Here is a 115,343-nt window from a genome sequence, read left to right on the forward strand (position 1 = left end):
TGGGACATCGGCAGCCCATGGTATCGCCCCACCCGTGTGAACCATTGTGTCAGTGGCGCGGATTACGGCTGGCGCAGCGGCAGCGGCAAATGGCCCAATTACTACCCTGACTCTCTCCCCACCACGCTCGACATCGGCCCTGGCAGCCCCACCGGCGTCGTCGCCGGCACCGGTGCTAAATTCCCTGCCAAATACCAGCACGCAATCTTCATCAACGACTGGACCTACGGAACAATGTGGGCCGTCAACTTGGAAGCCAAAGGCGCCAGCTACGCAGCCACCAAGGAGGAATTTGTCTTCGGCAAACCTCTCCCTCTCACTGATGTCGTCATCCATCCGCAGGACGGTGCCATGTACTTCGCGGTGGGCGGTCGGAAAACCCAGTCCGGCGTCTATCGCGTGACCTATGTCGGCGATGAATCCACCGCCCCCGTCAAAGCGCAGCCTCTTGGTGAGGACTTCAAGCTGCGTGCCTCCCTCGAAGCCTACCACACCGGCAAGGTCGATGCCGCCACAGCCCTTCAGGACGCCTGGAGCAAGCTCAGCCACGACGACCGCAACGTGCGCTATGCCGCCCGTGTCGCGATCGAAAAACTCCCCGTCGCTCTCTGGCAAGAAAAGGTTTTCAGTGAAACACAGCCCGTCGCCTTGATCGAAGGCATCATCGCCCTCGCGCGCGTCACCGGTGCCAAAGCCAATTCCGAAGGTGGCAGGCCCGCTGCCAAACCCACCGGCACCTCCTCGGAGCCCATCGGCTACGTCTCTCCTGAGCATGTGGAGCTCGAAGGCCGCATGCTCCTGTCTCTGGGCAAGCTGGTCGGGGCCAAGCTCACGCTCGATCAGCAGCTCGCCGCCCTCCGCGCTTTGGAGCTCATCCTGATCCGCCTTGGCAAGCCGAACGCAGACATCTGCGCACAGATCTCCACGGCACTCGATCTCGTCTATCCCACGGAGAATCCCTTCCTGAATCGCGAGCTCTGCCAGATCCTCGTTGCCATCGATTCACCCACAGTCGTCTCCAAGACCCTCGCCCTGATGGCCACCGCCAAAGACGATTTCCAGGAAGTCGCCACCGATGCCGTTTTGAGCCGCAACGAAGGCTACGCCAACGCCGCCCGCGCCGCTGCAGGCAGCCGCCCGAATGCCCAGCAGATCAGCTACATGTTTGCACTCCGCAACGCCACCGCAGGCTGGAACCCTGAGCATCGCAAAACCTTCTTCTCCTGGTTCCCCCGCGCCCGCACCTGGAAGGGCGGCAACAGCTTCAAAGGCTTCATCGAAAACATCCGCAAGGACGCCCTCGCCACCTTTGTGCCGAAGGAAGAATTCGCCGCGCTCGACACCCTCAGCAACAAGGTCGAGGCCAGCACCTCCATCCCCAACTACGTCGCTCCCAAAGGCCCCGGCAAAAACTGGACGGTCGATGAAGTCGTGGCCCTCACCACCGGCGGGCTCAAAGGCCGCAACTTCACCAATGGCGAGAACATGTACCGGAGCATCATGTGCGCCACCTGTCACCGCTTCAACGGCGACGGCGGTAGCATCGGCCCGGACCTCACCGGCGTCGGCAACCGCTACACCATGCGCGATCTCATGGAAAACATCGTGGATCCCAGCAAGGTCATCTCCGACCAATACGACAGCCACGAAATCACCAAGAAGGATGGCAGCAGCATCATCGGCCGCATCGTCGTGGAGGAGAATGGCAAGGTCTTCATCATGACCAACCCCTTCGCCCCCAATGACCACATGGCCATCAACGAAAGCGACATCGCCAAAAAGGGCACCCGCAAAGTCAGCATGATGCCCCCCGGCCTCATCAACTCCCTCAATCAGGACGAACTCCTCGACCTCATCGCCTACCTCACCAGCGGCGGCAATGCGAAGGACAAGGCGTTCCAAAAGTAGTCCAGTTGCGCCGCAACTGGATTGGAGAAGGCCGGCGATTTCGTCGGCCTTCTTTTTTCTGCTCAACCTTTTTGAATCAAGATCACTTTCAATCCTGCCGCTTTTGCCAGTGCAGCCTGGCGAAGATCGCAGGTGATGAATTCCTTGAAGTGGAGTTCCAGCGCAGCAGCCACGTGAAACAGATCGAAACTTCGGACCCCAAGGCGTTGACTGTAGGTGGTGGAAAGTTCGACAGCACGTTCAGCGGCCGCATCCCAAGGCATGGGAGTCGTTTGAAAGAGGCCCTTCATCACGCAGGCTCTCAGACGCCGCTCAGTCTCATCTTGCTCTTTGCGGAACTGACGTTTGATGGAGGAGGTGGCATTCGCGACAGCAAAGGTGCGCAAACGCAGTGCGTTGGTGACTTCGAGAGCGTGAAACGGCGTGTAGATTAGAAAAGGCCGGCCGACGCGACGGTGAGCCGCCAGCGCCGTCTCATTGTCCACATCTCGCACCAGCAGGCGCACGAGAAAACTGGTGTCTGCATACATCTTCATCATCGGTCGCCGCGTGATAGTTCCAGCACATGATCCAGTGACGGTGCGTCAGCCATGGGGAGAGGCTGAGCCAGCAACTCTTCGAAATGCTCATCCCATAGACGATTTCGCTCATCTTCATCGCCACCAGCATCAGCAGCAGGGGCGCTGAGATCCCACAAAGCAACACCGCCATCGGTGATGCGCACAGAGTGTCCTCCGCCAGTGAGTCTTTTCACCGACTTGGGGTCACGTAACAACGTTCGAAGCGGGATCGTTTTCATATGTCTGACACTAACGTCAGACATATCTTGCGTCAAGTTGGCTGAAACAGGCTCCTGCCTGATCGCGTTGCTTGCAATCTGTCATGCATCGCCTCCTCCTCACCCTCCCCCTCTTCGCCGTTCTCGCCTCCGCCGCCGAACCCACCAAGCCGGCCGAACCCAAAAAAGAAAAGCCCTTCACCCCCGGCGGCATTTACCGGCAGGGAGACATGCAACGGCCAAGGCCCACGGTGATCACGCCACCCATGGCCACCACCGCACCGAGTGACGCCGTTGTCCTCTTTGATGGAAAGGACCTCTCCAGATTCATCCGCAAGCCGCGCAAGGATGACAAAGACCAAAGCGACGTGCCCAACTGGAAAATCGAAAACGGCTACGCTGAAATCAAGCCCAAGGGCGGCGACATTGATACCAAGGACAAATTCGGCTCCTGCCAGATTCACCTCGAATGGGCCACGCCCGCCGAGGTGGTGGGCAAGAGCCAGGGCCGTGGCAACAGCGGCGTGCTCATCCATGGCTGGGGCGAAGTCCAGGTGCTCGATTCCTATGAAAACGACACCTATCCCGACGGTCAGGCCGGGGCGATCTACAACAATTACCCCCCGCTCGTGAACGCCAGCCGCAAGCCCGGCGAATGGCAGAGCTACGACATCATCTGCGAATGCGCGCAGCTCGATGACAAAGGCAACGTGACCCAGCCCGCCCGCATCACCGTGCTGCACAACGGCGTCATCGTGCAGCATGCCGCTCCGCTCGAAACGAAGCTGCAGGAAGTCGGCTTCGCCCTGCAGGACCACCACAACCCAACCCGCTACCGCAACATCTGGGTGCGTCCCCTTCACCGCCGCGATGAGAACGCGAAGTAACCAAGTCTCTGGAGTGTGAAGCAGCACGACAGTGTCCTGGAGTGCGCCGGTCCTCCGGCGCTTTCGGACGTTCACTGGCCTGCGGAAAGCTCCAGAGGACTGGAGCACTCCAAAACGCTGTCGCGCTGATAGACGCTCTTCAGCCCCCACCTACTTCTTCGCCACCGCAGGCTTGCGCTGCTTCTCAGTCACCAGCTTGTGCGTCTCCTCGCCGATCCAAAGGTCGGTGCAGCTTGAAGGCTTGCCGGGAAGTTCTGCGGTGCGGTTAAAAAGCAGCACATCACCCGCTTTCAGATCCGCCAGCTTCACCTGCTGGTCTGCTTTCCACACGCGGGTGGCATCATTCACCAAGAGGATGCAGCTGCCAATGTCCTGCGGGCGCTGCATGTCTCCATTGTAGTCCTTCACCAGCGGCAGCTGCCAGGCGACATGAATGCGGTCCCCTTGAATGGCAGTGACGCGTGCCGTGCTGGCATTCGCGCTCGCGTGGCTGAAATCATCGCTAATGAAGCTCACGCGAGTGAAGGTGCCTTTCGCATCCTGATACAGGTGGAAGCGGTAGCGCTGGCCGACTGGCAGCTGCGCAAATTGAGGATCAGCACCGAGATACTTCAAGGTGTGGCGCTTGATGAGCGTGAAGTTCACTTCCTCGCTGGTCAGCTCAGCAATGAACTTGCCGCTGCCAGTCTTGGCATCGGCCTCCACGAGCTGCCCATAAACCACGTGCTCGGAAAAGGGCGGCGGCTTCACCTCGTCTTTAAGCTGATACCAGGGCAGGTCCGCGTTGCTGAAATCCGTGCGGAAGGGGAACTGCTCCGGGTATTCCTTGGCGACGTTTTCGACCAACTCCTGATTCAGCATGCGGCCAAAGCCGTAGCCCATCAGACTCTCACCATAGAATTGATCCTGCACTCTCCAGCCCGCCAAAAACACGCGCACAACGCGGCCACGGCGGAAGCCTTCGAGCATGTTGCTCACCTTCAGCGTCACCTGCACACCGCTGCTGCCGAAGTATTCGGTGGGCACCTTGTTCACTTCCGTGATGGAGCCACGCTCGCCATCCACACCCGGATTCCACGTGCGCAGTTCCTCGTTCGCCACGCAAAGCTTCCCTTCCTTCCCAACCGCCAGCAGTTCTTTGTAAGCAGCCTGAAACGCGGCGGGGTCACCGCTGAAAAAAGTCACCTTAACCGTGTTGCCCTCCGTCTTGTCGATCCACCCGGCGATGCCGCGCTTCTCGGTGAACTCACGGAACTTCTTCAACTGCGCCGCATCGGCGGGCTGGCCGTCATCCGTGGTGACGAGGCGTGTCAGCTTCCCTCCGGCATCCGGCAGCATGAGGAAGTTCATCTTCGTCCCCAGCGGCACCTCGCGCAGGTCCGCCTCCACGCCCTTGTATTTCATGATCGCATACGGCGGCATGGAGAACGACATCAGTTTGCCATCATCTGCCCGGAACTCCCCTTTGCGCAGAATGAAGTCCACGCTGACCAGTTCCCCATGGATGCGCCTGGCATCATTGAGCGAGGGGAACTCCATCGCCTTGGCCACAGACAGGGACAAGGCGGAGGCAAAGAGGAGGACGCAGAGAAGTCGCATGGGGTGGCGGTTGAATCGGATCACTTGAATTTCACGTCCACCTTCGGCAGCAGCGCCTTGATCTTGGCCTGCGTCTCTTCCGGATAGCCCTTCTGGCGGTCGATGATCTTCAGCTCCTTGAGGAAGCTAAAACCTTGCAGCAGCGGCAGGCGTTCCTCGGGCATGGCAGGGCTGCCGAGTTCGAGGGATTCGAGCTGCGTCATCGTGGCCAGCACCTTGAGGTCATCATCGGTGGTGGTCTTGCAGTTCGTCAGCGTCAGGCGCTTCAGCGTCTTGATCTCCTTCACGATGGGCAACGACTCGGATTTGTCGAAACCTTCACCAAGCTGCAAATATTCAAGCGGCAGTGCAGTGATGTTCTTCAGCGCTGCAGGCGTCGCATGCGCGCCGAGTTCCAGTCCCTTGAGCTTCTTCAGCTTGGCAAGGTTGGGGGCACCCGCATCCGTGAACTTCGCATGCGCGAGGCTGATGCTTTCGAGGTTGGGCAGGTGGTCGCACAGCTCCTTCAACCCCTCGTCGTCGATGCTGCTGCCGCGATGGCTCACCTTGGTCAGCTTGGTAAAGCCCTCGAATTTTGCATAGGCGTGTCCGGTGATCTTGGTGCCGACGAACGAGAAGGACTCAAGGTTCTTCAGTCCCGCAAGCTGCACCATGCCTGCATCCGTGAGCGAGCCGTTGTTGGTAAAGCGCAGGGTCTTCAGGTTCGTGAGCTTCGCGATGTTCGGCATCCACTCGTCGTTGAACTTGGTGGAGATGATGTTCAGCGACTCCAGCGTGGTGATGTGACCGAGATGCTCAAAGAAGGCGGCATCATACGGATCTTCCTTGCGGTGGTCATGTGGCCCCGTATTCGGCACGGCGAGATCCACGAGCTTCAAGCTCTGGCCGTCCTCGGTCTTTTCGACCTTGCCCTTCGCTCCTTCGACAATCTTGGTGACGGCTTCGACATGGGGTTCCAGAGCAAGGGCGGGAATGGCTGCAGCGAAAGACAGCAGGGTGATGAATGAGAGGGTTGGTTTCATGAAGAGTGGTTGGGAAAAGGAGTGCAGGTTTTGGCAGCGTTTATAATCACAAGATCTCACTGACCGGTCCGAGACTGTCGACGAAGGTCTCGGCATTGACCTCCATCTTTTGCAGCATGGTCACGAGCACGTTGCTGACGCGGGCATTGCCGTCCTTCGGCTTGCCGCAGAGGCTGCGCCATTCGTCGTAGCTAAGGGTGTAGTCTTCTTTGAGATGCGGCCTGTTGTAGTCGAGATGCTGGCCGTGCTTCAGCCCGAGACCCTTGCCGCCTGCGAGCAGGATGGGCAGGTTGCTGTTGCAGTGGCTGTGGCCGTAGCTCATGCCGCTGCCAAAGAGCACCATCGTGCGGTCGAGCAGCGGTTCGTCACCGTCTTTGACCTCGCGCAGTTCATCGAGGAAATGCGCAAACTGCTGCATGATGAAGGCATCGCTCTTCGCCAGACGGTCAAGCACCACCGGATCGCCGTTGTGATGGGAAAGATTGTGCCGTGCCTGCGTGATCTGGATCTCAGGAATGGCGAGCCCGTTGCCCTCGCTGCCGTTCATGTAAGTGACCACGCGCGTCATGTCCGTGCGCAGCGCCAGCACGATGAGGTCAAACATCGTGCGCCAGTATTCACCCGCCTGCGCCTTCGGCACATCCCGCTGGAAGGGTGCCGCCAGATTCTTTTCCACCACAGGCTTCGGAATGTCCAGCCACGCGTCCAGGCGCTCCGTGCGCTGCTCCACGTCACGCACGGCATGCATGTATTCATCCAGCTTCGTGCGGTCATCCGTGCCAAGCGCCAGTCGCAGAGACTTCGCGTCATCCAGCACCGCATCCAGCACGCTGCGGCGCTTGGTGAGCCGCGCACGCTGCGCTCCGATGCCCCCCACTTCCTCGCCAAACAAGCGGTTGAAGATCGTCTTCGGATTGTCGTCCGCCGGCAGCGGCACGCCATCGCGTGAGAACGCCAGCGTGTTGGTGCCAAAGGGCTGCCCCGTCCCGGAGGAGATGGACAATTCCAGCGAGGTGAACCGCGTCTGCTGCCCCACCACCTCGGCCATCATCTGGTCGCAGGAGATGGTGTTCTCGTATTTGCGCCCGCCCTGCGCGTCGATCTTCGCACCCGTGAGCCAGGTGTCCGCGCACACATGCGCCTGACCAAGACCGTTCGGATGGTGCAGCCCGCTGAACACCGTAAAATCCTCCTGATGCTTCGCCAGCGGCTTCAAGGAAGGCGAAAGTTCATAACCACGCCCTGCCTTCGTGCACTGCCACGTCATGCCGTTCACGCCGTTGGGAATGTACACAAACACACTGCGGCGCGGCTTGGCCGTTGCAGCAGCACTGGCGCGCAAAGGCACCATCGCATCCAGCAGCGGCAGAGCCATGGTGGTGCCGAGCCCGCGCAAAAAATGACGGCGGTTGATAAGCCAGCGTTGGGATTGGATGTTGCTCATGGCGGTGCAGGTTAGCGTTTCAAAAACAGCGGACTGGTGACGAGAGATTCAATGAGTGAGGACAGCTTGTAACCGTCGGCCTTGGATGCTTCAGCGATGCGCTTCAGCTCTTCGCGATCCGAGAACGTCATGCCACGGCGCAAGGCATAGGTGGCCAGCTTGTCCGTGACAGCAGCGGCAAATTTATCGAGATCATCGACCAGGATCTTTTTCAAGGCCACCGAGTCGACAAACGCGCGACCGTCCGGCAGCACGCCGCCGGGGTCCAGCGACGGGTTGTCACCAGTGCCGTCCTTGATCGTCTCCACGGTGCGCCAGCGGCCGATCGCATCGTAGTTGTCAAAGGCGATGCCGAGTGGATCGATCTTGTTGTGGCAGGCGGTGCAGTTCGGGTCGGAGCGGTGCAGCTCCAGCTTCTCGCGCACGGTGGTCTTTTTGGCCTTCGCATCCGGGGTGGTCAGTGCAGGCACGTTGGCGGGTGGCGGCGGTGGCGGCCTGCCGATGATGGACTCCAGCATCCACACACCGCGATGCACCGGGCGATGCCGCGTGCCGTCGGAAGTAAGACTGAGCACGGAGGCCTGCGTGAGCAGTCCACCACGATGATCCTCCGGCTTCAGCGCCACGCGCTGCAACTGATCCCCGCGAACGCCTTCAATGCCGTAGTGCATGGCCAAGCGTTCATTGATCATGGACCAGTCGGAGTCGAGAAACTCGCGCAGGCTGCCGTTGCGCTTCAGCACCTCGTTAAAGAAGCCCAGCGTCTCCGCCACCATGCTCTGCTCCAGATTCTCGTCGTAGTCGGGATACAGCTCCTTGTCCGGCGGGAACATGCCCACCTTGCGCAGCTGCAGCCACTGGCGCGGGAAGCTGTCGGCAAACTCCTGAGCCTTGGGATCGGCAAGCATTCGCTGCACTTCGGCGCGCAGCGTCTTCGCATCGTGCAGCTTGCCATGCTTGGCGAGCTCCAGCAGATGCTCATCCGGCATCGAGCTCCACAGGAAGTAAGACAGACGGGAGGCGAGTTCGTAATCGCTGAGCGTCGGAGCAGCCTTGGCCGCATCGCCCTCTTCGAGATAAAGAAAGCTCTTCGCACACATCACACCGATCAGGCCGTTCTTCACCGCCACCTCAAACGAATCACCCAGTTCCAGCGACTTGTTCACGGGCTGCATCAGACGCTCGATCTCCTTTGCCTGCACCGGCCTGCGCCACGCACGTGTGGCAAACTGTGTCAGAATCTCCCGCGCGTCTTTGCTCACATAGATCTTCTGATGCGCCTTCGTCGGCCAAGAATCCACGATGGGCCCGTCCCACTCCACGGTGTCCACGATCAGCGTCGGCTGGATCGGTTTGAAATCATCGTCCGTGAGCTTGAGCTGCCACGGCACACGGCTGCGGGTGTTGGTAAAAGCGTTCGGCGTGCCGCTGTGGCGCGAGCGCCGGCCTTCGGGGTTCGGCCCCGGCACGGAGTTGATGATGCGTACCGGATACTTGCCCGCCACCAGATGCACGCGTGCCTCCACCGTGATCGGCTTGTCTTCCGGCGCATCGATGTCCTGCTCGATCAACGTGGTGTTGATGCTGGACATATACACCTTCAGGCGCGGCGCACGACCGCCCGCAGGGCGCAAGCCGCTGAGCTTCAGCCGCAGCAAGTAGTCGCCGGTGGTCTTGATCTCGATGTTCCAACTGTCCGTGGTGTAGTTCCTCGGCACGATCTCGATGCGCACCTCGTCGGCGATGCCACGCGCCTGATACTCCTCCTTGAAGCCCTTCCAGCGCATGTCAAAGGCCTCCCAGCGGATCACCTCGCGCTTCGGTTCAGGCCGCAACGACAGCGCTTCATCCAGAATCGCATCCGCAGCGGACAAATACTTTTCAATGTGTGCAGGCGAAAGCGTCAGCACGGAGCCAATGCGTTCAAAGCCCTTCCAATCCGGATCCTCTGGCAGTCCGCTCGGTGCTTTGACATCAAAGTTCACGCCCAGCAGATCGCGCACTGTATTGCCATACTCATCACGCGTCAGCTTGCGAAAGGCCACACGCTCGCCCGCCGAAGACTGGCGCACGGTTTCGGCCTCACGCAGTTGCAGCAGGATCCAGTCGGCCACTTTGGAAATCTCCTCCGGCTTCGGCCTCGTTTCATCCTCCGGCGGCATGTCGCCGGAATTGATGCGGCTCATGATCTCCTCCCAGTGTCCCATGATCTTCGGTGACTGCAGATCCACGATGAGATTGTCCACGCGCAGATCCCCCTTCTGCTTCTTGTCGCCGTGGCAGCTGTTGCAGTGCTGCTCAAAGAAGGGGCGCACGAGGCCGGTCAGATCACGCGATTCAGCCCCCATGGCAGCATGGGAGGTCAGCAGGGCGGCAGCGGTCAGCGCAGGGATCAGGAGGCGTGTCATCGGTCTTGAGTTCAAACGGTGCCCCGCAGAGCTTTGTGCAGCTCCCCCGAATGTTCGGGGGCCCCTGCGGCAGCAGAAGGCGGTGGCAGGGCCGTCCCCTCCTCGCTAGGCTCCCTTCACGGTGCGTCACCTTCTCCATCCATGCTTTGGCGTTCTCCTCATGCTGTGGGGCGGGGAAGCCCATGGCGAGCTCACATCATGGATTCCTGAAATGCGCGCGCTCGCAGCAGAGCGCACGGCTTTGCAGGAAAAACTCAGCGCCATGCCCGCAGCGCCGGAGGTGCAGCTCACCCAGCGTCTGGGCTGGCACAGCGAGTACTCATCCTCTCCAGACAAGGCCGAATGGGTGGAGCTGAATCTCGGCCAGGCGCAGCAGATTGACTCCGTAGTGCTCATCGCCCCGCCACCGAACGGAGCCGCCGTGGGCAAAGGCTACGGATTTCCCATCCGCTTTTACGTCGAGCTGCTGGATGAAGGCGAGGACAATGAGCGCACCATCATTGCCGACTACACCGACGCCGATTTCCCCAATCCGGGCCTGCTCCCCGTGGTGATCCCCGCAGGCGGACGCATGGCGCAAAAGGTGCGTATCACCGCGACGCGTCTCTGCACCACGGGCGAACGCAGCTTCTGCGCCTTGGGCGAAGTGATGCTGCTGCAGGGAAAGCAAAACCTCGGCGCGCGGCTGGAGGCCATTGGCCCTAATGCCGTGAAAGCCAGCAGCAGCCAGGGCACACGCCCCGACTGGGGTCGCATCAATCTCGTGGACGGCCACACCGTGCTAGGTCCGCCGCTCGGCACACGCCCCAGCCCCACGCTGGGCTTTCGCAGTGTGCCCACCAGCGAAGGCCGCCCTTACGACAACCCCTGGGTGGAGATTGATCTCGGCACCGTCAGGCCCATCGACGAGATCCGCCTCTTTCCCTCCCATCCGCCGCAGTTCTCCCACAGCCACGGCTACGGCTTTCCGGTGCGCTACCAGATCGAGCTGCGCGAAGAGGACAATGAAGATCCGCGCCTCCTGCCCACGCCCCAGTCCGGCAGCTACAACGCCCTGCCCGGAGACAATGTGGTCACCCTCGTCGGTGCGCATCGCGCACGCTTTGTGCGCCTGCAGGTTCTCGATCCGCATGTGAGCAACGGCTCCGTCGTGCTGGCCATGGCGGAGATGCAGATCTGGTCCGCAGGCAAAAACATCGCCACCGGCTGCGATGTGAATTCCCCCAATTCCACGGAACAAAACGGCTGGTCACGCGCAGCCCTGGTGGACGGCTTTGCCAGCGGTGCGGACATCGTGGACTGGCCCGGCTGGCTGGTGGATCTCTCACAGCGGCGCGAGGTGGAGCACCAGCTCGGAGTGATCGAGAAGAAGCGAGAAACCCTCACGCAGCACTGGCAGAAGAACGCCCTGGGGCTGCTCATCGGCGTGGCAGTGGCAGGTGTCATCGTTCTGCTCCTCTGGCTGCAGCGTCAGCGGCGCATCCGGCGCGGAGAACTCGAACGCCTGCGCGAGCGCATCGCCCAGGATTTGCACGACGAGATCGGCAGCAGCCTCGGCAGCATCGCCCTCATCGCGCAGGACCTTCTGGCAGAGGGCGGACAAAGCCCCCAGTCTCGCGAAGATCTGACCGACATCAAAGACATCGCCGCAGAAACCGTGGACGCCATGCGCGACATCACCCGCCTCATGCAGAGCGAACGCTACGGCACCGACGACCTGCCCACCCTCCTCCGCGAAACCGCCGACCGCATGCTGCGCGGCATCCAGCACACGCTGGATCTCGATGACCACGCCCAGACCCGCCGCCTCTCGGTGGACCGCCAGCGCGACCTCATGCTGATGTTCAAAGAAGCCCTGCACAACATCACCCGCCACGCTGCCGCCACGGAGGTGCACATCACCCTCAAGCAGACGCAGAACGACATTATCCTCACCCTCCGCGACAACGGCCACGGCTTCGACCCCACCGCCAAACACACCGGCATGGGCCTCACCAATCTGCACCGCCGTGCCGCCAAACATCAAGGCCGCACCGACATCACCTCATCGCCCCAAGGCACCGTTTTAACCCTCACCCTGCCGCTGCATGCCTGAGACGGCACATTCCTGCGCATCATCCTCATGAGTTCCCCGTCCTCTGACATCGCTGCCATGATCCGTCAAAGACCCGGCATGTACATTGGCGATGCAGGACCACGCGGTATGGAGCACCTGATTCATGAACTGGTGGCAAACGGCCTGGACCAATACCTCGCGGGAAAGGCTGACCGCATAGGAGTCTCCTGGCATGATGGCCATTCCCTCTGCGTCTCTGACAATGGCGAAGGCCTGCCTTTCGACGTCCCAGGTGCAGGGAGCAAGACGCTGGCGGAAACCTATTTCACCGAACTCCATTCCACGCCAACAGCAGACGGGCACAGCCCTCACGTCCATTTGAATGCCGGAGGCGTCGGATTGGTCGTGGTGTCTGCCTTGTCGAGCGTCGTTGAGGTTGTCTCCCACCGTGCCGGATTTCGCTGGGAGCAACGCTTTGAGAAGGGGCATGCCGCCGCCCCTCTGAGAAAATCAAAGTCATCCGCACGCGGAACCAGCATCACCTTCGTGCCTGACCCGGCAGTGATGTCCGCACAGGCCCCTCGATGGTCCATGGTGAGACGCAGGCTCTTCGACACTGCTCATCTGTTTCCAGGTGTGATGTTAGGACTTCAAGAAGAGACGTTTCATGCACCGGGCGGGCTGCTTGACCTCGCTGAGTTTGAGTCTTCAGAAAAGGATGAAGCCTTCACGAGCACTGATCAGTCAGCATTTCAGCTGAACGTTGAACTGGAGGATGTTAACATCAATGCTGCAGCCTGCGGCACTGCAAAGTCCTGCCACTGGCGCTCCTGGTGCAACGGCATGCCCACGGCCCAGCATGGCACCCATGTCGCAGGATTCAAAGAAGCGCTCAAATCTGCAGGCTGGACCCCGGCTGCGGCCATGATTCACGTCCTGCTCAAACGGCCGGAGTTCAGTGCTCCCACGAAGTCATCGCTCACAACCAAGCACGTGCGCTCAGTCGTGCGCCGGGCCGTGCTGGATCAACTGCAGCGAAATGCCCCGGCCCACAATCAATCATCCACACCCCATGCCTGACACCATCCACCTCTGGATCATCGAAGATCACAAGACCTACGGCGAGCGTCTCGTCAGGGCCTTGAACCGTCTCGACGGCATCGCCTGCACGCAGCGCTTCACCGCCTGTGAGGATGCCTTTGCCGCGCTCGCCACGGAGCCTGCGCCGCAGGTGCTTCTGCTGGATGTCGGCCTGCCCGGCATGAATGGCATCGATGGCATCACACGCCTGCGCCAGCTTGCACCCAGCACCGCCATCGTCATCCTCACCGTGTTTGAAGAGGACGACAAAATCTTCCGCGCCATCTGCGCCGGTGCCGCCGGGTATCTTCTGAAAACATCCAACACCGAGGACATCGCCGCCGCGATCCGCAGTGCAGCCGCAGGCGGCTCCCCCATCAATCCCCACATCGCACGTCGCGTGCTGGAGATGTTTTCCAAGGCCAACGTGCCGCAGAAGGACTACGGCCTCACCCCGCGTGAGCTGGACATTTTGAAGCTCCTCGTCAGCGGCAGCACCATCAAAGACGCCGCCGCCCAGCTCGGCATCGGCTACTACACGGCAGACGAGTACATCCGCAGTGTGTACGTGAAGCTCCAGGTGCGCAGCCGTGGCAGCGCCATCGCGAAGGCGGTGAAGGAGGGGCTGGTTTAAAGCCCCTTTTAAAATCTATTGCTCCAATCTTCCTCTCCGTGGGCAACGTTTTGATGCGGCGCTTATGCGAACGCGGCAGCGTCTTGGAGTGCGGTGGCAGAGATGCAAGGCGCAAGCCTGCATCGGCGACACCGCTTTCCCAGGGTGTAGAAAGTTCTTCGGTCCCAGCATGCCATCCGGCTTGCGAAAGCGGCGTCGCGCCGAGGCTTGCCGCACGCACTCCAAGACGCTGTCGCGTCGCTTGAGCCCCCCCTACTTCAAATACGGCCCCACCACTTCCTTCCAGATCACATACCCCTTCGGATTCATGTGCAACTGGTCCTCCACAAAGATGTCCGGCTTCGGCTTCCCATCAGCCCCCAGCATGTGCGGATACACATTGATGAACTGCAGCCGCTTGTCGGTCTTCGTGTACTCCTCCACCAGACGGCTGGCTTCGATCATCTTGTCGATCATGCTCCAGCGCTTCGGATTCGGCGCGTTCGAGATGTAGCAGATGCGGCACTCCGGCAGCGCCGCATGCACCTTGGCCACGAAGGCTTTGAAATCCGCAAACACCCGCTGCGGCGTTTTGCCGGCATTGATGTCGTTGCCACCCGCATACATCACCACCTGCCGGGGCTTGTACTTGATCACGGTCAGGTGCGCGTAGTTGAACGAATCAAACACCTCGGAGCCGCCAAAGCCGCGGTTCATCACCGGCAGTCCGGGGAAATCCTCCGCCAGACTCTTCCACTTCACGATGCTGGAGCTGCCGGTGAACACGATGGGATTCTCCGGCGGCGCCTTTTCCGCATCCTTCTTCGCAAAGGCCAGGATGTCCTTCTGCCAGCGGATGGCGGAGGTCACGACATCGTAACCCGCCTCGCTGAAGTGCAGCTTGTCCTCCACGTAGAGCTCAGGCCGGGGCTGGCCATCTGCACCGAGCAGCAGTGAGAACACATCAATGAAAACGACCCCATGCTTTTCGCAGGACGCGGCGATGAGCGCATTCGCCTGCTTGACCTGCTCCACTTCATCCCAGCGCGAAGGCGAAGGCGGAATGGAGATGAAGGAAATCGCAGTCTTTGGCAGCGCTGTGCGCACCTTCGTCACAAACTCCTCAAACGCTGCCAGCACCTCCTCCGGCGTCTTTCCCGCATGCAGGTCATTGCCACCGGCATTGAGGTAAACCTGCTTCGGCTTGTATTTGATGACACAGCGCTCCGCGAAGAACGCCACGTCACTGAGCTGCGAGCCGCCAAAGCCGCGATTCAGCAGCGGCGTTTTCTTGAACCGCTCCGGCAGCGACTGCCAGCGGCGGATGTTCGAAGCCCCGACAAACACCGTGACATCCTTCGGCGGCGCCTTGGCCGCATCCTCCGCTTCAAAAGCCTGGATGGCCTTTTCAAAACGTGCCGGGTCCGCCGGCTTGAGGGCGTGAGCCCATGAGGAGCAAATGACAAGAAAAAGGACAAGAAAATGGCGATAAATCATGGCGGCATGGCAAACGTTGTGCGTTGTGGATCTCATGCAACCTTTGCTCACAAGCTTGAAACGCAAATTTGCCCGGATGTCCACGCCCACGCCCCCTGCTCGCGCGGCCGTCCCAGCCTCCCCCTTCCCTGTTTCATTCGAGATCAATGGTGAACCGCTGACTCCCGGCGTCACGCTGCTGCGCGAAAGCACCCGCTTCGTGGTGCACTCCCGCCATGCCGTGGCCCTGGACCTCTGCCTCTACGATCCCAAGAACCCCGCTCGCGAGACCGCCCGCGTGCGCATGCAGCGCACCGAGTGCGATCTGTGGCATGCGACCGTGCGCGGGATCCAAGCAGGCACGCTGTACGGCTACCGCGCCCACGGCCCGTGGCTGCCCCAAAACGCCATGCGCTTCAATGCCAAGAAGCTCATGCTCGACCCCTACGCCCGCGCCATCCACGGCACGCCCGACGAGGCCGAGCACATGCGCACGCTGCCCGATCCACGGCACTCCCTGGGATGCATCGACAACGGCTCACACGCCCTGAAAAGCGTGGTGATCGATGAATCCTTCGACTGGACCGGCGATGCCATCCCTCGCGTGCCCTGGCAGGACACCGTGATCTGTGAGCTGCATGTGAAGGGCTTCACCCAAACGCACCCGGACGTGCCTGCCAGGCTGCGCGGCACCTACGCCGGCCTCGCGCATCCCGCCGTCACCTCCTACCTGCGGGATCTCGGCATCACCAGCGTGCAGCTTCTCCCGGTGCATCAGCATCTGGACGACGGCTTTCTGCTGGGCCGTGGCCTCACCAACTACTGGGGCTACAACACCATCGGCTTCTTCGCACCGCACAACACCTATGCCTCCTCAGCGGATCCGCAGGAGCAGGTGCGCGAGTTCAAGGCCATGGTGAAGGCCCTGCACACCGCCGGCATCGAGGTCATCCTGGATGTCGTGTACAATCACACCGCCGAAGGCAATGAGCACGGCCCCTCGCTGATGTTTCGCGGGCTCGACGATCACAGCTACTACCGGCATCATTTCGGCGAAAACGGCGCGGACTACATCAACGTCACCGGCTGCGGCAATTCGGTCGACTCCGCCAGCCTGCCCGCCCTGCGCCTCATCCTGGACAGCCTGCGCTACTGGGTCACCGAAATGCACGTGGACGGCTTCCGTTTCGACCTGGCCGTGACGGTGGCCCGCGATGAAAAGGACGGCTTCAACCGCCAGTCCCCCTTCCTCAGCGCCGTGGCGCAGGACCCCGTGCTCTCGCGCGTCAAGCTCATCGCCGAAGCCTGGGACATCTCCCGCATGGACAGCTATCAGGTGGGCAATTTCCCCGAACCCTGGCGCGAGCTGAACGGCAAGTATCGCGACACCGTGCGCAGCTGGTGGCGCGGAGACTCCGGCTGCACCGCCGAGTTCGCCAAGCGTTTCTGCGGCAGCCAGGACGTCTTCGGCTGGAACCAGCGTCCGCCCCTGGCCAGCATCAATTTCCTCACCTCGCACGACGGCTTCACGCTGCTGGACCTCGTCAGCTACGCGGAAAAGCACAACGAAGCCAACAACGAGGACAATCGCGACGGCGACAGCAACAACCACAGCACCAACTGCGGCGTGGAAGGCCCCACCACCGACCCCAAGGTGCTCCAAACACGCGGCCAGCTCCGCCGCAGCCTGATCGCCACGATGATGTGCTCCCTCGGCGTCCCCTTCATCACCGCTGGCGACGAACGCGGCCGCACCCAGCGCGGCAACAACAACGCCTACTGCCAGGACAGCGACATCAGCTGGCTGGACTGGCAAGACTGCGACGAAGAAATGCTCACCTTCACCCGGCAGATCACCGCCTTCCGCCGCAGTCATGAGGTGTTTCGCCGCCGCAGCTATTTCGATGGCAAGCTCAATCCCGCCACCAGCCTGCGCGACGTCCTCTGGCTGGAAAGCGATGGCACCCTGCTGCACCATGAGGAATGGCATCAGGAGACCCGCCGCTGCTTTGGCGCACTGATGGGCGCCGTGAGTGACTCCTCCGCCACGCTGCTGCTCCTGTTTAACAACAGCGCCGAGCCACAGCCCTTCACCCTCCCCGGCGGCCCGGACATCCTCTGGTCCCTCGTGTTCGATACCGCCTTGAGCCCCTCCTTCCCCGCCAAGACGCCCCCCGGCCTGGCTGGCTCCCAAACCTACCCGCTGCTCGGCCAGGGAATCGTCTGCCTGACCCTCGCCGCCGGAGACCGCGAAACGCTGGAGCCGAAGCTCTGAGTCGGTTCTCAAAGAGCACTCGAACAACGCAAAGCACGCCGCAGCCGATGGAGGGGGATCATCTTGATCCCCCGTCTGGCGCGGTGATGGCTGCGGCGTCATCCAAGAAGAGACCCGCGTCTTTCCAATGCGGAGCCGAGGGCGAGAGCGGAGCATTGAGGAATCGGGACGATCCCTCTCCTCCAGAGCTCGCTGCAGCAGGCGGAGGGGGGATCGTCCCGATCCCCCATCTGGGCGCTTGAGATACAGCGTTTCCAAAACTGATCCGAAAAGCATGCGTGGCGACACTCGGCGGAGGCTTGCGGACAAGCATCCATGCCTCGCGCCGGACACGCGCCAGCCCAGCGCGGGTGGGGCTGGCTGTCCTCAGCCAGCCGCCGTCGAAGCCCATGCTCCTCGAGCAAGAAACAACCCGCCAAACGGAAATGGGTTTTGCGAACCGCTGCAACCGCACCGCCAATCCTCATGACATGAAATGGTATCAAGTATCACTTGGCATCAAACCGGTATCATTGATACCATCGGTATCATGGTATCAAGGTATCACTCCCTATATATAGGGAGTGATACCTTGATACCAATCCCAACCCCCGACGGGAGAAAGCCAGCGGGGTTTGGATGCAGTACCTCCCACCCCCGTTGGAAGCAGGAGGACGCACAGGATGGAAACCACCCTCCATGCCGCCCCGTGGCGCAGAGCCAGGCTCCGGCCCGTAGGTCGGTCGTGTTTGGCGCGCTGCACCTTCCCACGCCCCACCGCTCCCACCGCCAAACCGCCCGACTGCGAGGACGTCCGCACGCCAGGGTGCTTGCCGCACGCTCATGGACGGACGGGCTGCCGCCACAACCATCCTACGGACCAGCGCTTCCCGCGATGAGCCAGGCTCAGGCTCAAACGAGGATCATGAGCCTGATAGGATCATGATCCTATCAGGCTCACAGGCTCACTACCTATATATAAGTAGTGAGCCTGTGAGCCTGAACCCAACGGCGAACCGAACCCCAACGGGGGTCAGACAAACCTCCCCGCTGTTGGCCAACCCCGCCGGCATCAGGTTCATGGGCTCAGGGTTCAACGTGGGTTCAAAACACCCTTTGGCCCAGTGGGACAGTCTGAAGCCAGGCATAGAACCGCGCATCGCGAGGCCCACGCGTGGTGCCTTTCACCGCCCTAGGGACGGCGCACCTTTTTGATCGCCCGCGAAGCGACAGACCCGAAATCACGGACGCGCACAGCGCATCCCTACCAGCCCTGGGTATGCTGCGCGGATGGTAGGGACGCGTTGTGCGCGTCCGTAGAATCCTTCGTTCCAGCGTCGGTTGGCAGCCCAGCCGCCCACCCCTTTCCTAAAGCCCGTCTGGCAGCGCGCGTTGTGGACGTCTGGAGTCCCCCAGCCACGCGCCAGCGTCTTGGACTGCGGTGGCAGAGATGCAAGGCGCAAGCCTGCATCGGCGACACCGCTTTCGCGAGGCGCTCCATGGTCTTCGGCCTCAGCCCACCCTCCAGCCTGCGAAGCGCCCAGGCTTGCCGCACGCAGTCCAAGAGGCTGTCGCGTTCGCGCAGATGCCAAGCCAGCCCCCTCCCACAGCCCCTCCCGCCCCACTTCCACGCGCCTTTCCCCACCCGTCAATACAAGAACACCCCAACCCGCCACGGTGCGCCTAAGCCCCTTAAAACACGCTTTAACCCCCTGTCAGAGAACGGGAAAAAACCACCCGTCCTCCCCCCGAATCCCCTCCTAAATATCCCGACCTCAAGTTTGCCGAATCCTTTTATGGTGTTTATAGTTTACTAGAATGCCTGAAATCCGCCTCGCCCTGCCAGCCCCCCTTCGTGCCTTGCTCGCACGCGGGGCCGGGTCGGCCATGGTCTCGGGCTTTCTTCTGGTGGCGCTGCTCACGATGGTCGGCAAGATCGTCGCCTTCGCCAAGGACGCCCTCGTCGCCAACAAACTCGGCACCGCCAGCGAGCTCGACGCCTTCATGGTCGTGTTTGGCTTTTACACCTTCATCGGCTCGGTGCTCGGTGGCGGCATCCCCGAGGCCTTCGTGCCCGCCTACGCTGAACTGCGCGAGCGCCGGGGCCTGCGCCGCGCCTACCGCCTTGGGATTCAGAGTGTCGCATCGCATTTCGCGGCCTTGCTGATCTGCGGTGGCCTGCTGGCACTCGCGGCTCCCTCGGTGGTCGCATGGACGACGAAGGGCTTTGAGCCTGCCAAACAGGCGCTCGCTGTGAGCCTGCTGCGCGGCCTGCTCCCCTTCCTGCTCTGCTTTGGCGTGGCCCAGCACCTCGGCGCCTGGCTGCGTGCCGGGAAGACCTTTCTGCTGGCCGCCTCCGCACCGATGCTCGTGCCCCTCGGCATCGTCATCGCACTGCTGCTCGCTGGCAATCAGGTCAATGCCTGGACCCTCGTCTCCGGCACGGTCTGGGGCGCGGTGGCGCATCTCTCGGTGCTGCTGGCGGCCATCCTCCGCCGACTGCCGCGCAGCCTGAGCTGGTGGCGCTGCTCCCTGCGCCACAGGGAGCCGGGGCTGCGCGTGGTGCTGCGCAATGCGGTGCCCTTCCTCATCGGCGGCGTCGCCTTTGGCAGTGCGGTGGTGGTGGATCAAACCATGGCGGCATGGCTCACCGCAGGCTCCGTGGCCGTGCTGGGCTATTCGGACAAAGTCTGCGCCATCGTCCTCGCCGTCACCGCCGGGCCCGCCTCGGACGTGCTCTTCCCCCACTTCGCCGAGCTCGTCGCCCGCCGTGATTGGAACGGCCTGCGCAAGCGGCTCTTCGCCAGCGCCGGGATCATCGTCAGCGCCTCGCTGCCCATGACGCTGGCCATGTGCTTCCTCGCCCCGTGGATCGTCCGCATCCTCTTTGAGCGCGGTGCCTTCGGCCCGCAGGACACCCAGCGCGTGGCCGAGGTGCTGCGCTACGCGGCCTTCCAGATTCCCTTCTACATTCTCGGCACCGTGGCTGCACGCATCGTCATCTCCTTGCAGGCCTCGCGCCACATGCTCACCATCGCGTTCAGCGCCCTCTTTCTCAATGCTTCGCTCAACTGGCTCTTCATGCGCCATCTGGGTGCGGCAGGCATCGCGCTTTCCACCACCATCGTGCATTGCATCTGCGCCTTCGCCACCTGCGCCACCTGCCTGCTGGTGATCCGCCGAAAGGAGGCCGCATGAACGCCGCCCCCAGGATGCCCGCCTACATGCAGATCGCCGCGAAACGCCGCGAGCGCCTGGTGAAGTTTCTCCTCCTGGCCGCGCTCGCGCTGCTCGTGCCTGCCATGACCAAGGCTTTGTACTGGGCCGATGGCGCAGGCGTCATTCCCTTCAAACCACGCGACTACACCCTGCTCACGCTGGCGGGTGCCGGAGTGATGTCTCTGCTGAACAAGCCCAGCATCTGCCCGCCCGCTTTTCTGATGCTCATCGTGCCGCTGCTGCGCGTGCTGGATGCCGCGTTTCTGCAGCGCTTCACCATCACGGCCCTGGGGGATCACAGCATTGTGGTGATGTCCCTGCTCTCCAACTTCCTCGTCACCTTCACCACCGTGCTGCTGCTTTCCACGGAGCCATGGCGGCGCGTGGCCATGTGGGCCGCCGTCTGCACCGCCGTGCTCTCCGCAGGCTGCGTGTATTACGAATGGCTGGGCTTCCGCTCCTTCACGCGCATCCCGGGCCGCATGGCCGGCTTCCCGGACGATCCCAATGACCCGCCGATCATCATCACGCTGATGCTCTCGGTCATCTTCACGCTGAATCCCCGCTTCTGGTGGAACGTCGTGCTCATCGGCTTCGTCGCGCCCGCCATCGCGCTCACCCTCAGCCGCAGCGGCATGGCGGTGTTTTCCTGCCTGATTCTCTGCTACATCATTGGAAATCTGCGCAAACACTTCATGGGCATGCTGCTCCTGGTCGCCATCAGCGTTCCCCTCGCCATCGGTGGCGTGGCCATCCTGGCCCAGACTTCCACCAAGGTCGGGATCATGACCAACAAGGACACGACGGACCGTCTCAAGGCCATCTACGAACTCGACTTCGAGCGCATCAAATCCCCCGAACGCGGCAAGGATCTGCAGGACGGCTGGGAGGCCGCCGGCAAAAAACCTCTGTGGGGTCATGGCACCGGAGCAGGCACCAGCATCTGGAAGCCGCATAATCAAATCGTCTCCCTCTGGATCGACATCGGCATCCCCGGCGTGCTGCTCTACATCGGCGGACTGCTGGTGCTGACCATCCGCTGTTTCTTGGTCAAGCTGCGCGGTTTCTACTGCCTCGTCCCGCTGTGGTTGTTCATCCCCTGCAGCCAGATTCTCGTGGAATCCCCGCACTACTGGTTCGCCGCCGCCGTGTGCTGCAATCTGGTATACAGCGGGCGCTTCCGCCTCGTTCTCTCCGCTCCTCCGAAGGCGCAGGCCACGCCTCACTCCCCGCTGCCGCAGCCATGAAGATCGCCTTCATCATTCGTGATCTCGGCCATGGCGGCGCCCAGCGCCAGCTCGTGCTGCTCGCGGGTGGTCTGGTCAAGGAGGGCCACGAAGTCTGCGTACTGCATTTCTACGACGGTCCCTTTCGTGCGGAACTCGAGGCCTCCGGTGTGCAGACGATCTGCGTTGGTAAAAAAAGCCGCTGGGATCTCACCGGCTTTTTCATCCGCCTCATCAAAGCCGCCCGCAGCGTCCGCCCCGAGGTGCTCCACGGTTACCTCGCGGAGTCCAATCTCATGGCGCTGTTCCTGAAGCCCTTCTGCGGCTTTCCACGCATCGTCTGGGGCGTGCGTGATTCCCAGTCAGACGCGCACCTCTGGGGCATCCTCAGCAAGGCCAGCTTCCGCCTCAACTGCCTCCTCGCCCGCTTCGCCGATCTCATCCTCTGCAATTCGCAGGCCGGGCGCGACTACTACGCCGCCCGTGGTTATCCGCTCCAGAGGATGCACGTCATCCCCAACGGCATCGACACCGAGCGCTTCAAGCCGCAGCCGCGCACTCCGAACAAGGAGCTCACCTTCGGCCTCGTCGGCCGCATGAACCCGATGAAGGACCACGCCACCTTCCTCGCCGCCGCAGCCCTCGATCCGCATGCCAGATTCATCATCGTCGGCTCGGGTGATGCCGCCTACGAGCAGCAGATGCGCGACCTCGCCGCCAGACTCGGCATCGCCGACCGCATCACCTGGCTGCCCGCGCAGCACGACATGCCCGCCGTTTACGCCAAGTTCGACTGCCTCGTGAACTCCAGCGCCTTTGGCGAAGGCTTCTCCAACGTCATCGGCGAAGCCATGGCCTGCGGCGTGCCCTGCATCGCCAGCAACGTGGGCGACAGCGCCTGGATCATCGGCGACAAAACACAGGTCTTCCCCGTGGGCGATCACACCGCGCTCGCCCATTGCATGCTCGCCTTCCACCCGCACAACCCACGTCAGCGCATCGTGGATGAATTCAGCGTGGCGAAGCTCATCGAACGCACCAGCCGCCTGCTTTCCAAAAAAGTGCTCTGGCTCACCACCGGCCTCGGCAGCGGCGGCGCAGAGATGATGCTGGTCCAGCTCATTCGCGGCCTGCCGCAGTTTCAGCACGTCGTCATCTCCCTCACCGCAGGCGGCAAGCACGCCACAGCTTTGCGCGAAGCTGGCATCGAAGTCCACAGCCTCGACATGCCCGCCGGCAAACCCACGCTGAGCTCCCTCTGGCGCTTGTTCAAACTGGTCCGGCAGACCCGCGCGGACGTGCTCATGGGATGGATGTACCATGGCTGCTTCGCCGCCGTGCTCGCACGCTTCATGCGTTTCAAACGCGTTCCCATCATCTGGAATGTGCGCCAGAGCCTCTACGATCTGAAGCACGAAAAGCGCGGCTCTGCGCTCGTCATCCGTGCCCTCGCCAAACTGTCCTGGCTGCCGCAGCGCATCACCTACAACACGCAGACCGGTGCGAAGCAACACGAAGCCATCGGCTTCCGCGCCAGCAAAACGCAGCTCATTCCAAACGGCTTTGATCTCGCCAAATGGCAGCCCGGCAAGCCCGTCCCCGGACGCATCGGCCGCTTTGGCCGCAATGCCCCCATGAAGGATTACGCCACCTTCATCGCCGCTGCGAAACTCATCGCTGAAAAACGCCCTGACACGCAGTTCATCATCGTCGGTGCTGACACCGAAACACTCGACGTTCCTCCCAACATCCAGCTTTTGGGCGAGCGCCACGACCTGCCCGAGCTCACCGCCTCGCTCAACATTGCCGTGTCATCCTCCGCCTTTGGCGAGGGCTTTCCAAACGTCGTCGGCGAAGCGATGGCCTGCGCTGTTCCAGTCGTAGCCACGGACATCGGCGACACCCGCTGGGTCACCGGTGAGACCGGCCACTTGGTGCCGCCGGGCGATCCCGCTGCACTTGCCAAAGCCTGCATCGAAATGCTCGATTCTGGCATCACTCAAGATCCCGCCGCACGCACACGCATTGAGCAGCAGTTCTCCATCGGGAGTGTCCTGCATAAGTTCGCCGCTCTGTTGAACTCGTCCCACGCATCCGCCGCAGCTCCCGTGCCCCCGGTGCCGCATCCTCTCGCATCCCCCCTTCCCCATCCCTGACTCATGTGCGGCATCGCTGGCTTCTTCAATCCTCCCTCAGCGTGCCCCGGGCACGAGATGAACGCCATCGTCACCGCCATGACGGACGCCATCATCCTGCGCGGCCCCGATGACGCCGGAGCCTGGGTCGACTCATCCAGCGGCATCGCCTTGGGCCATCGCCGTCTCTCCATTCTCGATCTCTCCCCGCTCGGCCACCAGCCGATGAACAGCGCGGATGGCCGCTTCGTCATCGTCTTCAATGGGGAGATCTATAACTTCCAGGAACTGCGCGCCAAGCTCGAGCCCCTCGGCCACACTTGGCGCGGCCACTCCGACACCGAGGTCATGCTGGCCGCTTTTCGCCAGTGGGGTGTCATTGCAGCCACCCAACGCTTCAACGGCATGTTTGCCTTTGCCGTGTGGGACAAGCAGCAGCGCATGCTGCATCTCGCCCGCGATCGCATGGGCGAAAAGCCCCTCTACTACGGATGGATCGGCGAAACGCTCGTGTTCGCCTCCGAGCTGAAGGCAATCCAGCGCTTCCCCGGCTTCAACGCCGCTGTGGATCGCGAGGCCCTCACCTCTCTGCTTCGCTTCAATTACATCCCCGATCCGCTCTGCATCTATCAAGGGTTCAAAAAGCTGCCACCCGCTGCGATGCTGAGCTTCAAAGCTCCCTCCGAACGCCCGCAGCCCGGCTACTACTGGAGCCTGCCGCAAGTCGTCGAACGCGGCCTCGACCATCCCTTCACGGGCACCGAGGCCGAGGCCATCGACACCTTTGAGTCCATGCTCAGAAAAGCCGTGGGCATGCGCATGATCTCCGACGTGCCGCTCGGAGCCTTCCTCAGCGGCGGCATCGATTCCTCCCTCATCGTGGCGATGATGCAGAAGCAAAGCGCCCGCCCCGTGCGCACCTTCACCATCGGCTTTCACGAAAAGCAGTACAACGAAGCGGAGATCGCCAAGAGCGTGGCCAAGCACCTCGGCACCGAGCACACCGAAATGTACGTCACCGGTGAGGACGCGCTGAATGTCATCCCGCAGCTTCCCGCGCTCTACGATGAACCCTTTGCCGACTACTCGCAGATCCCGACACATCTCGTCTGCAAGATGGCGAAGCAGCATGTCACTGTCGCCCTCAGCGGAGACGCCGGCGATGAACTCTTCGGTGGCTACGAACGCTACGCCATGGGCCGCAGCCTCCACAGCAAGTTCGCCTGGATGCCCCCTGCATTGAAAAAGCTCACCGCAGCCGCACTCACCGCAGTGCCTCCCGGCCCGCTCAACGCCCTCGGCTCCAAGCTCCTGCCCAAGAGCAGGCGCCACATCCCTGTCGGTGATAAATTGCACAAACTTGCCGAAGTCGTCGCCGCTCCCGGCATCGAGACGCTCTATCTCAATCTCATGTCCTACTGGAAAAAGCCCACGGACATTGTCATCGACGGCAAAGATCCCATCACCGCCATCACCAACACCAAGGCATGGCCGCGTGTCAGCGATTTCACGCATCGCATGATGTATCTCGACATGGAGACCTACCTCCCCGGCGACATCCTCACCAAAGTGGACCGCGCCGCCATGGGCGTCAGTCTCGAAGGCCGCATCCCGCTGCTCGACACCAACCTCATCGAGTTCGCCTGGACCATCCCGTATTCCATGAAAGTGCGCGACGGCAAAGGCAAATGGCTCATGCGCGAAACGCTTTACCGTCACGTGCCCAAGGCCATGATCGACCGCCCCAAGCAAGGCTTCGGCATCCCCTTGGAAATCTGGCTGCGCGGCCCCCTGCGCGAATGGGCCGAGGATCTACTCAGCGAATCACGCCTGAAACGCGAAGGCTTCTTCCACCCCGCCTCCATCCGCCAGAAGTGGCAGGAGCACCTCAGCGGCACCCGCAACTGGCACTTCTACCTCTGGGACATCCTCATGTTCCAGGCCTGGCTCCAGGCGCAGAAGGAGCGCGGACTTTAGTCCGCAGCAGGTCGCTCACGCCTAGCGTGAGTCATCCCAGACAGAAAGCCGCAAGCACGAGATCTTCGGCGCGGCGAAAGCCCCAAGCGAATGTGACGCCTCTGGTGTTGCGGAATGCTGCGGACTAAAGTCCGCGCTCCGTACACCTCACGTAAACCGCCGCAGCCTGTCCCGCACCCACCGCATGGACGGCCGCTCAATGCAAACCGAGATCACCCACGCCAGCACCACCATCGCAGCCACCGTGATACCAAGCCTCAACCACGCCGAGTCCGTCACACCACCCAGCGCATTCAAAAGCACCAGTCCGATGTTTTGATGAATGAGGTACAGCGGATACGAAATCGCTCCCAAAAACACCAGCGGCTTCGCATTGAGAAAAGGCAGCCATCCCGTCGTCGCCAGATGCAGCAGCAGCCCAAAGCCAACGACAAACACAAAGTGCAGCGGAAACGCCGCCTTCCACCATGCCAGCACCGCGCAGGACACCAGCACCAGTGTATGCCCAAGGCTCCACGCACGCCGGCGATGCGCATCGTATAAAATCATGCCCACGCCAAACAGGTGAATGTAGTCGAGACTCGTGACCGCCTTGATCTTCCCCGTCAGTCGATAAACCAACGACTCCGGCTGCCCGTAAGTGAGCACCCCATGCGCCGCCGCCGCCGCACCCAGCCACAGCAGCAGCACCGGCACGGTCAGCTTCTTGAAGGCCCCCAGACGATGCAGGATGAGCATGGCCACGTAAAACAAGATCTCGAATTCCAGCGACCAGTACGCGCCATCAATCATCTGCGCCCGCGCAAACCGCGGCAGCATCGTGATGTTCCAAAGCGCATCACGCTGCGTGACCTCCATTCCCGGCAGTCCATGGTTGGCAGTGACCAGCAGCGTGATCAGCGCGCAGGCCCAGAACGTCGGATACAGACGCGAAAAACGCCCCACGGCGAAGTGCATCGCAGACCTCGCACGGTCCAGCGTCATGAAGATGACGAAGCCGCTGATCATGAAAAACAGATCCACCCCCGTGCCGCCATAAGGAAACTCAAACGGCGGATCGTACAGGTGAAACGTCCAGTTCTTTGCGATGCCGCTGGTGAAATGAAACAGGATGACCGCCATAGCCGCAATGCCGCGCAAAGCATCCAGTTCAGCGATTCGCAGCGTGGGATTGATCGACTTCATGGCAGGGCGGCAGGCAGTTTAAGAACAGGCGTGAGTTCACGAGCCAGCACGACATAACCCGCCTTGGAAAGATGCAGATGATCCTCCTGGTAAAGCTGAAGCCGTTGATTGCCGTCCGTTTCCAAAAAGGCGGATGAGAAATCAAAGAACTCCACCTTGCTCCGACCATCGAGCTTTTTGAGCCCCCTGTTGATCTCAGCAATCCATGACCGGATCGGCGATGTCGCCTCATACACCGGCAGCAGGCCCAGCAGCACGATGCGCGTCGTCGGATGTCGCGTGTGAATGCGCTCCACAATGGCTTCGATGCCAAGTGTCGTATCCGCAGCGCTGAAGTGCCGCCAGAAGTTGTTGATGCCAATCATGAGCACCACCGTCTCAGGCGATGGCCCTTCCAGAATACCATGCTCCAGACGCCACAGCACATGCTGTGGCCCTTCACCACCGATGCCAAAGTTCAGCGCCTGCGCCGGTGCGATGCGCCTCTGCCAGATTTCCTTGTCCCAGCTCTCCGTGAGCGAGTCCCCAATGAAAAGGATTTTGGCATGCGACTGCTTCATCTTCTCAGCCTGCTGCTTCACCGTGCCCGCCCAATACGCCGTGTCATCGCGCATCGCAGGCTCCCACGGCACCTCCGCTGCATGCCCCACCATGGCCCCAAGGCAGAAAAGACCGAGAAGATGTCGGAACAATGACATGAAAGCCGAAAAGCTAAGCGCCTGCCCTCACGAGATCAAGCTGCGTGGCAAAACAACCGAGCGCAGATTTGCGCACATATCATTTACGATGGACTCAAAGCGAATCCCCTCTCCCCACAGCAGATATGGCAATGCCCAAGACTCTCTTTGGGGAGAGGCCGGGTGAGGGGTCATCCCATGCCTACGCAGGATGCTCGTCGTCCCCTCACCCCAGCCCTCTCCCCCGAAGAAAAACATAGACTGCCACCGTGTGTCAGGGGCGGGGAGAGGGAGAATCGCTTTCGTCGCCCCTGGATTTTTCCAGCCCAGAATTACCGCCCCACCTTCTGCTCATACTCCCGCACAATCGCCCCAAAACACGCCTCCTGGCTGAACCGCGTCTCCGCGATCTGCCGATGATTCGAAACCCGCCCCAGCGCACAATCCTGCGCCCATTGCCCGATAACACTCGCAAAGCCATCCACATCCTCCTTGCCCGCCGACCAGCAGTGCGACAGCCCCATCTCCGTGAAGTCGTTGTTCCCCGGCACCCGGCTCAAAATCACCGGCAGGTCACAGGCCAGCGCCTCCAGCACCGCAAAGGACAGCCCCTCATAGCGTGATGTCAGAATCATCCCATCCAGCGCCTGATAAAACGACAACGGCTCGGACAAGTAAGTCTGGCGCACAATCCGCGAACGAATGCCCAGCTGATCCGCCAGAGCCGCACACTCAGCCGAAAGCTCGCCCTCGCCCAGATGATACAGCCACAGCTCGGGCCTTTTTTGGCAGGCTTTGGCAAACGCATGATACAGCGTCAGCGGGTCCTTTTGAAACGCCAGACGCCCCACCGATCCCAGCAGGATCGCACCCGCCGGAACACCCAGCGCTGCACGAATCTCCTGCCGCTTCTCAGCATCCGCAGGCCGAAACCGCACACAGTCCACCGGGTTCGCAATCAAACGCAGCCGCGTCTGCGGAATCTTCAAAGAGTCCCGCGCAAACGCCCTCTCCCCCTCAGACAAATTGATCGTCGTGCCAATGCGCCCGAGCACCGTCTCCACCGCATTGAACACCCGCGACTTCATCCCCCCCTTGCCCGACAATCCAAAGTAGGCATGCGGCGTGTAGAAAACCGGCTGCCTCACACCCAGCCAGACCAGCGCACGTGCCAGTGCACCCGCCTTGGAACTGTGCGCATGGATCACATCCGGCCGCGCCTCCGCCACCAGCCTGCGCAGTTTCAGCAGCGCAGCCACGTCACCGGGACCGGGCGCATTGCTCACCGCGAGATTCACCGTCTTGCCACCCGCCGCAGAAACCTTCGCCACCAGTTGTGTCAGCCGGTCCGAACCCCGCACATCCGAATACGCCAGATGGATGCGATGACCCCGCTCCATCAAAAACGACGCCAGTGCCTCAACGTGCCGGAACACGCCATCCACTCCGGGTTCAGTGACTAGAAGGATTTGCATCGAAGAAAGCCACTTTAGCACCATTCAGCGCAGCCACGAAAGCAAGGATGCAGTGAAAGTAGCCTTGTGGCTGTACAACAAGGACAGCTCAGCGTGGCCCCAGATTTCAAGACGCTCCCAGCCGTAATGTTTGCACCACACTCCACTGTTCCGCAGGAGCAGGGCTACTCTTCCTCTGCCTCGGCCTTGCCGCCGAAAATGATGCCCCGCTTCGTCGTGGCCACGAAGTCGGTGAAGGCCGCAGCCTCCGGCGTGAGCTCTCCGGCACGGAGTTCCTCCACGGCCTGGGCGTTGTTCAAACCATTGCGATAGACTTTGCGAAACGCCTCACGCAGAGAACGCATCTGCTCACGGGTGAATCCCGCGCGTTGCAGGCCGACGATGTTCAAGCCACGCGCACGCGCCGGGTTGCCATCCGCCGTGCAAAAAGGCGGGATGTCCTGCACCACTTTGGCACAGCCACCGATGATCGAGCGTGTGCCGATGCGGCAAAACTGATGCACCGCCGTCAGACCACCGATGATGACATGATCCTCAACGACCACATGCCCCGCGAGGGTGCCGTTGTTGGAAAAGATGACATGATTTCCCACGATGCAGTCATGCGCGATGTGCACGTAGGAGAGGAAGTTGTTGTGGCTGCCGATCACCGTCTTGTCCCCGGCGGACGTGGCGCGGTGCACGGAGCAAAATTCACGGAAGGTGTTGTTGTCACCCACTTCCAGCCACGTCGGCTCCGCGTTGTATTTCAAATCCTGCGTCTGCTGGCCGATGGAGCCGTAGGCGAAGAACTTGTTGTTCTTCCCGATCTTCGAAGGCCCCATCACCGTCACGTGGTGCTGCAGCCAGCATCCATCTCCCAGCTCCACGTCCGCGCCAATGATGCAATACGGACCGATGTGGACATCCGCACCGATTTTGGCGGAGGGATCAATGATGGCGGTCGGGTGAATCGAAGCGGGCATGCGTGAACAATCTAACTTTTAACGATCCACTACGCTGAACATCAGCTCGGCCTCGGAAACGACCTGCCCATTCACACTGCAACGGCCAATGCCGCTGGCGATGCTGCGCTTGGTCTTGAGGATTTCCGTTTCGATGAGGAGCGTGTCACCGGGAAGCACCGGCCTGCGCCACTTCACATTGTTGGCGCTCATGAAGTAGCCGATCTTGCCCTGATTGCCTGGCATGCGCAGCAGCACGATGCTGGCCACCTGCGCCATCGCTTCGAGCTGAAGCACGCCGGGCATGATCGGATGGCCGGGGAAGTGACCTTGGAAATACGGCTCGTTGATCGTGACATTCTTGATGCCCGTGCACTTCGATTCGCCTTCGAATCCGATGATGCGGTCCACCAGCAGGAAGGGATAGCGGTGCGGCAGGATGTTCATCACCTCGTTGATGTCGAGGACGGCCTCGCCACCGGGGATGTGCACCGGCGCCGGCACCATGCTGCGCATCTGGTTGTACTGCGCCACGATGGCGCGGGCCAGCTCCGTGTTCGGTCCGTGGCCCGGACGCACGGCGATGACGTGGCCTTGGATGCGTTTGCCGGAGAGCATCAGGTCTCCCACGATGTCGAGAATCTTATGCCGCACGAACTCGTCCGCAAAGCGCAGCGGCTGCTTCGAGAGCAGCGTGTCCCCGCGAATGACGACCGCCGCCTCCAGCGTGCCGCCTTTGATCAGCCCCTTCTCCATCAGCGGGGCGATGTCCTCATAATACACAAAGGTGCGCGCCGCCGCGATTTCCTTCTCGTAGGTCTCAGGATTGATCTCCGTGCTGAAATATTGCGTGAAGCGTCCGCCCGGGCCCACGTTCGTGCAGGAGATGCGGAACTTCTTGTCAGGAACAATGGTCAGGATCGTGCCGTCGCGCGTTTCCTGGTAGATCGGCTCACGCACTTCGAAAACCTTGCGCGCTTCCTTCTGCTCCTGCAGTCCGGCGGACTTGATCAGCTCCACAAAGGGCATCGAGCTGCCATCCGCGATGGGCGGCTCGTTGGCATCCATTTCAATGATCGCATTGTCCACGCCCATCCCCGCCAGCGCAGAGATCACGTGCTCGACCGTGTGCACATTCACCCCGCCCTCGGCAATGGTCGTGGCACGCTCGACTTTCTGGACTTTCTCGACCAGCGCCGGAATGAAGGGTTTGTCCTCCAGATCGATGCGGCGAAACTTGAAGCCAAAGTTTTCCGGGGCGGGTTGGAGGGTGAGTGTGACCTGTTCGCCGGTATGCAGCGAGGTGCCCGTCATCGAGACGGACTTGGCGAGTGTATGCTGACGGTCTGAGGCGGCCATAGGCGGGAGCACGTTCGTTAGCGTCGCGGCCCGGTGGGGTCAAAGGGAAATGCTGGGCATGCACCTCCCCTCCCCGGGCTAATCCCGATACCCGCCGCTACTTCTTCCCGATGCACCACAGGTGCTTGTAGCCCCGGATGAAAAGCTGGCCTTCGCTAACGGCGATGGAGCCGATGATTTTCTCCCCTAGTGAATTCGTCGCCAGCAGTTCAAATTTCGGGCTGGCCTTGAAGACGAAGCAGTCGCCGATCTGATTCGCCGCATAGCATTTGCCATCGGCGCTCAGCACCAGCGAAGACCAGTTGTTGCCCTTCAGACGCTCCTGAAACACCATCGCCCCCGTCTTGAGATCCCGGCACTCGGCGATCCCGCCATCACTCAGGATGTAGTGGTAGCCGCCATGCACCACGCCGCTGCCGATGCGCTGACTCACCTTCGGCAGCTGCCAGACACGGTTCTTCTCCGTCACATCCCCATCGCCGCCGGTCCTCACCGCCAGTGCAGCGCCGCCGTAGCCGCTCATGGCGATCATCACACCATCCGCATAAAGCGGAGAATTATAAACGAGGTCAGTCAGGCCGCTGGAGGTCCACAGTTCCTTGCCAGTCTGCGGATCAAAGGCACAAGCACGCCGGGGGTAGCTCATCAGCAGTTCATACCGTGCGCCGGTTTTGCGCAGCAGCGGATCGCTCCACGAGCCCAGCCACTTCTTGTCCGCCCCTTCGCCGGAGGCACCGCCCGGCTCCTTGTGCTGCCAGATCGTTTTGCCCGTCTTTTTGTCAAAGCAGTACAGCACCGTGTTCTCCCCGGGCCCGAAGTTCAGAAACACCCGATCCCCCGCGAGCACTGGCGAAGTCCCGTTGCCCCAGATGTGGTGTTGCTTGCCCAGATCTGTGCGCTTCCACACTTCCTTGCCATTCATGTCATAGCAAAACACTCCCGCCGAGGCAAAGAACACGATCACACGCTCGCCATCCGTCGCGGGTGAGGCTGCGCAGTACGGATTCGTGGCATGCGTGAGCTCCGGCTCCCGGTAGATAGTGCCCGCGTCCCACAACTGCTTGCCCGTCTTTTTGTCAAAGCACAGCAGCAGCCGCTTCCCTTCCTTCTCAATCGCCTGCGTCACCAGCACCTTGTCCCCCCACACCACCGGCGTCGAGTTCCCCCGCTCCGGCAGCTCCACCTTCCACACCACATTCTCCGTCTGGCTCCATTTTTCCGGCAGCTTTGACTCCGCAGAGGTGCCGTCCCCGTTCGCCCCCCGCCACATCGGCCAGTTCTCAGCATGCAGTGCGGCCAGGGGACCAAGAGCGAGGGTCAGTAGAAGTGTGAGTTTCATAAGGAGAGAGTATACGCTGTTACCTGGCTGTTACTTGGCTGCAACTTTGTACCCAACGTAAGCGGTGGAGCTGATGCCCAGGAGGGTGGTGAGGTAGGGATCAAAGGTTGGCATCTGCCAGTCGGCAAGGCTTTGCCAGATGAAGACGAGACCGAGGACGCCATTCCAGATGATCATCTGCAGGCGTGAGATTTCCGCCTCTCCGCCTTCGGAGACGATGTCTTCCAGAAAGGAGCGGCTGCGCACGGACCTTCTGTTGGACCCCACGAAGGAGGCTGCCAGCAGGGTGCCGCCATTGATGCCAAGGAGCAGCGGTGCGGAGCCGGAAAGCACGTCCATCTGCGCTTTCATGGCCCACAGAAACAGATAGCAGCCGGTGCAGATGGCGAGCCACCAGGCGAAGACGACGCGTGAGGCGCTCCAGGGGCTTTGAGTCCAGTGTGTGATCAACGGATCATTCTCAGGCACGCTGCTGCGCAAAGTGCCGGTCTGCATGGAGACGAGGACGATGAGCCACAGCACGCCGGCCATGGCCGCCCAGGCGATGGAACGCATGAGCACAGGACGCAGGGGCAGCGCCACGATGCAGTCATGCTGCAGCGTGCCGCCGTTCACCACGGTGGGCATCTTCAGCGTGGTAATACGGCCCTCGGCATCCGCAGTGCGCAGGGAAACGGTGATGGAGGCCTTGCTGTCCACGCCATAGGTGGTGACGAGATCGCGCCATTGATCGACCTCCGTGCTGACGGGTGAGATGCGGCGGAAGAGCAGCACATTGAGCGTGTCATCGTCGGTCTGGCCTTTGAGCGTGGCGCCGGCCAGGGTGCTGTGACCTTTGGCATCCGGCTTCATGCTGGCAAACTCACGCCCGCCGATGGTGAGGCACAGATTGCACCTGCTGGTCTCAAGCCAGGCCTGAAACTTGAGCTTGTCATCCTTGAGCTTTTGCTCCCAGCGCATGCCGCGTTCTGAAAGAAAGCGGGCAAAGGTTTCCGGATTGTGCTCGAGTTTGTCGCTGATCATGAAGGTGCCGAGCAGTTCGGGGCTTTTCTGCACCATCTCCAGCAGCCGGGCCTGAAAGGTGAGCATGCTGGACGTGAGTGTGACCGGAGCCATCTCGGGACGTTTGTCTGTCTGGCCGCGAACATCCGCATCGTTGAACATCTGCTCCAGCGTGGCGGGCTCAGGCACCCCCGGTTTTCCAAGAAGGCGGGGGTCAACGATGATCTCCCGCAGCCATGTGCGAAAGGCAGCCTCCTGCGCGGCGCTTTGCACCCGGCCTTTGTTGGATCGAAGAGAAAGATAGGTGCGGTAGGAGGCCGGGGTAAAGCCGGAGTCTTTGAGCAGGGCTTCATTGCCTTCCGCACGATCCATCAGCCAACCGTCAAAATTGCGCACCCACACGGTGAGCATCGGCGGCATGAAAATGCCGCGCGCACCATCCATCTGCTCCCCTTTGTCACCACATTCCCCGAGGCGCGCGGCAAAGACGACGTTCGGCGGCACATCCGCACCCACCGGCACCACCAGCTCCCCCAGCGGCCGGCTCATGATCATGCCGCTGTTGAAAGCCGCGTGCAGCCCAAACACAAGCAACGGCACGGTGATGAGCGCCAGAAAGCTGAACTTGGGATTGAACGTTTCAGGCGCCAGGAGGGTGCGCAAATGCTCGATCAGCAAGGTGAGGCGGCGCTTTCTGACGGGAACAGCGGAGGGTGGCGGCAGCACTGCGGGCGGTGGTGTCACGTCATTGCTCATGGGATGTCTTTGGGGTGTCGGTTCGTGTTACTGCCAGCGGTGCAAAGTCGTGCCGGTGCCGAGTCCGCCGATTTCTTCCAGCAGACGGGCCACCTCGGTCTGGAAGACTGACAGGTCGGGCGCGGCCATGGCAAGCCTTGTTTGTGGAAAAATGACGTAGGTCACAGTTACATTATCCGCCGCACTGTTTCTGCCCGTGGCCTTGGGATTGATGGCCTGCGCGACCTTGAGCGAGGCCTCGCCCATCTTGGCATCGCCACCGGTGTCGCCGATCACACAGGGATAGACCTTCCCACCGACAATGACGGCCACGAAATCTCCCACCTGCACGCTGAAGGGCAGCTTCAAGCGGTCCGGCCAGGTCTGCGGCACCACGATGAATGGATCCAGACTGCCCACCAATGAGCGCCGGGTGCGCAGATCCTCATCATAGTACTTCGCGCGGCGGTCCAGGGTGGAAATCGTCTCCTCAAACTGCTTTTGCACCGACTGCCAGATGTAGCCGTGGTCATGAGCAGCCTCATCGGACACCTGCTTGTGGAGAATCCGCAGCTTGGTGAGGGTGTCGGCGTAATACTGCACGAACGGATTGGCCGCCTGCTGGCCTGCGGACTGCGCCCATGAGTAGGCCAGCAAAGGCTGAAAGCTCCGCGAGATGCGTGCATCATCGTAATCCTGCAGGCGTGCGAGCCTCACGGGATCCGTACCATCGGTGTCCACGTCCATGTCGGACTGAAAGAGCACCGCCTTGCGCCCGGTGGTCGGAGCGGTGAGATGCAGCACCGTCGCGCAGTCAAAGAAATCATCCGTGCTCATGGACTCGCCAGCGGCAAGAGCGCTGATCTTCGCATCATAGAACGATTTGAATTTCGGTGAGACCTCCGCAGTGCGCAGCAGTTCGGTCAATTGGGGGAGGGCCGAAAAAAGTCCCGGATTGAGCTTTTCCAAGGCCTCGATCTTCCTCAGCGGCTCGGGGCGAATGACCGAAGCAGTCTTTTGCACTTGGAGGTAGGCAGGAGTGGCGGATTTCTTCAGCGGCAGCGGTTCACTCGTACCCTCGACCCATTCGGGCAGGCCTGCAGCGCGCTCCTGCGGGGGTGGCTGCTGCTGCTTTGAGCAGCCGAAGAAAGGCAGGATGGAGAGCATCAGCAGAAAGGTGCGCAGCAGGATCATGAGAATGATGGGGATGAGGAAGCCATGCTTCGATCTATTTGCCGCCTGCGTCGAAGCAAAAAGAGAAACTCCTCTATGTGAAGAGAGAGGTATGGCAGCGCTGATGGCTGTGAATGGGGCTTGCACATGAGGGCTGGATTTACATAAGCTCGCCGCAACATGGAGCATGCGAACCGAATCCTCCTGCTGATGGCCAGCGCGGTCACGTATGCGTTTGCCTTTCCACCTTATGGATGGTGGCCGCTGGCAATTGTCAGCGTCGCTGTGCTGAACGGCTTTCTTTATTACAACCATGTGAGTGCGGTGCATGGGCTCATGGCAGGCTTCTGGTGGGGCATGCTGGCGTTTGGCACCGGGCTGTCATGGATGTGGAATATTTTTGGGCCGTTAAGCCTGCTGCTGTGGGGCATGCTGGCGGTGTTTCCGGCGGCGTTTGGCTGCGTGGTGGCGCTGGCATGGAAACGGGGCTTGAAGGGCTGGCGGATGGCGCTGTTCATTGCACTGGCGTGGACTGGCACGGAATTTGTGCGCTGTGAACTTATGTCCCTGCGTTTTCCCTGGATGAACCTCGGGCTGGCGCTCGAACCCTGGCCGCTGGTCTCATGGGTGGGGGTGTATGGACTGGGGTTTGTGAGCATGCTGTGTGTGGCGGCGTTTCTGTTTGCTGGCAAAACAGGCGGAGCCTCACTGACGCTGCTGATGATCGTCCTCATCGATGCGCAGATCGTTTCACAGCGAACAAATCCGCTGCCGCAGGTCAAGGTGGTCGCGGTGCAGGCGGAGGGGGCGGCGACTGAAACTTACATGAAGCTGGCGGGCGATGCGGCTGATGCGACGCAGCTGGTTGTCTGGCCGGAGAACACAATCCCCATCGATGTTCGCAACGTCGCCAAAAGCGAGCTCGCCAAAGTTCAGGCATTCGCGTTGCAACGAAAGGCATTGCTCGTCTTCGGCACCCAGACCCGTCTCGAAGGCCCCAAGTGGCAGAACACCGCCCTCACCATTGATGGTTCTTCTGTTCTCGGTGAGCACGGAAAAAATCATCCCGTCCACCTGTTCAACGACGGTGAGCACGGCAAGACCGCCCTGCCCATCATCACCACCCTCGGCAAAATCGGCACCCCGATCTGCTTTGACTGTGACTTCCACGACGTGGTGCGAAAGATGACCCTGGCCGGGGCGGAGTTTTTCGCCGTGCCCTCCATGGACGCCGCAGGCTGGCCGGCACGGCAGCACATCCAGCACTCCCAGCTATTCCGGGTGCGGGCTGCGGAGAACCATCGCAGCATGGTTGTAGCTGCATCCTCGGGCGTCTCGCAGATCATCGACTCCAAGGGCACCGTCATCCAATCACTGGCACCCATAAAGTCTGGCATCATCAGCGGCTCGATTGAGCGCCGAAACGACCTGACCTTTTACACCCGCACAGGATGGCTGACGCCGTGGGTGGCGCTGGCCTTGTCACTCATCTGGACCGTCCGGCTGCTGGCATTTTCAAAACCGAAAATGCCGCAGCCAGCCGATGTCAGTTTGAATTAATCTTCCCCACCCGCAGCAAGCTGCGCAATGACGTTGATGTCTTCCAGCGTCGTGGTGTCGCCCTTGATCAGTTCGCCGGCGGCGATCTGCTTCAGGAGGCGGCGCATGATTTTGCCAGAGCGCGTCTTCGGCAGCGCCGCAGCAAAGCGGACCTCGTCCGGAGTGGCCACAGGGCCGATGACTTTGCGGACGTGCTTCTTCAGCTCTTCTGCAAGTTCGCGGCTGGACTTGATGCCTTCCTTCACGGTCACAAAGCACACGACGCCCTGGCCCTTCATCTCATCAGGTCGGCCCACCACAGCGGCTTCCGCCACGGCAGGATGGGAAACAAGCGCGCTTTCCACTTCGGCGGTGCCGAGGCGATGACCGGCCACGTTGAGCACGTCGTCGATGCGGCCGATGATCCAGAAGTTGCCCTGCTTGTCACGGCGGGCACCGTCACCAGCGAAGTACCAGCCTTTGAACTCGCTCCAGTAGGCGTCTTGATAGCGCTTCTTGTCGCCCCAGATGCCGCGCAGCATGGAAGGCCATGGCTTGCGGATGACCAGCTTGCCCTGCTCATTGACGCCGACCTCTTTGCCAAGGTCATCGACGATGGCCGCATCCACGCCGAAGAACGGCAGTGTCGCGGTGCCAGGCGTTGTCGGTGTGGCACCCGGCAGCGGCGTGATCATGTGACCGCCGGTTTCCGTCTGCCACCAGGTGTCCACGATCGGGCATTTGCCGCCGCCGACCTTGTTGTGGTACCACATCCACGCCTCAGGATTGATCGGCTCACCCACGGTGCCAAGCAGGCGCAGGCTGCTGAGGTCATGCTTCTTCAGCCACTCATCACCCCACTTCATGAAGGCGCGGATCGCCGTCGGGGCGGTGTAGAACACCGTCACGGCGTATTCTTCGATGATCTTCCAGAAGCGGTCGTTCTCAGGCCAGTTCGGCGCGCCTTCAAACATGAGCGAGGTGGCACCCAGGGCGAGCGGGCCATAGACCATGTAGGTGTGACCGGTTACCCAGCCGATGTCGGCGGTGCACCAGTACACATCGTCGTCGCGCAGATCGAAGACATATTTGCAGGTCATCTGCGCGTGCAGCAAATAACCGCCCGTGGTGTGCAGAATGCCCTTCGGCTTGCCCGTGCTGCCGCTGGTGTAAAGAATGAACAAAGGCGACTCCGCATCCATCGCGGCCGCTGCGCAGCGTGCGTCCACGTATTCCAGTTCACGGTGCCACCAGACGTCGCGGCCCTCTTCGATATGGATGTCCTGGCCGGTACGCTTGTACACGATCACCGTTTCCACGGGCGTGTCCTTGGCCTTGAGGGCGTCATCCACATTCTTCTTCAGTGGCACCACGGCACCACGGCGGTAGCCGCCATCGGCGGTGATGACAATCTTCGCACCGCAGTCCAGCACGCGGTCCTTGATCGACTCGGCGCTGAAGCCGCCGAAGATCACGCTGTGCATCGCGCCGATGCGGGTGCAGGCCAGCATGGCAATGGCGGCCTCAGGGATCATCGGCATGTAAATGATGACGCGGTCGCCCTTCTTGACCTTGTGGCGCTTGAGCACGTTGGCAAAGCGGCACACTTCGCGGTGCAGCTGCTGGTAGGTGAGCACTCGCTTCTCCCCGGGCTCGCCTTCCCAGATCAGGGCGGCCTTGGTCTTGCGCGGGCCGTCCAGATGGCGGTCGAGGCAGTTCTCACTGACGTTCAGCTTGCCGCCGATGAACCACTTGGCGTTCGGGCACTTCCAGTCGAGCACCTTCGTGAAGGGCTTCGTCCAGTGCAGTTCCTTGGCCTCACGTCCGAAGAACTTGTCCGGATGCTTGATCGACTCCTCATGCATCTTCTTGTACTGCGCCATCGAGCTGATTCGGGCCTTCTTGGAAAACTCAGCGCTCGGTTTAAACACCCGGCTTTCAGTCATCAGGGATTTGGAATTGCTGGCTGCCTGGGGGGCGGTTTTGGCAGCTTTCTTGGGGGAGGATTTGGCGGCGGCTTTCTTGCTCATGGCTGGTTGGGGTCGGCGATTGGGAGGCGCAGATTAGAAACCGGAGCCGCCCGCGTGCAAGGTGAAGCTGCATCTACACGCTCCTGACAGGCGAACTTCACCTTGCCACAGCCGCCCCAAGCCTTACGATAAGCTCCTCATTTGTCATGATTCCCCTGCGTATAAGCCTGTTTGCCCTCCTCTCCGCCTGCTCCAGCGTCCTCGCCCAGCAGTACACCAACAGCATTGCGGCTGTCGTCGATGGCATCCCCATCGCCTCTTCCGAAGTGGAGGAAACCATCAAGGCCCAGGAGCAGGTGATCCAGTTCCAGTTCCGCAATGACCCCGCACGCATCAAAAAGGAAATCGCTCTCCTGCGCGAAGGAGCCATCGAAACGCTCATCGACCGCGAAATCCTGCTCGCCGAGTTCCGCAAGATCGGCGGCGTCATCAAGGCCCAGTACGTCGATGACGACATCAACGGCATCATCCGCGAGAGCTTCAAGGGCAACCGCGACGCCTTCGTGGATGAACTGACCAAGGGCGGCATGACCGTGAAAAAGTTCCGCGAACTGCGCGAGAAAATGGTCATCATGAACGTCATGCGTGCGCGTAATGCCGGTGACCATCCCCCCGCCACCCCCCGCGAAGTTCAGGAGTACTACGACAAAAACGTGGATAAATGGCGCGAAGGCGATCAGATCAAAATCTCCACCATCACCATCCCCAAGTTCACCGGGGACAAAACCCCTGAGCAGCAGCAAAAATTCGCCCAGGAGCTGCGCACCAGAATCGTTCAAGGCGCTGATTTTGCCAAAATGGCGAAAACCAATTCACAAGACAGCCATGCTGAAAATGGCGGCGCCTGGGACTGGATGTCCAAAACCGACCTGATGCCCGCCATCGCCAATGCCGCCATGGAACTTAAAACCGGCGGCGTCAGCCCGGTTCTTGATCTGGAATCCAATTTCATCATTGTCTCCTGCGATGCCAAAAAGCTCGGCGCCGCCCCGGACATCGAAAAGCTGCGCCCGGAAATCGAAAAAATGATCAACCAGGAAAAATCCAAGGCCAACATCGACAAGTGGATGGAAACCGTGCGCAAAAAGCACGTCATCAAACGCTACAAGACCTCCAATACCCCGCTCGCCCCTATCCCTGCCGCACAACAATGATCCAGATCGTTTTCAATGACATCAGCGCCGCCGAGCTCTCCCACCTGCCCACCCAGGTGCAGTTTCATCTGCTGGAAGCGCTGAACATCCAGCCCGCCGATATTGACGAGACGATCCTCAGCAAACGCTACGGCGTGCTCGAGCGCGGCGGCAAAAAACTCTACCGCTGCCGTGCCGGCGACCACCGCATCTATTTCGCCGTGGTCGATGGCAATGTCAGCGTGCACCGCGTGCTGCACAAAAACACCCTCACCGACTTCCTCTTTCGCAGCAATCTGCCCGGTGGCGGCGAAGACGAGGCCCTGAGCCAGTCCAAAAGCTTTTGGCACCTCATCGATGAAGGCGCCAAGACCTTGAAGGTCGCCTAGCCCGCCTGCCTTGGCGAATTCGTCACCCAGGGTCATGCGGCATTCGTTGTATTAGCCATGCTCACTCTCGATGCCCTCCTTTCCGATGAAGCCCTGCGCCAGCAGGAATTTCCCGTGATCAAGGACAGCCTGTTCCTCGCCCACGCCGGTGTCACCATCCTGCCGCGCCGCGTCACACGCACCATGCAGGAATACCTCGAACAATGCTGCCTGCGCATGCAGGAGTATCCTGAGGCCTGGAAAGCGGTGAACGAAACACGCGTCGTTGCCGCCGAATTGATCGGTGCCAAAGCCAGCGAAATCGCCCTCATCGGCCCCACCTCCGTCGGCCTCAGCTTGGTGGCCAATGGCCTGCCCTGGCAGGCCGGTGACGAAGTCGTCTGCTACCTCGACGATTATCCCGCCAACGTTTACCCCTGGACCGATCTCGAACGCCATGGCGTCGTTTTAAAGCGCCTCCAGCCCGCAGCCCCCGGTGCCATCACCCCCGAACTCGTCGAAGCGGCGCTGACGCCCAAAACCAAGCTCGTCGCCCTCGCCTCCTGCCATTTCCTCAGCGGCTACCGCATCGAAATTGACCGCATCGGCCGCATGCTGCGGGAGCGCGGCATCCTCTTCTGCCTCGATGCCATCCAGACCGTCGGTGCCTTCGAGACCCGTGTCGACCACGTCGATTTCCTCTCCGCCGACTCCCACAAATGGATGCTCGGCCCCATGAGCGCCGGCATCTTTTACGTCCGCGAAGAACTGCAGGACAGGCTGCGCCCCAGCCTCCTCGGCTCCTGGAACGTACGCAGCCCCAACTTCATCGCGCAGGAAGAGATCGCCTTCGAGCGCGGCGGCCGTCGCTACGAACCCGGTGCCCTCAACATCTCCGGCATCCTCGGCATGAAAGCCGGCATCGACCTGATTCAGGAGGTCGGCCTCCCCGCCATCAGCGCCCAGCTTTTAAAGCTCAAAGCCCGCCTGCATGCCAGACTCCAGCCCCTAGGCTTCACCTTACTCGGCCCCGATCCGCGCAGCATCAACGCCTCCTGCATCACTACAGTGCAACATGCCGAGCGCTCGTTGGCGGACATCTCCGCACATCTCACCGCTCACAACATCACCACCTCCCTGCGCCACAACCGCGCCGGCCAGCCCCTCCTTCGCTTCAGCCCCCACTTCTACAATACAGAAGCGGAGATGGACCGAGTGGCGGGGGTGATTGGAGAGGCTGCCTGACCAAGCCTTGAATAGGCGCTGGATTCGCATGGAATTCCATGTTTAATTCAAGTCATGTTCCAGCTCGAAGACATTCATCCCCTCACCGATTTCCAGCGCAACGCCAAGAGTCACCTGAATCGAGTGAATAAGACCGGACGCCCGGAAGTGCTGACGGTCAATGGCCGTGCCGAGGCTGTTTTGGTCGGGCGCAAAGCCTATGAGAAGATGCAGGATGCCATGGAGGAGCTTGCCGCCATCAAATCCATTCAAACCAGTCTCGATCAAATGTCAGCTGGAAAAACCATCTCCGCCAAGGCCGTGCATCAGCGATTGCGCGAATTATGAGCTTTGAGATTGAATACACACCGCATGCGCAGGCTGAATTGGAGGATGTGTATCTGTGGATCAAAGCCCGCGCGCCAATCTCTGCCTCACGCTGGCGGGACGATCTGATCGCCAAGGTGGAATCACTCGCAACCGATCCATGCCGCCACAGGCTGGCTCCGGAAAGCCATAGATTCCCCGTTAAGATTCACCAGCTGCTCTTTCGCAAACATCGCAGCCAGTTCCGCATCCTTTTCACAGTCTCCGGCAAACGTGTCGTCATTCTGTCGGTTAGACATCACTCCCTTAAACCTCTGGAAGAAGGTGACCTTCCGGTTTGATTCGGTCACCATACATCCATGACGAGCCGCCAACGCTTGTCATCGCGATGGCGGCATATATTTACCGGATGGCACTACCTCCTCACTGTCGCAGGCAACGTCTTCTCCAGCGCCGTGAGGATCGCCGTATGCGCGGCATCCACTTCGGCAGTTTCGAGGGTCTTCTCTGCGGACCGGTAGGTGAGCGTCCAGGCGATGGATTTGCGGTCCTTCGCCATCTTGGTTCCCGATGGATCAGCAAAGACGTCGAAGACCTCAGCCCCCACAAACAACGGATGTTTCTGGGAGGCAAAGAACGCGGCCACCTTGGCGTGCGGAAGATCCGCTGGGACTTCCATGGCGACGTCACGCGTCATTCCAGGGAAGCGCGGCAGCTCCTCAAACTTCGTCGGGCCAGTGCTGCCCTGACGCAGCGCGCTGATGAGCAACTCGGCGACATACACAGGATGACGCGCATTGATTTCACGCGCACGCGCAGGATGCAATTGCGCGATCCACCCAAGGATGCGATTCCCCGCACGAAGCTCGCTGGTCAGCAAAAAGTTGGCGCTGTTCTCTTTCGCAGGACGGACCTCAAGCGGCGTGCGCGTCAGGTTTTGGATCTGACCGACAAGCTCATGGATGTCAGCAGGCTGGGGTTCACGGCCATGCCAGCTCGTCGGTGACACCGGCCCGCTGAGCAGCACGGCCAGGCGCTCCTCTTCCCGGCTGCCGCCCTTCGGCAGCGTGAGGAAGACACGGCCCAGTTCAAAGAAACGCAGGCGGTGCAACCCCTGGCGGATGTTGAGCGCCGCAGTGGCGATGAGGCCCGGCACAATGCTAGGACGCAGTGTCGTGTGATCTTCGCTGAGCGGGTTTTTGACTGCCACCCCCTGCCCGCCACCGAGACTGTCGGCGAGTTGCGCATCCGCAATCAACCGCAGCGTCTGCGCTTCAAAGAAGCCACGCGCGGCAAGCGACTGCCGCAGGTTCATCGCAAAATCATACGTGCGATCCGCAGCCTCCACAGGCGATGCGACCGCAACCTGACGTGATGGCACGCGATCCAATCCTATCACGCGGGCGATTTCCTCCATGAGATCGACCGGGCGTTGAAGATCGAGGCGATAGCTGGGAATGCCCCAGTGGCTCTCGTGCTTGCTGGCGGACTTCTTGGTGAGGCCGAGCTTTTCGAGGATGGCGTGAATTTCATCGCCAGTCATGTCCGGCGTGCCGAGCAGCTTGCGCGCACGGTTTTCATCCAGCGTCACTTCACCGACGAGCTTGGGAGCTTCGCCCGCGACTTGAACCACATCCTCAGCGGTGCCACCCGCGATGGTAAGGATCAGCTTCGTGGCGAGTTCCGAACCGCCCTGCACCTGCTGCGGATCAATGCCCCGCTCAAAGCGGTAGCTGCTGTCGCTGCTCAGGCCCAGACGGCGCGAAGTGCGACGAATGCCGCTCGGGGCGAAGTAGGCGCTCTCCAGCAAAACGTTCACAGTGCCTTCCGTGACACCCGTTTCCTCACCACCCATGACACCCGCAATGGCGACCGGACGATCACCATCCGCGATCACAAGGTCATCAGTCTGCAAAGCGTACGTCTGCCCATCAAGCGCGAGGAACTTCTCACCTTCAACAGCCATGCGGATAACGATGCCACCGTTCAGCTTGCCCAGATCGAAGCAATGCAACGACTGCCCCATCTCCATCATCACATAGTTCGTGATGTCCACGATGCTGTTGATCGGGCGCAGGCCGATGCTCTCAAGGCGACGGCGCAGCCACTCGGGGCTGGGGCCAACTTTCACGCCCTTGATGAGCCGCGCAGTGTAAAGCGGGCAGGCCTCAACGGCCTTGATAACGATCTGCTCCTCACCAGCAGCCTTCGCTTTCGTGCTCGTGCTGGCGTGATGACGTTCGCCTTTCAGCGGCAGACCGGTGAGTGCAGCCAGTTCGCGGGCAAGGCCCAGATGGCTGAGCAGATCAGGACGGTTCGGTGTGATCTCCAGATCGAACAGCACGTCGGCCGGATTGAGCTTGTTGAAGGGCGTGCCGACAGGTGAATCAGGCGCCATGATGAGCAGCCCGCCGGTGTCCTCGCCAATGCCAAGTTCCTTGCCGCTGCACAGCATGCCAAGGGAATCGACCCCGCGCAGCTTGCCTTCCTTGATGGCGAATCCGCCGGGCAAAACAGCCCCCGGCAGCGCCAGCGGCACCTTGTCCCCCGCTTTGAAATTCTTCGCACCGCAGACGATCTGACGCAACGTACCGCTGCCGTCATCCACCTGACAAACGCTGAGTTTGTCAGCATTCGGATGCTGCTCAAAAGACTGAATCTGCGCCACGACGACCTTGTCAGTCGCGACCCCGCGTTCTTCGATGCCTTCGACTTCCACACCCGCGAAGGTCAGGAGATCAGAAAGCTGCGGGACGGTGTAGGAGCTCAGGTCAAGATGAGTGCTGAGCCAGGAGAGGGAAACTTGCATGACAGGAAAAAGGGAAAAGAAGGATCAAAAAAGGCAGCAGAAAATCAGACCGCAAACTGCTGCAGAAACCGCACATCATTCTCAATGAGATGACGAATATCAGTGATGCCATGCATGATCATGGCCAGGCGGTCGAGCCCAAGACCAAAGGCAAAGCCCGTGGTGGTCTCCGGATCGAAAAGGTTGTCGCCACGCGCCTTGTTGATCTCAGCGAACACAGCCGGATCAACCATTCCGCAGCCCGCGATTTCAATCCAGCGCGCATCCTTGCCCTTCGCTTCCAGCTTCACATCAATTTCAAAGCTCGGCTCCGTGAACGGGAAGAAATGCGGGCGGAAACGCACCGCCGTGCCAACGCCGAAGATCTCGCGGAAGAAGTATTCCAGCGTGCCTTTGAGATCGCCGAGGCTGACGTCCTGATTCACATAAAGACCTTCCAGCTGGTTGAAGACACTCAGGTGCGTGGCGTCGATTTCATCCCGTCGATATGCAGCCCCCGGCGCAATGATGCGGATCGGCAGCGCCTTCGCAGCCTCCATGGTGCGGACCTGCACGCTGGAAGTATGCGTGCGCAGCAGTCGGCCATCCGGAAGATAGAACGTGTCCTTCTCATTGCGTGCCGGGTGGTCGGCGGGCGTGTTCAGCGCATCAAAGCAATGCCACTCGGTTTCGATCTCCGGGCCTTCCGCCAAGGCGAAGCCCATGCGGCGCAGCGTGCGGATGGCAAGATCACGAATCTGCGTGAGCGGATGCAGCGCGCCAACGCCTGCTCCCGGACGCCCCGGCAGCGTGATGTCGATGCCTTCCACAGCCTTCGCATCCTGCGCGGCCTGCAGCGCCAGCTTCTTCGTGTCGATGCCTTCTGTGATGGCGGTGCGCACTTCGTTGAGCTTGGCGCCCACTTCCTTCTTCTGATCCACCGGCACATCCTTCATGCCCTGGCTGAGAGCGGTGACACTGCCTTTCTTGCCCAGAAAGTTCACCCGCACAGCTTCGAGGGCGGTTTCATCCTGCGCAGCGTCAAGGGCGGCAAGGGCTGCGGTTTTGAGAGAGTCGAGTTCGGAAAGCATGGAACCGGCCACTTAGCTGCGACATGGCCCGCATGCAACTGTTGGAACCACCGGCCTGCTCTTGCAAATCACGCCCTCAGCAGTTCCGGACTGCGCAGCGTCAGCTCCGTCACCTCCGGTGGACAGCCGATGCGCAGCGGCACTCCCACGCAGCCGATGCCGCGGTTCACATACATTTGCAGCCCACCCACCTCATAGCGCCCGGCGAGGTACTTTTTGCCAAACTTGGCGCGACGCAGTGACATCGGCGTCTTGCCACGGAAGACGAGCTGTCCGCCATGCGTGTGCCCGGAAATTTGCAGCGCCTTCACGCCGGCGGCGGCGATGGTGTCCGCGGCGTCCGGTTCATGCATCATCAGCACCAGCGGCTGGTGCTGCTTCCAGTCCTGCAGCGTTTTACGCACATCAGGTTTGTTCACATACCTGGAGTCAAAACCACCGAGAACCAGCGTGCCGTTGTCCGTGTGGACGCGGCGTATCTCATTGCGCAGCACGGGAATATTGCGCTCTGTGAGCGCCCGGATCACCTCAGAGGCACCACTGGCGAAATCATGATTGCCCAGGCTGGCATACACGCCGTAGGGCGCCACAAGTTGGGAGAGCAGTTCCGCCACTTGCGGTGCCGGCCGCGCCGTGTGGGTCACAAAATCACCCGTCAGGGCCACCATGTCCGGTTTCAGGGCATTGCAGGCCTGAACGCTTAGCAAAATATCCTCCGCCGTCGTGAAGGGCTCCAGATGCAAATCACTTAATTGCGCAATGCGAAAGCCATCCATCGCGGGCGGCAGCCCGGGAACCTCGATTTCAACACGCTCGACAATCAGCTTCTGCTTCCGCTCACGCGCGAATGCGGGCGATGTGGAACCGACTGCGGCCAGAACAGTGAGCTGGCGCAAGATGCTACGACGGGAGTAAGGTGCGGACATGATGGATCAGCAGGCGGGCTCGATGAGAGCGTGGAGGCACATCTCACGATACGCAGGGGGATGGAGAAACGACGCGCAGAAAGCCACGTCTTCTTCAAGCACTCGTGCTGGGGAAAAGCCGTGCATTGATAATTGATCAACACTCCGCCAAAAAGTTCAAAGATCCAGCCCATTCATGGATCCCACTTGCCCGGCATGGTCCGGGCACAACAAAACAGCCGGAGCTTGCACCCCGGCTGTTGAGAATCTTGGAGGTTCCGTTGGAGCTTACGCTGCTGCGGTTTCCTTCGGCGCTTCGGCGGCCTTCTTTTCCAGCGCGGCCTTGGCCTGCTGAACGAGAGCTTCGATGGCGGCGATGTCTTTGACGGCGAGGTCCGCGAGGACTTTGCGGTCAAGGTCGATGCCGGCGAACTTGAGGCCTTCCATGAATCGGGAATAGCTCAGGCCGAGAGGACGGGTGGCGGCGTTGATGCGCTGCACCCACAGGTTGCGGAAGCTGCGCTTCTTGGCCTTGCGGTCACGAGTTGCGTAGGTTTCGGCTTTACGGACGGCGTCCTTCGCATAGCGAAAATGCGTGGAACGGAAGCCGCGGTAACCTTTGGCTTTTGCCAGCACGCGCTTACGGCGCTTCCGGCTGGCGGGGGAGTTGGTGGCTCTTGACATGTATCTTTCTCTATGATCAGGCTGTTGTTTGGGTAGCGATGGCTTGCCTCACCTGGTCGAAGGCTTCCCTTGGGAAGCCAGGCAAGTTCATCGTGGTCTCTATTGAGAGACCGTGGTCGTCTTAGCGATGGGAGAACGGCATGTTCGCCTTGATTGCTTTGACATCCACTTCCGCCACGAGGGCGACTTTACCGAGGTTACGTTTACGCTTACGGCTCTTGTTCTGCAGAATATGGCGCTTGCCTTGTTTACGGCGCAGCACCTTACCCGTGGCAGTTATTTTGAACCGCTTGGCGTAAGCTTTCCTCGTCTTGGCGATACCGGCATTTTTGGACATAGGGGCGGCGATGGTAAAGGAGAAGCCCGGTTCGGCAAGGTGTTTTTCACCTTCTCATGCACTCTCATCAAATTTCCCGCATACGTTTGCTCTCAAATATGGGAATCAGAAATATCCAGAATATCAAAAATTAAAGTTGTCTTAATTATCTAAGATTGCTAAATGAGTCAGAATCACGCGGATAATTCATGACTTCTTCCCTCTCCACTTCCTCCGCAACTCCAGCAGCAATCGCTGAACTGGAGCAGGGGCTGGAGCACCTCAAGGTGGCCAATTATTACCTCCGCGTCGCACTCGATCAGGTCGCCGATGGTGTGGTGATCGTGGAAAGCGAAGCCAGTGATGCCAAAAGCGGCCAGAAGGTCCTTTTCAGCAATGCCGCCGCCGCCATGCTGGCAGGCGCCGATCCTGAAACCGGACTCCGCGGCCTCGGCCTCAATGATCTCGTCGCCAACGTCAAAGACGCTGCCACACTCCAGCAAAGCCTCCGCCTCGCCGTGGACAATGGCGGCTGCCATGAGTGTGAATGCCAGCTGCAGAGCCTGCGCACTCAAACCCCGGTGCCCAGCAAGTGGCGCGTGCGCGCCGTCTTCAACAGCATGCGCAAGCTGCTGAACTTCACCATTCTCATCAGCCCCGCTCAGGCCGCTGCCTCCGCAGCCGGCTCCAAGCCTGAGCCAAAACCCGCCGCCGACGATCTGGACGCACAGTCTGCCCAGATGCGTAAAGACAACCTCGCCGCGCTCGCCCAGGGCATCGCGCATGATGTGAACAATCTGCTCGGCCCCGTCACCGTGCGTCTCTCCGCGCTCATTCAGCAGGTGCAGGAGCATCCGGCCCTGGCTCAGGAGCTCCAGCTCGTGTTCGCCGGATTGAAGCGCGCCAAGCAGTTCACCTCCCAGGTCGTCACCGCCTCCAAGTCCTCCCCCCGCAAGCTGGAACCCACCGACATCATCTCTCTGATACGCGACACCGTGGAATTCGCCGGGGCAGGCTCCAACGTCCACGTCTGCGTGCGCAACGATGAGAACCTGCGCCAGGCCGTTGCCGATCCCGTCAAACTCAGCCAGGTGCTGCAAAATCTCGTCATGAACGGCATCCAAGCCATGCCGCACGGCGGATACATGGATGTGCAGGCGGCCAACTATCTGGTAGGCCCGGCGGGAGATGGCAAACTCAAGCCCGGCAAGCACGTCCACATCATCGTGCGCGATCGCGGCTGCGGCATCGCCAAGGAAAACCTCGACCGCCTCTTCCGCGAATCCTTCACCACCAAGCCCGATGGCAACGGCATCGGCCTCACCACCTGCAAACGTTTCGTGGATGAAATGGGCGGAGACATTCGAGTCACCTCCACCCCAAACATCGGTACCGAGTTCAGCGTCTTCCTGCCTGCCGCCGCAGGCTCCGGTGGCACCCGGCCTCTCACGCCAGCGGACTCGGCCCCCGTTCCGCTGAAGCATGGCAAAGGCAAGGTGCTTATCGTCGATGACGAGGACGACCTCCGCAAAGTCGCCCACATGATCCTCACCCGCTGCGGCTATGAAGTCGTGCAGTGTGACAACGGCCAGGATGCCGTGCGCATTTACTCCAGCCTCTTCCGCACCGGCACCCCGCCCGATGTGGTGCTCATGGACCTCACCCTGCGCGGTGGCATGAACGGCACCGAAACCGCCGCCGAAATCCTGCATCTCGATCCTGAAGCACGCATCGTCTGCACCAGCGGCAGCGTCACCGAGGAAGTGCAGATGATCTTCCTCGAACGCGGCTTTGTCGGTGTCCTGCCCAAGCCCTACGAAGCCGGTGAGCTCACGCAGATGGTCCATCGCGTGTCCACCATGATGAAACGTCATTGAGCCGGGGCCCATGCGTGCTTGAGTGAACTTTTCCGCTCCGCATGAAAACACGCCGCCACTTCCTCTCCGGTCTCGCCACCGCCGCCGCCGCCAGTTTCACTGAAACCCTGCGCGCGGCACCTGATCCGAAGAAGGACGTCGTCATCGGCCACGGCGCTCATCGCTACAAGGTGAACAAGGAATGGGTGCCCGCAGGCCAGGGCCGCCATCACCCCATCCTCAACTGCCACGAAATGGTGCAGGTCAAAGACGGCCGCCTCTTCATGATTGGCGACCACTGGGACAATCAGATGCTCGTCTTCAAGCCCGACGGCACCATCCTCGACTCCTGGGGCTGCGTCTGGCCCGGCGGTCATGGCCTGACACTCTCGAATGAAAACGGCGAAGAGTTCCTCTTCGTCACCGACAGCGGCCTGTGGAAGTCCGGCAGCGGCGGTTACCGTCAGACCGGCCGCATCACCAAGACCGATCTCGGCGGCAAAGAAATCTTCTCCATCAGCCATCCCATGAGCGTCGGCGCGTATGAGCCGGACATGATCTTCAACCCCACCGAAACCGCCATCGCCCCCAATGGCGACATCTACGTCATGGACGGCTACGGCTCGCAGTTTGTGCTGCGTTACGATGCACGCGGCAAGTTCATCCAGCGCTTCGGCGGCAAGGACGGTGTCCCTGCCGAAGAACGCCTCAACAACGCCCACGGCATCGCCATCGACACCCGCCAGGGCGCTGACAAAGCCACCGTCATCGTCACCTCACGCGTCGACAACTGCTTCCGCCGTTTCACCCTCGACGGCAAATACCTCGAAACCCTCGCCGTCCCCGGCGCCATGGTCTGCCGCCCCGTGATTGCCGGACAGGAACTCTATGCCGGCGTCTGCTGGTCCAAGACCCCCGAGATCAACAAGCTCCCACAGAACCCCAGCGGCTTCACGGTCATCCTCGATGCTGCAGGCAAAGTCGTCAGCGCTCCCGGCGGCACCGAGCCCGTTTATGAGGAAGGCAAACTCAAGCCCCTCATGCAGGCCGAACGGATTTTCGATCATGGGCACGATGTCTGCGTTCTCGACAACGGTGATCTCATCGTCTGCCAGTGGAATGCCTTCCAAACCTACCCGGTTAAACTCGAAAAAGTGGCCGCGTAATCAGCTCTGGCCCACTTCTGTGTTTGCGCTGCGGCAAATGACGAATGCAGAATGACGAAAAAAATCCGAATGACAAATGCCCTAAATGCCGCAATCACCCTGCGGCGGCACGGTTTGTTTATTCAGGCTGCGTCATTCATTCGTCATTCGTCATTTTTCTTCGCCCCGCCCCTCGCTCTTAATCCATGAAATACCTCACCATCGTGCGTCATGCCAAATCCAGCTGGGGACAGCCTGGACTCGCAGATCATGATCGCCCGCTCAATGAGCGTGGGCAGCGGGCCGCCCCGGCAGTCGCCACATTTTTGCACCGCACCTATTTCGGCGGGGCCGATTCCCCTCCCCTTCTCCCGCTGCCAGATCGACTGGTCACCAGCACCGCCCTGCGCGCCCTGAGCACCGCGCAGATCATGCGTGAGACCTTTGCCATGCCCGTGGAAAGCCTCCTGCTGGAGTCCCGCCTCTACCTCGCCGATGCCGACCGCATTCTCGACGTCATGCGCGGCTTTGAAGAAAGCTGGAATCACACCATGATCTTCGGCCACAATCCCGGCCTGCACGACTTCGCCGAGCACATCCTCGCCCGCGCCAACATCCCCAAGGTGCCCACCTGCACCGCCATCATCATGGCCTTCCCCCACGAGTTCTGGGGCCTCGCCGACTGGAATGAAGCCCAGCTCATCGGCTACATCACCCCCAAATCCCTCGAACGCCGCTTCCCCGAACTCTACGCCGGCATCTCCCGCGAAGACGGGGATGATTGAAGGTATTTTTGCGAAACGCGGTCGATCAAGGCATCGCAAAAATAAAAATCCGCGCGCCAAATGTCCGTAATAAGCAAGCACCAAACTGATAATCTCCAGCTTACCTCTTTTCACTTTACCAAGTTAGTTACCACCAAGCTATGTGATTCAAGAGTCATGATTATGTGATTACAAAGCTGGTCTAACTGATGTCGCCTAGTGTCTAGCTCAGAACTACTGTATCGTGACCCTATAGATTCCGCAGTTTCTCGCCCATGAGCAATTGCATTGCGATTTTCGACAACCTCTCTAATCCATCCAATTATTCGATTATCTGGCAACAGAGATCCGGCAGGCAGATTAAGAACACTGCAGATTGTATCGAGCTGCTGGTGCCGAAAATGACTCTCATCGAGGGGAAAAAAGTTCTCAGGGACACAAAATTGTGTATTCGCCTCAGCTTCGCAAAGAAGCTCAATCTTGGGAATCCATGCTCTCCTCTCAGAAATAGAGCCAATTGACATAAAGTGATTATGAAATCCCATTATTAGAAGGGACCTCTTGAGCTGTTTATGACTTAGAGAATGTGAATTTAATTGCTTCACCGTAGATGCAAAAGCTTGAATTACCACATGTTCATAAACAGCATAAAAATGCACAAACATTAAACCTTTAAGAGTTCGAAGACTCGGTTCAACCGAGTGGCTTGCTAACTCCTTGTTTTCGAGATCATCAATTAAGCGCCAAAATGCCGCCACTTGAAGAGAGCGCCTTCCGACTTCGGATTTTATCGAGGAGAACATGGGCTACCACCCAAATTTTCTAGCGCAGTATTCAATGCGCCCAACTACACGTTTCCGATCATTAGTTGCGCCAGTCGTAAGCCCAGTCAGTTCGTCGGATTCGATCCAGACTGAGGCATTCAATCCCTTGATGGCTCCGTTTTTTTGTAAAGCCAAAGCGGCTCCCACTGCAACAGCCTCAAAAAGGTTAACCGGAGTAACTTTTCTTCCTCGGGTTATGCCCTTGGGCAGTCTTTTACGCAAAGCCTTAAATGTGCTTTCGAATATGTGTTCTCCGTTTGAATAGTTAAAAGATACAGATGATGATTTCATGTAGTCATTCAAAAAATCAACCACGCTATGATCAAACTTTTTATAACCATTTAGAAAAGCGAAGAACCGAAGCACATATTCCTCTCTTGTACCATCCTTTTGCTTACCTTCAGGCAGCAGTACCAATTTCAGAAAATCTTCATTTTTCGACAATCTTTCAAGAAACTCATTGAACGCTCCTCGAAAAATACACGACCTAATTTCTTGATCTGTAAGACTGACTCCTCCGGTATTGAGGCGCTCAAACAAGTCAAATCTAACGACCAAATCGCTTTTATCGCTTAGCGTTGTCACTTTGATTGGACGTAGCGTAAAATGTAATTGTATGTTTTGAGGTAGCGAATCGAAAGGTCCACAAAAACTAGAAAGCTTTGAGAGACCTTCGAGGCTTAATTTGCTATCCATTTTAAGCTTAGCTCGTGCCGCCTCACTTCCTGCAAAATGAACCAAGGTGCTAAGCCGCTGGACACCATCAACGAGCTCCCAAGTGCCATCTGCGTTCGCAGCCATAAACAAACTTGGGATCGGGATGCCCAAGAAGATAGATTCAATGAACCGCGATTGTCGTTCAGTGCCCCATCGGTATTGCCGTTGATATGCAGGAGCAACATCTATGGCTCCGCTTTCAACCATTGAAATCAACTGCTGAACCGTTATGTCATAGCTATCAAAGTCAACCTTGCGCCTTTGTTCGGTGAGTTGATTTGTAATGTCGATATGGGGAATACTCATGTCTCTGTGATTAAAATTTGATTATATAAATTTTTACAGCCTCCCATTAAAAACCACAAACTACTTCAATCTTAAATCTGATACCCGCCCCTATCGCCGGTAATTATAGCACCCTCCATTTCACCCATCCATCCTGCTCCGGTGCTCACTCGGCCGCCACCCGATCCACTTCTTGAACGTGTTGCTGAACACAAACGGGTTCTGATATCCCACCTCGTGCGAGATCGTCTCGATCTTCAAATTCGTCGTGCTCAGCAGCTCCGCCGCCTTGCGCATCCTCAGCCACGTCACGTGATGCATCGGCGTGCGCCCCAGCGCCTTCCGGCACAGCCGGCGCAGGTGCTCGGCGCTCACATGCGCCTGATGCGCCAGCTCATCCAGCGTCCAGTCATAGCCCACATTGGCAGAGACCTTTTCCCAGATGCGGTGCAGCCGGTCATCCACCTGCCAGGGCTGCGCAAAGCGCTCGATGTAATGCTGCACCAGCTCCACCCAGTGAAACATGGCGGCGGGCTGAGCTGCGTTTCCAGCTTCCTCAACGAGTCCCTCAATGGCATTCCACAACGCTGCACCCGCAAACGGTGCCATCAGCGGCGAACTGCTGCTCAGGATCGGCGTCTGCTCCGGCTGCTGTTCATAGCGCACCCAGCAGCAGCGCCAGATCTTGCCCGGCACCGCATGAAAGGCGTTCACCATGAAAGGCGGCAGCGCCACCGCCATGCCCGCAGTGCATTTCTTCCACACACCATCCACCAGCACACGACCCTCTCCTTCCAGGCAGGCCAGGAAATACAGCCCGCCCTGGTGCATCCGCACGATGCGGTACGGCGCACGCGCCGTCATCACCCCCGCATGCGCGATACGGTGCGTCGCCAGCGTGGTGCACAGCGGCGCACTGCGCAGCCAGGCGCGCGTATCCCTCTCCGACCCACGCACCATGCGGTACTCCGTGTCAGGCCCGTGGGTGTGCGTTTCGGATAGCTCTTGGATGGCGGCGCGGGCGTGCATAGGGCGGAGTTTACGGTTGTTTACAATTGTTGACCGTAGTTGACGATGGTTGCAAACCACTGTCATCCACCGTCAACTATCGTAAACCACCGTCAACCACATCAAGTCATGCCCAATCCCTGGACCGGAATCGGAAACCCCTACACGAAGCAAGAAGTCGTGGACCGTCTCAAAGCCACCCGCGCCAAGGGTGAGCCGATCATCGCCGCCGGCGCAGGCACGGGCATCAGCGCCAAGTTCATCGAAAAAGGCGGTGCGGATCTGATCATCATCTACAACAGCGGCCGCTTCCGCATGATGGGCCACGGCAGCACCTGCGGCCTCATGGCTTATGGAGACGCCAATGCCATCGCCATGGAGATCGGCGAATACGAAGTCCTGCCCGTCGTCAAAGAGATCCCCGTCGTCTGCGGCGTGCACGCCACGGATCCCCGTCGCCGCATGTGGCACTGGCTGGGCCGCGTCAAGGAAATGGGCTTCTCCGGCGTGAACAACTTCCCCACCCACACCATCGTGGACGGCCATTTCCGTGGCGTCCTCGAAGAAACGGGCATGAGCGTGGAGAAAGAGTTCGAAATGGTCGGCCTCGCCACTCGCATGGACATGTTCAGCATCGTCTATGTCGCGACCCCTGAGGAAGCCATCAAAATGGCCAAGAACGGCGCAGACGCCATCATCGCGCACGTCGGCACCACCGTCGGCGGCAGCATCGGCGTCACCAATGCCGTGGTCAGCTGGGATCACACCGTGAAAGTCACTCAGGACATCATCGATGCCGCCAAAAGCGTGAATCCAAACGTGTTCACCCTCACCCACGGTGGCCCGATCAACACGCCTAAGGATGTGGAATTCATCCTCAGCAAGACCTCGGCAGACGGTTTCGTAGGTGCCAGCAGCCTGGAGCGCATGGGAGTCGAGGATTCGCTGACCAGCCTCACACGCGAGTTCAAACGCATCCCTATTGGGCGTTAGTCCCCGGTTTTACCCCCCTCAAAAGGGTGTCCATATCCCCGGCGAATCGCATTTTGCAAAAAAATTACCGGCGTGTATGGTCGGACTCGCGTTACTTAGCTGTAACAACCCCCGCACATGTCCGACGACCCCTTCAACAATCGCCCCGACGGCCCCAACCGTCGCAACCAAGATCCGCAGTTCAACTGGCGTGGTTTCATGCTCTTCGCACTCGCGATCACCCTGCTGATCTCGGGCTTCATGATGAACAAGGGACTGACCGGAAGCCGCAAGGTATTCGACTACGCAGAATTCAAAAAGCACGTTGAAGCTGACCGCATTGATCCGAACAAGCCGCTGGTCCTCATCAATTCCGACGCCACCTCAAAGCAAACCATTGAGGGCAGCTATTTCCCACTGCCTGCCAGCGTCACGCCGCCTGCGGTCGCTGCAGCAGGCAGCACCGAGCCTGTAGCGCCCAGCGTGATCAAACCTGTTCCTGCCGAGCCAGCCAAGGAAATCACTGAGAAACCCGCCTCCGAAGCCGCCAAAGCGGACTCGAAGGCTTTCAGTGTGGCCGTGAACATCGAGTTCCAAAAGGAGGAGCTCCACAAGCTGCTCGACGCTCACAAGCTCGTGCTCATCCCCGTTTATGACAACGAGATGTGGTCCTCCCTCATTGGCTTCCTTCTGCCTCTGCTGGTCATCCTCGCCTTCTTCTACTTCCTCGTGCGCCAGCAGCTTCGCAGCGCAGGCCGTGGCGCCATGAGCTTCGGCAAGAGCAAGGCCAAGATGCTCGCCCAGGACCGCAACAAGGTCACCTTCAAGGACGTGGCCGGCGTTGAGGAAGCCAAGGAAGAAGTGCAGGAAATCGTCGAGTTCCTCAAGGATCCGAAGAAGTTCCAGCGCCTCGGCGGCAAGATCCCCAAAGGCGTGCTTATGACCGGCCCTCCCGGCACCGGCAAGACCCTGCTGGCCAAGGCCATCGCGGGCGAGGCCGACGTTCCCTTCTTCAGCATCAGCGGTTCTGACTTCGTCGAAATGTTCGTCGGTGTCGGAGCCAGCCGTGTGCGTGACATGTTTGAGCAGGGCAAAAAGAACGCCCCATGCCTCATCTTCATCGACGAAATCGACGCCGTGGGCCGTCATCGCGGTCACGGCATGGGCGGTGGTCACGACGAACGTGAACAGACCCTCAATGCATTGCTCGTCGAAATGGACGGCTTTGACACCCAGGAAGGCATCATCATCATCGCCGCCACCAACCGCGCCGATGTGCTCGATCCCGCCCTGCTTCGCCCGGGCCGTTTTGACCGCCAGGTCACTGTGAACCTTCCCGATGTGAAAGGCCGCGAGGAAATCCTCCGCGTTCACGCCAAGAAGGTGAAGCTGGCCGACAGCGCCGACCTTTCCAAAATCGCCCGTGGCACCCCCGGATTCTCCGGTGCCGAACTGGCCAACCTGCTCAACGAAGCCGCCCTGCTCGCCGCACGCAGAAACATGAAATCCATCACCAACCCCGAGCTCGAAGAAGCCCGTGACAAGGTGCGCTGGGGCCGTGAACGTCGCAGCATGGCCCTCACCGAGAAGGAGAAGGAAAACACCGCCTATCATGAGGCCGGCCACGCCATCCTCAACGAGGTGCTGGAACACACCGACCCCCTTCACAAGGTCACCATCATCCCTCGCGGCCCCTCCCTCGGCGTCACCATGATGCTGCCGGAAGAGGACAAGTTCACCCACCGCAAGAGCGAGCTCATCTCCAATCTCATCGTCACCATGGGCGGTCGTGTGGCCGAAGAAATCCAGTTTGGCGATGTCACGAGCGGGGCCAGCGGAGACATCCGCATGGCCTCACGCATCGCCCGCAGCATGATCTGCTCCTGGGGCATGAGCACCAAGCTCGGCATGATCGAATACGGCGAAAACGAAAGCAACGCCTTCATGGGTCGTGGCAGCAGCAACTACAGCGAGGACACCGCGCAGAAGATCGACGAGGAAGTGAAACGCCTCATCGACGAAGCCTACGCCAAAGCCAAGGAAGTCCTTCTCCAGCACAAGGACAAGCTCGACGTCCTCGCCCACGCCTTGCTCGAGTACGAAACCCTCGACGGCACTCACATCAAGGAAATCATGGCCCACGGCCGCCTCCTCAATCCCCCGGAAAACAAGAGCAAGCCGCCACCCCCGCCCCCCCTTCCCAAATCCCCAGACGCACGCCCAGTAAAGCGTGAAGACGAAGACGACGGCGGCATGGCCCCAGGCCTGACCGGCGTGCCCGCCTGACCAACATAGGGATCAGCCTGATCCCATCAATTCAACACTCATCAAAGGGGGATCAGCAATGATCCCCCTTTTGATTGGAGCATTTTAAATCATTTCATGCCCTTCTTGGTGCATAACATCGTGCGGACATGAAGCGAATCCCCTCACCCTTACCTCTCCCCAAAGGGTGTCATGGGCATTGCCTTATCATCGGTGGGGAGAGGGGATTCGCTTCATGTCCGCACGATGGCAAGAGCTCGGAATCATGCCCACTCCTGGCTTCCTCCAGCACTTTTCTACAGCTCCAAGGGAGCTGCGTAATTGAGCCCAGGGTCAGCCGAGCCTAAGCGAGGCGCCCCTGGGTACTGCACCACACGATTGGGAAGCAAACCCGGCACTCCGCCACACCCCACGCCCACCAGCAGCGTCTGCAAAGAGCTCCGCCACACATTGTCGCCGCGCTCAGACAAGCCCCTTCGCCCCCCTACTTCACTTCAACCTCAGCACCAACCGCACCGCATCCAGTCTCACCGTGGTCGCACCAATGGCTGCCGCCAGCGCATCCCGCTGATCACGCAAGGCATCGATCTCCTCAGGCCGCACATGCGGATTGCGCGCCTGCAAATCTTCCAGTCGCGCGATCTCTTCATCCATCTGCTTTCGCATGGACGCCACCGCTCTCTGCTGCAGCGTCTTGAGCTGCGCCTCGGCAAGCTGCTGCGCCTTGCCCAGCATGGTGGGCAGCAGCTTGTGGCGTACCGTTTCGTTCTCCACCGTGCGTGTCGGATCACCCGGCGTGAGCTTGGCCCGGGTGAAGGCAGGATCCGCGCTCAAATCCTTGCCCTGATGATCCACCGCGACCCGCAAAGGCATGGCAGGCATGAAGCGCGTGGCATGCAAGGCAGGCGGCGCGATGCACTCCGCAATAAAACACGTTTGCAGCACCAGCCCCTCGCCGCCCGAGGCTTTCCAAAACGCAAACCCAGCATTGCCAGCAGGAGAGCCGAGCAACACATCCAGGCCCGCGCAAACCAGCGGATGATCCCAGGTCAGAAACGCCTCGTGGTCACGCGAGAGCGCACGTTCACGATCAAAGGAAAAAGTAAGCCCTTCTTCCGGCAATGATGGCAGCGCGTCCGTGATCAGATTGTCCGGACGAATGTACCACGTCCGGTACGTCATCTCCTCAATGTGCATTCCGAAGTGATCTAGCAGACGAATAAAAAAGCGCTCGAAATCCAGCCCCGCATCCACATCGCGAATGCGCTCGATCATCCGTGCCGCAAGGCGCGGCTTGCACGAGTTCAGCTCCAGCAGCCGGTTGTGACCCCGCTCGAGCTTCTGGCGCACTTCAAGACTCAGCGCCTTCGTGCGCCGGATGCAGTCGGCGAGTTTTTTGGCATTGAAGCCGGTGCAAAGCGCTTCGATTTCAGCAGCAAAGCTGTGCAGCAGCTGCGTCGCCCCCTGCAGGCTGTGTTCAAAGGCGTCCAGGCCTTCATGATACCAGCGCGCCAGCACCTCCCCTTCACTGCCCGCGATAAACGGCACATGAATGTTGATCGTCCCCTTTTGGCCAATGCGGTCCAGTCGTCCGATGCGTTGCTCCAGCAGTTCCGGATCTCGTGGCAGATCGTACAAAACAAGATGCTGCGCGAACTGGAAATTGCGGCCTTCGCTGCCGATCTCGGAGCAGATCAAAATGCGTGCCCCTTCGGGATCGGCGAACGCCGCCGCGTGCCTGTCCCGCTGCATCAAAGTGAGCCCTTCATGGAAGAGCACGGCATGCACATTGATCTCGCGCAGCAGCCGCTCATGGGTGTCTTCCGCAAGCTTGCGCGTTCGGCAGATGAGCAAAACCTTGGCTTCACCAAGCTCGCGCAAGGTCGCGGCAAGCCAGCGGGCAAGCGCCTCGTCAGGTGTCGCCCCAGCCTCAAGAACAAGCTCCCGCAAATGGCACTTCCGCAGCGGGAATCCCTGAATCACGGCGCGGGTGTTCCGAAACATCACGCGACCAGTTCCAAATTCATCCAGAAGGTCCGCCACAAGTCGCTGACGTGCGGTTTCATCGCCTCCGACAAGCTCGGCGGCATGCTGCTGCACCCGCGGCGAATGACTGCCAAAGAGTTCACGGTCAGCGGCACTCATGAGCCCGCCTTGCAGGATGCGGTCCACCACCTGCGCCACCTGCTCATAGCGGGTGGATTCAGCGAGGAAAGCGTCCAGATCGCCATAGCGGTCCGGGTCCAGCAGACGCAGGCGGGCAAAGTGACCTTCAGCACCAAGCTGCTGCGGCGTGGCGGTCAGCAGCAGCACGCCAGGCACCCGCTGCGCGATGGCCTCGACCACCTGATAAGCAACCCCCGGCGCTCCGACAGCCCACTCCAGATGATGCGCTTCATCCACAATCAGCAAATCCCAAGCCGCATCCGCAGCCTGCTGCGCACGCTTGGGTGAGCCGCTCAGAAGCGACAGCGGGCAGAGCACCAGCTGGCTGTCGAGGAAAGGATTACTCCCAGGATCTCCCGCTTCGATGGCCGCGCAGCGCTCCTCATCAAAGAGGCTGAACATCAGATTGAACCGGCGCAGAAGCTCCACAAACCACTGGTGCGGCAGCGCATCAGGAACCAGCACCAGAATGCGTGAAGCACGCCCCGTGAGGTTCAGGCGATGGAGAATCAGACCGGCTTCGATCGTCTTGCCCAGCCCCACTTCATCCGCCAGCAGCACTCGCGGCAGCAGGCGGCCTGTGACGTCAGCAGCGATGGACATCTGATGCGGGATCGGATCGACCCGCCCCCCGATGAACCCACGCACCGGCGAGGCCTGCATGCGGCAGCGCCATTCCACCGCCTCGGCACGCAGGGCAAAGGCCTGCAGATCGTCGACACTCGCCGCCAGCAGGCGCTCCTGCGGCCCGCCAAGGCTTAGCGTATCGGCAAGGTCGGACTCAGGGACGCTGCGTGTACCACAATGGTAGAGCAAAGCCCCGTCTATCGAGGCGACAGAGTCGATCTGCAGTTCCGTCCCATCGCGCAGGGTGATTTTATCGCCAGCCTTGAAACTGGCGCGGCGCAGGGGAGCCCCGTTGCGGGCGTAGCGCCGTTTTTCACCTGCGGCAGGAAAGCGCAGGTCAATAAAATTGCCTTCGATGCTGCTGACGATTCCGAGACCCAGTTCGGGCTCGCTTTGACTGATCCAGCGCTGGCCGGGTGCGGGGGCTTCCATCAATGCCGTGTTTGTATTTTCCTATTTGCCGAACAACCGCCCAAAGAAGGATTTTTTCTTCGGTTCCGCCGGGGCCTGGGTCGGGGCTGGGGCCTGGGCAGGCACGCCCTGCTGGGGTGGCACCATTCCAGGAGCCGCATTGTTGGTGAAATCGATGACGCCGGGCTTGATCGAGGGGGCGGCACTGGGATTCACATTGATGACTTTCGGCTTCTTTGCGACGCCCTGGGCATCGTACTCATAGATCACCTGCTGATAGCACTGGCCGTTGAGATTGAAGGAGCGCATCTCCGTGGCGCGTCCATACGCATCAAAATAGACCTGGGACCGGGCCACAAGGTTGCCACGTCCGTCGTAGATGTGCCCCTGGGTGGGCAGCCCGCGTTCATTGAGCAGGTAGTGCTTCTTCGATATCAGCGCCCCGCCCGCATTGTAGGTGGACTCGATGAGCTCGTTCGTGGTTTTGTCAACGATGGTCTCCGAGTGCGAGTTGTCGGGGTGGTAGGTGCTTTTGGCCACAATGGGGGTGCCAGCCGGGGCGGCGGGCTGCGCGATGGCAGAGGTCACCCAAAGAAGGACAAAAAAAGCAGAGCAGGTTTTCATGACAGAAACGAAGATGGCGGCAGAATAACGCCCCGTTTCGCCGCGACAACGACAAATCCCGACTTCACACCCCTTCCCTGCGTCATGTTTTCCTCCACCGACCCCTACTGGGCTGAATTCCTCACCCAAACCATCGCGGATTTCGGCTGTACCACGGGCACACTTCACCGTCTGGACCCGGCGGACCGCCATCTCAAGCTGGTGGCCCATCAGGGTATCCCGGAAGCGCTCATGCCCATCATCCAGTCCATCCCTGTGGGCAAAGGCATTGCTGGCGTGGCCGCAGAGCGCAAGGAACCCGTGGAAATGTGCAATCTGCAGACAGACACCTCCGGCGTGGCCAAACCCGGCGCGAAACAGACGCAGGTGCAGGGCACCTTGGCCGTCCCGGTGCTGGATGGCGAACGCCTCTGTGGCACCTTGGGCATCGGCAAGCTGGCGCCGTATGACTTCACTTCGGAGGAGAAGGAAAAGCTGATTCAAACCGCCCGCAATATCGCCGCCAGGCTCTTGCCCGGCTGATTTCCTCCGCCATCCCTAATTCTCCCTGTAGCCTGTCCGGTTGACCCGCAGGCAGCAAAAAGCCCGATCGCGCCACTGAGGCCGACCGGGCTTTTTGATGAATCAGACCCGCTTACAGGCGGCTGTAACGGCGGCGGCGGTTGTAGAAGAGGCCCAGGAGACCAAACATCAGGAACAGCATCCGGGAAGGCTCAGGCACCACAACGATGACGCCGTAGGTGCTGAAGGCGCTGACATCCCATGCCAGTCCTGCACCAAGCGCTGCAAGATCGAGATCGCCGGCAATGACACTGGTGCTTGCATCGTAGGTGTTGAAAGCCCCGACACTGAAGCCACCGCTCAGGTTGGCACCGCTCCAGTCAATCAGGTTGAAGACCTGGCCTTGCTGCGCTGAAACACTGCCGACCGAGTTCACCACGATGGCTCCCTGACCCCAGGCGGCGCCTGCACGGTTGCCAACACTCAGAGTGCTGTTAGTGCCGCTGAGATTAATGAAGTCATGATTCGTGGAGGATGTCGGTGCCCCCTTGGTGTAGATGTCTGCACCTGATCCCAAAGCGTCGAAGTAGTCCTTGGCGTTGGTGTAGGTGGTGGCACCGATGTTGAAGGTGTAGCTGTAGTCTGTCACCGCAGCGGTGGTCGGAGTGGTGATGCCCAGCTGAATCTGCGAACCGGTGGCCACCGTCAGTGCTGTGTTATCAGCCGTGATCGTCAGAGTGCCCTTGTCTGCATTCAAGGAGGTGACTCCAGGAGTGAGAATGCCCACGCTGTTCACTCCACCCACCGTCACCGCACCAGCGATGACGCCGGTGGTGGTGCCGTCGCCAGCACCTGCAAGAACTGCCGCGTTGGTCAGCGAACCACCGCTTTCACCCACAATCACCGACCCGGCTCCCGTCAGACTGCCTGTGACACGCAGCTCACCGTTGGAGACCGCAGTGCCGCCGGAGTAGCTGTTGCCAGTCGTGGACAATGTGGTGACACCCGTGCCGGTCTGGGCGAATCCACCCGCACCCGTGATGGTGCTGGCGCTGAAATCAGTGCCCTGTGCGACGGCATTGCTGCGATTGACTGCAAAGACCGCACCTGTGCCGACACTAACCGTGCTGTTAATGTCCAGTGCGCCGGTCGTGCCGCCGTTGCCGAGCTGCAAGGTGCCTCCCGAAACCGTTGTTGTGCCAGTATAGGTGTTAGCCGTGGCGGCAGCGAGGATCACCGTGCCGGCACCGACCTTGGTCAGGTTCATGCCAGAACCAGAGATCACGTCGCTGATTGTCAGAACGTCCGTGGCGTTGGTGGCTCCAATGGAGCTGCTGCTTTGCAGGACGACCGATCCACCCGTTACGGCAGACACTCCGGTGCCGGTGAGTGCGCCATTTCCACCTACCCCGGTGCCGTTCAAATTCACCGGTGTTTCAGCCACCGTCACACCACTGATGTTGAGCGTAGCCCCGCTGGCGACCGTGACGCCACCCGCCACCGTTCCAAGACCTGTGGCATTGGAGACAATCACCGTGCCGCCGTTGATGCTGGTGGCACCAGTGTAGGTGTTGGCGTTGGCGAGGGTCAGTGTGCCCGAGTCGTTCTTGGTCAGAGTGCCGGCACCCGTGCCAATGATCCCGTTGATCACCGTGTTTCCGGCACCTGATACTGTCAGGCCGAAAGCACCACTGATGCCGCCATTGATGCTCAGGGTTCCTGCGTCCGACTGGATGGTCGAGGCGCTGCCGAGGGCGACGGTGCCATTGTAGATGTTGTCACCGCTAAGGTTGCGGAGGGCACCACTGTTCGAGGCACCCGTTCCATTGATGGTCAGCGCCTCACCGACGATGTTGATGCCGCCCTGTAGTTCCAGAGAAGCTCCACTGGAGACCGTGGTGGCTCCTGCCGTCGTGCCCAGCGCCAGATTGTTGGCAGCACTCAGCACACCAGCGCTGACAGTGGTCACACCGGTGTAGGTGTTGATTCCGCCGAGAACCAAGGTGCCGGCACCTGCCTTCGTGATGGCCGTGCCGCTCACACCACCATTGAGGGCAAGCGCGTTGGACGAGTTGACCGTGATGGTGGCGGTGGCGGCGCTGAGGGCCACGTTGCTGTTGATCGTCGCGGCGCTGGATCCTGCGTCCGTGGTGATGCCGTTGGCAATGGTCAGGGTGTAACCACCGTCGCTGTTCAGCACCACCGCACTGCCGGTGCTTTGTGCGTTCACCGTGAGGCTCTTGATGCTCATGTTGGCGCCCAGAACCATGTTGCTCTGGTTCGAGTTAACGGTGGCGGAGAGGAACACATCCGTGCTGACGTTAGGAACGAGTCCCGTGGCGGTGCCGGCCAGATCTGTCGCCCAGTTGCTGGCCGTGGAGCCATTGGAAACCGCCCAGACATTGGCCGCACCGCTGTAGCCACCCGTCCAGTAGGCCGCCGTGAGCGCTGTCGTCGGTGCAGTGTTGAAATACACCAGCGTGTCCGTGGCAGTGATGCTGGTGACCTTGAAATTGGTGACGTTGTAAAGGTTGCCCACGGTATAAGTTCCTGAACTAGTTCCTGAACTGCTGGTGCCGTTCACAAGGCCGCCGGAAGCAGCAGCGAGGATCGTGGAGGTGGCCCCCGGCGTCTGCCCGCTGAGGAAGTAGGCGTCCACGGTGACATTGCCGGTCACATACGCCATCGCTCCGGCATTCAGCAGAATGCTGCTGCCGATGGTTCCCACTTCGACACCCAGGCGGCTGCCCCCTGCGAGATTGAGGATGGTGCCGGTATAAGGCGCCAGTGTCAGCACACCGCCAGTGGTGCCGGTCAGCAGGTTGAATGTGGCTCCGCTGGCAACTGTAAGCGAAGAGGTGCCGGAAATGCCATCAATGACGCCAGCAGTGACATGACTGACTTCCAGAACACCGCCATTCACCGTGGTGTCACCATTGTAGGTGTTTAGGTTGGTGAAGATGAGCTTCTTGGTGCCACTCTTGACGACGTTGATGTTGTTCTGGACGACACCGCTGTAGGAACTGTCCGTCGTCGGAGTGACGGTGAGGGTCTTCATGACCGTGGCACTGTTGGTGATGAAACCGCTGGAACTGCTGAAAGCCGCACCCGTGATCACCGAGGAGTTGAGATTGCCGATGGAGGCGTTGAACCCGCCAAGATCAAGGACACCGCGGCTGGAGGTGGTGACGTTGGTGCCGGTGGGCAGGGCGGCGGCCGAAGCGAGCCGGAGGGTGCCGTTGGCGATGTTGGTGCCACCATTGTAGGTGTTCGTGCCCGAGAGGATGACGGTGTCAATGCTCTGCTTGGTCAGACTGCCTGCGCCACTGATGTTACCCTTGATTTCAAGAATCGCGCCACGGGCGGTATCGGTCAGCTCGCTGCTGTTGTTGGTGTCGGAGCCGACGCCAGTGGTCAGGGTGGTCGTGCGTCCGTTGTCAGTGCCGTTCGGGCCATCGGTGAAGGCGTTCTGGCCTACGAAGGAGTTGCCCAGCAGGCTGATGCTCACACCGGCTCCCAAGGTGCGGAAGACCGTGCCAGAGTTGCCGCTGGAGACGTCATCCGTGCGGAGGAAGCCTTCGATGGCACCACCGTTGATCAGAATGGTGGCCACCGTGGTGTTCTGGTCGGCGTTCACCTGGAGCGAGCCGGCGCCGAGGTTGATGGTGCCGCTGCGGGCATTGTCCACGCTCCAGCGTTCGATGGAGCCGGCCTCATAGTTGATCGAGCCGGCGGTGGCTACGGCGGCGGTAGCCTTGGTGAAGCCGGTGGTCAGGATGTCCAGCACACCGTAGCGCTTGACCGTGATGCTCGTGGAGGCGTTGGCGAAGGCGTTGGCGTTGGTCACGCCGATGGCACCTTCCTCGATGCTCACATTGCCCGTGAAGCTGGTGCTGTTGTTGCCGCCGACCCAGAGGTAACCGTTGCCCCACTTGATGAGGTCACGGCTGCCGTTGAGGCCCAGGACGTTCAGGCCGGAACCCGTGGCACCAGAGGTGATCTGGTTGTTCACAGCACCCGCGTTGATGTCGAGGATTGAGTTACCCGCGCCGGTGAGGAAAAGCGTTCCTGCATTCAACACGGAACGGGTGTTGCCGGTTTGCACACGGAGGCGGGCCGGTGAGAGACCGGTCGTGTCTGTCGAGAAGGACTCAAGGTCACTAATGCCCACGACACTGTCAGTCAGGTTCGGCGTCGACACGATGATCGTGTTGTCCACAGCGATGATGCGGCCCATCGTGTATTGTCCGTTGAGCGAGTTGCCGGGCTGCGCCAGCAGGTTCAGCGTGGTCCCGGAGGCCGTGTTCGCGCTGCTGGAGTTGAGGGTGATCGTGCCGCCGTCACCGGATGCGCCGAAGGTGTTCAGAGTCAGTGCACCGCCGTTGACCGTCCAGTTGCCAGAGAAGCCCGTCCCGTTGGCGGCTGCGGTCTGATCCTTTCCAATCACAAGCGCACCAGCACCGAATTTGACGATGCTGCCCGCGTAGATGTCACCTGTGAGTGTGGTCGTGCCAGGATTGAAGATGATGCCTTCCTTGGTTCCGGTGGTTCCGAACCTCAGGTTGGTGGCGATGGTGGTCGTGCCCGTGCTGATGAGGCCGCCACGGTCTGCATCCGTAGCGCCGTCGGCGAAGGTAATGGTGTTGTATTGACCCACACCGCTGTTGATCCCGAAAGCGGTGCGCAATGCATAGACCGTTTGATCTTGCGTCAGCGTCACGACAGCGGTGGTGATGTCCACCACGCTGCTGGCATTGGTGTTGGTGCTGAAGACACCACCGGCGAAGATGTTGCTGTAGGCCACCTGATTGGTTGTGGGGGTCAGCGTGCTCTGCACGGACTGGAAGCCGGTCGTCGAGTTATAGCTCAGGAAGGTGTTGTTCGTCGCATCAATGTAATAAGCAGGCAGGATCCCGTTGGCCGCAAAGCCCGGGGTCGCATTGCGGTTCACCGTTCCCGAAAGTGTCGGAGGCGTGAGATTCCATGCCGAGACAAACAAGCGTTCCGTCTCATCGTTGCCAGTGTTGAGCCCAAGGAAGTTTCCATTGGGCACGATCGAGAGTGTGCTTCCCACGCCAGCGCGATTGAGGCTGGCCACGGTCAGTTGCGCCACACCGTTGGTGATCCGACGGTCAATACGGATCGAGGAGCCTCTGGAATAGTTGATGGCTCCCACGGTTTCCGTGCTCGTGACGGCAGCGTCGTTGCGGGCACGGAAGTAGAACTGTCCGCCATTGAGGTTGATGGCCGTGTTGTCATCCCAGCGATCCGTCAGGTTGGTGGCATCGTTGTCGAGCCAGAGCACGGAACCGGGGTGGAGGTTGACGGCGTAGGCGTTGGCCGTTCCGTTCACGTTGCGCAGAGTGGCGCTGCCGTAAACCTGCAGGGTGCCAAAAATGTCCACCGCCCCGCCCACACCCAGAGGTCCTGCGGTCGCCGTGGCGTTCTGCCGGATGACCATGGAGGAGCTGCGGCTGATGATCGTGCCACCGGTGTAAGTGAAGAGATCCTGGCTGTCGATGCCGCCGTTCACATTGGCCGCCTGCCCGCCGACGAGGAGTCTCGTGCCGCCAGCATCCACGAGCACGCCCATCAACCCTGCGGCAGTGGAGTCGAGTGTCAGGGTCTGGCCATTGCCGCCAATTCGGTAGATGTTTCCGGCTCCCACACCAAGTGCGGTGCCAGTGTAGCTGCGGGCCGCACCCGTCGCCGCGAAGTAGAATTTGCCGTTGCCGATGGTGGCAAGATTGAAGTTGTTGGCGTTGTTCACGTCCAGCCCGATCACGCCTTCAGAATCAGCACTGATGGCGTTCTGGAGGTAGGATTGGCTCAGGGCGGCGTTGGCAAAACGCAGGACAGCCAGTTGCACTCCGGATCCCAGCACTTGCAGCTGACCCGTGCCAAAATTGATGTTGGCAAGGTTGGTCAGATACATGTTGCCGGTCGGATTGATCCGGATCGTGCTGCCGCGGAGCATGGCGCTCAGGTTCAGGAACGTGCCGTTCTCGCTGTTGACGTCACCAAAGCGCAGCAGGCCGCCGTTGACCACAATGCCGAGGCCGTTGGCCCCCACCGTGCCGGCATAGAGACCGCCGAAGGTGCTCGCGGCGCTGTTGAGCCAGAGGTCGTTGCCGCCGCCCTTGATGATGGCCTGGCCAATGCTGCCTGGAGCTGAACCTGCACCGTCATTGATGACACCGTTCAGAAGAAGCGGTGCGCTGCTGACATTGAGCGTCGGCGTCCCGGTCAGATTGGTAAGGCCGTTGATTTCCAAGCCGTAAGTGTTGCCGCCAGTCACCGTCAGCGTGGAGCTGCCGATGGTGAGATCCTTGAAGGCAAGGAGTTTGTTCGCCGCAGTGCTGGCGATGTTTCTGTTCACATCGATCGTGCTGCTGCCGTTGATGATCAGGTTGTTGCCGGCAGCGTTGTTGCCAACGACGTAGCGCTCACGGGTGGTGGTGTTCGCTCCGTCGATCCGCAGATTAAGAATGCCAGAATACAGGGTCACATCACCTGCACCGATACCGCCATTGTTGATGCCGCTGAAGAGCGTGGCGAAGTTGGCAGGCGTGCCCGTGGTGGTGCCGCGCACCGTGATCGAACCCTGCACGTTCTGCAGGCCACCAGTGAAGGTGTTGATGCCGTTGTTGAATGCGGTGAAGCCGTTGCCAAGCTCGAGGGTGCCGCCGCCGGAGTGGACCAAGGTCGCACCGCCCGTGACCTGGCCGTATACGGTCAGGTTGGGATCTTGGCGGATGTAGTTATAGGCCGGAGCACCTTCCAGAGTGGCCGCGCTAAGAACGAGCGGGCCGTTCACCTGGATGGCGACGTTGTTACCGGCGTTGCTGACAAACAAGGTCTGGCCTTGCTCCCCAGGAGAGCCACCAAAACGGATGCCGCCAGTCAGGATGCTTAGGAAAGTGCCAGTGGTGGCTGCGGCACGGTCGTTGTTGATCGTGGCCTGAGCATTGCCTTCACCGATGACGAGACCGAGGTTATAGACCGTATTGGCGGTATCGGAACGGAGCTGGAGCTGGCCGCCGTGGTTATTGATCACCACGAGGCCGTTGGTCCCGGCGTTCATCTGCGAGAGGGTGGCCGTGCCGCCGAGGTTGGCCTGCACCGTCGCGGACCGGAAGGCAATGCTGCCCTGATTCACGATCCAGTTGCCGCTGAAGCTGGCCTGCGGGGAGTCGATGACCAAGGTGCCGCCCCCCTGCTTGACAACGTTGCTGGCGTTCGTGATCTGACCCGTGGTCGTAGGCGACAATCCCGGCAGGGTGCTGGATTTCGTCTGGGTCGTGATCGTGCCGATCGTGACGGTGTTCTGGTTGTAAATGTTGAACTCCTTCAGGCCGCTGCCTGCGACCCCGACTTCAATGCCGGTGAAGATCTGGACTGCCGCATTGGGGTTGATAAAGCCACCGCTCTGGAGGCGGATGCGGTCCGTGGCGGCTGCATTGTTGTTGTTGCCGAAGGTGATGCCCGTGTCAAAGCGGCCGGCATAGACATCCAGGCCGATGCCAAGGCCCTCTGCGTTGAAGACAAGAACCGCCGTGTTGAGGAGGAAGCGGTCATTGGCACCGATGAGCTGCCCGGCGGCGGCGATGTTGCCACCGGCCGAAGTGCGGTCGAAGCCTGCGTTCACGAAACCATTATCCGCCGTGTAGGTGAGGAATTGCGCATCCGTGGCGTTGACGATCCAAGGAGCCACCATGCCATTGGTGATGCCGCCGAGAGCCACGAGGCCATTGGCCCCGATGCCGCTGAAGAGCTTCACGCGCTCATCGCTGCCGAGGACGCCGCCGTTGGCCGGGTTGATCTGGAGCGAGGCCGCGTTGCCGGCAATGGCGAGTCCGTTGTTCGTCTGCGTGAGACGGGTGATGTCAGCGCCGGCTCCGCCACCGATGATGAGGTTCACGGTGCGGTCGATCAAGTCGCGCTGGGCAACGAGCTGGCCAAACTTGCCCACGGTGATGTCACCGACAGTTTCCGTGACTTCGATGTCGCGGTTGCCGATGAGGCGGATCGTGGAGTTGTTGAGGTCGACGGCCTGAGTGTCGAGCCAGCGGCCCTGGCCGCCGTAACCCTCGAGCTTGGTGGTGGCGAGCAGGCCGGTGGAGTAGTCGAAGCGCACTTCCGAGGTGTTGCGCAGAGTGACCGGGGCCAGCATGGCTGTGCCAGCCGCATTGAGGAAGGTGCCGCCCAGGCCACCGGCCGTCAGGATGCCCCAGGTGTCAAAACTGCTCGTCGTCAGGCTGCCGCGGAATTCCAGCGTGCTGGCGCGGTTCACCACCGTGCTGCCGGTGTAGTTGTTAGCGGTCATGAGGACCACAGTGCCACGACCGTTGCCGGCGGTGATATTGTCCCCGTTAATACCAGTGTGGGGAAGGCCGACGATGAGAGCCGCACCCGCTCCGGTGAGCACGTTGCTGTTGGCCATGTCACTGGAAACATAGAGAATGCTGCCACCCGCACCGAGGCGGTAGGCGTTGCCAGCGCCGGCACCGAGGGTGGCGGCGTTGTAGCTGCCGTTCAGGCCCACACCGTTCTGAGTGCTGCCGAGGAAGGCGGTGCCGTCGCCGATCCTCGCGAGATTGATCGTCTGCGTGTAGACCGTGTTCAGCGCAATGATCGCCGAACCGGCGTTCTTGCCGCCACCGTTGAGCCCATTGCCGCCGGCCAGGCCAAAGTAGGAGGTGTTCTGCGGGCCACCAAGGTTGCCGATGAGGAGTTTGAAGTCGGAGAGCGGTGCATTGGCCGCCATGCGGAGGATGCCGTAGTTCGCCATGGCATTGCTGCGCAGGTCGATGCTGCCGGCTCCGACGGCGATGTTGCTGGTGCTGTTGTATTGAATGGCGGAGCCCGGCTGGATGAGGGTGTTGCCGGCTCCCAGGTTGGAAGTGGCCACGAGTCCTGCGATGCCGGGGGTGTCGCTCAGGGTGATCACATTGCCTTCGAAGGTGCCGAAGAATGTGGTGCCGCCATTGCTCACGTAGCCGCCCTTGAAGGTGGCGCTGTTGTCGCTGTTGATGAACAGACCGCCACCGCCGCCCTTCAAAAGGGTGCCGTTGCCGCTTACCGGTCCATTGATGGTGACGTTGCCGTTGCCGCCTGTGCGGCTGTTGTTGGTGATCTCGGCATCCTTGATAAAGCTCAGGCCGGTGAAGCTGTACGAGAGCTGCTGGTTGTCCGCAACGTTGTTGAGGGTCAGGAGAGGAGAGCCCAAAGGTCCGCCGAAGGCCAGCGTGCCGAACTGAACAGTCTTGTTCGAAGCGGAAGATGCCCGGGTCAGATTCAGAGCCGTCCCGCCGCTGCCGATGTAGCTGCCGCCGCCGAGCGTGGCGGTCGAACCGATGGTCAGGTTGTTGTTCGCAAAGGTGGTCAGCACCTGCATGTTGGCGGTGTTGTCACCTTCATGGCTGATGACAAGCGTCGCTCCATTCAGGGTGATCGGAGCGCTGGCTCCAAGCGGATTGGAGGCCCCGTTGGAGAGGCGGACTTCCGTCGTGCCAGCCATGAGTTTCCAAGCGCCCACCGCATTAGCACCGGCACCGCTGTCGCCATTGGTCAGGAAGAGGGTCTGACCGCCGATTTTCACCAGAGTCTTGCCCGCAGCCGCGATCTGCCCGCTGATCACGCCATTCGCAGCCGTGTTGAGGGTCGTTTCACCGGCCGCATTGACAGCGAGAATGCCGTTGATCTGGACGTTCGTGGAATTGCCAGTCCAGCTCAGGGCCGCAGCGTTCAGCGTCACGTTGTTGATCAACGACCAAGCCACGGGAGCGACACCCACCGAGAGCGTGGAAGTCGTATTGGCGTAGGTCGAGCCGTTGCCGAAGCTGTTGAACTGGTCGACGATGATGTTGTAGCCGCTGCCGGAGCCAAACTGAATGGTGGCGATGTTGTCCGTGACTTCACCCGCCGCGTAGCCAGCCGCTGATGTGGCTGCGAGGTCAAGAATCCCACCCTTGAGGGTGATGGGACCGGTCCCGAGCGCAAGGGTGTTGCGCACGGCAAGTGTGCCGGTGCTGACCGGGGCGACGACGTTCGCGCTGGTGACACGCCCCGCATTGATGATCGTACCACCGGTGTAGGTGTTGGCCAGCGGAGCTCCATCCGCGATGGGGGCCTGATTGAGGGTCAGCGTGCCGTTCCCTGACTTGGTGAGGCCGACGTTGCCATCAATCGTTCCAAGATAGGTGGTGCTCTGACCGATGCCAGTGTTCACCGTCAGGGTGGAGGAGGAGCCCGTGTTCGTCACCCGTCCGACGCCGGACAGACCGCCGATGGTGACGTTCTGACCGTTGAGATCAAGGCCATTGGCGCTGCTGTTAATGACAAGGTTGACCAGACCGCTGGAAGGCACTGCGCTGGCGCTGGCAAACTGCAAGGTGCCTTCCTGCACAGTCAGGTTGCGCAGGCCGGTGGTCTGCGGAGCCATGATGTTGCCGGTGCCAGAGAGCAGCAGGGTGCCCGCGCCGGCCTTGGTGAAGTCGGTGGCTTCAAAGTTGCCGGAGATGACGGAGGCGCTGGTCTGACCGCCGCTGATAAATACGAGAGCTTCCGTTGGCGTCGCACCCGTGCCGAATCGCAGGTTGCTGCTGATAGTCTGGCCGGCGGACGTCACTGCGCCGCCGTTCATGATCAGGCCCGCACCCGCAATGCGGAGCAGCGAGGAGCCACCACCAGCGGCGATGTTGCTGTTCGTACGCAGGTCCAGCACATCGATGGTGCTGTTGTCCACGATTTGGTCGCTGGTGATGTCGGCCAGCGAGGTCGCGGCCGAGGCACTCAACACACCCACCGTGGTGGCATTGTTCAGGAGGAAGCCGTTGATGGCATCGTAGCGCAGGAAGTTCAGTGAGTTGGTGTCCGCACCCGTCGAGGAACGACCGACGATGGAAGGTGTGGCAAGGATGAATCCACCGCCGCTCGCCGTATTGGCCGGCGCAGAATTCGTCACCTTGAAGAACTCATTCACTCCGAGATCCGCAGCCAGGTCGGAAGAGATGATCGTCAGCATGCCGTTGGTGCCGCGGGTCAGCGCCGTCGCCGTCAGCGCGGAAGTCACACCGGTTCCCTTGGTCAACTGGACGCGGCCTGCGTTGTAGGTCATCGAGGTCACCGTGAGGGCCTGGTTGACGACACCGAACGTCAGCGCATCAGACGCCGCCACAATCCCCGCCGTCGGAGCACTCAGGGTGAGGACGTTGCCATTGACCGCTGTGACCAGCGTTCCCGCCGTGATATTGGCGGGATTAGTGGAATCAGCGATGGTCATGCCAGGGACGATGCCCGCAGCGTTGCTGACTGTGAGGATGTAGCTGACCGCCGTCTGTGCGCTTGCGGTGACACCCACTGGGGCTGTCCCCACCGTGCCCTGAAGCTGCAGGGTGCCGTCGGTAAGGGTGATCGCGCCTGTGCCGAACGGCGTGCCGCTCGTCATCTGAGTCATCACGGTTCCGCTGCTGCCGATGCCGCCGATGGTCAGGCTGTTGTTGGCATTCACGGTCGAATTGAGCACCAGAGTGCCGCCGCCGAGCTTGGTCAGGCCGAAGGCACCGGTGATGGGCAGCGGCACTCCGAAAGTGGACCCAGTTGAAACGCCAATCGCACTGGCCGCAGTCTGGATCAGCTGATGGGAGGTGGTGAAGGAACCGCCCACGGAGAGCACACCGCCGCGCAGACGCACGTCCGTAGGCAGGCCGGCCACAGTGTGAGCGGTGGAGGTACCGACAGCGATCGGCGTGGTATCACCCAGGTTGATGTCGGCGGTCACCCGCAGCATGCCCGCATCAATGAACCATGAAGTGCCATAGTTGGCGTCCGCAGTGGTCTTGTTGTAGGCCGCATTGTTGCCCGTGATCACCAAAATGCCGGGGCCTTGCTTGAGCAGGTTGCTGCCCCCTGCGCCGCTTGCCGTGAAACCAGCATCAAATTGGATCGCCCCCTGCGTGGTGTTCACCACGAAGTTGCGGTTGCGCAGCGTCGCGTCGGAATTGAGGTTCCACGTCGACGCCGTGTTGATGAAGGTCAGGTTGCCGCGGCCTTCAAAGGTCATCGAGAGCGTGGCGGCGGTGCTGAGCGTGCCGAGAGCGTTCGGGACGATCCGGTCTGCGCCATTCGAGCCAATGAAGGTGCCGCCGTTGTTATTGCCTGAGCCGAAAGTGAGCGTGCCGGTACCGAAGGGACCGCTGATGATGGTCAGCGCATTTGGCGCACCCGAGTAGTAGGAATTGGCACCGACCACCACGCGGGCGTTGTTCAGAGTCGTGTTGCCCGTGTAGGTGTTCTGCGAGTAACCGTTTGGATCCGCTCCGATGAAGACCACGCCGTTGCCCAATTGTCCGGTGGTCGCGGTGCTGCCGATGAGGATGCTGTGCAGGTTGCCGTTGCTGGAAATCGGTCCAAGCAGTTCAAGGCGGCCACTGGTGATGGCGAAGAGGGTCAGGGTGCGGTCCGCGCTCCCTGAGACGATGCCGATGCCCCCGGTGATCTTCGACCCGTAGAGCGAGTTGCTGAAGATCGACATGTTCGACCCGGCATTCGGGTTGCTGATGATGATGTCGCGACCAAAAGTGATCTGCCCGGAAAGGCCCAGGGCGGCGAAGGTGGTCGCAGCGACGGAGCCCGCGGCGACATTGGTGATGAACAGCGGCGAGTCGGTGTTGCCGAGGGCGCCAGCGACGTTCGGCAGCACGTCTGTGCCGACATAGAGGATGCCCGCCTGGGCCTGGTTGCCGTTGACAGAGGTGCCCGTCAGCGTCGTCGTGCCAGTGTAGGTGTTCATGCCATTGAGCACCAGGTTGCTGGTGCCGCTCTTGATCAGGTTGCCGTCCACGCCGCTGATCACGCCGAGGATGCTCAACTCCGCCGTGTTTTCAATCGTGCGGGTGCCTCCCACGCCAGCCGGCGTGAGGTTGACGTTGCCGCGCAGCACGAAGTTCGTGCCGGCCGAGCGGAAGTCAGCCACCAGATCCACGTTGTTGAGAAGGCTGATGCCACCAGCACTCACTGCACCCGTCTGTCCCTGGCCAATGTTAAAACCGCCGTCCGTGGTGTTGTTGATGATCAGCTTGCCGCTGCCCAGGGCGAAGTTGTTGCCGATGTTCAGCGTCGAGCTGCGGTTGGCCCAGGTGTCGCCGGTGTAGTTGTTCCGGGTGTTGAGCGTGATGTTGGTGTTGCCGTTGATGACGGGCTGGTTGGCATAGGCGTTGCCCGCCACCATGGCCCCGATCTGGACAGAGTTGGAACCCGTGAGGACGTTTTCAAACGCGTTCACACCGATCTGCATGGTTCCCTGGTTGCCGCCGCCGCCGAAGCGATAGACGCCGTCCGTGGAGGCACCCAGCGTCGGGGCAAAGTAGTATTGGTTGATCGCGCCGCTGGTCGAGGTGCCGAGCCAGAGATGTTCCACCGTCCCACTCTGATTGAGAGCGGTTTCCATCGCGCCGATGTCGAGCGCTCCATACTGCACACCGTTGTCGAGGGAAATGACGCCGAGGCTGGAGCCCGTGGTGCTGAACTGCACTTTGCCGTCGGCCGCAGGACCGGTGGTCAGCACAGCAAGGATGTTGGCCTGGGTCAGCGCGGTGCCGTTGTTGTTGTTGCCAAAGGCGATGCCGCCAAAGGCCCAGTCATCGCTGACAGCGGTGACTTTCTGGAAGGCGATGTTGCCGATGTCCGCAAGGCGGAGCTGTGCTCCAGCGAGGATGTTAATGTCACCCACACCAAACACGCCCGTGGTCGCGGTGCCTGCGGTGAGCGAGGTGGAACCCACAATGCTGGTCGCGGTGTTCTGGGTGCTGGCCCAGATTTCCAGCCCGATCTGGCCGTTCGTGCCGAAGGTGTTGGCTCCGTTGGCGAGGAAGAGGCCGCCGTTGCCATACTTGACCAGCTTGCCATTCGCGCCGCCCACCACCAGGCCTTCAAGGATGCTCTGATTGGCTGCACCAAAGGAGGAACCGATGAAGTTGCTGTTGGCTCCCAATGTCGTGGTGCCGGTGACTGTGATGCCGTTCTGCGAGAAGTTCAGGTAAATCGGTGAATTGGCCCCGAGATCGGCAATCGTCAGGTTGTTGATCCGCTGCATGGTCCCCTGGTTGTTGCTGGTGATGCTCGCATCACCATTGACGAAGACGTTGCTGCCAAGGTTGCCGGTGAGACGCACGCCGCTCGGGAGGTTGGAGTCACGCCCGGCGTCGTTGGAGAGCAGGCTGTCGATGACCAGACTGCCGGAGTTGATGATGATGTCCTGGCCGTTGGTCGTGCTGGCGATGGCCACGCCGGAATTCGAAACCGGGTTCTGCAGCAGCAGGGTGCCTTCGTTCAGCGTGATCGTGCCAGTCAGACCTGGGTTGCTGGAGGAAATCGTCAGTTGGTTCGGGCCGAACTTGGTCAGGCCGTTGCTGCCGGTGATCTGCGCATTGATCACGCTGGTGGCCACACCAACATAGATGACGGCTTCGTTGGCTCCAAAGGCCAGGGTCATCGGCAGGGTGATGGGTCCATTGGTCGTGCCAGCGGTCTGGACGGGGTTGATGGTGCCGCCCGTCAGCAGCAGGCCGCCGCCGAGGTTGCCCGCACCGCTGTCAAACGTGATGGTGTTGAAGGCAGCCGTCGGGGTGATGTTGAAGCCGCTGCGAAGAGCATAGACAGTCGAATTGGCCGACAAGGTGGCCGCCGCACGCACATCCAAGGTGGTGCCGGCACCAAGCGCGCCGATCGTACCACCCGTGCTGACCGAGCTGTAACCCAGCTGGCCGGCACCCAGAGTGGCGGCACCAGGGATCATCAGAGTCTGGAAGCCTGTCGTGGCCGCCGTTGGATTGTATCCCACGTAGGAGTTGCTGGTCCGATCCACGATCCACACCGGGGCAATGCCACCGTTGATGACACCCGTTCCGTTGGCCGTTGTCCCAGCGACTGCGACACCAGACGTGACGAGCAGCCGGTCATACGAGGTTGGCGCAATCCCGCTGGTGATCACCCCGCTGCCAGCAACTGCAGCAGCACTGATGGTGATGGTGGTGCCGTTGGTGATGGCCGTGATCGTGGCGTTCGCAGGAATCCCGGCGCCAGAAATCGCCTGACCAACCAACATTCCCGCCGTCGAAGCGACGGTAACTGTCGTGCTGGCGGTGGTGGTGCCGGTCGTCGCCACGTAGTTTGGAATCCCAAGGGTGCCCACACCAGAAGTCGCAAGACCAAGAGTTCCATTCGAGCCACGGGTCAGACCTGCAGTTTCCAAAGTGGTGGAGCCTGAGCCGGCCGGCCGAACCACCGTAACGGTGGATCCCTTGTTCACTCCAAAGGTGCCAACGAGTTCGTAGGACTGGGCATTGGCCACGCCATCGAAACGGAAAGTGCCGCCGTTCAGGTCCTGTCCTGTGGCATCCGCCCAGCGGCCCTGGCCGTTGGGTTCGCGACCGAGCTGGTCGAAGATGCGGATCTGACCGCCGGGACGAAGGGTGATCAGGTTGTTGTTGAAGCCGGTGGTCGGGTTGTAGAACGACGACGCGCTCGCGATCCCTGTGACCGGCGCGACGACCTGGATGGTGCCATAGACTTCAACGCTGCCCGTTCCGAGCGGGGTCCGCCCCAACGCACCGACTTCGATCGATACGGCCGAACCCTTGCTGATGGTGGTGCCGCCGCTGAAGTCATTGGAGTTGCGGATGGAAAGCGTGCCGCCACCGTTCGTGATGGCGCTGCCTTGGAGATTGCTCAACTGGGAGCCGACGATGAGGCGGGCGGTGCCAGTCAGCACATTGTCCGCGCCGGAGAGGGCCAGCGTGCCGCCGTTGTTTCCACCCAAGCGATAAGTGTTGTCCGCGCCGACACCCAGTGTCGGAGCCATGTATTCGACGACGGTATTGTTGAAGTAACCACCGAGGAAAAGACGTCCATTGCCGATGTCTGACAAATTAAGCGCCGTGGTGAACGTAGGAACCGCGAGTTGGAGGGCGGCGCCGAAGCCACCTTGCTGCTTGATCTGCGCGTTCAAGCCCGTGCCGGGGTTGTAGTCGCTGTCGAGCACGATGGCCGGCAGGCTGTTGACATTGCTGTTGAGCAGCAAGCCATTGAGGGCAACACCACCAAGGCTGCCGTTGCCGGCGATGCGCAGAGCCGCGCCCGGATTGACATTGATCAGCGCATCGCTGCCCGTGCCGCCCAGCGGCGTGCCTGTGGTCCCGGTAATCTGAAGTGCACCAGCAAGCACATTGGTCCCGCCGGTGTAGGTGTTGGCCGTGCCGGAGATCCGCAGCGTGCCGTAGCCGGTGGTGGCGCCGCCGTATTTGTTGAGGGTGCCTGCGCCGACGATCGGCCCGGCCAGTTCAAGAAAAGTCGTGCCGCCTGTGGAGGTGTTGATGTTGGAAGAAGATCCTCCAATGGTCGTCGTGCCGGCCACCCGCAGGGAGTAGCTGTTGCCGCCGGTCAGGGTCAGGGTCGCAGCGCTGAGGTCGAGGTCGCCAATCTGGATTTGGTTGCCCGTGTTCGCGCTCACCCGGTCCACATTGATCGTGGCAAACCCGGCCGCCACAACGTTGATGCCGTTGGTGTTCGGATTGCCAAAGATGATGGTGCCGTTCGGGCCGCCACCATTGCTGTTGAGCGCCAGAATGCCGCCGTTCACAGTCACCGTGCCTGGGGTGCTGTAGTTGGTGCCGCCCACGACGAGCGGATCCGCGCCGCCAAGACCGAACGGATCCTGCACCGTCAGCTGACCTTGGTTGATTCTCACACCACCCGTGAAGCTGTTCTGACCTGCATAAGTGAAGGTGCTGGTGATCGTGCCAAGGGTCAGTGTGCTCGAACCATTCTTCACCAGCCTCGTCGTCTTAGTCCCCGCGCCAAGTGCATCGACAATGTTGCCGGTAAAGGTCGTGTTATTGATGCTGTTGACGACCAGCACGCCATTGGACGTGGTCGATTGGTTGCCCACTGTGCCTCCAGTGCCGGACAGTCCCGCTGTCACCACTCGGATGCCGTTGAGGTCGAGGTTGCCAATGTCGTTGAGCACCAGTCCCCCGGTAAGCGAAGGAAGGGAATCCGCGTTGGCAATGGTCAGGAAACCCTCGTTGACCGTGATGTTGCCAAAGATGTTGTTGACGCCAGACAGGATCAGGTCTCCCGCCCCGCCGATGGTCAAGTTCTTCGCCGTGATGTTGCCGCTGATCGTGGCCGCATTGGTGCCAAGGTAACCACCACTGACGTAGATGATGCCTTCTCCCGCGTTCACGCCGCCCGTGGCGCCAAAGGGGTTGATGAAGATGTTGGAACTGATGTTCGGAGCCGCACTGCCCACACCATTGATGAGCAGGCCGCCCATTTCATTGGTGTTGCGCGAGAGGATGCTGATCGTGCCTCCACTGATGCTGGCCGAGGTGCGGACACCAAATGTATCAGCCTTGCCAGTGACGACAGTGGCGGTATTGATGTCGACGACGCTGGAAACGGTGGAACCGGCGAAGGTGTTGGTCAGCGGATTCGCACCCATGGAGGTCACAAATCCAATCACAGGATCGTAGCGGACGAAGCTCGCGGTTGCATCCGTGCTGGAGGCCAGACGCAGGATGGACGCGGCGGTCACCTCGGCATTGATCCCGGAAACAGTGCCTAAGTTGTTCAGGGCCGCGAGACCCGCGACGGTCGTGGTGCTCTGACCGAGGATGGTCGTCCCGAGGACGCGTGCGTCCGCACCGGCAGTGTTGCCGACGTTGCCATCCACTCCAGGAACAATCGTGAGAACGCCGGATCCCACGCGGGCGAGAGTGGTGGCGGTGATCTGAATGTCATTGCCCATCTGTGCGTCGAGTCGGAGGTAGGCCGCTCCTGTGAAGTTGACGGCCGGAATGACGAAGGCTGCGCCTGGTCCGTTGGTGTTCACACGGAGGGAGCCGCCGTTGATGGTGACAGTGTTGGCCGCACCATCACCGAATGGAGTACCCCCTGTTGCCTGAGTCATCACCGTTGCGCCGTTGCTGATGGCGATGCTGTCATGAAGATTGAGGCCGGTCTGGTTGCCATTAAGAATCGCCGTGCCACCTCCATTGAAGGTCAGTAGGCCAGTATTGTTGCCGGTAATGCTGTTGATGATCAACGTCTTGCCCGCCTTCACACTGATGCTGCCTGCACCGGTCATGGTGATGACACGATTCGTGGTCATGTCTTCAGTAACTCGCAGAATGCCGCCGTTGAAGGTGATGCCGCCAGGGGTGACGTTCAGACCACCCGTTGAGCCAAGGTTTGCATCGCTGCTGATGCTCAGGATGCCTGCGTTGATGGAGGTGGTGCCGAGGTAGGTGTTGCTGCCGCTCAGCACCAGGGTGCCGAGGCCGGTCTTCGTCAGGCCGGTCTGCGCACCAACGTAGGTGAAGTCGCCGCTGATCACGCCAGAACTCGTCAGCGTCGTCGAGGCACCCACGTCGATCGTGCTGGTCTGGATCAACTGCATGTTATTGGCAACCGTGAAGTTGCGGTCCCAACCGGCAAGCGTGCCGGAGTTGAGGAGGATCGTGCCCGGAATGACGCCAGTGCTGCTGAGGGCCAGAGTCCCCTGGCTGATGGCGATGCCGTTGGAACTGTTGCTGGCATTGGTCAGGCGCAGGATGCCCACGCCGGTCTTGACCAGGATGGAGGCTCCGTTGATGGCGCCGGAGAGCGTCACGATGCGATCCGTGCCCGCGACACTCAGGGCGCGATAAGTGGCCCCGGAGAGATCCACGGCACCCGTCAGGATCAGATCCGTCTGGCCGAGCGGACCTGCGCCAATGAAGGCATCGGCAGCAAAGGCACCCTCCAGGTTGCCCGAGCCTGCAAGAGCAGTAAGAACACCACCGGCCGAGAAATTGATGTCGTTGGCCAGCGTGAAAGGCTGACGCAGGATGATGTTGCCCGTCGTACCCAGGCCTCTCTGGTTTGGCTGCAAGGTGCCGCCATTGAAGGTGATCGCACCCGTGCCCAGCGCATTCGCGTCGCCAATCTGCACGATGGCATTGCCGTTGATCGTGGTGCCACCACCATAGCTGTTGGCCGTGTTGAGCACCACGGTACCGCCGTTGCCGATGAGGTTCGCACCCGGGGTGCCGGTGACCGCGCCGATCACGACCGAGTTTCCGGCACCGGTCAGAACTGCACTGTTGATGTTCAAGATGCCGCCGCCCGTGCCGAGACGATAGACGTTGCCCGTGCCGGGGGTCAGCGTTGCCGCCGTGTAGGCACCGCTCAGTGTGGAACCGAGAAAGAGCTTCGTGCCCGCCTGGCTCACCGCAGTGTCGTAACCGCTCACATCAATCGCGAGTGTACCATCGTAGTTCGGGTTGGTCGAATTCCACGTAACCGTTCCAGAAGCGCCCGCATAGGCCAGGCTCAGAATCCCAAGACCGTTGTTGTCCGTGTTCACGGTCACCGAACTGGCGGTGGCCAGATTGCTTGGGCTGATCACCCGCAGCACTGCGCCCGGGTTGACCACCACAGCCCCGGTCGTCAGGGCGTTGTTGCCAATGCGCGCCTCCAAGGTGCCCTGCTCAACCGTGATGGCACCCGTGTAGGTGGACGTCCCGCCCAGCATCAAAGTCGCAGTACCCGTCTTGGTGATCGAAGGCGTGGTGCCGGAGAAGGCACCAAGCACGTTCAACTGGTTGAACGTATAGATCGTCGTGCCAGTGGTGCCATTCACCGTCAATCCACCGAAAATGGTGTTGGTGTTGCCACCCTGAATTGCGAGGGCGGTGCTGCCTGCCGCCATCGTCACAGCCCCAATGGCAGTATTGCCAACCGAAGCGTGCAGGATGCCGTTGGCGCTGAAGTTGACGGCATTCTGGACGAAGACGTTCGTGGCACCATTGAGGTAGGAGCCGCCATTGAAGTTGAGAGCGGGGCCTGCGGTGTAGGTGGAACCTCCCAGGCCATACTGCGTGGTGGTCGCGAGCCAGCCATCATTGATGGTGATCGGCGCGGTGAGGGTCGGATTGCTGGTGGCGCTGATGACCAGTTGGCCAGGACCAGCTTTGGTGAAGGTGTTGAATCCGCCTCCCGCTGCGAAGGGAGCACCCAGGGTCATGGCGATGCCACCATTGCCCGCGAAGTTGTTTTCCACCGTGATGGTCGGGTTCGCCGTGCCAAAGGTGATGGTGCCGTTCAAGGTCAGATTCTGAGCCGAAACACCAAAGATGAGCTGGGTGTTGACGGTGATGTTGTTGGCGATGGTGCGCGCAGCTCCACCGGCGAGGATCTTGGCCCCGTCGGTGATGACCAGATTGCCCAGACCGACCGGGCTGGCCGTGATGGTGGAACCCACGGTGTTCGGCGTGCTGTCAGCACCGAAGATCAAGGAACCGGAGGAGAGCGTCGTGGATGTCGAGCCCGCGACGCCAAAGGTGTTGGCCCCCGCGAGGACCACGCTGCCCGTGCCGGCCAGATTCAGGACGTTGGAAGAACCTGTTCCGGAAACGATGGCGTTGACGATCAAGCTGTTCGGGGACAGACCGCCCGTCGTGATGGTGCGGGTGCCGCTGTTCAGATCGACGGTGCCGGCAATGGTCGGCGTGAAGCTGAAGCTGTCGTTGTTCGAGATGATGTTGCCGCCGAGGGACAGCAGGCCGCCAGTGGTGACGGTCGGTGTCGCCGCACCACCAATGTTGTTGAAGGTCAGCGTGCCGGCCATGGTGTTGGCACCAGTATAGGTCAGCGAGGAGCCCCCGTTGAGGGTGATATTGGTGGCGTTGGCGATCTGACCAGCAGCGCTGATCGTGACTGCCGAGTTGTTGATCGTGAGTCCGCCTGCGGAAGGAATTACCGTCACGGCGGCCGCACCGGCGGTATTGACCGTGGTGCCGTTGATGACCGTGCCACCGCCATACGTGTTGGCCACCTGCGGGGCCAGCGTGACCGTAGCACCGCCCGAAATCACCAGCGCGGTGGATCCACCAAAGATTTGGGAGTTGATCGTGAGCGTGTTGGCGGTGTTGGTGATGAAGAGCTCTCCCGTGGCGCTCAAGGCACCGCGCGCACCGGCCCCAGTCGCGCCGATCGACGCGCTGGCACCGCTGTGCAGCAGGCCACCACTGACAAGAGTCAGCCCATTCGTCGTCAAGTCGGACGTGAAGGTCAGTCCAATCCCCACCAAGTTCAGGGAATTGATAGTGTAACCTGCGACGACCGGCACTGCACCTGCGGCAGTGAGGCGGTAGTTGCCCGTGGCGGTGGAGGCTCCCGGCAGCGTCGTGCCGGTATACCCCGCATACCCAGTCTGGTTCAAGGCACCCACGCCGGTGGCACCAACATAACTGGCGAATTCCGTGCCACCCGTGATGGCCCAGCCGCCGATGAGGTTTTGGGTCAGCGCTGGAGCGCTGCCATTGATGTTGGTCAGGAAGATCGAAGAGGTCGCGATGCCGGCAGCCAGGGGCTGGCCAAGATTTGCACCGGTGAAGTTGACCGTGCTGCCAGCCGTGCCGCGCACGAGGTTGGTGATCGTGAGCTGGGCATTGCCCACAGGAGAAGCGTTGGTCGCATTGATGACATTGAAGCCACCCGAATTGGCTCCGCCCTGAAGAGTGACAGTACCGACGGTGGCGGCGCTCTGCGCACCCGCGTAGGTCAGCGTGCCGCCTTGGAGGGTGATGCCATTGACCACTCGGTTACCCGTAAGAAGGTTGGAGGTGTAGAGGCCGGTGTCGTCCAGCGTCAGGGTGCCGAACAAGTTGGTCACAGATGAGGAGCCGCTCAACCGTCCCTGATCACGCAGGGTTAGCCCACCCCCGCGGATGATGGTCGCTCCGAAGTAGGTGTTGTCGCTGGTGAGCGTGGTGGTGGAATTGCCAGACCGGGTGAAGGCCAAATTGCCTGTGATGGTGCCTGCAAAAGTGCCTCCAGGGCTCGCCGTGAGAGTGGCAGCCGTGAGGCTGGAGTTCGTCACGATGCCACCGGTGCCCGCAAGAGAAGTGGTGGTGTCCAAAGTGCCGATGGCCTGGTTCTTGCCGAACAAATCCAGCGTCCCTCCACTGACACGCACGGACTGGAGAGTCGGCGTCGTGTTCGTCGCGATCACCGTCAGGGTGTTGTCCACCCCGCTGTTCAGGGTGAGCAGGCCGTCATTGATCGTGGTCTGGCTGTTGTTGGTGAAGAACTGCTGCTTGTTGATGCTCATCGCACCCGCCCCGGCCTTGATGAAACCGTTGCTTCCCAGCACCTGGGCGTTGAAGTCGAGAGTATTGCCAATGTCGAGCTGATGAATGATGAGCTGATTGCCACCGGACTGGATGAGGCCGCCCGTGAAGTCGGTGCCGCTGGCGTTGAGGACAAGGATGCCGCCACTGCCGAGGTTAAGAATGGCTTGATCGCGGATCGCGTTCAGGGCGGTGGGACCATTGATCGTCAAACTGTTCATGGTCACCGAGCCGAAGAGCTGGGTGCTGTTAACCGCGACGTTGGAGTTGGTGGCAAAAACGCGGAAGAGGCCTGGAGCGAGTTCGCTGGCCGCGAGCGGACGCACACCACCGATGGCGGAATACGTGGCAAAGGCGGTTCCATTGCCAGTCGCGCTGGCGTCGGCGATGGTGTCCACGCGGATGCTGATGGTGTTCGATCCGTTGCCGCCCCCACCCCCGATGAAGCCGTTGCCCATGTTAGGGGCAAACAAATTGGCCACGCCAGCACCTGGAGCGCTGCCCAGGTTGTCCCCGCGCACGAGCAAAGAACCACCACCGGAAAGTGAGGCGAAGTTGCCCGCATTCAAGGTCAAGGACTGGGCCGCATTGGCATCCAAGGTCAGGATGGACCCACCGGAAACGACGTTGATGGCGCCCACGGTGCCGAGGTTGATCGTTTCCACCGTCGCCGCACCGGCGTTGCCGATGATCTTGAACTCACCACCCTGCAGGGTGATGTTGCGCACCAAGCCCGCGCCGACAGCGAAGTCGGTGCCGCCAAGGCGGTTGTTCAGATTAGTGCCGCTGTTGTCAAGGATCAGCGTCCCACCCTCAAGAACGGTGTAGGTTGTGAACTTCGTGCTGCCGGCTGCGCCGCTCAGCACCGAAGTGCCTTGGGAGGTGGTGAAAGTACCGATGCCCATCGTGCCAGTGCCAGCGGCGCTGTCGATGGTCATGGTGCCTGTGCCTATCTTGTTCAGGTTGAAGTTCGTGCTGGTCTGGTTGGCGGAGCCGAAGCGACCTGAGAAAATGAAGTTGCTGTTGTCGAAACCGGTCGCCAGGGTGGAAGCAGCAGCGTTGTTGGTCACCAAGCCCGTGCCGGTGATGGAACCGGTAACCACATTGGTGTTGTTGATGTCCAGCGTGCCGCCCGTGGCGAGGTTGATGTTCGAGAATCGGGACAAGCCGTTGGTCGCACCGGAACGCAGGGTGCCGTTGTTGACCTGGGTGATGCCCGTGTAGTCGTTCGCAACATTGCTCAGCGACAGAATGCCGGCTCCTTCCTTGATGAAGGTGAAGGCTCCCGTGTATTTGTTGCCGAGTGTGGCAACGACCGCAGGGCTTTCCACGGTGATCGTCGGCGTTCCAGCGCCGAAAGTGATCGCGCCGTTGAGGGCGAGATTGTTCGAGGAAACACCGCTGATGATCAGGTTGTTGCCCGCGAGCGAGATCGCATTGTAGATCGTGGTACTGACACCGGTAAGCTTGAGGCCGGCGGCAACCGAGAGCGTGCCAAGACCGAGCGGACCACCGGTCTTGAGTCCTGAGGCAAGCGTGTCATTGGCACCGATGATGATGGAACCAACGTTGAGGTTCACACCTCCTGCGAAGGTGCTGGTGGCGTTGCTCAAAGAGAGCGCGCCCGCACCGGTCTTGGTCAGAGTCCCGTTCAGAATCTGAGCGGAGATGTTCAAGTTGTTCAGCGAGAGACCAGACGCGTCCACGGTGCGGGTGCCGCCATTGAAGTCCACGACCCCGGCGATGGTCGGCGTGAAGCTGAAGCTGTCGTTCACCGAAGTGATGTTGTTGTTCAGCGTAAGGGTGCCGCCGGTCGTGATGGTCGGCGCTGCAGTACCACCGGTGTTGTTGAAGGTGATGGTGCCGCTGAGGGTGTTGGCGCCCACGTAGGTCAGCACACCACCGCCATTGATGACAATGTTACCAGCGCTGGCGATCTGGCCTGCATTCGTCGCCATGGTCACCGTTGCATTGTTGATGGTCAGGTTGCCAGGAATCTGCGCAACGGATGCAGCCCCCCCCAGGGTCAGCGTACCCTGGTTGACGATGGTTCCGCCGCCGTAAGTGTTGGCCACCGTCGCGGCCAATGTCAGCGTCGACCCACCATTCTTGACGAGGGCGACTGAGCCCCCTGTGATCTGGCTGCTGATCGTCGAGGCCGCGTTCGTATAGACAAAGAGTTCGGTGCCGCTGGTCGTGAGAATGCCCCCTGTCAGCGTCGTGGCCGCACCGAAGAGCAATCCACCCGAGGTGAGGCTGATGGTTGTCGCAGCGGTTTGGGTGATGGTCGCTGCTGCGCTGACGCGGAGGGAGTTGATCGTCTGCGCAAGGGCCGTCACATTGGCAGCGACGGTCACGTTGCTTGCCCCTGCAATTGAGGCCGTGCTCAGTGCAGTGGTCACATAGGCACCGTAACCGGTCGTGCCAACTGCTCCGACACCACCCTGAGTCGCACCTGGTGTGACATAACTCGCGAAATCGGTTCCGTTCACCGTGGCCCAGCCACCGAGGATGCCGTTGACGAGAGCGGGAGCCCCACCATTGATCTGCGTCAATTCGATTCCGCCGGATCCAATGGCAATGACGCCGGCGGAGGCACGCTGGCCAAGGTTGAGATTGCTGCTGGTGAAGTTGACGCCTGATCCGGCGCTGCGGACGAGATTGCCGATGGTGAGCAAAGCTGTGCCGGTATTGCCCGGAGTGGCGGTGATGGTGGTCTGCCCCGCCTGGACAGTGACGGTGCCGAGGGCTTCCGCGACCGTCTGGCCTTGGACCCCCGTCAGGGTGATGGTGCCGCCTCGGGTGCTCACGGCATTCCCCAAATCAACGCGTCCTCCAAGGTTCGCAAGATTGGAGTTGTCCAGATTCAGGGCGCCAAATTCAAGGTTCAATCCAGCGGTGCTGGCAAGCGTGGCGCTGTCGCGCAGTTGCAGCGTGCCGCCACGAACGTTGGTGGCTCCGGTGTATGTCTGCGCCGTGGTGAGCAGCGTCGTGTTGTTCCCGGAACGAGTGAAGGCAAGGCTGCCCCCAATGACGCCGCCAAAGTTGCCACCACCGGTGGAGGTCAGCGTGGCTGTGCTGGCGCTGGTGATTGTGCCTCCGGTGCCGGGGAGGATGTTGGCGCTGGCGAGAGTTCCTACCGCCTGATTGCGACCGTTCAAGTCGAGGGTGCCACCATTCACCGTCAGAGCCTGCGTTCCCACCGCAGCAGCGGTCTGATTGACCACGATGGTGTTATCAGCCGAACCATTGAGGATCATCATACCCTGATCCACAATGTGCGTGCCGATGGTGAACATCGAAAGATTCATGGTGAGCGTGCCCGCGCCCGCCTTGGTGAATCCGTTGGCCGTGTTGATGAGGTAGCTGTTAACCGTCAGATCGCCTGGCGTATGCGCCCAGAAGTGGGATCCACCACTGGAGATCTGTCCGCCGCTGAGGCCGGTGTTCCCTGTTTTGGCCAGAAGAGCGATGCCGCCCAGCGTCAGGATGCTGCCAGTGTTGTAGCCAGTGGCACCACCACCGCTCTCAAGCGTAAGAACGTTGATGGAGTTCGTGGTGAACTCCTGTCCGCCGGTAAGGGTTAGGTTCGCGTTGGTGACAAAGATCGAGTTGATGTTGGAAATCGACTCGTTGGCGGCAAGCACTTGGAAACCAAATCCGGGTGTGTAAGTGGCAAAGGAGGCGCCCGTGCCTGTGGCCGATGTATCGGCTAGCGTATCAGAACGAATGCTGCGGTTGGCGAGACCTGGGATAGCCCCACCGCCGCTGGATACCACGGTTCCCGAGACGAACACATTCGCCACACCTGCTCCGGGAGCCGATCCGAGATTGTCCCCTCGGATGACAAGCACGGTACCGCTCGTAGTCAGGGCCGGGATGGAGGCAAAATTAACCGTGGTGGAGCCAGAACCCGGGATCAGTGTAAGAAGGCCGGCACCCGATCCAATCGTCAGCGCATTCAGCGATTCGCTCGTGCCTGCCGCGTTGCCGATCACCATGAACTCGCCACCGGCGATCGTCAGGCCCTTCAACAGGCCACCGAGACGGTTGTTCTCGTTGGTCGCGCTGTTGTCGAGGATGAGCATGCCGCTCTGGTTGACCACGTTGGTGGTGAAGACCGAACTGGCGGTGCCAGAGTAGATGGCCGCACCACCATTGATGGTAAAGTTTCCGGTGGAGGTGCTGTCACCGCCTGTGAGAGCGAACGAACCGGCGCCGATCTTGGTGACGTTGAGGGTCGTAAGAACGCTGTCATTGTAGCCCAGGAAACGGCCGTTGAAACTGGTGCCGGCGTTGTTCAAGCCGAAGGTCAGTGTGCGGGCCGTGCCAGAGTTGTTGGTAATGTCCCCTGCACCGGAAAGCTGGCTCAAAATTTGATCGAAGTTGTTTAGATCCAGGCGGCTGGTGCCGTCTATGTTGAAAGTCGAAGCATAGGGGATCGCATTGGTTGCACCGATGAAGATCGTGCCAGCGCTCAGGGTTGTGTCACCCGTGTAGTAGTTGACGCCATCAAGACGGACTCCGCCATTGCCCAGCTTGGTGATGCCGCCTGTCGTTCCGATCATGGTCGGCAGAATCAAAGCGAGTGTGGAATTGGCCGTGCTGGTTGCCGTAATGTTGTGGTTGCTGCTGCCGATGTTCATCAGACCGCTCGTACTGACGCTGAATGTCGGTGCGCCGTTTGATTGCCCGACGGCTGAAGTGATATCGCCGGTCAGCGTCAATGTGCTGCCAAAGGTCACCGCAGTGTTAGTGGCGGCCCCGGTGGCGGCCTGGGACAGAGTCACCGTGGTCGAGTTGGGGATGGCGGCGATGGTGGTGCCCGCTGGAATGTTGGTGCCGGTCACAGGCATGCCAACCACGAGACCATCGGAACTGCTCACGGTCAGCGTGGTGCTGCCGGCAACCGTGGTGGAGTTGCCCCCGGTGACGCTTGCCGTGCGGACGGTGGCAGCACCGTTGGCACTGGTGGAATCAAAGATGAAGTTGTTAAGGCTGCTGTTGCCCCACAGGTTTAATGTACCACTGCCATTGATCGTGATGTTGGCACCCGTGCCAATTTTGCCGCTCTGTCCGACATTGTAGGATAGCGTGGCGTTGTTGATCAAAATCCCGCCTGCGGCTGGGAGAACCACCGTCCCGTTCGTGCCGGAGAGCGTGGTCGTGGTGTTGATGACGGTGCCTCCTGTGTGGGTGTTCGTACCGGCCAGCACAAAGGTGCCACCGCTGGGGCCGCTGAGCACGAGGCGGGTGTTTCCTCCACCAGCGTTGTCCACAATGGTCGAGTTTACGGTGAGGGCGTTTTGGTTGTTGGTCAGGAAGAGTTCCTTCACCCCGGGACCCACACCCGCGCTAAGACGGCCGGAATTCACCGTGGCACCGATGTTTCCGTCGAACGCACCCGACTTCAAAAAGCCGCCGGACGTCAGGTTCAATGTATCCGTGCCCGTCGTGAAGTTGATGCTTTGAGCGGCGGTATTGGTGAGGAAGTTCAACGAGTTCAGTGAGTAGACCCCATTGGTGGTCGGAACGCTGAAGCTGTTGTTTGCCAGCCTGATGTTCTGTGTGGCGCCTCCCGGTGCCGCAGGGAAGGCGGTTCCCGTGTAACCAGCGTAGCCGGTCTGGTTCAGCGCACCCACACCGGTGCCTGCCAGATAACTGGCAAACTCGGTGCCACCCACGATGGCCCAGCCGCCAATGATATTGTTCGTAAGCGTCGGCGCGGTGCCAAATTTGATCTCCGAATTGCCTGCATTGAGGGAGATGCCAAGGTTGCTGCCGCTGAAATTCAGCACCGAATTCTGATTGCGCGTAAGGCTGGTGAAAGTCAGCAGCGCTGAACCGCCAGAACCGACGGTTGACCCCACAAACGACATGCCTGAGTTCACCGTCAGGGCACCGAGATTCTGCACGGAGTCCAAACCGTTGCCACTGAAGTACTGGAAGCTGGCCGCCTGGAGCGTGACAGGAACCACACCGAGGCGGGTCAGACCCACCAATCCGCGATTGTCCAGGTTGAAAGTGCTTCCGGTCAAAACTTCCACGGCCGTGGTATTCTCAAAGGTGCCGCTGTCGATCAAGGTCGTGGTGCCACCGCGCAGGCTGGTGGTGCCGGTGAAGCTGTTGGCATTGGTGAAGATGGCCGTGTTGTTGCCGGACTTCACCAGGTTGATATTGCCATTGATCGAGCCGCTGAAGCCCGCGCCATTGGCGGCAGTCGTGGTGCCGCCGGCAATCGTGAAGAGTGCGGTGGTGCCGCTGCTGTTATTGATCGTGCCACCCATGCCCGCGAGATTGCTGGCGCTGCCGAGAGTATTCACCGCCTGATTGTTGCCGTTCAGTTCAACCGTGCCGGAATTCACTTGCAGGCTGTTCGGGCCGCCAATGGCATTCACGAAAAGCGTGTTGGCTCCTCCGTTCAAGCTCAAGGTGCCATTGTTGACCGTGGTCGTACCGGTGTAGAATTGAGGACGGTTGAGGTTCAACGTGCCGAGCCCACCCTTGGCCAGACCACCACTGCCGGTGATGCCAGCTGAGAAAGTGGTGTCGCCGTTGGCATAGATGAACCCTGGAGCAGATCCAAAGGCCACGAGCCCCCCGGAGATTCCCCGATTGCCCGCCTGGGCAATGATGCCGCCGCTGGTGATGGTGAGAGCCGTGTTTTGCGAAATAGGTCCTGCGGCCTGTGTGCCGCCGTATTGATTGAGCGTCAGGCTGTTGATTGTCGTCCCGGTGATGAACGCACCACCGTTCTGGTAGCCCATGGCCACGTTGGTGGTGGCACCCGAGCTTAGGAAGGGTGCGAGTTCCGCTGCGGTAAGTGCGCGGAATCCATTGCCACCGACGGCACCCGCCGCTCCCCCTGCACCGACATACGTAGCGAAAGAGGTGCCAGTGCCAGTCAAAGACGTGTCCACGATAATATCAGGACGGATCGACATCGTTGTCGATCCAACCGCACCAGCGCCACCGATTTGGACCGGAGCTGTGCCAGTAAATGTGAAGTTGGCCACGCCTGCACCTGCAGTGCCACCAAGATTCGTACCACGCAGCAAAAGTGAACTGCCCGTGGTGACAGCACCAAGAACACCACCATTCAGGACCGTTCCCTGGGTGCTGGTCGGTGTCAGATTGATGGTGCTGGCACCCGAGGCCATGGTCACCAGGCCGCCCTGGATCGTCAGGGCCGAGTTAAGCGGAACCGTGGCGGCCACACTCAAGGTGAGCGTATTGGTGGCTTGGTTGATCGCCGTAATGGTCGTGTTGGCAGCAATGCCGGTGCCCGAAATACCCATGCCCACAACAAGATTGTCCACATTCGCAACCGTCAGAGTAGTCGATGCAGACGTCGCCGCACCTGACGTCCCTGAGATCAGCCGGCCCAGCGACTCGGTAGTGCTCGCCGCGCTGTTGCCGATGAGGGTCAGCGTTCCGCCGTTCAGAGTGAGGCCGACGCTGTCCGTCGCCGTGTCCACCTGGCCGCCGAGGCGGCTGTTGACGTTGGTGCCGGAGTTGTCCAGCACCAGCGTGCCGCCATCCAGAACATTGTTCGTGGCAAAGAGGCTGTTGGCCGCGCCGCTGTAGGTCAGGGTGCCCTGCCCGGCCACCAAAATGCCGGTCGAGGTGCTGGTGCCGGTGAGAGTCAGATTCCCTGTGCCCATCTTGATCACGTTCAGCGTATTTGGCGCTGCCGCACTGAAGGCGGCAAAGGAACCGGCGAATGCAGAGTTGGTATTGTCATAACCGACCAGCAAAGCCCCGGCCGTGCTCGCCGCGTTGGTCACCGTGCCGCTGCCGGTGATGGAACCGAAAAGCGCGCTGGCTCCGTTGAGATTAAGATAAGAAGTGGCACTGGCGAGGTCGAGACGCGAATAGCGGGCTCCAGCAAACGCACCCGACGGGTTGGCGGTGATGGCGATGGTGCCAGCACTGACAGTGGTGTTGCCGGTGTAGAGGTTCTGCGCCTGGAGGCCGAGGACTCCCGCGCCAGACTTGGTGAGGCCTGCTGTGCCGAGCATAGCCGCCTGGATGTTCAGCGCCGGCAGGAGGGCGGAGACATCCTGACCATTCCATAGGGTGGAAGCGACGTTGAAGGTGCGGTTGCTGGCGCCCAGATCCACACGGCCTACGATCTGTGCAATCGCCCCGGGATTGCTGGAGGTGACGTTGACATTCCCGTTCAAGAACAGCGTTCCGCCGAAGTCAGCCCCACCCGCCACCACGTCACCTTGGTAGGAACTGATGAGCGCGCCCTGATTGCCGCCGTTGTTGTTGATGTTGAAGCCCGCCAGCGTGTTGTTCCCCGCGAGCAGGAGAAAGCCGGGGCCGTTGATGGTGACGACATTGTTCGGGTCAATCTGCCCGCCATTCACATCGACAGTGATCCGGGCATCCGTGCCGTTGACACCCCCGTTGATGATGACGCCATTGGTGGAGTAAGGGATCGTGATCACGCCGGCAGCGCCGTCGAGGCGAAGATTGCTCTGATCGACAATCGTGCCGCCGCTGTAAGTGTTTGCCGCAGTCAGGCTGAGGGTCCCGGCGCCAGACTTGACCAATGAAACCGTGGCCGTGCCCGCATTCATGGCACGGGCATCAAAGGTATCCACGATGACCGAATTGATCGTGATCGTGTTTTGATTGTTATAGGTGATAAGTTCGGTGTTGCCTGAAAGTGCGCTGGCTCCGGCAGTCAGGATACCGCGGTTGGTGGTGGTGCCGAAAACGATCGCGCCGTTTTCGTTGGTTTTTAGGATGCCGCCCAAGCCAAGATTGAGGTAATCGGGACCACCAGTGGTCGTACCGTTGGTGAATGTGTAATTGACCGTCGCCGTTCCAGAAGAGCGCAGACTGCCGATGGTCGTGTCTGCGGCAAGAGCGACGCTGGCGCTGTTCGTAGATATGTTGGTCGGCAGGTTGTTACCACTGGCAAGGGCCGCCGCGTAGGGCTGATAACCGGCCTGCCCCATCGCCCCGATGCCAAGATCAGGGATGTAGCTCGCGTATTCGCCATGATTGGTAATCGCCCAGGCACCGATGGCGCCGCCCGTCAATGTGGGAGCGCTGTTGATCAGAATGGTCGGATTACTGCCGATGGTACCAAGGGTTCCAACAGACGCCGCGATGAAAGTGCTGAAATTGACGGTCGCACCCGAGTTGGCGGGGCGGAAAAGGTTGTTCAGGGTGAGAACGGATGAACTGACCCCGACGTTGCCATGCTGCACGGTGATGGCAGAAGCACCTTGGACAAGTGTCACATCTCCGAGGGTTTCGGTGGATGCCATCTGCGCACGTCCAACGTAGTTCAGCGTACCGCCACGCAGGTTAATCGCGGCTGCGTTGTTGATACGATCGTTGTCATTGATGGTTCCGACGTTGTTGTCCAACTGAAGAATGGCATAATTGATGTCGAGGTTGCTGGTGCCGGAGAAGCGGGCACCATCACGCATTGTCGTGGTGCCGGCCGCGATAAGGATGTCACCAGTGGTGTTGCTGTCGGAAAACAGCGAAAGCGCCACGTTTGCGCCGGTCTTCTGGAAGGCGACAGCGCCGGTGATGTTGCCGGAAAAGTTTCTGGCGGCATCCAAGTTCTCGACAAACGTCGATCCTGCGACGCCCGTGATGGCCCCGCCACCATTGACCACCGCGCCCACGTCAAACAGACGCGATGTCTGGGCCGTGCCGTTCAGGTCGAGCGTCCCCCCGAAGTTGATGTTCAGGAAGTTGTTGAAGTAGATCGTATTGTTACCGCCTGCCATCTTCAGCGTGCCCTGGTTGATGACGGTCTGGCCACCGGCGACGTTGCCCGCCACGCCCGTGATCGCACTGGCCGTCGGCGCAAGTGTCAGGATGCCGTCGCCCGCTTTGATAAAGGCGATGTTGCCGTTGCCCTGGCCGTTGCCGCCCTGGAGCAGGCTGGTGATGGTGGTGTTGTCCGTGGCCAGGCCGACGGTGTGGATGATGAGAGGAGCACCGCCCGCAGCATAGGAGAGGACACCGCCGCTGATGCCTGCATTGCCCGCCTTGGTGAGGATACCACCGCTCTGGATCGAAAGAAGGTCGAGGGACTTCATGGTCACACCACCACCGCTTTCCAGCGTCAGCGAGTTGATCCTGCGAGTGTCAATGGCGGCCGGGGCCGTCGTCAGGCGGACGTTGGTGTCCGCGGTCAGCGTTGCCACCATTTCCGTGCTGGTGTTCAGCGCACGCAGGATCGCTGTGCCAGTGCCCGCAGCAGCGGCTGCGGCATCCGCAGTGGCGAAGGACACGCCGAGGCCTGTGGCGCTGTTATCAACGAGTGCCCAGGGAACAACGCTCTTGTTCGTCGTGCCGGTTGCCCCGGTCTGACCCACAAACGTATATCCGGCACCGGTTGCTGCAATCGTGGAAACACCGGCACCCGCCGCCGCTCCAAGATTGGTGCCACGGAACAAGGCGGTCGCACCCGCAGGAACCGTCGTGTTATTGATCGTTGTCGATGGGTTGTTCGGGAGACCCGTGACGAGGTTGGTCCCGCCTGCGGCGGACGTGACCGTAATGATGCTCTGACCACGGGAGAATGTGGGAACAGCGAGCGTTTCCGTGACCGTGGTTCCGCCCCCGATCAAGTTGAAGTTCCCGCTCGTGAAAGTGATCGCCCTGTTGGAACCTAAGCGGTTGGAAAGAACACCTGCCGAGTTGTCAATGGTCAGCGTGCCACCCGGGTTGATCGCAATCGCTCCGGTGCCACCGACAGCTCCCGCCGCACCCGAAATTTCGAGGACGCCCTTGTTGACCGTGAGCGTTCCGACAAACGCAGCGTCAGCCACATTGATCGTCGTCTTCCCGGTGCCGATCTTCGTGAGGTTCGTGACCGCAGCCGCCAGTCCGGTCCCGCCAATGATGATGTTACCAGCACCAGTGGTCGTCAGCGCAAAGGCCCCGGCCACTCCGCCTGAGAGCGTCAATGTTCCAGCGTCGGAACCAATGGCCGAAGCCGAGGCCATCGTGATGGTTCCGGCGTAAGTGTTGCTGCCGGAGACGTTTTGCAGCGCACCACCCGTGTTGATGCCCGTGTTGTTCAGGGTCAGCGCCTCAGATGCATAAGTGATGCCAGCACCGCTCAACTGCAAAGCCGCACCGATGAAATTGCCCACCGTCGTGGCCCCGGCTGTCGTGCCCAGTGCATTGACATCGGAAATATTGAGCGCACCGGCATTGATCGTGATCGTACCCGCAAAATTCTGGCTGGCGCTGATGCCCAGGGTGCCGTTGTCGGCCTTCACAAAACCCGTCGCGTTGGTGATCGCGTTCACTCCCGTCAACGTCAACGTCTGACCTGCCACCACTTCGACGACGTTGTTGGCCGCCGTACCGTTGGCAAAGCTGATCGAACGAGCACTGCTGATCGGAGTGGAGCCAATGGCACGCAAGGTCGCCGTGGTGCCATTGAGTGTGATGGTATTGGCGGCGTTGCCCAAGGCAGCGTCGCTGCTGAACGCAAGAATGCCGCCAGTGACGCTGATGTTGCCGGTGAAGTCATTGGCGGCGTTCGTCAAAACGATCGCGCCCGTGCCCGTCTTGGTCCAGTTCTGGTTGCCCGAGACCTGACCACTCAAAGTCAGGCCCTGAACCACATTCGATCCGGTCAAGGTGCTGACGCTGATCGTGGTTGAAGCCTGATTGATGTTCGTCAGACCCGTGATCTCCAGCCCATAACCGTTGCCCGGGGCCACCGTGAGCGTCGTGCTGGCCGCCGTCCAAGACAGGGAGTTCATCTGGATCGTCTTGTTCAGCGCAGTCGATCCCGGGAAGCCCGCCAAACCAGTGCGGTCAGGGGCGATGGCGCTGCTGCCCGCAATGCTCAGGTCGTCGCCAAAGGCAATGCTCTGACGATCACCATAGCCGGAGCCGTTGTCGCGGAGCGACAGGGTCGTGCCGCTGGCCAGCGTGATGGTATTAGCCGCCCCGCTGTTGAGAGAAGCCGCCCCCGCAGCGACAAGGGTGCCGCTGTTGACACTGACGGTTCCAGTGAAACTGTTGGTGCCAGCCAATACGGTCACGCCATTGCTGCTGCCAGCCGTGTTCCCTGCGATGACCAAGTTCTTGGTGCCTCCGCTTTCCGAGATGTTGCCAGAAAGCGTGAGCAGACTGGTCGTGTTGGCCACCGCGTTGGTGATGTTAAAATCAGCGCTGCCCGTGCTGGCAAGGATGATGTCCGTGGCGATCAGATCATTGGCCGTTGCCGCCGCTGCCTTGGAAAGCACCGCCGCCAAGGCTCCGTTGTCAAAGGTCAGCGTGCTGCCATTGCCCGACTGCAAGGTGTAGCCAAAGAAAGCGGTGGTTGGATCTCCAATATTCAGCGTGCCGGTCAGGGCGCTGATGTCCAGATTGATGATTTGCGCCGCAGTAAGATTCGCAGTGAGGTTGATGACGTCCCCTGCAACATTGGCAGGCACACCGCCCGTCCAGTTGCCCGCAGTGTTCCAAGTAAAGGGACCGGCACCAGTCTGATTCCAAGTATAGGTGGCACCCTGTGCGACGGGTCCTGGCAGCCATGTTGCCATCAGGCAAATCATGAACCATCCAAGGAGTTGGCGGTGGTGGCGTAATGTCTTCATAATGGATAAGGAAAAAAGTTAAAACAACCTCATGTCTGCCCTCACAAATACAGCGACGCAGCCGCACGCATTCTCTTCGAAAGAGGTGCGGCTGCTGCATTCTTTATTTCTGCGCAGGGTGTGGTTGGAGGCATCTAAAGGTATTCTTTGTATCAAAACACAATGAACCCTTACCAGCCAAGCTATTTTTATCCTTTCGCAAAAAAAACTTAACCCGCTGAAATTCAGCATTTTAAGTTATTCACAATACCCTTTCAAAGGATGGTCGTAATTCCTAATAAATGAGAACCAAGCGAGACCATTTCTCAAAAAGACCATGGAAATACCAGCATTTACGGTAAATCAACCACTCGCCCCAACCTCCACCTCCCTCATTCCTTTACCGCGTATCCCCGACAGGAATCGAACCTGTATTTAGAGTTTAGGAAACCCTCGTTCTATCCATTGAACTACGGAGACGACGAACGCTCCCCACGTTTCCACCGGTTCCCGCCAGGATTCAACTCCCGAATGCAAGTTGCAACCATCTGCAACATCCTCCCCTCCCCCACGTTTCCCGCCTCCCTTATATAAACCCAACTCGCCACCCATGAGCACCCACCCCCACTCACGCCGCCACTTCCTCACCACCACCGCCGGCCTCGCCGCCAGCGCCTTCACCGGCCCCAATCTCCTCCTCCGCGGCCAGGACACCGCCGCCAAGCGCCTCAACCTCGTCCAGATCGGCGCCAACGGCAAAGGCCTCGCAGACACCGGCATGGTCACCCTCAATCACAACATCATCGCCATGGTCGACGTCGACACCAAGCGCCTCGATGAAGCCGCCAAAAAGCGCGAAAAGCACCACCTCGACTCCTCCCAGCCCGCTCCCCCCGCACCCAAGCTCTACCAGGACTTCCGCAAAATGTTCGATGAAATGAGCAACCAGATCGACGGCGTCATCGTCTCCACCCCGGACCATACCCACTACCTCGCCGCCATGCACGCCATCAAGCACGGCAAGCACGTCTGCGTCCAGAAGCCCCTCTGCAACTACATCTCCGAAGTCCGCGATCTCCATCGCGCCGCCAAAGACGCCAAAATCGTCACCCAGATGGGCAATCAGGGCCGCACCATGGACGGCCAGCGCATGGCCAAAGAATGGATCGAGCAGGGTGCCATTGGCACCCTCAAAGAAATCCGCCTCTGGACCAATCGCCCCATCTGGCCCCAGGGCCCTATTAAGAAGAAGCTCGTCGAATGCCCCGCCAATCTCGACTGGGACCTCTGGCTCTCCTGCGAACCCTCCGAGCCCTACTTCGAGTTCGACCTCGACCCCGAGATGGCCAAAAAGAAGCAGCGCTCCCCCGGCCCCGCCCCCTTCAACTGGCGCGGCTGGTGGCAGTTCGGCTCCGGCGCCCTCGGCGACATGGGCTGCCACATCATGGATTCCTCCTTCTCCATCCTCGGCCAGCTCATCCCCGAAAAAATCGAAGCCGAATCCGGCCCCATCAATGACCTCAATGCCCCCATGTGGTCCAAGCTCATCTACCACATGCCCGCCGGCAAACACCCCGCCCTCACCGTCACCTGGCACGACGGCGAAAAAGACGGCGCCCCCAACAAGCCCGAGCGCCACCCCGACATCCCCGAAGACACCTTCAAAAAAGCCACCTCCGGCATGATGTTCATCGGCACCGACGGCGTCATCTTCGAAGGCGACGCCTACTGCAAGAGCCCCATCATCTACCCCCTCGAAAAATACAAAGCCGTCCGCGAAGACATGAAGTCCGGCAAGATCAAGCAGACCGAAACCCGCTCCGTCATGCCAGACAATCCCCAGGGCGAGTGGGCCCACCACATCGTCAATGGCGGCCTCCCCTCCTCAAACTTCGACTACTCCGCCCCCCTCACCGAATTCGTCCTCCTCGGCAATCTCGCCATCCGCGCCCAGCAGACCGTCCAGTGGGACAAGAGTGCGATGAAAGTCACCAACGTCGAAGCCCCCAACAAATTCATCACCCGCCCCTCCTACCGCGACGGCTGGAAAGCCTGATCTGCAATCCAAGCGCAGCTTGCCCTTCGTAGCTTCAGCGAAGAATGGGCCAGAACTCTCATCAAACCAAAACGGCAGCGCTCACCCCGCTGCCGTTTAGTTCATGTTCCAAGCGCCAAAGGCGCGACCGATCGCAGCCCAGGGCAACGCCCTGGGTCCAGCACCACCCATCCGGAAAGCAAACCAAGTAGCTTGCGCTCAGAAGCTTTAGCTAAGAATGAGCCACTTCTGCAAACCGAGTCCTTCAGCAACGTCTGTATCCATATCCACCCAAAATTTATATCTAAAGCCTCGTCAGGCAACTTCTGAAGAATCCGGGAGCCCCAAGTAATCTAATCCAATGCGCGACAAATGACTGGTCAGTCTAAGCGTCAAGCTAGTCGCGTATTCACTTCTAACTTGAGCTACTATGGATGCAGTTAGATCTTTATAAGAGGGCGGAGAAGTATCGCCATGTTCGTTTCCAGAGGCAACTTTATCGACCCTTGCAACCTTAAGTTCGAAGTTTTTGTCTATGCGGCCTTCTTTTGCAGCTAGAAATTCTTCCCAGACAGGGTTGTTACTTGGTTTTGAATCTTTGAAAAAAGAAAACTGCTGCTGCTTACCGCCCACAATAAGAAATAAAACCCATCCTCGCGTGGCTTCAGTAAGTGCCGTCGTCGTGTCTGACATCTTGTACAATTTTAATGCAGTAAATGGCATCCATGGATAAACACGCTTTTTGAAATCACGTCCGCTATCTTTTCTGCCCGCTTCTAAATCACAAGCTGGAGACAGGCAGATCCAATACCCACCATCCTTGCCTGTAAGCTGAAGAACATGGCCCGGAACGAGGTTTTTTCCACTTCGTTCCTTTGTTGAGACGTGAGTATTATGTGCGATCAAGCACTGAGTCCTCTTGTGGCCTTCAGTTGGATTAACAGTTAAAAAATGTTTGGTAACTTCAGCAGCATTGCCCCCACCCGCAAGAGAAGTATCCACAACACGCTTCATGAACTCGATAACTTTATCTCGGAGTGTATCGGTAAGCATCTCCATTTGCCTGTCCATCAACGCACCTATATAATGAGGCCTTTCAATTTCGACCGTGTCGAGGAGCTTATGAAGCCAAAACGCCTGCAGATCTCGATTTTGCAGTATGCTAGACTCAGGTTTCAGCCCGGAGGCTTCCAATGTCGCCCGCAATTTAGCAAAAATTAACCGATTTGGAGAAGGCCTCCATTGCTCAAGGGCTGATGTTAAATGATCTATCAGTGCAGTCGGCGCAACATCACCCTTTGAGGCAATGACAACAAAAGCATTACCGGCAATAAGCCATTTTATTGATGCATCTGGCTCGGATAGCGTAACAGCAAATGTCTCACCTTTAGACTCACGGGATACAAAATGAGACAGAAACCTTTTGAGCAAGAGGTCCTTAGTTTTACTGTCTTTGAATAAATCTGATTTCAGTTGTTCCAGAAAGGGAGCCAACACAATTTCATTTTTTTTATTTTGGGTTGATATGCTGCCATTTTTGAGAAGCTCCAAGCACAACCGGTGAGTAATCTGCTTTGCCAGCCTTGTACGGATGTCGGTTTCACTATCTTCCACTTCAACAAGAATCTCTTCTACCCTTCTATCATCATCCTCGGATAATTTAGCTAACGATCTAAGTTCAGAAGATAGAGACACTACAATCTCATTAAAAACTTCCTGTGAATTTTGAGAGGTATAAACAACGGCCAAGTTGAAATTGTCACTTTCCGCAAGTTGGCGGATGATTTCTATTGCCCTATCACCGCTTAGGCTATCTCCATCTAAATTATAGTCGAGAACAAGTAGATCACACTGCCTCAGTGAGGAGAAAGGAAGATCGGCTTGCGTTAACAATGCTCTGCCATCGTGAACATCTACTAGCCAGTGGCGTTTCTTGTCTCTACAAAAAGAGACCAATGCGGACAATCGATCTCGTTCTGCAGGCACGAAAGGCTCTTCAGCAAGTAATGAATCTAGCGTTGGAAAGCGATCATCAACTATCAAGACTGATCGAATAGGCCTGATAAATACTTCGTCTATTTGTTCGGAATAGCTTTCCATGGCTAGTGTGGGAATATTGCATCACGAAACTCAATTACAAAATTAGCACCCTCTAACACCCTGAGGCTTTCATCCAAGGCGTAGCTAATTCTGTGTCCTCCGGCCGCTAAGTTTGCACGACAAAGATAGAGTCCAATACCCCTGCCGCCCCTTCGTTTTGTAAAAAAGATACTGAAAAGATCCCCGATGTCCTCCGGTTGTATCCCTGGCCCATCGTCGGCAACAATCACGTTGTTATTCCTTACAGTTAAAATAACTTCTTTATTGCTCAGCGGATTTTGATGAACCCAGTATTTAGCATTATTCACCAAATTGACAAAAACAGGCAGAATTCTTGCTGGCTGCTCGTAAACGCTAAACTTATCAAATGCCTCGGAGGACTCCAGTGAGAACTCTTTCAGCTCGATACTCTTTTTGAAGAACAACCTAACATATTCAGCGATTTCTCTACCCGTTATTTTGCGGTATTGAGGCTCACCGGAAAGCCTGAGTGGAGATAAGAATCGCAGCCTTCCTTCGAGGCCGTCGTAGGCCTCTTTAACCTGCCTGTACGCGCGGGAGTCTTGTACTTCCACCGAGAATGTCTTGAGACCGTGTGCAATGGTTGAACTAAAGGCAGCCAGTTCATGGTCAATGATTTCAACTGTGATTCCCAATTGAGCCAGCGCATTAAGACGGTCGAGTTCAGCACGCAGAGTTCCGACTTCTTGACTATTCTCTGTTGCCAGCAGGTCCAAATTTATGTTCTCGCCCAAACTTTCTAGCGTCGAAATGATGCCATCAAACTTCTGTTCATTTTCACGATCATGGCACTCCACCGTCTCTTCGATTAGGCTCAACGCCGCTTGAAACGAAATTTTGTCTTTTCCAACTTCATCAGGTAAGGAATGAAGCTCCTCTTCTAGATTTTCAAGTCTTGCCTTTGCATGACCACTTACACGTTGTTTCTCTGAATCTAATAGAAGAGAAACTCGTTTTGTCCAATCTGCGAGCCGCCGCCTGACGTGCCTGACTTGACTTTCAATCTGCTGCTTGGTTGATTCTGCAGGGTTTGTCAGCTTCAATTTTTCGAAAGCCTCGTTCAGGCGATCTTCAATTTCTCGAGATTCCGAATCAAAAGTTTGCATTTCCTCACGATAAATACCGTGCGTAACCTGAAGCCGGGGGGCCAAGCGGTTTGGAGCCGCACCAAGTCTAAGTTCCGTTCGTTGTTGCTTCAACAATGAAAGACTCTTACGCAGCTCTAAGATTTGAATTTGGCTTTTCAAAGAATCAGGCTCAAGAAAGTGTTTTTTGAGCTCGCTAATTTCTTCCACAAGCTGCTTAAGTTTTGGTTCATTCTCTTGAAGCTTTGCTCGGAATTCCCTCCTCTTTTTAAGCAAATGCTTTTCACGTTCCTCGGCGCGTCTTTTCTTTTCGTAGGCCTCATTAAGGATAGGCTTGATTTGCTTTCTAATATCAGAATCCATGCCAAAGAAGCGTCTCGCAGAGGTCATGAGTATATTCATGACAAGCTCTTTGAAGACTTTGGAGGCGGTGTTGTCAATTATGCCCTCTCGCCCAGCTTTATCTTTTAGATTAGGGTTACCGTAGTCAGTGATCGCGATGCGACCAAGCATTCTGCGATGATTCCAAAATTCACGGCCTGCCTGCTTACTTCTACGTTCTTCTATCTCGAAGTAGTCGGCATCTGGTCGGCCGTATGGCATCACGCGAAATCCATCTCGGAAAACCATCATGCCTGAGAATTTTTCCAGCAGCAATTGCAGCTGCATAAACTCTTCCTCAGAATGCGTGGTATTTTTGCGTTCGAATTCCATGGCGGATGCGTAGAAAGCAAAGCCCCCCACTCGGGTATTTGAACGAGATGGAACGTTTTCCGCCGGCTTGATTACGATCTCCTCTGGAACCCATTTGCCGAAAGCCTTGACCCTGCCTTTGAAGCAGCCTTCCTCGTCAACATAACCATCAATGATGTGTTCCAAATTTCCAGCCGCATGCGTTTTGAAGCCGGCGCTGTGTTCAATAATCGACATGCGGTAGTCGCCATGCCAACCGATGACTTTCGTGGAAAAGTCAACAATATTTGAATTAGTGGCTTCATTGGTGAGCGAGGCAAAAGGGTCGACGAAGCTCCAAAGCGTGTCTTGGAAGTTGTCACGAGATTGTCTATCACTTGCGGATTTGGAGTATGAATTAAGCTGTGCTTCGAGCTCTGGAATAATGCCTGCCATTACCATTGCTGTGCCATGTTGGCTGCTATCGTTCCAGACTTCCCATTCCGACAAATGCCTCTCCAATAATTCCTTGTTTACAATTGTATCTTCAATTCGTGCTTGAGTTGTTGTGAACTCTTGGGCGTGCCCTTTTAACTCTCGCTCGACCAAGTCATATTGCTTCCAGGCATCCCTAACCCGTCTTTTTTGGAGCGGATCGAGTTCATCCCCCCAAACATTACACATGAGTGTTTCGTAAAGATTTGGAAGTTCAGTGAACAATTCTTTCTTATCAGAGAACGTGATAAGGGGTACCCGAACGTCGTCTAAAATGAGAAATGGATTTTCAAAAATGCGCCAGTCGATGAGAGCGGCTACAAACTCTTGATTTTTCCGTTTGGTGACAAGCAACAGAAGACTGCCCAGGTAAGCCACCGAAAGTCGCCCTATTCCTTTTTTCCCTTGTCGTTTACGATAAGGGAGGCCGTTACGGTCTGCCAGTGAGGTTGCGCCAACGCCTGCCTTTGACTCAGTACCTATAACTAGCCATTTGTTAATAAATTCATCACGAGACATTCCGTGTCCATCATCGCATATGCATGCGACTATCGGGTCGCCGTCAAAGATATGAAGGGACACAGAGCGGGCATAAGCATCGTAAGAATTTTTCCACAACTCAGAAATGGCTGTTGGGCAGTCGGCGATCTGTTCCCTCCCAAGATGATCGACGGTCCGGGCTCGAGTTTGGAATCGGACAACTTCAGCCATGATCTTTATTTAAATTTTCAAGAAAAATTTGTATAGGCTTTAAGATGGCCTCTCCCAATTTTACGGGAACAGCGTTGCCAATCTGTCTGGCCGAAGCCATGATACCTCCCTTAAAAACGAAATTATCTGGAAAAGTCTGTAGCCGCGCCGCTTGTCTCACTGTGATTCCATGATGCTGAACAGGGTGAACGAAACGCCCCTTCGAAGGATTGACGCAGGCAGTGGTCATTGTTGGAGCTGGTTGTCTTCGGTCAATGCGTCCATAGACGTCTTTGTGACCGTCATGTTCTTTATGGCACTTTAAAACCCGGCCTGAATCACGTCGACTGCCACCATCAATAGGCGTATTTTTAAACGCCTGAATTAATTCTGGGCCGTGGCTCATGTGAACATCATTAATGTCACCCTTGGGAGCTCCGGCAAAGGCCTGATCACAATTCACCCACGGTTTGAGCGATGGGCACAATTTGATAGCTGCAGAGTTACCATGCGTAGGTGCCGGAGGCCAATCAGGGATGTCTGGTAGTTTATTTAGAATCCCGAGAATAAACACTCGTTTTCGCCTTTGCGGCACTCCGTAGTCGCGGGCGTCTAGCACCACAGGTTTAGTCACTCGATAACCGGCATCTTGTGCCATTTTGCAAAAAAGGTCCAGATAGGGAGCGTGACGGGGCCAAAGAATACCTGGCACATTCTCCAATAAGAAAATTTTTGGGTGCAGGTATTCAACTGTTTTAAAATAAAGGTGAATCAATTGATTCCTAGGGTCTTTCACACCTGCACCTTTAATTCGATGGACTGAAAAACCTTGGCAGGGGGGACCTCCCAAAACAAGATCACATGGGGCTGTCGTACTGAACACGGACCCCAGTTTTTCAAGATCCAATTTAGCAATGTCAACTTCGTGAAGAAGTGGGAATGTGCTATTCTCGCTCACCAAATTCGACCGGTATGTCTCGCACGCGTGGGCGTCGAATTCGACAGCAGTTCTAATTTCAATGCCCAAATTGATGGCCGCTTTGGAAAAACCACCTGCTCCTGCAAATAGATCGGCCCCACGAATAGCAAGTGATGCCTTTTTTTTAGCGGTTTTCGGCGCAAGTGGGTTGTTTTTCGCTAAAACCATATCAGATGCGCTAATTTCACTTATTTATACTGTTCAATTGAACGAAATCAACTCTTTTCGGCAGCTAAAATACTAAGATATTAAGCTTAATAATTAATTAACAGGTATTTTTGTTTTTGTCCTCTCCAATTTCGCTTTTCCTATCAAAAACCGGCCCAGCCAACCCTCCCCCCCCCCGCCCGCCTCATCCACCGCCGCAAACTCGCCACCTCTGGCCCCCTCAGTTCCCGCAAACACCAAAACACCGGCACCTCCTAAGAAGTGCCGGTGTGAATGGGAATACCTCGCTCCGATTCATCAGAGCAATCAATTCAATCAATCATCAACAACCACGCGGCTGATCACGCGATTGTCACCGTCGGTGATGTACTGCACGCTCACCGGATTGCCCACACGAACGCGTGTGTTCAGCATGTCCTGGGTGATGACCTTGCCGCTCTTGGTCACATAGACCACTTCCTTGCCATAGCGATAAGTCACCGGGCCGGTCTCCTCTTTCAGGATGAAGGTCGTTCCGGGCACATACTCCGTCAGAGTCCCCGTGCTGGTGGTCGTCTTCACCGTTGTCTGCGACGAGCCGTCCGCCTGGACAGTCGTCGTCTTGGTGGTGGTCGTATCCTGCGCGAGGACAGCGGATGAAGCGATAAGCGCAAAGGCGAGGCTGTAGATTTGGGTTTTCATAAGAAACGTTTGGGGTTGGGTTGTTGCCCAATGTTTGAGAATTCATTCACTGGGCAGGCAACATCCTGCGCGAGATCCCCCGCCCATGAAATGGGGTGAAACCCGCCTTCTGCATCGCACCAGATCCAGCAACCACATCCGCGTGCGCCCACTGAATAACAGCCACATCTCCACGGCCCAAACTCAATCCATTCCTCGGCCAATCCATTCCCGTTGCCAAAATCAAAACCTCACATGCGCTCCACCGCCGCCGCATGAATCATCCCAGCTCACTTCTTTCTCTGCTCCCTCTGCCTCTCTGCACCTCTGCGGCAAAATCGAACGTCCCTGCCACCTCCAAACAAACATGGCGCAGAGTCCGGATTTCTAATTCTGAATTAGCGTCATATCAGCGTCCCATCAGCGGTTAAAAATCCGCCCCTTTCTCCACGCACAAAACGCATCACCCACAGCATTTGAACCGCCGCAGACAACACCCCCTTCCTCATCAGCTCAAGTCAGCGCCAGTCAGTGGTTCAAGCCCACCTCAACGTCCGTGGATTCAGTGCATTCCATGGTTCAACCCCGCTCCCCTCAACCTCCGGCCATTCCTCTGCCAATCCATTCCTTTGCCGAAAAACAAATTGCCCCTTTCGCCCAGCATCCCCTCAATGCCCACCACCTTCACTTCCGATCCGACATCCGTGTCTTCCGTGCAATCCGTGGTTCAACTCCAGTCCCTCCCTGCCTCCGGCCATTCCCTTGCTCCACATTCCCTTGCCAAAAAACAAACGCCCCTCTCGCCCAGCAGCCCTTCAAAACCCCACCTCCACCTCTGATCCGACTTCCGTGTATTCAGTGTATTCCGTGGTTCAACTCTGGTCCCTCCCTGCCTCCGGCCATTCCCTTGCTCCACATTCCCTTGCAAAAAATAACCCCACCAAATCACCCAAGACCACCGTCAACTCCCCCTCCTCTCCCTCACCATCTCCGCAATCTCCTCCGGCGTCGCACACGCCACCGGCACCACCTCAGCCGCAGCCACCCGCCCCTGGCAGTCCACATCGTACAGCCTCGCCATCTGCCTCAACGCCCTCAACCTCACCGACAGCATGGGCGCCGGCACCAGAGCAGCCCCCTCGCTCTCGCCCTCCACCCTCGCCTCAGGAACCCCAAACGTCCCCACCACCGTCTCCCACAGCGCCACACTCACGCACTCCCGCAGCGCCACCAAATCCCCCTCCGACCTCGGAGCCAGCGACGGCAAAACCCGTTCCCGCTTCGGAGCCCTCGCCGCCCGCGCCATACGGATTTCCCACCAGTGCTCCCGCACCTCCCCCAGGCCCACCCTCAGCACCTTCGCCACCTTCCGCAGCGCCAGCCCCCGGCGCACATGCAGCTCAAACACCAGCTCCGTCCCCGTCAGCCCTTTCACCCGCGCCCCCCTCACCCACCGCCGCAAACTCGCCATCTTCACCCGCCGACCCGCCCTCACCCCGCCTCTGCGGGCCTTTTTGGAAGAAGAAATAGCCATGATCTGAAAAGTGAAAAGTTCAAATGGTAGCAACTGGTATTCATCACCCGCCCACCACATCATACCACAACCCTTGGGCCCCATTTCCCCATTTCAACCCCTTTCTTCAAAGAACCTCAATCCCATCCAACACCATGCCTGAGCAGATGGATTGAAGTACGACAGACACTCCTGTCTGTCGGCCAGCGCATCGCAAGCACCCAGGCCCCACGGACCACATCCACCGCTCTCACAGCACAAACAGCCCCTCCCTCAAAGCCCACCTCAGAAACCATCTCTGCGGCGTTCCAGTCTCTGCGGTGAAAAATCCTTCCCCCCATTTCCTTGCCGAAAAACAGCCATCTCTCATCCCCACCGCAAACACCCCGCCCTTTTTTTGCGTCCTTCTTTGCGCCCCTTTGCGGCCAACCATTCCGGCTCCGGCTCAACAACCGCCAACCTCTGCCCCCTCCGCCTCTCTGCCCCTCTGCGGCAAAAACGAACGTCCCACCCCCAACCATTCGCCACACAACACCTTTGAATCCTGCATTTTCCGAATGCCAAGATCAGCGTTTTATTAGCGTCATATCAGCGGTTAAAAAAATCCGCTTCCCGCTCCCACAATCCAACACCGCGAGAGATAGGAAAACCGCAGAGTCTCTTCAGAAACAAATCTCTGCGGCTTTCCAGTCTCTGCGGTGAAAAATCAGTGGTTCCCGCGCTACCTCAAGTTCACCGCGCCCCCATCAATCGGATAAGAACTCCCCGTCACAAACGACGCCTCATCACTGCAAAGATACAGCGCCAGCGCCGCAATCTCCTCCGGCTTCGCCATCCGCCCAATCGGCTGCGCCTCGCTCAGCTTCTGAAACATCTCCGCTTCCTGACCCGGATACGTCTTCGCCAGATACCCGTCCACGAACGGCGTATGCACCCGCGCCGGAGCGATGCAATTGCACCGGATCCCCTGCTTGATAAAATCCTTCGCGATCGAGTACGTCATCATCAACACCGCCCCCTTCGTCATCGAATAAGCAAACCGGTCCGCCAACCCCATCTGCGCCGCGATTGAGCACATGTTCAGGATCACGCCCTTGTTCACCGTCGTCATGTGCGCCAGCGCCGCCTGCGCGCACGCATGCACCCCCTTGATGTTCACCCGGTGCAGCCGGTCCATGTCCTCCTCCGCCGTCGTCAACGCCGTGCCGATGTGCGCGATGCCCGCGTTGTTCACCAGCACGTCGATCTTCCCATGCTTCGCCGCCACCTCATCAAAAATCGCCTTCACCTCCGCATAGTTCCCCACATCACAGGCCGAACCCCGCGCACTGCCCCCGGCAGCCACAATCTGATCCACCGTCACCTGCGCCCCCTCCTGCTTGAGGTCGAGCACTTCCACATGCGCCCCCTGTTTGGCAAAAAGAATAGCAATGGCCTGACCGATGCCCGATCCGGCTCCGGTGATGATAACGGTTTTGTTGGAGAGTGAAAACATGAGCAGAAGTAAACAGTGATTAGCAGCCCTTTTTTACGCACGTTCCCCTTTTCATCCAAACAATTCTCAGCGGAAAGCAAACGTAACCGGGGCATTCCTGCCCCGTCTGAATTCCCCAGCACGAATACACCCAAGCGCTGCTTGCCCTCCCGAATAACATCCTCGCACTCTTTCTGGTCTTCTGAGTACGTAGTTCGGGATCGTAGCCCGTTCCGGAAGCTCCGCATCTCCCCAAACCTGAAACCACCCAGCGCATGTATTGTAGTCCCGGCTTTAGCCGGAATCTGGGAAGCTTAGTTTGTGCAAACGACCCCCGAATACACTCCCCTCTCCCTCCCTTTTTGCGTCTTTTTTGCGCCTCTTTGCGGCCAACCATTCCGACTCCCCCTTACTTCTTCCCCTTCTTCTTCCCAGCCTCCGGATCCACCGGTAGAAACGCCGCAAACCGGCTCTCAAACCGCTTCGGCAGCACGCACTGAATCTCCGCCCGGCCCGTCTCATAATCCTCGCTCAGCATCTTCCCCTCCTGATGGATCAAAGCCACCAGATCCATCCGGTCCAGCGGCAGGCTCAGCGTAAGACGCACCACCCGGTCGATCATGAAATCATGCAGCCGGTGCAGCAGATCCTCCATCCCCTGCCCCGTCTTCACCGAAATCGTCACCGCCTCAGGAAAATCCCTTTTCAGCTCCATCAGCCGCGGATCATCAATCAGATCCACCTTGTTCAGCACCAGCAGCACCTTCTTGTCACCCGCCCCCAGCTCCGCCAGCACCTTCGACGTCGTCTGGTAAAACTCCACCGCCTGCGGCGAGCTCGCATCAATCACATGAATCAGGAAATCCGCCTGGATCGCCTCCTCCAGCGTCGCCCGGAACGACTGCACCAAATCGTGAGGCAGGTTCCGAATGAACCCCACCGTATCCGTCACCAGCAGCGGCTGCCCGTCCGGCAGCTCCATCCGCCGCGTCGTCGTGTCCAGCGTCGCAAACAGCTTGTCCTCCACATACGCATCCGCCGCCGTCAGCTTGTTCAGCAGCGAAGACTTCCCAGCATTCGTGTACCCCACAATCGCCGCATGCGGCACCGGCGTGCGCAGGCGGTCCTTTCGCATCGTCTCCCGCTGCTTCTTCACCTCCTCCAGGTCCGCCTTCAGCTTGTCCAGCCGCTTGCTCGCCAGCCGGCGGTCCACTTCCAGCTGCGTTTCACCCTCACCACGCGCCGCACCCGCACCACCCACCCCGCCGCCGGCGCCACCGCCCTGACGGTCCAAGTGAGCCCACATCCGCGTCAGCCGTGGAATCGAATACTCCATCTTCGCCAGCTCCACCTGCAGCCGCGCCTCACGCGTCTTCGCCCGCATGTTGAAAATATCCAGAATCACCTCATGCCGGTCGATCACGCAGATGTCCCCCTCGCTCTCCCACGCCCGCTGCTGCCCCGGACTCAGCTCATTGTCCCACACAATCACATCCGCCCCCAGCTCCTTCGCCTGCTTCATCAGCTCCGCCGACCTCCCGCTGCCAATCAGGTAGCGCGCCGTGTGCTCCCGCGCAAAAACCAGCTCCTTGCCAATGATGTTGATCCCCAGCGTCCCCACCAGTTCAGCCAGCTCCTCCAGCAAGTCTGAGGCTTCCTGCTTCTGCCGCCGGTCAAAGTACGCACCGACCAGAAAAGCGTTCTCAACGGCATTGGGTTTTTCTCGAATGTCAAACATGGGGTTGCCAGTATGGAGCACGCCAGCGCATTGCCAAGCTGCGTATTCCATGCCATGAACTCCCAACCCACATGACACGCCGCCTCCTTCTGCTCAGCCTCTGCCTCGGTCTCGCCGCCTGCGATTCCTCAGACACCGCCCCCCTCCCGCTGAACCTCTATGAGTGCGATGCCGGCGAAGCCGCCGTCCGCCATCTCATCACCCTCCTGCCCGACCTCAATCCCGGCGTCCCCAAAAGCTACTCCATCGTCCTCGGCGAGATCAACCGCGACGGCATGACCCCCGCCACCGACCCCTTCACCAACCGCTTCGCCGACTTAAAGCTCAAATTCGTCAACGCCCAAAACCTCAAAGTCATCGAGCCCGACAACACCATTGCCGAATCCGACACACGCCTCGCCGCCTTTGTCCTTCAACTCCGCAAACTCCAGCCCACCAGCGCCACCACCTGGGACGCCGAAGCCGGCTGGAGCTACAAAAAGGAATATGCACGCATCAAAATGCAACTCGAAGTCAAAGATGGAAAAACCCGCGTCGTAAATGCCGAAAAAGTCGAAGGCTCCTGATCAGCCCCAAGGGGTCAGTGCAGACCACCGCCACCGCTGTCATCCACACTGTCCACATCCATCTGCCGCACCCGCTTCCGATCACGTTCAATTTGCACAGCCGTGCGCAGTTTTTCACGCACGTTCTCAATTCCCGGAATGGCACGCATGGAAAGTGTGGGCGTCGTCGCATCTGAGGTGATCAAGGTCATGTTGCCAAGACCGACCAATCGCAGCAAAAAGGGCTGCTCCATCGTGTAATCCCGCACCCGGAAAAGCTCCATTTCATCGGTCTTTTTGCTGAGAATTCCGGAACGAATGCGCAAACGCTGGCTGGTCAGCTCATAAGTGGTGCATTTTGTCGCCCACCAGCGGAAGACCCACATCAAAAACGGAATGATCAACCCCAGATACCCCAGCGCTCCGATGCCAGCAGTCGCCAGACCGAACACGGTGGCCGCTACCGCAATGCCCGCAGCCAGCAGGATGCAGAAAAAGTAGTACCAGAAATGTACCCACTGGGAGGTGTGACCGGACCAGAGATTGATTTCCGCGACGGCGGCAGGAATGGGAGCGTCTTCTGTAGGCATGATGTGCGAGGGGGTGTGAGTTTAGGAAGCGGTTGGAAAATCAGAGCATCGACTTGATCTCATCAAGCGCCTGCTTGGTGCGTTTGATGCCTTCGATTTCAGTGTGCTTGTCGCCTTCGTATTCGATGCCGATGTAGCCATTATAGCCCGCCTTGACGACGATGTTGATCAAACGCTCGAAATCGAGCGTCATCTCGCGCCCTTCGCGGCGGTCTTCGGTGTAGAATTTGCCAGCACCGGTGTCCCAGTCGTAGGCCTTGGCGCTCATGCCCTTTTTCACCCAAGGCATGAACTCACGCAGGCCTTTGTAGGGGTTGTAGAGTTCACCTTTGACGCGGTCGGTGTAAAAATTGCCAAAGTCCGGCAGAATGCCGACGCGGGCATGGTCTGCGGCTTTCATCACGCCAGTGAGCCAGAGGCCGTTGCTGGAGAGTCCGCCATGATTTTCCACGACAACGTAGAGGCCGCGCTTGTCGCCTTCCACGCACAGACGATGCAGGCCATCCGCAGCGAGCTTCATCTGTTCGTCCCAGCTCAGTTTCGGATCGCTGGCGGCATTCACGCGGATGCTGTGGCAGCCGAGGGTGGAAGCGGCATCCAGCCACTTGAGATGATTTTCGACGGTCTTTGCGCGCTTGGCCTCATCGGGATCGCCGAGATTGCCTTCGCGGTCGCACATGATGAGCAGTCCGTTCACGCCTTCGCCTTCCTGACGCTTTTTCATTTCGCCGAGGTAGGCGGCGTCAGTGGCCTTGTCGAAGAACATCTGGTTCACATACTCGACGCCGTCGATGCCCAGGCTGCGGGCGATCTTGCAGAAGTCGAGATGCTCGTGACGCTCGGCATTGCCTTTCCCAAAGATGCCTTTGTTCAGCGACCATTCAGCCAGCGAGATTTTGAACGGCGGCTCCTTGTCAGCGGCGATGACTTGGCGTGAACCTGCAGCGGCAATGGCTGTGGTGACGAGTTGAAGGAAGTGGCGGCGGGAGGTCATGGGTGTGATAGCACCCACTATGATGTGAGGAGCCCCCAAAGCTCCAGCAGAATTTTTGCCCCGACTTTGTAACCCGAAGCCTATGCCGCCTTGCGTTCCACGCGCTTGCGCAGCATGGCGGCACGCTCGCCTTTGACGACGCCTTCGTTGATGGTGACGCCGCGCACGTCCATCCGGCTCGGCACGTCATACATGACGTCCAGCATGATGCGTTCGAAGATGCTGCGGAGTCCGCGTGCACCGGTGCCGCGTGTCACCGCCTCCTTCGACATGGCCAGCATGGCATCACGTGTGATGGAAAGCTCCACGCCGTCCATGTTCATCAGTTTCGCATACTGTTTGATCAAAGCGTTCTTCGGCTCGGTCAGCACCCGCACGAGTTCCTGTTCCGTCAGTGACTCCAGCGAGCAAACCACCGGCAGACGACCGATGAACTCCGGAATCAGGCCAAACGACAGCAGGTCCTCAGGTTCGACTTCGGCCCTGGATTTGGCGGTCTCGGGTTTCGCGGCCTGGGAATTCACAAAACCCATGGTCTTGCCACCACGTCGCCGCTCCATGAGTTTGTCGAGGCCGACAAAGGCCCCGCCGCAGATGAACAGAATGTTTTCTGTGTTCACCTGGATGTACTCCTGCTGCGGATGCTTGCGTCCGCCCTGCGGCGGCACATTGCATACAGTGCCTTCAATGATTTTCAGCAGCGCCTGCTGCACGCCTTCGCCTGAGACATCGCGCGTGATGCTCACGTTCTCGGTTTTGCGGCCGATCTTGTCGATCTCGTCAATGTAGACGATGCCCATCTCAGCGCGGGCGACATCGTAGTCCGCCGCCTGCAGGAGCCGCAGGACGATGTTTTCCACGTCTTCGCCGACGTAGCCGGCCTCTGTCAGCGTGGTGGCATCTGCAATGCTGAAAGGCACATTGAGAATGCGTGCGAGAGTCTTGGCGAGCAGCGTCTTGCCACAGCCCGTGGGACCCATGAGCAGCACGTTGCTTTTTTCGATCTCAACATCATTTGGGTCGGGCAGGGCGGTCGTCACTTTGCGAGGGGCTCCGCTGCCGGCACGCGTGGCCTGCTGCTGGGTGTGCAGGATGCGCTTGTAATGATTGTGCACCGCGACACTGAGCACCTTCTTCGCCTGAGACTGGCCGATCACATGCTGATCCAGCAGCGCGGCAATGTCCGCCGGACGTGGCACCAGTAGTGCTGGACCACCCTCGGAATCGACCGAGGTTTCCTTATCGAGGATGTTTTTACAGACGTGAATGCAGTTGTCGCAAATATACACCCCTGGACCTGCAATGAGTTTTTTGACCTCTGCATGGCTTTTGCCGCAGAAGGAGCAGAGAGTAACGTTGGAGCCGCGTGCCATGGTTTTTGGGGATGGGAGAATGTCGCACGGAAGCAGGATGCACGTCAAGGTGCCGCTTCAAGAGAACGCAAAACAACCTGACCCGTGTCATTCCGCCCATACCATGCATTGAGTAATACGCCTGAAGCCGGTCGTGAGATCAAAATGCTGTTCTGCGAAAGAGACGGATTTGCGAGTATCAGCCCCTTAGGGTCTTGGATCTCCCACTGCTGCCCCCACAATTGCGGGGGCAGCTTCCAAGAAACCGTATCCAAGCCCTGAATCACCGCACCGGGTGGAACCTGAGCCGGGTCCATCAGCCATGCCTGCGGCACCAGAGTTCGCAAAGCCACAAAGTGCTGCTGGCGCAATTCCTGGCTCCAAAATGAGCGCAGCGCCGGCAGATGCAACAGTGCCTGCTCCAATGGAGAATGGGCGAGTGCTGCACTGCCCCCCACGAGTTTCAGCCCCCCTCGATCCTGTGCATAATTGAATGACAACCAAAGATCTGAGTCCGCCCCCTTTGCGGGGGCCAGGGAAAGCCAGTGCGCCAAAAAATCACCCAATGGCCCTGCGATGCGGCCTTTCGTAACACGCGTCTGCAAGACTTCGCGGGCCGCCATCCAGCGCATGATACGGTAGCCGGCAGAATCGACAGCTTCGCGCTGCGATCGGGGTAATGGTTCCAACAAGTCAGGTATCATGTGTTCTGCAGCCTCTGTCTAAATGCAGACTGTCACCCCCGTCAAAACGAGAGATTGCGGCGAAAAGATGTTTATGATAATTATATAACCCGTGTTGCGCACCTCCGCCAGCCCCCTCCGTCCGCAACCCCAGCCAAAAAACTGGATGTCTGCGGGCTTTTCACTGCTGGAACTGCTCACCGTTATCTGCCTGGTCGGCATCTTCAGCAGCATTGCACTTGGCTGGCACGG

63 protein-coding genes and 1 tRNA gene (2 of these 64 cut by a window edge) are annotated in these 115,343 nt (G+C 59.6%); 26 read left to right on the top strand and 38 right to left on the bottom strand.

Annotated elements, in window-relative coordinates:
- A protein-coding gene (locus AC24GY_RS13885; RefSeq protein WP_487683899.1) for a c-type cytochrome crosses the window boundary here: on the top strand, window positions 1-1,908 show its 3' portion. It extends 1,209 nt beyond the left edge of the window; the window shows 1,908 of its 3,117 coding nt (coding positions 1,210-3,117); the start codon falls outside the window, past its left edge; its stop codon occupies window positions 1,906-1,908.
- A 62-nt stretch (window positions 1,909-1,970) separates the two neighbouring features.
- On the opposite strand, the gene AC24GY_RS13890 is transcribed toward AC24GY_RS13885, so the two are convergent.
- Together AC24GY_RS13890 and AC24GY_RS13895 are read right to left on the bottom strand one after the other, a co-directional pair.
- Complete coding sequence (locus AC24GY_RS13890; protein WP_487683902.1) at window positions 1,971-2,447, bottom strand: PIN domain-containing protein; 477 nt, start codon at window positions 2,445-2,447, stop codon at window positions 1,971-1,973.
- On the bottom strand, window positions 2,444-2,707 hold the full coding sequence (locus AC24GY_RS13895; protein WP_487683905.1) for a hypothetical protein: 264 nt from the start codon (window positions 2,705-2,707) through the stop codon (window positions 2,444-2,446). Before AC24GY_RS13895 ends, AC24GY_RS13890 begins: the two co-directional genes overlap by 4 nt.
- A gap of 83 nt (window positions 2,708-2,790) precedes the next feature.
- Between AC24GY_RS13895 and AC24GY_RS13900 the strand changes: the two genes are divergently transcribed.
- A complete protein-coding gene (locus AC24GY_RS13900) occupies window positions 2,791-3,573 on the top strand; it encodes a 3-keto-disaccharide hydrolase (RefSeq protein ID WP_487683908.1) in 783 nt (260 codons plus the stop codon).
- Window positions 3,574-3,723: 150 nt separating this feature from the next.
- Here the strand turns inward: AC24GY_RS13900 and AC24GY_RS13905 are convergent, their stop codons facing one another.
- The 4 genes from AC24GY_RS13905 to AC24GY_RS13920 are packed head-to-tail and all read right to left on the bottom strand — an operon-like array spanning window position 3,724 to window position 10,046.
- Window positions 3,724-5,172 carry a hypothetical protein gene (locus AC24GY_RS13905; protein ID WP_487683911.1) on the bottom strand — a complete coding sequence of 483 codons (1,449 nt, stop codon included), beginning with the start codon at window positions 5,170-5,172 and terminating at the stop codon, window positions 3,724-3,726.
- Between the two features lie 20 nt (window positions 5,173-5,192).
- Window positions 5,193-6,194 (bottom strand): leucine-rich repeat domain-containing protein, encoded by a 1,002-nt coding sequence (locus AC24GY_RS13910; protein WP_487683914.1) that lies wholly within the window; start codon window positions 6,192-6,194, stop codon window positions 5,193-5,195.
- Window positions 6,195-6,240: 46 nt separating this feature from the next.
- The gene (locus AC24GY_RS13915; protein WP_487683917.1) at window positions 6,241-7,638 is read right to left on the bottom strand and encodes a DUF1552 domain-containing protein; all 1,398 of its coding nucleotides are present in this window, start codon (window positions 7,636-7,638) and stop codon (window positions 6,241-6,243) included.
- An 11-nt stretch (window positions 7,639-7,649) separates the two neighbouring features.
- On the bottom strand, window positions 7,650-10,046 hold the full coding sequence (locus AC24GY_RS13920; protein ID WP_487683920.1) for a DUF1592 domain-containing protein: 2,397 nt from the start codon (window positions 10,044-10,046) through the stop codon (window positions 7,650-7,652).
- A gap of 211 nt (window positions 10,047-10,257) precedes the next feature.
- Here AC24GY_RS13920 and AC24GY_RS13925 point away from each other — a divergent pair, with 211 nt between their 5' ends.
- Genes AC24GY_RS13925 through AC24GY_RS13935 form a run of 3 tightly spaced genes read left to right on the top strand, consistent with a single transcriptional unit; the run spans window position 10,258 to window position 13,816 of the window.
- Entirely contained in the window at window positions 10,258-12,141 is a 1,884-nt protein-coding gene (locus AC24GY_RS13925; protein WP_487683923.1) for an ATP-binding protein, read from the top strand.
- 27 nt (window positions 12,142-12,168) lie between these two features.
- A complete protein-coding gene (locus AC24GY_RS13930) occupies window positions 12,169-13,182 on the top strand; it encodes a DNA topoisomerase IV subunit B family protein (RefSeq protein ID WP_487683926.1) in 1,014 nt (337 codons plus the stop codon).
- Window positions 13,175-13,816 carry a response regulator gene (locus AC24GY_RS13935; RefSeq protein WP_422322702.1) on the top strand — a complete coding sequence of 214 codons (642 nt, stop codon included), beginning with the start codon at window positions 13,175-13,177 and terminating at the stop codon, window positions 13,814-13,816. The genes AC24GY_RS13930 and AC24GY_RS13935 overlap by 8 nt, the downstream gene beginning before the upstream one ends.
- Before the next feature lie 252 nt (window positions 13,817-14,068).
- Here AC24GY_RS13935 and AC24GY_RS13940 read toward each other — a convergent pair whose 3' ends face one another.
- On the bottom strand, window positions 14,069-15,328 hold the full coding sequence (locus AC24GY_RS13940) for a GDSL-type esterase/lipase family protein (protein WP_487683931.1): 1,260 nt from the start codon (window positions 15,326-15,328) through the stop codon (window positions 14,069-14,071).
- Between AC24GY_RS13940 and glgX the strand changes: the two genes are divergently transcribed.
- From glgX to asnB, 5 genes are all read left to right on the top strand, one after another.
- Window positions 15,327-17,546 carry a glycogen debranching protein GlgX gene (gene glgX, locus AC24GY_RS13945; protein ID WP_487683934.1) on the top strand — a complete coding sequence of 740 codons (2,220 nt, stop codon included), beginning with the start codon at window positions 15,327-15,329 and terminating at the stop codon, window positions 17,544-17,546. The genes AC24GY_RS13940 and glgX overlap by 2 nt on opposite strands.
- Before the next feature lie 1,797 nt (window positions 17,547-19,343).
- Window positions 19,344-20,723, top strand: a complete 1,380-nt coding sequence (gene murJ / locus AC24GY_RS13950) for a murein biosynthesis integral membrane protein MurJ (protein ID WP_487683937.1) — start codon at window positions 19,344-19,346, stop codon at window positions 20,721-20,723.
- Entirely contained in the window at window positions 20,720-21,991 is a 1,272-nt protein-coding gene (locus AC24GY_RS13955; protein ID WP_487683940.1) for an O-antigen ligase family protein, read from the top strand. Before murJ ends, AC24GY_RS13955 begins: the two co-directional genes overlap by 4 nt.
- Window positions 21,988-24,126 (top strand): glycosyltransferase, encoded by a 2,139-nt coding sequence (locus tag AC24GY_RS13960; protein WP_487683943.1) that lies wholly within the window; start codon window positions 21,988-21,990, stop codon window positions 24,124-24,126. The genes AC24GY_RS13955 and AC24GY_RS13960 overlap by 4 nt, the downstream gene beginning before the upstream one ends.
- Window positions 24,127-24,129: 3 nt before the next feature.
- Window positions 24,130-26,082: an asparagine synthase (glutamine-hydrolyzing) gene (asnB, locus tag AC24GY_RS13965; RefSeq protein WP_487683946.1), complete on the top strand. Its 1,953-nt coding sequence runs from the start codon at window positions 24,130-24,132 to the stop codon at window positions 26,080-26,082.
- Between the two features lie 147 nt (window positions 26,083-26,229).
- Here asnB and AC24GY_RS13970 read toward each other — a convergent pair whose 3' ends face one another.
- The 8 genes from AC24GY_RS13970 to AC24GY_RS14005 all read right to left on the bottom strand — a co-directional run bounded on the left by AC24GY_RS13970 (window position 26,230) and on the right by AC24GY_RS14005 (window position 35,992).
- Entirely contained in the window at window positions 26,230-27,267 is a 1,038-nt protein-coding gene (locus AC24GY_RS13970) for an acyltransferase family protein (RefSeq protein ID WP_487683949.1), read from the bottom strand.
- On the bottom strand, window positions 27,264-27,965 hold the full coding sequence (locus AC24GY_RS13975; RefSeq protein WP_487683952.1) for a GDSL-type esterase/lipase family protein: 702 nt from the start codon (window positions 27,963-27,965) through the stop codon (window positions 27,264-27,266). The genes AC24GY_RS13970 and AC24GY_RS13975 overlap by 4 nt, the downstream gene beginning before the upstream one ends.
- 311 nt (window positions 27,966-28,276) lie before the next feature.
- Window positions 28,277-29,419: a glycosyltransferase gene (locus AC24GY_RS13980; RefSeq protein ID WP_487683955.1), complete on the bottom strand. Its 1,143-nt coding sequence runs from the start codon at window positions 29,417-29,419 to the stop codon at window positions 28,277-28,279.
- Between the two features lie 164 nt (window positions 29,420-29,583).
- Entirely contained in the window at window positions 29,584-30,384 is an 801-nt protein-coding gene (gene lpxA / locus AC24GY_RS13985) for an acyl-ACP--UDP-N-acetylglucosamine O-acyltransferase (RefSeq protein ID WP_487683958.1), read from the bottom strand.
- An 18-nt stretch (window positions 30,385-30,402) separates the two neighbouring features.
- Complete coding sequence (locus AC24GY_RS13990; RefSeq protein WP_422320750.1) at window positions 30,403-31,722, bottom strand: bifunctional UDP-3-O-[3-hydroxymyristoyl] N-acetylglucosamine deacetylase/3-hydroxyacyl-ACP dehydratase; 1,320 nt, start codon at window positions 31,720-31,722, stop codon at window positions 30,403-30,405.
- Window positions 31,723-31,819: 97 nt separating this feature from the next.
- The gene (locus AC24GY_RS13995) at window positions 31,820-33,061 is read right to left on the bottom strand and encodes a PQQ-binding-like beta-propeller repeat protein (protein WP_487683963.1); all 1,242 of its coding nucleotides are present in this window, start codon (window positions 33,059-33,061) and stop codon (window positions 31,820-31,822) included.
- Between the two features lie 30 nt (window positions 33,062-33,091).
- Window positions 33,092-34,819: a hypothetical protein gene (locus AC24GY_RS14000; RefSeq protein ID WP_487683966.1), complete on the bottom strand. Its 1,728-nt coding sequence runs from the start codon at window positions 34,817-34,819 to the stop codon at window positions 33,092-33,094.
- 27 nt (window positions 34,820-34,846) lie between these two features.
- A complete protein-coding gene (locus tag AC24GY_RS14005; RefSeq protein ID WP_487683969.1) occupies window positions 34,847-35,992 on the bottom strand; it encodes a glycoside hydrolase family 75 protein in 1,146 nt (381 codons plus the stop codon).
- A 159-nt stretch (window positions 35,993-36,151) separates the two neighbouring features.
- On the opposite strand from AC24GY_RS14005, the gene AC24GY_RS14010 reads away from it, so the two are divergent.
- Window positions 36,152-37,531, top strand: coding sequence for an apolipoprotein N-acyltransferase (locus AC24GY_RS14010; protein ID WP_487683972.1), 1,380 nt, complete (start codon window positions 36,152-36,154; stop codon window positions 37,529-37,531).
- On the opposite strand, the gene acs is transcribed toward AC24GY_RS14010, so the two are convergent.
- The gene (acs, locus tag AC24GY_RS14015; protein WP_487684186.1) at window positions 37,528-39,456 is read right to left on the bottom strand and encodes an acetate--CoA ligase; all 1,929 of its coding nucleotides are present in this window, start codon (window positions 39,454-39,456) and stop codon (window positions 37,528-37,530) included. The genes AC24GY_RS14010 and acs overlap by 4 nt on opposite strands.
- A 230-nt stretch (window positions 39,457-39,686) precedes the next feature.
- Between acs and AC24GY_RS14020 the strand changes: the two genes are divergently transcribed.
- Genes AC24GY_RS14020 through AC24GY_RS14040 form a run of 5 tightly spaced genes read left to right on the top strand, consistent with a single transcriptional unit; the run spans window position 39,687 to window position 42,933 of the window.
- Window positions 39,687-40,694 (top strand): peptidylprolyl isomerase, encoded by a 1,008-nt coding sequence (locus AC24GY_RS14020; protein ID WP_422320755.1) that lies wholly within the window; start codon window positions 39,687-39,689, stop codon window positions 40,692-40,694.
- Window positions 40,691-41,062 carry a type II toxin-antitoxin system RelE family toxin gene (locus tag AC24GY_RS14025; RefSeq protein WP_461527028.1) on the top strand — a complete coding sequence of 124 codons (372 nt, stop codon included), beginning with the start codon at window positions 40,691-40,693 and terminating at the stop codon, window positions 41,060-41,062. Before AC24GY_RS14020 ends, AC24GY_RS14025 begins: the two co-directional genes overlap by 4 nt.
- A gap of 57 nt (window positions 41,063-41,119) precedes the next feature.
- Complete coding sequence (locus tag AC24GY_RS14030; RefSeq protein WP_487683976.1) at window positions 41,120-42,286, top strand: aminotransferase class V-fold PLP-dependent enzyme; 1,167 nt, start codon at window positions 41,120-41,122, stop codon at window positions 42,284-42,286.
- A gap of 54 nt (window positions 42,287-42,340) precedes the next feature.
- Window positions 42,341-42,613 (top strand): type II toxin-antitoxin system Phd/YefM family antitoxin, encoded by a 273-nt coding sequence (locus tag AC24GY_RS14035; protein WP_487683979.1) that lies wholly within the window; start codon window positions 42,341-42,343, stop codon window positions 42,611-42,613.
- A complete protein-coding gene (locus tag AC24GY_RS14040) occupies window positions 42,610-42,933 on the top strand; it encodes a type II toxin-antitoxin system RelE/ParE family toxin (protein WP_487683983.1) in 324 nt (107 codons plus the stop codon). The genes AC24GY_RS14035 and AC24GY_RS14040 overlap by 4 nt, the downstream gene beginning before the upstream one ends.
- 74 nt (window positions 42,934-43,007) lie before the next feature.
- Here the strand turns inward: AC24GY_RS14040 and pheT are convergent, their stop codons facing one another.
- From pheT to rpmI, 5 genes are all read right to left on the bottom strand, one after another.
- Window positions 43,008-45,401 carry a phenylalanine--tRNA ligase subunit beta gene (gene pheT / locus AC24GY_RS14045; RefSeq protein WP_487683985.1) on the bottom strand — a complete coding sequence of 798 codons (2,394 nt, stop codon included), beginning with the start codon at window positions 45,399-45,401 and terminating at the stop codon, window positions 43,008-43,010.
- A 44-nt stretch (window positions 45,402-45,445) separates the two neighbouring features.
- Window positions 45,446-46,471 carry a phenylalanine--tRNA ligase subunit alpha gene (gene pheS, locus AC24GY_RS14050; RefSeq protein WP_487683988.1) on the bottom strand — a complete coding sequence of 342 codons (1,026 nt, stop codon included), beginning with the start codon at window positions 46,469-46,471 and terminating at the stop codon, window positions 45,446-45,448.
- A 68-nt stretch (window positions 46,472-46,539) separates the two neighbouring features.
- Complete coding sequence (locus AC24GY_RS14055; RefSeq protein WP_487683991.1) at window positions 46,540-47,397, bottom strand: metallophosphoesterase; 858 nt, start codon at window positions 47,395-47,397, stop codon at window positions 46,540-46,542.
- A gap of 267 nt (window positions 47,398-47,664) precedes the next feature.
- Window positions 47,665-48,060 carry a 50S ribosomal protein L20 gene (gene rplT, locus AC24GY_RS14060; protein WP_397380479.1) on the bottom strand — a complete coding sequence of 132 codons (396 nt, stop codon included), beginning with the start codon at window positions 48,058-48,060 and terminating at the stop codon, window positions 47,665-47,667.
- 121 nt (window positions 48,061-48,181) lie between these two features.
- Window positions 48,182-48,397 (bottom strand): 50S ribosomal protein L35, encoded by a 216-nt coding sequence (gene rpmI, locus AC24GY_RS14065; protein WP_377164684.1) that lies wholly within the window; start codon window positions 48,395-48,397, stop codon window positions 48,182-48,184.
- Window positions 48,398-48,585: 188 nt separating this feature from the next.
- Between rpmI and AC24GY_RS14070 the strand changes: the two genes are divergently transcribed.
- The 3 genes from AC24GY_RS14070 (at window position 48,586) to AC24GY_RS14080 (ending at window position 52,162) form a co-directional block, all read left to right on the top strand.
- Entirely contained in the window at window positions 48,586-50,253 is a 1,668-nt protein-coding gene (locus tag AC24GY_RS14070; RefSeq protein WP_487683996.1) for a hybrid sensor histidine kinase/response regulator, read from the top strand.
- Window positions 50,254-50,294: 41 nt separating this feature from the next.
- Window positions 50,295-51,398, top strand: a complete 1,104-nt coding sequence (locus AC24GY_RS14075) for an NHL repeat-containing protein (RefSeq protein WP_487683998.1) — start codon at window positions 50,295-50,297, stop codon at window positions 51,396-51,398.
- Between the two features lie 185 nt (window positions 51,399-51,583).
- Window positions 51,584-52,162 (top strand): SixA phosphatase family protein, encoded by a 579-nt coding sequence (locus AC24GY_RS14080; protein ID WP_461527017.1) that lies wholly within the window; start codon window positions 51,584-51,586, stop codon window positions 52,160-52,162.
- Between the two features lie 110 nt (window positions 52,163-52,272).
- Here AC24GY_RS14080 and AC24GY_RS14085 read toward each other — a convergent pair whose 3' ends face one another.
- The 3 genes from AC24GY_RS14085 to AC24GY_RS14095 form a co-directional block, all read right to left on the bottom strand.
- The gene (locus AC24GY_RS14085) at window positions 52,273-52,944 is read right to left on the bottom strand and encodes a HEPN domain-containing protein (RefSeq protein WP_487684003.1); all 672 of its coding nucleotides are present in this window, start codon (window positions 52,942-52,944) and stop codon (window positions 52,273-52,275) included.
- 3 nt (window positions 52,945-52,947) lie between these two features.
- Complete coding sequence (locus tag AC24GY_RS14090) at window positions 52,948-53,988, bottom strand: GmrSD restriction endonuclease domain-containing protein (protein WP_487684006.1); 1,041 nt, start codon at window positions 53,986-53,988, stop codon at window positions 52,948-52,950.
- A gap of 120 nt (window positions 53,989-54,108) precedes the next feature.
- Window positions 54,109-54,996, bottom strand: a complete 888-nt coding sequence (locus tag AC24GY_RS14095; protein WP_487684009.1) for a helix-turn-helix transcriptional regulator — start codon at window positions 54,994-54,996, stop codon at window positions 54,109-54,111.
- Between the two features lie 108 nt (window positions 54,997-55,104).
- Here AC24GY_RS14095 and AC24GY_RS14100 point away from each other — a divergent pair, with 108 nt between their 5' ends.
- Both AC24GY_RS14100 and ftsH read left to right on the top strand, forming a co-directional pair.
- Window positions 55,105-55,968, top strand: coding sequence for a phosphoenolpyruvate hydrolase family protein (locus AC24GY_RS14100; RefSeq protein ID WP_397384479.1), 864 nt, complete (start codon window positions 55,105-55,107; stop codon window positions 55,966-55,968).
- Between the two features lie 117 nt (window positions 55,969-56,085).
- Window positions 56,086-58,233, top strand: coding sequence for an ATP-dependent zinc metalloprotease FtsH (gene ftsH / locus AC24GY_RS14105; protein ID WP_487684014.1), 2,148 nt, complete (start codon window positions 56,086-56,088; stop codon window positions 58,231-58,233).
- 468 nt (window positions 58,234-58,701) lie between these two features.
- On the opposite strand, the gene rapA is transcribed toward ftsH, so the two are convergent.
- Window positions 58,702-61,437 carry an RNA polymerase-associated protein RapA gene (gene rapA, locus AC24GY_RS14110; RefSeq protein ID WP_487684017.1) on the bottom strand — a complete coding sequence of 912 codons (2,736 nt, stop codon included), beginning with the start codon at window positions 61,435-61,437 and terminating at the stop codon, window positions 58,702-58,704.
- A gap of 21 nt (window positions 61,438-61,458) precedes the next feature.
- A complete protein-coding gene (locus AC24GY_RS14115) occupies window positions 61,459-62,040 on the bottom strand; it encodes a hypothetical protein (protein ID WP_487684020.1) in 582 nt (193 codons plus the stop codon).
- A gap of 84 nt (window positions 62,041-62,124) precedes the next feature.
- Between AC24GY_RS14115 and AC24GY_RS14120 the strand changes: the two genes are divergently transcribed.
- A complete protein-coding gene (locus AC24GY_RS14120) occupies window positions 62,125-62,562 on the top strand; it encodes a GAF domain-containing protein (RefSeq protein ID WP_487684023.1) in 438 nt (145 codons plus the stop codon).
- Window positions 62,563-62,674: 112 nt separating this feature from the next.
- On the opposite strand, the gene AC24GY_RS14125 is transcribed toward AC24GY_RS14120, so the two are convergent.
- Window positions 62,675-97,318, bottom strand: coding sequence for a beta strand repeat-containing protein (locus tag AC24GY_RS14125; RefSeq protein ID WP_487684026.1), 34,644 nt, complete (start codon window positions 97,316-97,318; stop codon window positions 62,675-62,677).
- Between the two features lie 387 nt (window positions 97,319-97,705).
- Window positions 97,706-97,777, bottom strand: a tRNA-Arg gene (locus tag AC24GY_RS14130).
- 130 nt (window positions 97,778-97,907) lie between these two features.
- Here AC24GY_RS14130 and AC24GY_RS14135 point away from each other — a divergent pair.
- Window positions 97,908-99,353 carry a Gfo/Idh/MocA family protein gene (locus AC24GY_RS14135; RefSeq protein ID WP_487684029.1) on the top strand — a complete coding sequence of 482 codons (1,446 nt, stop codon included), beginning with the start codon at window positions 97,908-97,910 and terminating at the stop codon, window positions 99,351-99,353.
- Between the two features lie 294 nt (window positions 99,354-99,647).
- Here AC24GY_RS14135 and AC24GY_RS14140 read toward each other — a convergent pair whose 3' ends face one another.
- The 4 genes from AC24GY_RS14140 to AC24GY_RS14155 all read right to left on the bottom strand — a co-directional run bounded on the left by AC24GY_RS14140 (window position 99,648) and on the right by AC24GY_RS14155 (window position 106,223).
- Complete coding sequence (locus AC24GY_RS14140; protein WP_487684032.1) at window positions 99,648-101,432, bottom strand: response regulator receiver domain; 1,785 nt, start codon at window positions 101,430-101,432, stop codon at window positions 99,648-99,650.
- 2 nt (window positions 101,433-101,434) lie between these two features.
- A complete protein-coding gene (locus AC24GY_RS14145; protein WP_487684035.1) occupies window positions 101,435-104,416 on the bottom strand; it encodes a sensor histidine kinase in 2,982 nt (993 codons plus the stop codon).
- Window positions 104,409-105,542 (bottom strand): DNA cytosine methyltransferase, encoded by a 1,134-nt coding sequence (locus tag AC24GY_RS14150; protein WP_487684038.1) that lies wholly within the window; start codon window positions 105,540-105,542, stop codon window positions 104,409-104,411. Before AC24GY_RS14150 ends, AC24GY_RS14145 begins: the two co-directional genes overlap by 8 nt.
- Window positions 105,543-105,857: 315 nt before the next feature.
- Window positions 105,858-106,223: a hypothetical protein gene (locus tag AC24GY_RS14155; RefSeq protein WP_487684040.1), complete on the bottom strand. Its 366-nt coding sequence runs from the start codon at window positions 106,221-106,223 to the stop codon at window positions 105,858-105,860.
- Window positions 106,224-107,314: 1,091 nt separating this feature from the next.
- Here AC24GY_RS14155 and AC24GY_RS14160 point away from each other — a divergent pair.
- Window positions 107,315-107,743, top strand: coding sequence for a hypothetical protein (locus tag AC24GY_RS14160; protein WP_487684043.1), 429 nt, complete (start codon window positions 107,315-107,317; stop codon window positions 107,741-107,743).
- A 693-nt stretch (window positions 107,744-108,436) separates the two neighbouring features.
- Here AC24GY_RS14160 and AC24GY_RS14165 read toward each other — a convergent pair.
- Both AC24GY_RS14165 and hflX read right to left on the bottom strand, forming a co-directional pair.
- Entirely contained in the window at window positions 108,437-109,210 is a 774-nt protein-coding gene (locus AC24GY_RS14165; RefSeq protein WP_487684046.1) for an SDR family NAD(P)-dependent oxidoreductase, read from the bottom strand.
- 388 nt (window positions 109,211-109,598) lie between these two features.
- Window positions 109,599-110,927, bottom strand: coding sequence for a GTPase HflX (gene hflX, locus AC24GY_RS14170; protein WP_487684049.1), 1,329 nt, complete (start codon window positions 110,925-110,927; stop codon window positions 109,599-109,601).
- Window positions 110,928-110,998: 71 nt separating this feature from the next.
- On the opposite strand from hflX, the gene AC24GY_RS14175 reads away from it, so the two are divergent.
- Window positions 110,999-111,493, top strand: a complete 495-nt coding sequence (locus tag AC24GY_RS14175) for a hypothetical protein (protein WP_487684052.1) — start codon at window positions 110,999-111,001, stop codon at window positions 111,491-111,493.
- 14 nt (window positions 111,494-111,507) lie between these two features.
- Here AC24GY_RS14175 and AC24GY_RS14180 read toward each other — a convergent pair whose 3' ends face one another.
- From AC24GY_RS14180 to AC24GY_RS14195, 4 genes are all read right to left on the bottom strand, one after another.
- Entirely contained in the window at window positions 111,508-112,062 is a 555-nt protein-coding gene (locus tag AC24GY_RS14180) for a PH domain-containing protein (protein ID WP_487684055.1), read from the bottom strand.
- Between the two features lie 40 nt (window positions 112,063-112,102).
- The gene (locus AC24GY_RS14185; RefSeq protein ID WP_487684058.1) at window positions 112,103-113,056 is read right to left on the bottom strand and encodes a sugar phosphate isomerase/epimerase family protein; all 954 of its coding nucleotides are present in this window, start codon (window positions 113,054-113,056) and stop codon (window positions 112,103-112,105) included.
- Window positions 113,057-113,136: 80 nt separating this feature from the next.
- Window positions 113,137-114,429: an ATP-dependent Clp protease ATP-binding subunit ClpX gene (gene clpX / locus AC24GY_RS14190; protein WP_422321130.1), complete on the bottom strand. Its 1,293-nt coding sequence runs from the start codon at window positions 114,427-114,429 to the stop codon at window positions 113,137-113,139.
- 44 nt (window positions 114,430-114,473) lie between these two features.
- Entirely contained in the window at window positions 114,474-115,112 is a 639-nt protein-coding gene (locus AC24GY_RS14195) for a hypothetical protein (protein WP_487684061.1), read from the bottom strand.
- 91 nt (window positions 115,113-115,203) lie between these two features.
- Between AC24GY_RS14195 and AC24GY_RS14200 the strand changes: the two genes are divergently transcribed.
- Window positions 115,204-115,343, top strand: the 5' portion of a protein-coding gene (locus AC24GY_RS14200; protein ID WP_487684064.1) for a pilus assembly FimT family protein. It continues 289 nt past the right edge of the window; only the first 140 of its 429 coding nucleotides appear in the window; the start codon lies at window positions 115,204-115,206; the stop codon falls past the right edge of the window.

The sequence above is a fragment of the Prosthecobacter sp. Pr1 genome (assembly GCF_057652315.1).

Excerpts from the sequence above, each read along its gene's own strand:
- AC24GY_RS13890 (WP_487683902.1), bottom strand. The coding sequence starts at position 2,447 with ATGATGAAGATGTATGCAGACACCAGTTTTCTCGTGCGCCTGCTGGTG.
- AC24GY_RS13895 (WP_487683905.1), bottom strand. The coding sequence starts at position 2,707 with ATGAAAACGATCCCGCTTCGAACGTTGTTACGTGACCCCAAGTCGGTG.
- AC24GY_RS13900 (WP_487683908.1), top strand. The coding sequence starts at position 2,791 with ATGCATCGCCTCCTCCTCACCCTCCCCCTCTTCGCCGTTCTCGCCTCC.
- AC24GY_RS13905 (WP_487683911.1), bottom strand. The coding sequence starts at position 5,172 with ATGCGACTTCTCTGCGTCCTCCTCTTTGCCTCCGCCTTGTCCCTGTCT.
- AC24GY_RS13910 (WP_487683914.1), bottom strand. The coding sequence starts at position 6,194 with ATGAAACCAACCCTCTCATTCATCACCCTGCTGTCTTTCGCTGCAGCC.
- AC24GY_RS13915 (WP_487683917.1), bottom strand. The coding sequence starts at position 7,638 with ATGAGCAACATCCAATCCCAACGCTGGCTTATCAACCGCCGTCATTTT.
- AC24GY_RS13920 (WP_487683920.1), bottom strand. The coding sequence starts at position 10,046 with ATGACACGCCTCCTGATCCCTGCGCTGACCGCTGCCGCCCTGCTGACC.
- AC24GY_RS13925 (WP_487683923.1), top strand. The coding sequence starts at position 10,258 with ATGCGCGCGCTCGCAGCAGAGCGCACGGCTTTGCAGGAAAAACTCAGC.
- AC24GY_RS13930 (WP_487683926.1), top strand. The coding sequence starts at position 12,169 with ATGAGTTCCCCGTCCTCTGACATCGCTGCCATGATCCGTCAAAGACCC.
- AC24GY_RS13935 (WP_422322702.1), top strand. The coding sequence starts at position 13,175 with ATGCCTGACACCATCCACCTCTGGATCATCGAAGATCACAAGACCTAC.
- glgX (WP_487683934.1), top strand. The coding sequence starts at position 15,327 with ATGCAACCTTTGCTCACAAGCTTGAAACGCAAATTTGCCCGGATGTCC.
- AC24GY_RS13940 (WP_487683931.1), bottom strand. The coding sequence starts at position 15,328 with ATGAGATCCACAACGCACAACGTTTGCCATGCCGCCATGATTTATCGC.
- murJ (WP_487683937.1), top strand. The coding sequence starts at position 19,344 with ATGCCTGAAATCCGCCTCGCCCTGCCAGCCCCCCTTCGTGCCTTGCTC.
- AC24GY_RS13955 (WP_487683940.1), top strand. The coding sequence starts at position 20,720 with ATGAACGCCGCCCCCAGGATGCCCGCCTACATGCAGATCGCCGCGAAA.
- AC24GY_RS13960 (WP_487683943.1), top strand. The coding sequence starts at position 21,988 with ATGAAGATCGCCTTCATCATTCGTGATCTCGGCCATGGCGGCGCCCAG.
- asnB (WP_487683946.1), top strand. The coding sequence starts at position 24,130 with ATGTGCGGCATCGCTGGCTTCTTCAATCCTCCCTCAGCGTGCCCCGGG.
- AC24GY_RS13970 (WP_487683949.1), bottom strand. The coding sequence starts at position 27,267 with ATGAAGTCGATCAATCCCACGCTGCGAATCGCTGAACTGGATGCTTTG.
- AC24GY_RS13975 (WP_487683952.1), bottom strand. The coding sequence starts at position 27,965 with ATGTCATTGTTCCGACATCTTCTCGGTCTTTTCTGCCTTGGGGCCATG.
- AC24GY_RS13980 (WP_487683955.1), bottom strand. The coding sequence starts at position 29,419 with ATGCAAATCCTTCTAGTCACTGAACCCGGAGTGGATGGCGTGTTCCGG.
- lpxA (WP_487683958.1), bottom strand. The coding sequence starts at position 30,384 with ATGCCCGCTTCGATTCACCCGACCGCCATCATTGATCCCTCCGCCAAA.
- AC24GY_RS13990 (WP_422320750.1), bottom strand. The coding sequence starts at position 31,722 with ATGGCCGCCTCAGACCGTCAGCATACACTCGCCAAGTCCGTCTCGATG.
- AC24GY_RS13995 (WP_487683963.1), bottom strand. The coding sequence starts at position 33,061 with ATGAAACTCACACTTCTACTGACCCTCGCTCTTGGTCCCCTGGCCGCA.
- AC24GY_RS14000 (WP_487683966.1), bottom strand. The coding sequence starts at position 34,819 with ATGAGCAATGACGTGACACCACCGCCCGCAGTGCTGCCGCCACCCTCC.
- AC24GY_RS14005 (WP_487683969.1), bottom strand. The coding sequence starts at position 35,992 with ATGATCCTGCTGCGCACCTTTCTGCTGATGCTCTCCATCCTGCCTTTC.
- AC24GY_RS14010 (WP_487683972.1), top strand. The coding sequence starts at position 36,152 with ATGGAGCATGCGAACCGAATCCTCCTGCTGATGGCCAGCGCGGTCACG.
- acs (WP_487684186.1), bottom strand. The coding sequence starts at position 39,456 with ATGACTGAAAGCCGGGTGTTTAAACCGAGCGCTGAGTTTTCCAAGAAG.
- AC24GY_RS14020 (WP_422320755.1), top strand. The coding sequence starts at position 39,687 with ATGATTCCCCTGCGTATAAGCCTGTTTGCCCTCCTCTCCGCCTGCTCC.
- AC24GY_RS14025 (WP_461527028.1), top strand. The coding sequence starts at position 40,691 with ATGATCCAGATCGTTTTCAATGACATCAGCGCCGCCGAGCTCTCCCAC.
- AC24GY_RS14030 (WP_487683976.1), top strand. The coding sequence starts at position 41,120 with ATGCTCACTCTCGATGCCCTCCTTTCCGATGAAGCCCTGCGCCAGCAG.
- AC24GY_RS14035 (WP_487683979.1), top strand. The coding sequence starts at position 42,341 with ATGTTCCAGCTCGAAGACATTCATCCCCTCACCGATTTCCAGCGCAAC.
- AC24GY_RS14040 (WP_487683983.1), top strand. The coding sequence starts at position 42,610 with ATGAGCTTTGAGATTGAATACACACCGCATGCGCAGGCTGAATTGGAG.
- pheT (WP_487683985.1), bottom strand. The coding sequence starts at position 45,401 with ATGCAAGTTTCCCTCTCCTGGCTCAGCACTCATCTTGACCTGAGCTCC.
- pheS (WP_487683988.1), bottom strand. The coding sequence starts at position 46,471 with ATGCTTTCCGAACTCGACTCTCTCAAAACCGCAGCCCTTGCCGCCCTT.
- AC24GY_RS14055 (WP_487683991.1), bottom strand. The coding sequence starts at position 47,397 with ATGTCCGCACCTTACTCCCGTCGTAGCATCTTGCGCCAGCTCACTGTT.
- rplT (WP_397380479.1), bottom strand. The coding sequence starts at position 48,060 with ATGTCAAGAGCCACCAACTCCCCCGCCAGCCGGAAGCGCCGTAAGCGC.
- rpmI (WP_377164684.1), bottom strand. The coding sequence starts at position 48,397 with ATGTCCAAAAATGCCGGTATCGCCAAGACGAGGAAAGCTTACGCCAAG.
- AC24GY_RS14070 (WP_487683996.1), top strand. The coding sequence starts at position 48,586 with ATGACTTCTTCCCTCTCCACTTCCTCCGCAACTCCAGCAGCAATCGCT.
- AC24GY_RS14075 (WP_487683998.1), top strand. The coding sequence starts at position 50,295 with ATGAAAACACGCCGCCACTTCCTCTCCGGTCTCGCCACCGCCGCCGCC.
- AC24GY_RS14080 (WP_461527017.1), top strand. The coding sequence starts at position 51,584 with ATGAAATACCTCACCATCGTGCGTCATGCCAAATCCAGCTGGGGACAG.
- AC24GY_RS14085 (WP_487684003.1), bottom strand. The coding sequence starts at position 52,944 with ATGTTCTCCTCGATAAAATCCGAAGTCGGAAGGCGCTCTCTTCAAGTG.
- AC24GY_RS14090 (WP_487684006.1), bottom strand. The coding sequence starts at position 53,988 with ATGAGTATTCCCCATATCGACATTACAAATCAACTCACCGAACAAAGG.
- AC24GY_RS14095 (WP_487684009.1), bottom strand. The coding sequence starts at position 54,996 with ATGCACGCCCGCGCCGCCATCCAAGAGCTATCCGAAACGCACACCCAC.
- AC24GY_RS14100 (WP_397384479.1), top strand. The coding sequence starts at position 55,105 with ATGCCCAATCCCTGGACCGGAATCGGAAACCCCTACACGAAGCAAGAA.
- ftsH (WP_487684014.1), top strand. The coding sequence starts at position 56,086 with ATGTCCGACGACCCCTTCAACAATCGCCCCGACGGCCCCAACCGTCGC.
- rapA (WP_487684017.1), bottom strand. The coding sequence starts at position 61,437 with ATGGAAGCCCCCGCACCCGGCCAGCGCTGGATCAGTCAAAGCGAGCCC.
- AC24GY_RS14115 (WP_487684020.1), bottom strand. The coding sequence starts at position 62,040 with ATGAAAACCTGCTCTGCTTTTTTTGTCCTTCTTTGGGTGACCTCTGCC.
- AC24GY_RS14120 (WP_487684023.1), top strand. The coding sequence starts at position 62,125 with ATGTTTTCCTCCACCGACCCCTACTGGGCTGAATTCCTCACCCAAACC.
- AC24GY_RS14125 (WP_487684026.1), bottom strand. The coding sequence starts at position 97,318 with ATGAAGACATTACGCCACCACCGCCAACTCCTTGGATGGTTCATGATT.
- AC24GY_RS14135 (WP_487684029.1), top strand. The coding sequence starts at position 97,908 with ATGAGCACCCACCCCCACTCACGCCGCCACTTCCTCACCACCACCGCC.
- AC24GY_RS14140 (WP_487684032.1), bottom strand. The coding sequence starts at position 101,432 with ATGGAAAGCTATTCCGAACAAATAGACGAAGTATTTATCAGGCCTATT.
- AC24GY_RS14145 (WP_487684035.1), bottom strand. The coding sequence starts at position 104,416 with ATGGCTGAAGTTGTCCGATTCCAAACTCGAGCCCGGACCGTCGATCAT.
- AC24GY_RS14150 (WP_487684038.1), bottom strand. The coding sequence starts at position 105,542 with ATGGTTTTAGCGAAAAACAACCCACTTGCGCCGAAAACCGCTAAAAAA.
- AC24GY_RS14155 (WP_487684040.1), bottom strand. The coding sequence starts at position 106,223 with ATGAAAACCCAAATCTACAGCCTCGCCTTTGCGCTTATCGCTTCATCC.
- AC24GY_RS14160 (WP_487684043.1), top strand. The coding sequence starts at position 107,315 with ATGGGCGCCGGCACCAGAGCAGCCCCCTCGCTCTCGCCCTCCACCCTC.
- AC24GY_RS14165 (WP_487684046.1), bottom strand. The coding sequence starts at position 109,210 with ATGTTTTCACTCTCCAACAAAACCGTTATCATCACCGGAGCCGGATCG.
- hflX (WP_487684049.1), bottom strand. The coding sequence starts at position 110,927 with ATGTTTGACATTCGAGAAAAACCCAATGCCGTTGAGAACGCTTTTCTG.
- AC24GY_RS14175 (WP_487684052.1), top strand. The coding sequence starts at position 110,999 with ATGACACGCCGCCTCCTTCTGCTCAGCCTCTGCCTCGGTCTCGCCGCC.
- AC24GY_RS14180 (WP_487684055.1), bottom strand. The coding sequence starts at position 112,062 with ATGCCTACAGAAGACGCTCCCATTCCTGCCGCCGTCGCGGAAATCAAT.
- AC24GY_RS14185 (WP_487684058.1), bottom strand. The coding sequence starts at position 113,056 with ATGACCTCCCGCCGCCACTTCCTTCAACTCGTCACCACAGCCATTGCC.
- clpX (WP_422321130.1), bottom strand. The coding sequence starts at position 114,429 with ATGGCACGCGGCTCCAACGTTACTCTCTGCTCCTTCTGCGGCAAAAGC.
- AC24GY_RS14195 (WP_487684061.1), bottom strand. The coding sequence starts at position 115,112 with ATGATACCTGACTTGTTGGAACCATTACCCCGATCGCAGCGCGAAGCT.